Below are 83,193 nucleotides of genomic sequence, written 5' to 3'. Positions count from 1 at the left end.
CTGCGATCTTTTGACTTTGTTTTTTAAAAGATCAAAAGATCGCAGCCTTCGGCAGCTCCTACAGAAGCGCACCATTTCCATACAATCTTCATGGCATACTGCCGCGCATGACTTTCGACTCCCCCCTAAGCGCCTGGCAACACGCGATCGAGCACAAGGGTTTCATCCAGGATGAGGCTCAGGAGCACGCGGTGTGGGCGCTGCAAAAATGCCATGAAGCCTTGCACAGCGGCGCCCGCTCAGTCACCGGCGTGTATCTGTGGGGCCCGGTCGGGCGCGGCAAGACCTGGTTGATGGATCAGTTCTATCAGAGCCTGCGGGTGCCGGCGCGCCGTCAGCACTTTCATCATTTCATGGGCTGGGTGCATCAGCGCTCGTTCCAGCTGACCGGGATCGCTGATCCGTTGCGGGCGCTGGCCAAGGAGCTGGCCGCCGAAGTGCGGGTGCTGTGTTTTGATGAGCTGTTCGTCAACGACATCGGCGACGCGATCATTCTCGGCCGCCTGTTTCAGGTGATGTTCGATGAAGGCGTAGTGGTGGTCTGCACCTCCAACCTGCCGCCGGATGAGCTGTACGCCGATGGTTTCAACCGTGATCGTTTTGTCCCGGCGATTGCCGCGATCAAGGCGCACATGCAAGTGGTGGCGGTGAACGGCGCCGAGGATCACCGCCTGCATCCGGGCGCGGGGCTGCAGCGGTATTTTGTCGCCGCGCCGGGCCAGCAAAGTGCGCTGGAGCCGGTATTCCAGACGCTGAATGCCGGGCAGCCTGCCAGCGCTGAGCCAGTGCCGGTCGGCCATCGGACATTGAACGTGGTGCAGGCCAGCGACACGGTGCTCTGGTGCCGTTACGCCGATCTCTGCGAGCAACCGTTCGCCGCCATGGACTTCATCGCATTGTGCGACCGCTATCGGTCTATTCTGTTGAGCGAGGTGCCGAACCTCAGCGCGCAGAAACGCGAGGGGCGCATCGCCCGCGGTACCGAAGACGCCTCGGCGCAGGTGGTCGCAGGTGACCGCGAGCTGCCGCAATTGTCGGTCCACGACGACGGTGTGCGCCGCTTCATTGCCTTGGTTGACGAGTGTTACGACCGCAAAGTCCCGCTGTACATCGAGGCGCAGGTGCCGATGCCGGCGCTGTACACCGAGGGCTATCTGGAATTCCCGTTCCGGCGCACCCTCAGCCGTTTGCAGGAGATGCAGCTGCAGCGTTTTGCCGAATCCTGAGCGAAGAGGGCGCGAGCATGAGCCAACCGTTGTCGCATCATTTACTGACCATGGCCTACCAGAACGCGTGGGCCAATCATCGTCTCGGCAAAGCCTGGAGCCAGCTCGACGCTGAAGCTCTGGCGGCGCCACGAGTGAGTTTTTTCCCGAGCATCCGCCTCACCCTCAATCACATTCTGACCTGCGACTGGTTCTACGTTGATGCGCTGGAACGCGAGTTGCGCGGTGACGAACCGCACCCGGATTGCTATGTGTTTTTCAACCGTGATGAGCCGTTTACCGAGGCCGCGGCGCTGCGCGATGAGCAGGCTCACGTGGACCGGCGATTGATCGCTTATTGTGAACAACTGCGCGATGCCGATCTGGGGCGACTCGTCACCATCGCCCGGGACACGCCGCAGCACGACAGTCGCTTGCGCATGCTTTCGCATTTGTTCGAGCACCAGATTCATCATCGGGGACAGGTGCACGGAATGCTCAGCGCAACCTCGGTGAAACCGCCGCAGCTGGATGAGTTTTTCTGTGTCGGCGAAAGTGGATTGCGTGCGCAGGACTTTGCCGAACTGGGCTGGACTGAAGAGCTGATCTGGGGCCATTGATGCCGGAAAATCAAAAAAACCCGGTTGTGGCTGCAGCAGCCTCGCGTTAAGGTCAAGCAGCCTTTCAGGTGTGCACCTTGCGCACCGGGGCCATGATCGGGGATGGAAATGGATTCCGCAGAAATTCTTGTGTTGCAAGCCAGCTATACCAATCCAGTGCACGCCGAAGCCATCGGCATCGTGCTCAATCACTACGCAGAAGATCCCATGGGTGCCGGCGAGTCGCTGGACCCGGAACTGCTACGGCGCGTGCCTGAAGAACTGGCGCGCCGGCCGCATGCCTTCAGTGTGCTGGCGTTTGTCGGTGGTGAACCGGCAGGGCTGGTGAACTGCTTTGAAGGGTTCTCGACGTTTGCCTGCAAGCCGCTGGTCAATGTGCATGACGTGGCGGTGGTGGCGAAATTTCGCGGTCTCGGCCTGAGTCAGAAAATGCTGCGCAAGGTAGAGGACATCTCCCGTCAGCGCGGGTGCTGCAAGATCACCCTCGAAGTGCTGGAAGGCAACGAGGTCGCACAGAACTCCTACCGCAAATTCGGTTTCGCCCCCGGAATGTTCAACCCGGAGCATGGCCGCATGCTGTTCTGGATCAAGGATCTGCAGGCATAAAAAAAGGCGCCCCACACAGGGCGCCCAACTGTCGTCTCCGAGGCCAGAGCGGGGCCATCGGAGGTCCATCGGTTGCTCGGTGAATCAGTGACGTCCGGACTCGGTGACTTGCGCGGTCTGATCGTCTGGAACCTTCAATTCCGTGGACTTGGCATCGGTCTGCGGTGCACTCCGCGCGCTGTGCACCGGGAAGTTGTCGTAGTAATGCCGCATGCGTTCGGCGCCGCCCTCGGCAAAGGCGCTGGCGGATCCGAGGGCGAGTAGCCCGGCGAGAATAAGGGTGGTGCGTTTCATGGTGTCTCCAACTGAAAAACGTGGGAGCCGGCAGGTACAAGACAACACTCAGTCTTGGATAGCTCTTCATTTCAGATTTACCTCAATCCCCTGTGGGAGCGGGCTTGCTCGCGAAGACGGTATGTCATCCAACATTTTTGTCGCCTGACCGGACGCTTTCGCGAGCAAGCTCGCTCCCACAGGGGGATCGGGTTTCCAGTTTGACTAACAGAGTCCTGAAGATTGAGCCGTTCGTCCATGAAGCAGAACTCGGGGCACAGTGTCCCGGCGAGGAATTAACTCGGGGTTAACAACATTACTCACCACAGGAAGGCATGAATCGGATCGGTCAGAGCTTCCAGTCCAGGCTCAGCGTCACCGTGCGCGGATCACCCCAATACACGCCGTTATAGAAGCCGACGTTGTCGTAGTACTTCTTGTCGAACAGGTTGTCGACGTTCAGCGACGCCGAGAGATGCTGGTCGAACTCGTAGCGCGACATCAGCTTGACCACGGTGTAGGCCTCCTGATTGATCCGCGCGCGTTCGGTGATGATCCGCCCATTGGCGCCACGGCCGACCGGACGATTGGACGCGCCATACACATCGCTCTGCCAATTCACCGCGCCACCGACGGTCAGCGCGTGCCAGTTGCCAGGCAGGCGATAGGCGCTGGACAGGCGGAACAGGTTCAGCGGCTGATTGGTGTTGGTGCGCTGTTGGTCACCGTTGACCGAGTGGGTGTAGGTGTAGCCAGCGGTCATGTTCCAGCCGTCGAGCACTTCGCCGGACACTTCCGCTTCGAAGCCATTGACCTTGTTGCCTTTGCCGCCGGATTTGAAGAACTGCTCGCCAGTGACCGGGTCCGGTGCCACCGAGTCGTCGAGTTCGGCGACGTTGTCCTGCTTGCTCCAGAACAGCGCCGTGGAAACGTTCAGGCGTTCCTCCAGCAGACTGCCCTTGAGTCCTACCTCATAGTTGCTGCCGACCACCGGCTCCAGGTATCGGCGACTGGCATCGCGCTGCGTTTGCGGTTTGAAAATGTCGGTGTAGCTGACGTACACCGTGTATTGCGGCGTCAGGTCGTAGAGCAGGCCGGCGTAGGGCGTCCACATGTCGTTGTGTTGCTGGCGGGTTTTATCGACGCCGCTCAATTGCAGATTGTCATCGTAGGTGCTGGTGCTGCTCGCGGTTTTCCAGCTGCCGTAGCGGCTGCCGAGTACCGCGTGCAGGTCATCGCTCAGGCTCAAGCGTGTCGCCAGGTAGCCGGCCTTTTGCCGGGTGTAATCCTTGGAGCCGCTGAGGCCGGTCACGGTGTCGGGGAATTTGCCGATGTCGCCCATGTACTTCCAGTCGCGGATGTTTTCGTAGCCGGCGGGCAATGCGCCGGCAATCGTGTACGGATCATCCGAGCGACGTTCGGCTTCGCCGTAGCCGAACATCATTTCGTGCTCGCGCCCGAGCAGCGAGTAGGGGCCGGAGACATTCAAGTCGTAAGCCTGCATGCTTTGATCACCGGCCATATGACCGGTGTAGGCGGACATGCCGCTGCGGTCGGCTTCGGGGAAGCCACCACCGCCGTAGTAGATCTTGCCGTCAGTGTCGCTTTTGCGATGGGTGTAGGCGGCTTTCAGCTGCCAGCCGCCTGCCAGTTGCTGATCGAGGGTGGCGAACGCGGTTTTGTCGCGCAGTGGCCAGGAGCTCCAGGAGGTGGCCATGTTGGTCGAACGCCCGAGTCCGGCTTTGCCGCCGTCGGCATTCCAGTACGGCACGGTGCCCCAGGACGTGCCTTGAACCTGTTTGTCCTGATAGTCATAACCGACGGCGAGAACGGTGGAGTCCGTCAGGTCGGCTTCGAGGATGCCGTAGCCGACCTCACGTTGCAGCGCGTACTTGTCGCGCAACGACTGGCTGTCGCGATAGGCCAGCACCGTGCGCCCGCGTAAACGGCCATCGAACGCCAGCGGCCCACCGACATCGACGTAACTGTAGTAGTCGTCATAACTGCCGCCGCTGACCCCCGCCAGCGCCTGCAACTGTGCGGTCGGGCGTTTGCGCACCATGTTGATCGTCGCCGAGGGATCGCCCGCGCCGGTGGTCAGCCCGGTCGCGCCGCGCACCACTTCGATCCGGTCGTAGATGATGGTGTCGGCGTCGGACTTCATGTAGCTGAAGGTGTTCAGCATTCCGTCGATCTGGAAGTTGTTGATCGGGTAGCCGCGCGCCGAATAGCTGACCCGGTCCGAATCGTTGTGCTGCACGACGATGCCGGTGGTCTGGCTCATGGCCTCTGACAATGTGCCGAGTTTGAAATCGTCCATTTGCTGACGCGTCACCACCGACACCGATTGCGGGGTTTCCTTGATCGACAGGTTCAGCCGCGTCGCCGTGCTCATCGCGCCGGTGGTGTAGGCCGCGGTGTTTTCGGTGTTCAGTCCCAAGCCTTCGGCGCTGACGCTGGTGGCGGCCAGTTCCAGCGCCGGAGCGGCGGATGGCGGGTCTTTTTCAGGGACGTTTTCTGCCAGCAGCTCGGGGCTCAGCGCGGCACTGCACAGGCCGAATGTGAGGGTCATGGAACGGGTGATGGGCGCAAACATCGCTGCCGACTCCTTGTCTTCGATGGGAAAAATCCGTTGGTTCAAAGACGAGGGGCAGCACGGCGATTTAGGGTTAAACGAGAAATATTGTTATTTGAAGATGTGTCGCGCAGGCTGAAAAGCTGCGCACAGCGCTTGCCCAATGGCACGCGGCGGGTATGCTGATGGCCTGCCGAGGAGAGAGCAATGGCCTACGATTTTGACCTTTATGTGATTGGTGCCGGTTCCGGCGGTGTTCGTGCGGCGCGCTTTGCCGCCGGATTCGGCGCGAAAGTGGCGGTGGCCGAAAGCCGTTACCTGGGCGGTACCTGCGTCAACGTCGGCTGCGTGCCGAAGAAACTGCTGGTGTACGGCGCGCATTTCGCCGAAGACTTCGAACAGGCGTCCGGTTTTGGCTGGAATCTGGGGGAAGCGAACTTCGACTGGGCGACCCTGATCGCCAACAAGGATCGCGAGATCAATCGCCTCAACGGCATTTATCGCAACCTGCTGGTCAACAGCGGCGTGACCCTGCACGAGGCGCACGCGAAGATCGTCGGCCCGCATGAGGTCGAGGTCAACGGTGAGCGTTTCACCGCGAAAAATATCCTGATCGCCACCGGTGGCTGGCCGCAGATTCCGGAGATTCCGGGGCACGAGCATGCGATCAGTTCCAATCAGGCGTTCTTCCTCAAGGAACTGCCGAAACGGGTACTGGTGGTGGGTGGCGGTTACATTGCGGTTGAGTTCGCCGGGATCTTCCATGGTCTGGGCGCGAACACCACGCTGCTGTATCGCGGCGATCTGTTCTTGCGCGGTTTCGATGGCTCGGTGCGCAAGCATCTGCAGGAAGAGCTCAGCAAGCGCGGCATGGACCTGCAATTCAATGCCGACATCGCGCGCATCGACAAACAGCCTGACGGCAGCCTGAAAGCGACCCTCAAGGATGGTCGCGTGCTCGAATCCGACTGCGTGTTCTACGCGACTGGGCGCCGTCCGATGCTGGACAACCTGGGCCTGGAAAACACCGATGTGCAGCTCACCGACAAAGGCTTCATCAAGGTCGACGAGCAATACCAGACCAGCGAGCCGTCGATTCTGGCGCTCGGCGACGTGATCGGTCGGGTGCAACTGACGCCGGTGGCGCTGGCCGAAGGCATGGCGGTGGCGCGGCGTCTATTCAAGCCTGAGCAATACCGGCCGGTGGACTACAAGATGATCCCGACGGCGGTGTTCAGCCTGCCGAACATCGGCACGGTCGGCCTGACCGAAGAAGAAGCGCGGCAAGCGGGGCACGAGGTGGTGATTTTCGAGAGCCGCTTCCGCCCGATGAAGCTGACGCTGACCGAGTGTCAGGAGAAAACCCTGATGAAGCTGGTGGTCGACGCCAATACCGACAAAGTCCTCGGCTGCCACATGGTCGGCCCGGATGCCGGCGAGATCGTTCAGGGTCTGGCGATTGCGCTGAAGGCTGGCGCTACCAAGCGTGACTTCGACGACACGATCGGGGTTCACCCGACGGCCGCCGAAGAGTTCGTCACCCTGCGTACACCGGTCGGCGCCTAAGCGCCCTTCGACTTGGCTGCGTCTGGCGCTGCCGCAACGGTAGCGGCCAGACGCAAGCTGTCTTCGAGGCTCGCCTGAGTCTTGGTCAGTTCCTTTTCAAGGGTCTGATTGAGTTGCCGCTGTTCATCGGCATCCTGCTTCAGAGTCTGACTTTCCAGCAGCGCCACGCGCAGGCGTTCCTGGAGGAGGGTGCGCTCGCTGTCGACGCGATTGGCCTGTTCCAGCAATTGATCCTGACGCTGGTTGCTGTGCTTGAGCTGATCCTGTAGCAGGCTCAGTTCGCGCTGGGTGCCGCGGTTTTCGGTAAGCAGGCGTTCGTTGTCGCGGTGCAGCTGAGTGATTTCGTCCTGCCGCACCAGCGCACTTTGTTGCGCCTGCCGTAGCTCCATCTGCAATTGCTGCAGTTGGCCTTCGTGGCGCGCCTGTTCCTGCTCGCGCTGCTCTTTGCTGGCGTTGCGGTAGTGCTCCAGCGCATCGCGGGCGTGCAGGTGCTTTTCTTCCAGCGAGCGGATCTGCTCGTCCTTGTCCTGCAAGCGCAATTCGAAGTCGGCCAGTGCCTGGTTCAGTCCGGCGTTGCGCGTCTGTTCGGTCTGCAGCATCGAACGGGTTTCGTTCAGCGCTTCGGATTCCTTGGCCAGCGCCGCGCCTTGAATGTCGTGCTGTTGCTCCAGTTGTTCGAGTGCCTGGCGCACCTGCTTCAATTCTGCTTCCAGCGCTTCACGCTGTTCGGCGAACTGCTCGCGGGCCTGTTCGATCGGCTCTTGCGCCTGTTCTTTCAGGCGCTGGGCGAGGCGCGAGACCAGCGCCGTCAGCTCGTCGTTGATCGGTTCTGCGGACGCTTCGACCGGTTGGCTGCCGTCATCCAGCTCTTTCAGATAACGATGGATCGTGGTTTTTGAGCCGGTATTGCCCAGTTCAATGCGTACTGCATCGATGCTCGGGTGTTCGCCTCGAGCCAGAATCGCTGTGCGCGCTATCTGAACCACTGCTTTGTTTACGCCGCCACGGGCCATGTCAACTCCTACCATTACGTACTGTGGTACATGCCACCAAAGTACGCAGTGTACCATGCTGAAAATAATCTGAAATATTTGATTAAACACAGGCGGGATATACTGGTATTACCCAATGTCAGCTGCTTAAATGCTGCTTTGAAGCCCCCGAACCCGTACGCCAGCGAGAAACCTGTCCATGAGCGATATCGATCGCTATCTGCAAGCCGCCACCCGCGACAACACCCGCCGCAGCTATCGCTCGGCGATTGAACACTTTGAAGTGAAATGGGGCGGTTTCCTGCCGGCGACCGCTGACAGCGTTGCGCGTTATCTGGTCGAGCATGCCGGGGCGCTATCGATCAACACGCTGAAGCTGCGTCTCTCGGCGTTGGCGCAATGGCACAACAGTCAGGGTTTTGCCGACCCGACCAAGGCGCCGGTGGTGCGCAAGGTGTTCAAAGGCATACGCGCGCTGCACCCGGCGCAGGAGAAACAGGCCGAACCGCTGCAGCTGCATGATCTGCAACAAGTGGTCGACTGGCTGGAGCAGGAAATCAGCAGCGCCCGTCAGCAACAGGATCGCCCGCGGTTGCTCAAGGCCTGTCGCGACCGGGCGCTGATCCTGCTGGGCTTCTGGCGCGGCTTTCGCAGTGACGAGTTGTGCCGTCTGCAGATCGAGCATGTGCAGGCGCACGCCGGGCGCGGCATCACCCTGTACCTGCCGCGCAGCAAGGGCGACCGCGAAAACCTCGGGCAGACTTACCAGGCGCCGGCGCTGCTCAAGCTGTGTCCGGTGCAGGCCTACGTTGACTGGATCACCGAAGCGGCGCTGGTGCGCGGCCCGGTGTTTCGCGGCATCGACCGCTGGGGGCATCTGAGCGAGGAGGGCTTGCACGCGAACAGCATCATTCCGTTATTGCGCCAGGTGCTGGAGCGCGCCGGGATCGCTGCCGAGCGCTACACCAGCCATTCCCTGCGTCGCGGCTTTGCCACGTGGGCGCATCAGAGCGGCTGGGACCTGAAGTCGCTGATGAGTTACGTCGGCTGGAAGGATATGAAGTCAGCCATGCGCTATGTTGAAGCCAGCCCCTTTCACGGGATGGCGCGGATCGCGGACCAGCCGCTGACGTCGTAGATACGGTTTTCTTCTATTAATACAGTCGGCTAATAGCGAAAACAAATCACCAGCATCAGGTTTGCCAATGAGCCATCCGTCCAGTGAGTGGGTAGGATTCACCCATCGAATTCACAACCCTGACGGAGAGTCATCAATGCCTATCATCAACAGCCAAGTAAAACCGTTCAAAGCTACCGCATTCAAAAACGGCAACTTCGTGGAAGTCTCGGACGCTGACCTGAAAGGCAAATGGTCCGTAGTGTTCTTCTACCCAGCCGATTTCACCTTCGTATGCCCGACCGAGCTGGAAGACCTGGCAGACAACTACGCCGAATTCCAGAAGCTGGGCGTGGAAATCTACAGCGTTTCGACCGACACCCACTTTGCTCACGCTGCCTGGCACAACACTTCGCCAGCCATCGGCAAAATCCAGTACACCATGATCGGCGACGCGACCCACGCCATCTCCCGCAACTTCGACGTACTGATCGAAGAAGCGGGTCTGGCTGACCGTGGCACCTTCGTGATCAACCCAGAAGGCCAGATCAAAATCGTTGAACTGAACGATGGCGGCGTTGGCCGTGACGCTACCGAGCTGCTGCGCAAGATCAAGGCTGCCCAGTACGTTGCTGCTCACCCAGGCGAAGTTTGCCCGGCCAAGTGGAAAGAAGGCGAGGCCACTCTGGCACCGTCGCTGGACTTGGTCGGCAAGATCTGAGTCTGTGAGACACGCTACCCAGGGCGGAACTCCGCACCTGCTTCAGTAAGCTGCACCGCCCTTTGAAAAAGCCCGGGCGAGATTCGCTCGGGCTTTTTTTCGCCTCGAATAAAGACACAGGAGATCGCCCGTATGTTGGACGCCAATCTTAAAGCCCAGTTGAAATCGTACCTGGAACGGGTCACCCAGCCGATCGAGATCGTTGCTTCCCTCGACGACGGTGCGAAATCCCGGGAAATGCTTGACCTGCTGAAAGACGTTGCCAGTCTTTCCAGCCACATTACTCTGATCGACAGCGGCGATGATGCCCGCAAACCGTCGTTCTCGATCAATCGCCCCGGTGCCGACATCAGCCTGCGTTTCGCCGGCATCCCGATGGGCCACGAATTCACTTCTCTGGTGCTGGCGCTGCTGCAAGTCGGCGGCCACCCATCGAAGGCCAGTGTCGAAGTGATTGAACAGATCCGTTCGCTCAAGGGCGAGTTCAGCTTCGAAACCTACTTCTCGCTGTCGTGCCAGAACTGCCCGGACGTGGTCCAGGCGCTGAACCTGATGGCGGTGCTGAACCCGAACATCCGTCACGTCGCCATCGACGGCGCGTTGTTCCAGGACGAAGTCAACGATCGCAAGATCATGGCCGTGCCGAGCATCTACCTCAACGGTGAAAACTTCGGTCAGGGCCGCATGGGCCTGGAAGAAATCCTCGCCAAACTCGACACCGGTGCCATCGAGCGTCAGGCCGAGAAAATCAGCGCCAAAGAAGCCTTTGATGTGCTGGTAGTCGGCGGCGGTCCGGCCGGCGCTTCGGCCGCCATCTATGCAGCGCGTAAAGGCATTCGCACCGGTGTCGCAGCCGAGCGTTTCGGCGGCCAGGTGCTCGACACCATGGCCATCGAGAACTTCATTTCCGTACAGGAAACCGAAGGCCCGAAACTGGCGACTGCGCTGGAAGAACACGTCAAGCAATACGACGTCGACATCATGAACCTGCAACGTGCCGACAAGCTGATCCCGAGCATCAACGGTGGCCTGCACGAAGTGCACTTCGCCAGTGGTGCGACCCTTAAAGCCAAGAGCGTGATTCTGGCGACCGGTGCGCGCTGGCGTGAAATGAACGTGCCGGGCGAGCAGGAATACCGCAACAAAGGCGTGGCGTACTGCCCGCACTGCGATGGTCCGCTGTTCAAAGGCAAGCGCGTGGCGGTAATCGGTGGCGGTAACTCCGGCGTTGAAGCGGCCATCGACCTGGCCGGTATCGTGGCGCACGTGACCTTGCTGGAGTTCGATGTGCAACTGCGCGCCGACGCCGTGCTGCAACGCAAGCTGCACAGCCTGCCGAACGTGACCGTGATCACCAGTGCGCAAACCACTGAAGTCACCGGTAACGGCGAGAAGGTCAACGGCCTGCGCTACAAGGATCGCAACAGTGACGAGCTGCGCACGGTCGAGCTGGAAGGGATCTTCGTACAGATCGGTCTGCTGCCCAACACCGACTGGCTCAAAGGCACCATCGAGCTGTCGCCGCGCGGTGAAATCATCGTTGATAACCGTGGCGAGACGTCGATTCCGGGCATCTTCGCTGCCGGTGACGTGACCACCGTGCCGTACAAGCAGATCGTGATCGCGGTGGGCGAGGGCGCCAAGGCTTCGCTGAGCGCGTTCGATCACTTGATCCGCACTTCGGCTCCGGCGTAATCGGTAGCCGCTGAAACGAAAAACCCGTGAGCGATCACGGGTTTTTTATGTCTGGCGCCTATTCAATTGTAGGAGTGAGCCTGCTCGCGATAGCGGTTTTACATTCAACATTTCATTGGCTGGTACACCGCTATCGCGAGCAGGCTCGCTCCTACAGGGGTTTATGCAGTCAGTTACAGCGGTGCAGGCTGAATGATTTCAACCCAGTAGCCATCCGGGTCCTTGATGAACGCCAGGCTCTTCATGCGGCCGTCAGTCAGACGCTTCTGGAAGTCACAGCCCAGCTCTTCGAAACGCGCGCACGCGGCAACGATGTCCGGTACCGAGATGCAGATGTGGCCAAAGCCACGCGGATCGGTGTTGCCGTTGTGGTAGGCGAAGTCGGCATCGTTTTCGGTGCCGTGGTTATGAGTCAGTTCCAGAATGCCGGGAATCGACTTCATCCACTCGGTGCGGGCGGCGGCGTCGGCCGGGATCTGCGCCTTGTCAACCAGGGCGAGGAAGTACAGGCTGAATTCGGCTTCCGGGAAGTCGCGCTTCTCGACCAGCGAGAACCCCAGGACGCGGGTGTAGAAATCCAGCGACTTGGTAATGTCCTTCACACGCAGCATGGTGTGGTTGAAAACGAAGTTGCGGGTTGCGCTATCCGGGGTGGCAGTGACGCCGGGGAAAGTGTTCAGTTCGTGTAGGCTCATGGGCCCTCCGTAACAATGGGGCGAGTGAATGGCGCAATGATACGCATGCCGGCCGGCAGCGCCAAACCGAATGCGCGGCTTGCTCTGTAGCCGGGTGGGCCTCAGACTTCAGCGCTCAATCTGCGAGTGCTTCCGGTAATGATCCGACCGTTCAAAACGCTGTTCGTTTGTGTTTTTTTGTCGCTGCTCGCCGGTTCGGCATGGGCCGATCCGCCGAGCATCACCTGGCCTGCGGGCTGGGAGGTCGAGGCATTGCCTGACACGCCGCCGCAGGTGTCCCGTCAGCGCGCGGTTAAAACCGATGCTGACGGCAATCAGGTGATGGTGATGGAGTTGACCATGACTCAGGTCGAGGCTGGCCATCAGGTCAATGTTCCGGGGGTTCTGCTGGAGATGCGCAAGTCGATTCAGAAGGACTTCTTCCAGGGCGGTTATCAAAGCGTTTGCAATAAGGTGCACGCGGCGAAACTCGGCACTCTGGATGCACTGGAAACCACCTGCACGATCACTGAAAACGGCCGGCATGTGTTGTCGCAAACACTGGTCGCGGCGGTCGATGCACAAAAGGCCTATGTACTTTCTTACGCGGGGCAGGCTGAGGTTTATAAGGCGAGCGCCGACGAAATCGTCGCGGCGAGAAACAGCCTGAAACTTTAAGCTTCTGTTTGCTGCCCGCCGGGTATTAGATGCGCGAAGGAATTAAGCACAAAGTTTAGTACAGGTTGCCGTGGCAACATCCCGGTGCAAAATGTTTAGCTGAGTGTCGCGGGTGTTACAGCAGCATCACAACTAGTTTCAAGGAAATCGTTGCTTTTGTTAGATATTGTCGAAAAAAAAGCCCTGCATAAAGCAGGGCTTGTTTGTTGGCGCAAGATCAACCGCGCAACCAGGAATCGACGGTAGCTGCACCGTACTGTTCTTTCCAGGCTTTCAGGCCGCGGTGATTGCCGCCCTTGGTTTCGATCAGTTCGCCAGTGTGCGGGTTCTGATAAACCTTGACCACGCGAGCACGGCGGGTTTTCGGCGCAGCAGGCACTTGCAGACCAGCTTTGCCCGGGTTCGGATCGAGAATGGCGATGATGTCTTTCAGGCCCTTGCCGTAGGTTTTCATCAGCCCCTGGAGCTTTTCTTCGAATTCGATTTCTTTCTTGAGCCCGGCATCGTTCTTCAGCGATTCCAGCTGCTTGAGCTGTTCCTGAAGGGCCTTTTCAGCTGCACGAAATTCAGCGAGTCTGGACAATATCTTTACTCCAATAGTGTGTTTGGCTGATACCAACCGCAAACAAAGCTGTAAGCCAAGAGCCTTGAAGCGACTCGGTGATAATGGCTCACCTGTCAATCTTGCACAGGCTGAAAAAATTGTAGTAGTTAATGCGCCAAGAGTAAATCCTGTTGTTGTCCTCATGTAACAACAGTGGTGTTTTGTATCAAATTGGTGCGTCTGTTGGCAGTGGGCAGGTTAAATCATTTTTAGTTAATGATGACTTAATGCGGCGATGAAGTCGGCAGCGGGCATGGGTTTTGCGAAAAGATAGCCCTGCAGGAAGTTGACCTGATGCGCGGTCAAATAGTCAGCCTGCGCCTGGGTCTCTACACCTTCAGCAACAATACCCAGATCGAGTTTGGCGCACAGTTCGATAATCGTGTCGAGAATATGCCGCGACAGCGCATCAATCCCGATCATTGCCACGAAACTTTGATCGATCTTGAGAAAATCGACGTTGAAGGCTCGCAGGTAGCCCAGGCTCGAATGCCCGGTTCCGAAGTCGTCGATGGCGATCATTACGCCCAGCGCATGCAACTGCTCGAAGAGCTGATGAGTGATGTCGGTCGGCTCGACCAGTTCGCGCTCGGTCAACTCCAGCACCAGGTTGACGCTGCCGGGGACGAACGCGCCAAGAAACGCGCGGCAGTCGTCGACCAGCTCCAGGTCCAGGCAATGGCTGGCGGTGATATTAATGCCGATATGGAAAGGTTTGTCGAAGTCTGCAGACAACGGGCCGAGCAGGGCGGCAGTCTGCTGCATCAGGGCGCGGGTCATGGGCACGATCAGGCCTGAATGTTCGGCGAACGGGATGAACAGGTCCGGGCGCACCAGTCCTTCCTTGGGATGTTTCCAGCGCATCAGCACTTCAGCACCGGACCACTTTTTGCTGTCGCCATGCACCACCGGCTGAAAGTACGGGATGAACTCGCCAGCCTCCAACGCCCGCTGCATTTCATGACTGGGCGAAGTGGAGCGTCGTTGCACGATATGGCCGATGGCGCCCGAGATTACCCCGAAAAACATCAGCAGGCTGAACAACGGCGGGTATTCGTCGGCCATGTAGCGCCAGGTTTCACCTTGGGCAAAACCGGCACGGACACTGAAGGCGTAGCGCGAAGAGGCGAGCAGGCTTTGCGCGACCGGCAGTGCGGGCAATGCACCCTGTTGCACCTTGCCATCCGCGGACAGCCAGTTGTCGCCGACCTGCAGCAATAACAGCGTATCCCGGCCGATCAGGCGCAGCATGTTGCTCAGATGATAACCATCGAGCGTGGTCAACGCGCCGCCGCGCCCCTCGCTGAGCCGATACACCAGCAGTGCAGTGTTGGGCGTGACGGGATTGCCGTTCATCAACCACAACTTGCCCTCGGTGTAGTCGCCCGGATTGACGGCTTCCTTGAACTCACCGAACAGCGAGCTGCAATAGAGGTTGTTGTCCCACACCAGATTGGTCGAGCGCACGAAAGGCCGGCGGGTCACCTGTTCGCGCAGCGCCAGTTCCACGTTGGCGCAGGGCTGGCCGGCCAGTGGCAGTAAAGTGCTGGCGGCCTGCGCGGTGTTGTCGAGCATCAGTTCGAACTGGCGCAACGCCTCATCGGCGGTCTGGCGTGTGCTTTGCCGCAAGGCCCGTTCTGCCTGCATATACAGAATTCCGATGCCCAACAGCACGGGCAGCAGACCGCAGAGCAGGGTCACACAATTGCGCACGCTACGTTGGCGGCGGGGTCTGGCGGTCAAGGGCATGGGCACATCCTTGTTGCGGAGGGAGAAACGCTCGAACGCAGGCCTGGCAACGGCGCGCCGCTGAAAAACAGCTGAGCCACCAGGCATGATAGATGGCCGCTGATGCTTGTGCTGTACAAGCTTGTCAGATCCATGTCGCTGTTCGATAAAGCCAGCACAACGTGACCCGACTCGCGCCGCCGGCAACAAACCCCTTGCACCGGCGCGATAAAGGCGGATTTTATAGGCAGGGCAGACAAGCGTATTTACGCTGTGTAGAATCGGTTTACGCATACAATAATAATCGTCTTCTGGCAGCAGAAGCCTCGCCCGCAAGAGCCTTGGGTCGACAATGAAGATATTCGGGTTTCAACTGATCTATGGTGACTTCCTCGCCCGCAGTGTGCGCGGAATCTCCTGCGCCCCTCCCGCCGGCCTCAGCATTACTGACAAATAGCCCTGGTTAATTTGATAAGAATGATGAGGCGTCACCATGACCGATTTATACGAAAACCCAATGGGCCTGATGGGCTTTGAATTCATCGAGTTCGCATCGCCGACTCCCGGCACCCTGGAGCCGATCTTCGAGATCATGGGCTTCACCAAGGTCGCGACCCACCGCTCGAAGAACGTGCACCTGTACCGTCAGGGCGCGATCAACCTGATCCTCAACAACGAACCGAACAGCGTGGCCTCGTACTTTGCCGCCGAGCATGGCCCGTCGGTGTGCGGCATGGCGTTCCGCGTCAAGGATTCGCAGAAAGCCTACAAGCGTGCCCTGGAACTCGGCGCTCAGCCGATCCATATCGAAACCGGCCCGATGGAGCTCAATCTGCCGGCGATCAAGGGCATTGGCGGCGCGCCGCTGTACCTGATCGACCGTTTCGGCGAAGGCAGCTCGATCTATGACATCGACTTCGTGTTCATCGAAGGCGTTGACCGCAACCCGGTCGGTGCCGGCCTGAAGATCATCGACCACCTGACCCACAACGTGTATCGCGGACGCATGGCCTACTGGGCCAACTTCTACGAGAAGCTGTTCAACTTCCGCGAGATCCGCTACTTCGACATCAAGGGCGAATACACCGGCCTGACCTCGAAAGCGATGACCGCGCCGGACGGCATGATCCGCATCCCGCTCAACGAAGAGTCGTCCAAGGGCGCCGGGCAGATCGAAGAGTTCCTGATGCAGTTCAACGGCGAGGGCATCCAGCACGTGGCGTTCCTCACCGACGATCTGGTCAAGACCTGGGATCAGTTGAAGAAGATTGGCATGCGCTTCATGACCGCACCGCCGGACACTTACTACGAAATGCTCGAAGGTCGTCTGCCGAACCACGGCGAGCCGGTGGACCAACTGCAGTCGCGCGGGATCCTGCTCGACGGTGCGTCGGATAAAGAAGACAAGCGCCTGCTGCTGCAGATCTTCTCGGAAACCCTGATGGGCCCGGTATTCTTCGAGTTCATTCAGCGCAAAGGCGATGATGGTTTCGGCGAGGGTAACTTCAAGGCCCTGTTCGAATCCATCGAGCGGGATCAGGTGCGTCGTGGTGTGCTTGCTACCGAGTAATCCGTAAAAAAGCCTGGCGTGTGCCAGGCTTTTCCAAATCAAGAGATCGCAGCCTGCGGCAGCTCCTACAGTGGAATGCGTTTCCTGTAGGAGCTGCCGCAGGCTGCGATCTTTTGCTTTCAGGGTCTGCGTTGCCGCATCAGATGCTTGAAGCCTTCAAACACCAGCACCACCACCGCCAGCCAGATCGGAATGTAGGTCAGCCATTCACCGGCCTTGATACTTTCGCCGAGCAACAACGCCACGCCAAGCAGCAACACCGGTTCGACATAACTGAGCAGACCGAACAGGCTGAACGGCAGCAAGCGGCTGGCAATGATGTACACCACCAGCGCCGACGCACTGATCAGGCCGAGCAGCGGAATCAGCCACAGCAGCCCCGGGTACTGATCGAACACGCCAAAGCCTTGCTCGCCGCCGCGCACGAACCCGTACGCCACCGGCAGCATCAGCGTCATGTCGACCCACAAGCCGCCGAGGTGATCGCTCTTCAGGCGTTTGCGCAGCACGAAGTACAACGGGTAGCCGACCACGACCAGCAGGGTCGCCCAGGAAAATCCGCCGACCCGATACAGCTCGTTGGCCACACCCACGGTGGCAAAAAACACTGCGACTTTCTGTAGATACGACAGGCTGTCGCCGTAAGCAATGCGCCCGGTCAGGACCATCGCCAATGGCAGCAGGAAATAGCCCAGCGACACATCGAGGCTATAGCCGTTGAGCGGCGCCCACATGAACAACCACAACTGCGCGCCGAGCAACGCCGAGGAAACGATCAGGCCAGCGATCAGCTTCGGATTCGCCGCCACCCGCCGCAGCAATTCCAGCACCCGCCGCCATTCGCCGGACACCAGCATGAACACGGTCATGCACGGCACCGTCAGCAGCATGCGCCAACCAAAGATTTCCACGCCGCTCAACGGAGTGAGCAGCGAGGTGTAGTAATACATGACGGCAAACAGCACCGAGGCTGAAACCGATAAAGCGATACCTTTAGACAAACTGTCCTCGCGGGGGGGGGTGATCAAACGAGGCGCGCAGGATACGTGGTTTTTGTGCTGAATATTGGCCGCGTGATCAATATTTCCCACACAACCTCAAAAGCCCCTCACCCTAAGCCTCTCCCAGAGGGAGAGGGGACTGATTCGGGATGGCTTACGACAATCAGCGACATGAACGACCGAGGCGATTATGGATTCACCACGAATGTCTCAGGCAAATGCCTGGCCTCAATATCCCCCAATCGGTTCCTTCTCCCTCCGGGAGAGGGCTAGGGTGAGGGTAGCAATCTCACGCCGAGCGCGAATTGCGGCCCGGCACAAAATGGCTCACATCATTAAACCCCGGTGTCGACGCATGCCCCGGTGTCACCAGCGAATCGATAAACGCTTCATCCTGCGCCGTGATCTGCACCGCCTGCGCCTTGGTGTACGCGTCCCACTGCTGTTCGGTACGCGGGCCGACAATCGCCGAGGTCACCGCGCTGTTGTTCAGCACCCAGGCAATCGCGAACTCGACCATGCCGACCCCTCGGCCCTGGGTGTATTGCTGGATCTGCTGGGCGATGCGCAGCGATTCCACGCGCCATTCGGTTTCCAGAATGCGTCTGTCCTGACGCCCGGCGCGGCTGTTGGCGTCCGGGGTCACGTCCGGTGCGTATTTGCCGCTGAGCACGCCCCGGGCCAGCGGGCTGTAAGGCACCACGCCCAGACCATAAGTTTGCGCGGCGGTGATCTGCTCGGTCTCGGCCTGGCGGTTGACGATGTTGTACAGCGGCTGGCTGATCACCGGACGATCGACACCGAGCTGGTCGGCCAGACGAATCACCTCGGCAATCCGCCAGCCACGATAGTTCGACAGGCCCCAGTAACGGATCTTGCCTTGGCGGATCAGGTCGCCAATTGCCGAAACCGTCACTTCCAGCGGCGTGTTGTGATCTTCGCGGTGCAGGTAATAGATGTCGACATAATCGGTGCCGAGGCGCGTCAGGCTCGCCTCCAGTGCGTTGAAAATGTGTTTGCGGCTCAGACCGCTGCGGTTCGGCACGCCATCCACCGGGCCGAAACCGACCTTGGTCGCCAGCACCCATTCATGTCGGTGACGGGCAATCGCTTCGCCGACGATCTCCTCCGAGCGACCTTGGGTATAAACGTCGGCGGTGTCGATGAAATTGATGCCCTGATCCCAGGCCTTGTCGATGATGCGCAGCGAATCTTCAGCGCTGGTCTGCTCGCCAAACATCATCGTGCCGAGGGTGAGGGTAGATACCTGCAACCCCGAGTGCCCCAGTGTGCGATAGCTCATGCCGAAATCCTTTTATCGGTGGGAAAACACCCATCAAATACCAGAAGCGTGCGACGCGGCAAAGTGAATTATCGGCTGAGTAACGCGCAGCGGGCCTGCAAGAATGCCTGCAACACCCGCACCCGCTCGGACACCTGCAGTCGATGCGGACAGAGCAGATTGAACGGCACGCTTTCGCCGTGCCAGTCATCGAACAGTGTCACCAGCCGCCCGGCGCGCACATCTTCGGCGACGTCCAGCCAGGCCTTGCAGGCGATGCCGTGCCCGCAAAGCGCCCAACGGCGGGCGACTTCACCGTCGTCGCTCAAATAGTCGCCCTGCACCTCGATTTCCAGCGTTTCATCCCCGCGACTGAAGCACCAGGTGTTGTAAGGCCGGCCATGGCGCAGATAGAGCAGGGCGCTGTGCTCGCGCAATTGCGCGGGATGTTGCGGTGTGCCGTGTCGGGCCAGATAGCCGGGACTGGCACAGGCGACGCGTCGATGCGCTGGCAGTATCGGCAACGCCACCAGTGTCGAATCGCTCGGCACGCCAAAGCGCAACGCGACATCCACGGTTTCGCGGAAGAGATCGGCGTGACGATCGTTGAGCAGCAATTGCAGCTGAATATTCGGGTGTTCGCGCTTGAAATCGTCGAGCCACGGCAGCAACACATTGCGCCCGAAGTCCGAGGGCGCGGCCAGTTGCAGCACGCCGCTGAGGCCTGCGCCGTGCTGCTTGAGCGCCTGCTCGCCTTCGGCCAGTGCACCGAGGGCGATACGCACGCTGTCCAGATAACGCCGTCCTTCCTCGGTGAGGCGCATGCTGCGGGTGGAGCGAGCGAACAGGCGGCTGCCGAGGCGGGTTTCCAGGCGTTTCAGCGCAATGCTGGCAGCGGCGGGTGTCAACTCCAGAGTGCGGGCAGCCGCCGAGATACTGCCGGCATCGGCGACGCGGACGAAGATCTCCAGATCGAGAATCGAGCTCATTGGTAAAAATCCTTTAAAGATCATCGCGGTTTTGCGGGATTTTTCCAGGATTGGCAAGTTCGAAAAAGCAAAAGATCGCAGCGTTCCGCAGCTCCTACAGGGTTACATCATCCCGTGTAGGAGCTGCGGAACGCTGCGATCTTTTGCGCTTAAAAAAGCCTGATCAAGCGCGCAACGTGCGGGTCATGCGCAACGCCAGCAGACTCCCGCCGACAATCACCGCCGCCAGCAAATACAACGCCGCATCGGTCGAGCCGGTGCTGTCCTTGACCCAACCGACCAGGTACGGGCTGAGGAAACCGGCCATCTGCCCCATCGAGTTGATCAACGCCAGGCCACCGGCCGCCGCGCCCGCGCTCAGCATGGCGGTTGGCACCGGCCAGAACATCGGCAGGCCGGTGAGCGCGCCCATGGTGGCGATGGTCAGACCGAGAATCGCAATCGGCGGATTGGCGGCGAAGTTCACCGCAATCAGCAGACCGATGGCGCCCATCAGCATCGGTACAACAAGATGCCAGCGGCGTTCTTTGCGCAAGTCTGCCGAGCGCCCGACCAGCAACATGAACACTGCCGCCAGCAGGTACGGAATCGCGCTCAACCAGCCGATCACCAGGTTATCGCTGAAACCGAGGTTCTTGATGATCGACGGCAGCCAGAAGTTGATCGCGTACACGCCGCTCTGGATGCAGAAGTAGATCAGGCCAAACGCCCAGATCGCCGGGTTCTTGAACACCGCCAGCAGCGAATCGGAGGTTGTTTGCGGTTTGTTTGCCAGGTCTTCGGCCTGATCGGCTTCGAGCACCGCACGCTCATGGGCGCTCAGCCATTTGGCGTTGGCGAAGTTGTCGCTGAGGAGGAAGTAGGCGAGGGCGCCGAGGATCACCGTTGGAATGCCTTGTAGCAGGAACATCCACTGCCAGCCGGCCAGTCCGCCTTGCCCGGCAGCGAAGTGATTGAGGATCCAGCCGGAGAACGGGCTGCCGAGCAGGCCCGAGACCGGGATCGCCGACATGAACAGCGCCATGATCCGCCCCCGGCGGAAGGTCGGGAACCACTGCGAAAGATACAACACCACACCCGGGAAGAACCCGGCTTCGGCCGCACCGGTGAACAGGCGCAAGGTGTAGAACTGGGTCGGGGTGGTGACGAACAACAGGCAGGTCGACAACGTGCCCCAGGTGATCATCATCAGCGCAATCCAGCGCCGTGGACCAAATTTAGTCAGGGCGAGGTTGCTCGGAACGCCGCACAGCACGTAGCCGATGAAGAAAATCCCGGCACCGAGGCCGTACACGGTTTCGCTGAACTTCAGTGCATCGAGCATCTGCAGCTTGGCAAAGCCGACGTTGACCCGGTCGAGGTAGTTGAACAGGTAGCAGACGAAGATGAAGGGGATCAAACGCAGGGTAATGCGTTTGTAGACGGCGTTTTTACCGTCGTCAGTGGTCGGGGTGGCAGCGGCGCTCTGCGACATGGCGGCTCTCTCTTTATTATGATTTTTTGCGATGCACAGGTTAACGTTGATCGCCCCGAGAGTCTCGGCCACCTGTGGCCGGATTGTCTTTGTGCCTGAGCACAGGGTTTGGCGCCAGACCCTGTGCGGGTGAACAACCGTCCGCCGCCGTTGCTTAAGGATTTGCCGATCATGTTCGAACTCGATCACGACCTCGCTCAGGATATCGTCGACCGGGCCATGGCCATTTTGCCCTACAACGTCAACGTCATGGACAGCCAGGGGTTGATCCTCGGCAGTGGCGAGCCGGAGCGCATCAACACCCGTCACGAAGGCGCGCAACTGGTGCTGGCCAACGGGCGCGTGGTGGAGATCGATGCGCAAACCGCAGTGCATCTGAAAGGGGTGCAGCCGGGGATCAACCTGCCGCTGCTGCTCGACCAGCGTCTGATCGGCGTGCTCGGCATCACCGGCGAACCGGAGCAACTGCGCACCTACGCCGAACTGGTGCGCATGACCGCGGAAATGCTCGTAGGCCAGCGCAATCAGCAGGCCGAACAGCAATGGCGGCGCCAGCGTTGCGATGATCTGTTGGCGTTGCTGCTCAGTGAAGCCGGGGACTCGCCGCGTCTGGTCGATGAAGCGCAGCAACTTGGCCTCAAACCGCAATTGACCCGGGTGCCGTATTTGTTCGAGCTGGGTCTGGAACACGGTCCGGGGCAAACCGTCGAGGCCTTGAGCGCGTGGCTGACCTCGCGCTACCCGGACAGTTGGTGCGTGAGTTCGGCCAAGTCGTCGCTGCTGTGGTGCCGCCCGGCGAGTCAGACGGTTGAGCATGATCGTCTGCTGGAAAAGCTCGACAGCCTCGGCTGGAATATTTTGCGCATCGCTGTCGGTGGGCAAGCGGACGGACTGGCCGGGTTGCGTCGTTGCTATCGGCGGGTCGGCGATCTGCTCGCCTATGGCCGCGACGTGCTGCCCAGCTCGCGTTTGCTGACGCTCAATCGCTACCGCTTGCCGGTGATGCTCTGGCGCCATCGCAACGATGATGCGCTGGACGAACTGCTCAAACCGTTGCGTAAAGTCATCGCCAGGGACAGCAACGGCCAATTGCTCGCGACCCTGCGCAGTTGGTGCGAACACGACGGCCAGAGCCAGGCCTGCGCCGATGCGCTGGGCATTCATCGCAACAGCCTGCGTTACCGCATGGAACGGATTGCCGAACTGAGCGGGGTAGATCCGTTGCGGCTGGACGGGATGCTGGCGTTGTATCTGGGGGTGCAGTTGTTGCCGCAGACTGATCCAGCGATCTGAGGTGTTCTTGGTGACGCCATCGCTGGCAAGCCAGCTCCCACAAGGATCTCCAGTGACCACACATTGTGTGATCAACCCGAAACCTGTGGGAGCTGGCTTGCCAGCGATAGGGTCGTAACATTCAGCCTCAATCTCCGGGCTTTGTAGAAATGAACAATAAACCCCCACCGCGCTTGTGCAGCCGACCGGCGTCAATGTGCGGGCCGACTGGCAGCATGAGGTGCATTGGAACTGGAGAATTCGCATGAAGATCGTCATCGCCCCCGATTCGTTCAAGGACAGCCTGAGTGCCCAAGGCGTTGCCGACGCAATTGCTCTGGGACTGGCGCAAGTCTGGCCGCAGGCGACGCTGGTCAAATGCCCGATGGCCGATGGCGGCGAGGGCACGGTGGAGTCTATTCTGGCCGCCTGCGCAGGCGAATTGCGTCGCACCCGGGTGCGCGGACCGCTGGGCACGGCGGTCGAGGCGGCGTGGGGCTGGCTGCCGCATAACCACACCGCGATCATCGAGATGGCCGAGGCCAGTGGCTTGCAACTCGTCCCGACGGGGCAGCGCGACGCCTGCATCACCAGCACCTTCGGCACCGGCGAACTGATTCGCGCCGCGCTGGATGCCGGCGCGCAGCGGGTGATTCTGGCGATTGGCGGCAGCGCCACCAACGACGGCGGCGCCGGGGCCATGCAGGCACTCGGGGTCAAACTGCTGGATGCGCAAGATCAGGCGCTGGTGCCCGGCGGTCTGGCCTTGGCGCAACTGGCGCGTGTGGATCTGAGCGAGCTGGATCCGCGTCTGGCTCAGGTGCGCTTCGACATCGCCGCCGACGTCAACAATCCCCTGTGCGGCCCGCACGGCGCCTCGGCGATTTTCGGCCCGCAAAAAGGTGCATCGCCGACGCAGGTGCAACAACTGGATCAGGCGCTGGGGCACTTCGCCGACCTTTGTGCACAGGCGTTGGCCAAGGACGTGCGCGATGAGCCGGGCAGCGGTGCGGCAGGTGGTCTGGGTTTTGCCGCCAAGGCGTTTCTCGGCGCGCAATTTCAGGCCGGCGTGGAGGTGGTGGCGGAACTGGTCGGTCTGGCGTCAGCGGTCAACGGTGCGGATCTGGTGATCACGGGGGAGGGCCGCTTCGATGCGCAGACCCTGCGTGGCAAAACCCCGTTCGGCGTGGCGCGGATCGCCAGGCAACAGAATGTCCCGGTGATCGTCATCGCCGGCACGTTGGGGGAGGGTTATCAGGCACTCTACGAACACGGCATCGATGCCGCCTTCGCCGTGACCAGCGGCCCGATGAGCCTCGAACAGGCCTGCGCCGAAGCACCGCGCCTGTTGCGCGAACGGGCAACGGACATCGCCCGCGTCTGGCACATCGCCGCCAGACACTGATCCCCGTGTAGGAGCTGCCGAAGGCTGCGATCTTTTGATCTTGATCTTGATCTTGATCTTGATCTACAAAAGCAGAATCAAAAGATCGTCCGATCGCGGCTCGAGCCTTCGGCAGCTCATGAAGACTGGTTCTTGCCGAGAATGCAGGGACCGCTTCGCGCCCCATCGGGGATAAATCCCCTCGCTACAGGGGCCGATAACAAGAGCGATTCGCTGTTGCAATATATTGAAAAATATTGCCGATTCGCCCGAAACCTTCCTCAAGCCTTGCCGATACAAAGATCAGGCGCACACAGATTCCCTCGAACCGTGACGCCGCACCGGCCCACCCCCAAGGCCGGTGATGACAGCATGGATGCTCGCAGTTACTTCTATCCGAGAGTCCTATCATGTCCCTGCGTAACCTGAAAATCGCGCCCCGTGCCTTCCTCGGTTTTGCCTTTATCGCCTTGCTGGTGATCGTCCTCGGCGTGTTTGCCGTCAATCGCATGTCGACCATTCGCCAGGCCTCCCTCGACATGGAAACCAATCAGCTGCCCAGCGTCACCTACCTGGGTGTGGTGACGGAAAACGTGTTGCGCATGCGCATTCTGTCCTTTCGGATTCTGGTCAACCGCGACCCGGCCGGGCTGCAAGAAGCGCAAACCCGCATCGGCGTGCTGGTAGACAAGGTGCGCAGTGCTCAGGCCCGCTACGCCGCGTTATCGGCAGGAGCGGATGAGCGTGCCTTGTACCAGACCTTCGCAGCGACGCTCGAGAACTACCTGCAAGCGCAAAACCAGATGATGGAGCTGTCGCGTCAGGACAAGGTCGATGAGATGCGCACGCTGATCAACACGCGAATCAAGGAAGGCACCGACCAGATGGGCGAGCAGCTCAACAAGCTGATCGCGATCAACGCGGCGGGGGCGAAAGCCGCCTCTGATCAGGCCGGCGAGCATTACGACAGCGCCATCACCGGCATCGTCATTGTCGCGGTGGTCGCGGCGCTCGCCACGATCCTGCTGGCGTTGTTGCTGACCCGCAGCATTGTTACTCCGCTCAATCGCGCGGTGACGGCGGCGCAAACCATTGCCGGTGGCAACCTGACCCAGGCCATCGAAGTCGATGGCAAGGACGAAGCCACGCAACTGCTGCAGGCATTGGCGACGATGCAGACCAACCTGCGCAAAACCATCGAACAGATCGCCGGTTCTGCCACGCAATTGGGCGCCGCTGCTGAAGAACTCAGCGCAGTCACCGAAGAGGCCTCGCGAGGCTTGCAGCAGCAGAATAACGAAATCGAACAGGCCGCCACCGCCGTCAACGAAATGACCGCCGCCGTGGAAGAAGTGGCGCGCAACGCTGTATCGACATCCGAAGCCTCGAACCAGTCGACCCAGGCCGCCCGCGAAGGTCGCGACCAGGTGGTGAAAACCGTCGATGCGATCCAGACCATGACCCACGACGTGCAGAGCACCGCACAGATGATCGAAGGTCTGGCCGCACAGGGCCGCGACATCGGCAAGGTGCTCGACGTGATCCGGGCGATTGCCGAGCAGACCAACCTGCTGGCGCTCAACGCGGCCATCGAAGCGGCGCGTGCCGGTGAAGCCGGGCGCGGTTTTGCGGTGGTGGCAGACGAAGTGCGTGCCTTGGCTCACCGAACCGCGCAATCGACCCAGGAAATCGAAAAAATGGTCGCCGGCATCCAGAATGGTACTGGCGAAGCCGTTTCTTCGATGCAGCAAAGCAATCAGCGCACCCAGACCACCCTGGAAATGGCCCGCGCCGCCGGTATCGCGCTGGAGCAGATCACCCAGTCGATCCATCAGATCAACGAACGCAACCTGGTGATCGCCAGCGCCTCGGAAGAACAGGCGCAGGTCTCGCGCGAAGTCGACCGCAACCTGGTCAATATCCGCGATCTGGCCACGCAATCGGCTGCCGGGGCCAACCAGACCAGTGCCGCCACTCACGAACTGTCGCGCCTGGCGGTGGATTTGAATGCGATGGTGGCGCGTTTTGTGATTTGAGATAGGGTGAAGGCTGGAGACCGCGCAATCAGGAGACGTGCATGCGCTATTCAGCCTTGACCCAACGCATCGCCGGGGAGGGCGCTGCCGCCTGGCAGATTCATGACCGGGCGCTGGCGTTGCGTGCCGAGGGGGTCGATGTTCTGCTGCTCAGCGTGGGCGATCCGGATTTCGACACGCCGCTGCCGATTGTGCATGGCGCCATCGACAGCCTGCTGGCCGGCGATACGCATTATTCCGAAGTGCGTGGCCGGCTGGCGCTGCGCAAGCTGATCGCCGCGCGCCACCAGCGGCGCAGCGGTCAGGTGGTGGATGCCGAGCATGTGATCGTGCTGCCCGGCGCGCAATGTGCGGTGTATTCGGTGGCGCAATGCCTGCTGGATCCGGGCGATGAAGTGATCGTCGCCGAGCCGATGTACGTGACCTATGAAGGCGTGTTCGGTGCCTGCGGCGCGACGGTGGTGCCGGTGCCGGTGAGACCGGAGAACGGCTTTCGCGTGGACCCGGCCGACGTCGCCGCACGCATCACCCCGAACACCCGCGCGCTGTTGCTCAACAGCCCCAACAATCCTTCAGGTGCGAGCCTTTCGCTGTTGATCTGGCAAGAGCTGGCGGCGCTTTGCCTGCGTCACGATTTATGGCTGATCAGCGATGAGGTCTACAGCGATCTGCTGTACGAGGGCGAGCATGTCAGCCCGGCGAGCCTGCCGGGCATGGCCGAACGCACCGCGACCATCAACAGCCTGTCGAAATCCCATGCCATGACCGGCTGGCGCATCGGCTGGTCGATTGGTCCGAAAGCGCTGGCCGAGCATCTGGTGAACCTGTCGCTGAGCATGCTGTTTGGCTTGCCGGACTTTGTGCAGAAAGCGGCGCAAGTGGCGCTGGAAAGCGATCTCCCGGAAGTCACGCAGATGCGCGAGGAATACCGCTTGCGTCGTGACCTGGTGTGCGAGCGCTTGCGCGGTTGTCCGGGGTTACAGCCGATCCGTCCGGATGGCGGGATGTTCGTGATGGTCGATGTGCGCCAGACCGGCTACGGCGCGCAGGCGTTTGCCGAGCGCTTGCTCGAAGGTTATGGGGTGTCGGTGCTGGCCGGCGAGGCGTTCGGGCCAAGTGCGGCGGGGCATATTCGCATCGGGCTGGTGCTGGACCGGGTGAAGCTGGCGGATGCCTGCGGGCGGATTGCGTTGTGTGCGGTGCAGCTATTACAGGCGCGGAGTGCCTGAGGGTTTTGTGTCGTTTGAGCTGGCCCCTTCGCGAGCAAGCCCGCTCCCACAGTGGATTGGGTTGTACCAGAATTTTCTGTATACACCGGACCCTGTGGGAGCGGGCTTGCTCGCGAAGACGGACTGTCAGTCGATGATTTTTTTCAGCCCTGCCAAGCCGCCGGATTCACCAGATTCACCGGCTTCTCCCCAGCCAACGCCGCCAGCAGATTATCCACCGCACAGCGCGCCATCGCCTCACGGGTCTCATGCGTCGCAGAGCCCATGTGCGGGGTCGCCACCACATTGCTGAGCTGCAACAACGGCGAGTCATGATTCAGCGGCTCGCGCTCGAACACATCCAGCCCCGCCGCACGAATTCGCTGATGGCGCAGCGCGTCGATCAGCGCCGCTTCATCCACCACCTTGCCCCGCGAGATATTGATGAAGATGCTTTCCGGGCGCATCAGCGCGAACTGCTCGGCGCCGATCAGGCCTTCGGTCTGCGCAGTCAGTGGCAAGGTCAGGCAGATGAAATCGGCCTCTTGCAGCAGCGCGTCAAGACTGCGGTACTGCGCATCGAAACGCGCCTCGACCGCCGGTTTGCGCGACTGACTGTGATAAAGCACTGGCATGCCGAAACCGAAATGCCCGCGCTGGGCCAACGCCTCACCAATCCGTCCCATGCCGATGATGCCCAGGGTCTTGCCGTGCACGTCGGTGCCGAAATGCGCCGGGCCAATGTTGCGGTGCCACTGGCCGCTGCGCACCATGTTCGCCAGTTCCACCACACGTCGGGCGGTGGCGAGGATCAACGCGAAACCGGTGTCGGCGGTGGTTTCGGTGAGCACGTCCGGGGTGTTGCTGAGCAGGATCCGGCGCTGGGTCAGATAGTCGATGTCGTAGTTGTCGACGCCCACCGAGACGCTGGCAATCGCTTGCAACTGCGGCGCGAGGTCGAGCAACGCGGCGTCGAGTTTCAGGCTGGCGCCGAGCAGACCGTGGGCGCCGGGCAGGGCGTCGCGCAGTTTCATCAGGCCGTCGGCATCGAGGCTTTCGATCAGCGTCACGTCACAGTGTTGCTGCAGGCGCGTCATCAGCGCCGGCGAGAGTTTCTTGTACAGCACGACTTGCTTTTTCATGGGCAGCCTCTCTTCAGGAATGCGCCGGCACGGGACGCGTGGCAGCGGCTTTGGCCACGACGCGGTCACTGGCGCCGGGCTTGAGAAAAATCGTCAGCACCACCGAGAGCATCAGTGCGCCGCTCATCAGCAGGTACGAGGCTCCGGGCGAACCGGTGGAACTGTTCAGGTAACCGACCAGGTACGAGCCGCCGAACGAGCCCAGCGCGCCCATGCTGTTGATCAGCGCCATGGCGCCACCGGCAACGTTGGCCGGGAGGATCTCCGGAACGATGGCGAAGAACGGCCCGTAAGGCGCGTACATGCAGGCGCCGGCGATCACCAGCAACGTGTACGACCACCAGAAATGCTCGGCGCCCAAAGCGTAGGAGCCGTAGAACGCGATGGAGGCGATCAGCAGCGGCGGCCAGACGAAGCGTTTGCGTTTCTGCAGTTTGTCCGAGCCCCACGAGACCGCGAGCATGCCGATCACCGCCGCCAGATACGGCAGCGCCGAGAGCCAGCCGGCTTCGATCATGTCCATTTGCGCGCCGGCCTTGAGGATCGATGGCAGCCACAGCACAAAGCCGTAAACGCCGATGCTCCAGCAGAAAAACTGCAGGGCCAGAATGATCACCTTCGGCGAACGGAACGCCTCGGCGTAGTTCTTCACCGCTTTGATCCCGACCTGTTCGGCGGCGAGCGCACTTTCCAGATCGTGCTTTTCCTGTTCGCTCAGCCACTTGGCCTGGGCCGGACGATCATCGGCCAGTTTCCACCAGATAAAGGCCCAGAGCACCGCCGGCAAGCCTTCGATGATGAACATCCAGCGCCAGCTGAAGTGCTGCACCAGATAGCCCGAGACCACCGACATCCACAGCATGGTCACCGGGTTGCCGAGAATCAGAAAGGTGTTGGCCCGCGAGCGTTCGGCACGGGTGAACCAGTGGCACAGATAGACCAGCATCGCCGGCATCACGGCCGCTTCGACCACGCCGAGCATGAAGCGAATCACGATCAGCCAGTAGGCGTTGGAGACCACGCCGGTCAACGTGGCGAGCCCGCCCCAGAGGATCAGACTAAAGAAAATCAGCTTCTTCACGCTGTGTTTCTGCGCGTAGATCGCTCCGGGCACCTGGAAGAAAAAGTAGCCGAGGAAGAACAGGGCGCCGAGCAGCGATGACAGGCCCGGCGTGATCATCAGGTCGGCGGCCATGCCAGACGCGGCAGCGAAGCCGTAATTGGCGCGATCCAGATACGCCAGGCTGTAGGTGATGAACACGATGGGCATGATGTACCACCAGCGGCGGGCGGCGAGGGTTGCAGTTTTCATGGTCTTGCTCCTGAGCTTGTTGTTTTTGTCGCAGCAGGTTCAATTAATGGGTTGTCTGGGTGGGCCTCATCGCTGGCAAGCCAGCTCCCACAGGTATCTCTGACAGTTCGAAGTTTGTGTTTCCACCGCTAGACCCTGTGGGAGCTGGCTTGCCAGCGATGGCGGTTTCAAATTCAGCGATCAGTTCGGAGCGGCTCGGCAACCCCTCCATATCCCCGCGACTCTGCACCGCCCGACTGCCAATCCAGTTCGCGCGTTGCACCGCCTCGGCAAAGCTTTGCTGTTCGAGCAGGGCGCTGATCATGCCGACGGCAAAGCCGTCACCGGCGCCGACGGTATCGACCACGTTGGCCACCGGCACGCCGGCAACAAACCCCTGGTCCAGATGGGTGCGGTAATACGCGCCTTGCGGCCCGAGCTTGATTGCCACAGCTTCGGCGCCCTGATCGAGATAAAACCCGGCAATGTCCGCCGGGTCGTCAAACCCGGTGAGCAAGCGGCCTTCGCTCAACCCCGGCAACACCCAATGGGCGAGGGCGGCGAGGCGGTTGATTTCGCGGATCATCTCCTGCTCGCTGGCCCACAGGCTCGGGCGCAGGTTGGGGTCGAACGACACGCTGCGCCCGGCCTGGCGCATGCGGGTCATCAGTTCGAAGGACAACTCGCGCGCGGTGGCCGACAGCGCCGGTGGAATCCCGGTGGCGTGCAGGTGACGGGCGCTCAGCAGGTTGGCACTGATCGACTGTGGCGACAGATGACTGGCCGCCGAACCGCGGCGGAAATACTCGACCTGCGGGTCGCTGCCATCGTCGTTACGGGATTTGAACTGGAAACCGGTCGGGTGCTGGGTATCGACCGCGACATGGCTGCAATCCAGACCTTCCTTGATCAGGCTCTCGACCACAAAACGCCCAAGCGAATCGTTACCGACCCGGCTCAGCCACGCCACATTGAAACCCAGGCGCGACAGGCCGATCGCCACGTTGCTGTCGGCGCCGGCAATGCGCTTGTGAAAGTGTTCGACCGCGGCCAGATCACCGGTTTGCTCGGCAACCAGCATCGCCATGGTTTCGCCAAATGACAGAATATCGATCTCAGACATGGGCAGGCTCCAGGCGCGATTGGCCGAGGCGGGCGAGGGCGGCGACATGTTCGGTGGTCAGCGCCACCAGATCCTCGCCCTGCAATGGATATTCGGCGGCGCGCATAACGCCTTGGGCCATGTGCCGCAGCAGTTGTTCCCACACATGCAGGTCGCTCAGCGCCGGCGGCACGGCAACCAGTTTGCCGTCGGCACGCCGCGCCACGGCTTTGCAATGCACATAACCGACATGCCGCCCGAGCGCACGAGCGGCGCTGGCGGCGGACTGGTCCTGCCACTGCCAGTTGCCGATGTCAAAGGTCATTTTGATCGGCAGGTTATGCTGCTCGACGGCAGCGAAAAACCGCTGAAACGGCTCGATGCGCCCGCCGTGCAGGGTCTGATCATTCTCCACCAGCAAATGCACCGGGCTGTGCTTCAGGCGTTGTTGCAGCGATTGCAGATCGCAGTTGTCGGTGAAGTAACCAAGGGACACCTTCAGCCATTTCGAACCGAAGGCTTCGGCCTGTTGCAGGGCGGTGATCAGCTCCGGGTTGGGCTGCGCCTGCCCGGCCAGCCACAGTTCGGTGGGCGATGAGTAAATGCTTTGCAGGCCCTGCGCCTGAGTCGCGGCCTGCAGTTGTTCAGGCACCTCGCGGGTCAGCAATTCCTCACGCCATTCGATGCGATCGGCGCCGGCGGCAGCCAGCACATCGATGAAGAAGTCCTGTCCGCGCTGACGTACCAGGTCGGCACCGTAGCTGGACAGGCTGATGGAAACGGCGGGTTTATTCATTGTTATCTACCTCTGAAACCGGTTTCATTTTTGAGCAAAAAAATATCAAGTGATTCTGTGTTCTGTTTCAGGGCCTCTTCGCTGGCAAGCCAGCTCCCACAGGGGCCTGGGGGTGTTTGCCAGATTGCCTGTACAGCGCAAAACCCTGTGGGAGCGGGCTTGCCCGCGAAGGCGTCAGATCAGACACCGCCAAACCCACGGGTAGACCCCCGCTCGACCAGCACCGGCGCAAAATCCAGCCTGCGCACCGCCTCGCCCTCCCCACGCAAACGCTTGAGCAGACACTCGAACGCTCGCGCGCCGATCTCGGCCGTCGGCTGGGCGAGGGCGGTAATCCCGTTGCCTACCAGCGGATACCAGTCCAGGTCATCCAGGGCAATCAGCCCGACATCCTCGAACAAGCGGCAGCCGATTTCGCGCAAGGCGAGGGTGCACGCCAGTGCGGCCACGCCGTTGGCGCAGAACAGCGCTTTCGGCCCGTTCGCCGGTTGTTTTAAAAAGTTCTGGAGTTGAGTTGCCAGTTCAGCGCCGGTTTCCAGCACCGCCCCGGTGATACCGGAACGCCGGGCAATCTGCGTCTGAAAACTGCGCACGCGCTCGATACGCGAACTGGTGCCGTCATAGGGTTCGGTCACCAGCAACACATCGCGATAGCCACGCTGTTCAAGGTGAGCCAGCGCCATCTCGACCGCCTGCGGGTTGTTCAACCCGACCATGTCGCTGTCGAGGCCATCGACCTTGCGATCCACCAGCACCAACGGCATTTCCCGGTGCAGTTCGTGCAACTCGTCGCGGTGATGGCCCAGGGTGTTCACGATCAGCCCTTCGATGTTGTACGAGCGCAACAGCGCCAGGTGCTGGCGTTCCTGCTCATCGTCGCGGTCGGTATTGCATACCACCAGGCTGTAACCGTGCGCACGGCAAGCGGTTTCCACTCCGTGCATCACGGCAATTGAATAAGGGTTGCGGATATCGGCCACCAGCATGCCGATCAGGCGCGTGCGACCACGTTTCAGACCACGGGCCATTTGGTTGGGACGGTAGCCAAGCTCGGCGATGGCTTGCTCGATGCGCTGCGCAATGGCATCGGAAAGCAGGGCGCGGTCATCGCCGATAAAGCGCGAAACGCTGGCCTTGGACACGCCAGCATGTTCGGCGACGTCAAGCATGGTCACGCGGCTGCGCTGGGCGGCGGAGAAATCGTTCACGGTTGAATAGCCTTTTTATTGGATTTATTCGGATCAGCGCGGCAAGGCTGAAACCGGTTTCAGATAACATCATTATCCGGTATGACGTCAACCCCGCAAGCCCCTTGAATGTGACCAACTGACCTCGCTCTTCCGACCAACGGTCGCTTCCCCTGTCAGATCTGACAGTAGGCGGATCGGTAAATACTGCGTTTAATTTCTCTCGAGACAAGACGACTTACGGGCACGGGAGAGCAGGGTGTGAGTACCAACAAAAGCATCGGAATATTTGCTCTGCCGCTGACCATAGACTGGGTCGGTGCCGATGGGGTCCTCCCGGCGGATGCCTACCTCAATGGTGTGACATTGCGTATTCCGCCCTGGCCGGCCCCTTCAGTGATCCGGGGTAACAGCGACTTGCTGGAGATCTGGATACGCGAACCGGGGGCAACTTCCGAGACGCTTTTTTATATCAGATCCTTTCCTGTGCCCGTGGCGTTTCCGACCTCGATCCACCTTCCTGCGCAGTACTTGCAGCAGGTAGGCAGCCTCACATTGAGGTACCGGGTAACCATGGGAGACAACGGCAATCACGACGATTCGATACCACAGTCGTTCATCCTTCAACGGCAGGTTCCGGTGGATCTGAAGGAGGTGGTTTTCCCCAATGCGACATTTTGGGGGTACCTCATCTGCAGTACAAAACCTGCGATCTGGGAGGTCGTGGTCGTGCGGGTGCCGGCTCAGCCTGGGAGGTTCCTCGTCGGTGACGAGTGCGAGCTGAAGTGGGAAGGATTCGAGTCGCTCAACGGCGTGGGAGTTATTGAGGGGACAGCATTGCTTTTGCGCAAAAACCTGACGGAACAAGATGTTACATCTACCGTGGGGTTTGACTTCAAGCTCGAAAGCCCTCTGTACGCTCAACACATCAAACCTATCGAATATGGGTCTTCGAGTTGCATTTATACCCTTTTTCGCAAGGGGGTAGTGCAGGCCAAGTCTCACATGGAAATCGTAAAGATCGACAGGCGCAGACCGGGGACATCGCCCTGTGGGCCTTGAGTCAAATAGTTCATGCAAACCGTAAAAAGCAAGAAAGCAACAAAACGTTGGCAAAACGTCGATCCCGGGAACAGGCAGCCTGCAGTCGCGAAATTCTTCATTGGGAAACAACGTTGATGGTTCAACAACACACACATCGATGGAGTTCACGAACATGAATATGCAGGTTAAAACGGGTGGTGGTGCTCTGGCGTTGCCGCCAACGATTGTGGACCAATTGCCAGATGGTCGACTGACGTATCAACAACTGAAAGTTGATCGCAAGGTGACCTTTCAGTTGGCCGACGTTGATGACAAAACGCCTAGTGGGGCCCACAGGATCCAGTTACTGGTATATCCAGAAGGGTACACGCCGATAGAGTTTGACCCTACATATGTGGTCATGGAATTGTTGAAAGCGGATCAGCCAGGCGGCGACTGGACCTTTCCAGTGAATTTTGACCTGATCGGCGCAGCTATCGCTTTACTGGTAGACAAATTCCATGCTGCGGGTGCCTACAATAAGTACGGCGCTGCGTTCATTATCTATGACGAATTTGATAACGCCGACACCTCCCAGTCGGCTCTGGATTTCTTGGTCGATCTGACCGCTCCATGTCAGCGACAACCCGGCACCGGCAATGGCACCGGCAATCGGCCGCCGCTGATCAACCTGACAGGTTTGCCAATCGTCATCGATGACGCCTGGTTGAACGACCCTGCCAACGCTGGCGGCTATAACTTCACTCTTCCAACGGGCTGGGCAAATTTCGAACCAGGCCTTGATCGGTTCAACTTCTACGCCTCCCTGCTCACGACATTCACTGGCATGCAAGGGGAGGGCGCTGTTATTGCAGATGCCCCGGTACCGGCTGATGGCGTTTTCAATATTCCACTGACCGTACTGCGAGCGTTGAAGGATGGCCCGTATTTTTACTCCTACAACCTGAAGGATGCCCCAGGCAATATCAGCAATAACTCGGCCATCACGCTGCTGTTCAATCGCGTCAGCGCACCGGCGCCGGTGCTGGGTGTTCCAAGGATTCCGGTTACCGGTACCAACGGTCAGACGCCCATTACGTTCGCGTCATTCAGACCTGATCCAAATGCAGTCGTAATGGAGATCGATTTCCCGCTCCATTCGCTGGAGAAAGATCGGATCTTGCCGCATATCATGGATTCGAACGGCAATGTCTATGATTTGCCGGAACAGGAAATTCCAGCGCCAGGCACTCCGGGGCCGCTGAAATTTGTGATTGATTACGCCTTTTGGGCGGTGGTCTTCGGCGATCCTAACCGGGATACCGAAGAGCAGTTCGAGTACTGGTACGAATTGATTCGCCCGACAATTCCCGTGAATCCGGTTTCCACGCCGCAAAAATTTGGCACAGTCGACTTTTCATACGCCGGGCCGGAGCAGCCGAACCTTCCTGATCCGGAAAACATCAATATCGCCGCGGTGGCTGTTCAGGGTGGCGGTACACCTGTACCTGCGCCAAATACGCTTGGCCCGGCGCAGGCCGGTCTTGATGCAACCATGATCTGGAACTTGTGGACGGAGGCCGACCGGCCGATTACCGGTCGAGAGATCGTCACGTTCTTCTATCAGGGCAAACAAGTGGGTACGCCTGTGGGCGTGCCGGTTGGCGCGACCACGGTCACCACGACACTTCCCTGGGCCACGATTCTGGCAGAAGGGAACGGCACCGGCGCTACCGCCCGCGAGGCCTACATCGTTGTCTCCTACCCCGGCAGTGCAAACCCGATGACGCAGACACCTGTCACGCGGGTCAACGTGACAGCGGTTGTGATCAATCTGCCGGCACCGAAGATTGTCGTTTCGGCGTTCAGAACCGCCACCGGGACCGTGGTTCCAGAGCGTCTGGCGACGTCCATCAACTGCCCGAGTCTGGATCACCCGGCTGTCGCGAACGGACCAATGCCGCCGTATGAGGCTACACGCAGACTGCGAATCAGGGTCGAGCGGGATGTCAACATCCCGACAGCCGCAACGGTTGCGTTCAAATTTGAGGGACGGGTAACCAACGGAGCTGGCGGGGCGGTGATACCCGGCACGCCATTCACAGATTCCAGACCGATGCCTGCAACGGGCCCTCTGGAGTTTAGCGTACCGTACGCCAATGTCCGTCCGATCCAGTTACCAAGCCCCGGCCCTGGTCTGCGCCCGGCGACTCAGTATGCGTACATCGAGTATGTGGTCAACGGCATTACAGCGTCGGTCATCGTCGCTGTCGCGCTCTTGAACTCAAGCCTGGTGTATTGCGAACAGAACCGTCCTTGATCGTGCATCAACAGTACTTCGAGTGAAGTTTCCTGCGATGGGGGCGGCAGTCAATACCGCCCCCATCGTAGGAATCGAAGTCAGATACGGTGCTCTTACGAGACAAGGGGATAAATCGTACGAAGATGAAGATTAGTCCTACATAACCCTCGGAAAGTAATCCGTAGTCTGGCGGCCGCTTCAGTTCCGGCTCGCAACTTGTTTTGAGTCGGACGCTCGTTCCTCACGGAATGTAATCGAGTAGGACTCAACCATGTCGCCCAAATTGCACACCCCGTTTCAAAAAACCTCGATCAGCTTGGGAATCCTGACCCTGCTGCCTCTATTGATGAGTTCACCGCTGACCCAGGCAGCTGTTGTACCAGCGGGTACCACGCTTCCCATTGACGGCACGACGCCATTGCAAGCCTGGCAACTTCAAAACAACGCCATCCTGAATGCTACCAATGCCACGACACTGGCAATGACCAGTTCTGCCGGTGGCTTGATCAATCTGACCGGCTCCAATGTCAGCGCCGCAGCAGGCTCGGGGATTTTTCTGACTAACGCCAGTGCAACCCTGGACAACTCAACGGTTAACAGCGCCGCTGGCACCGGCATCTCGGCAGTACGCAATCCCGCCAGCGTAGGTGGTTCAAGCGTGTCGCTGCGTAATGGTTCTGTCGTTCGAGGCTTGACGGGCGGCATTGCGGGCAACCGATTCAGCGTCATCAGTCTGCAAAATTCCACTGCCGAAGGCACTGGCGCCAACAGCTTCGGGATCAGGATGCTGGAAGGTTCACTGTCGGCCACCGGCAGTACGATCACTGGCGGTCTTAACGGCGTGACGGTGGGTACTGACACTCAGGTAACTGCCGTTATCCCGACCAAAATAGTCCTGGATGGCACTCGTGTTGAAGGCCAGACCGGCTCGGCACTGGTGGTCGGCATCAACGCGCCGAATTTCCCGACAGTGGCAGACATCGAAGTGCGCAACCGTTCGACGTTGGTCGCCGGGAACAACACATTGCTTGAAGTCCGGCAAGGTGCTTCGGCCGGATTCCTCGTCGACAACAGTGATTTGACCGGCAACGTCACGGTGGTTTCGGGCAGTTCCGCGAATGTCACGTTGCAGAACAATGCGTCGCTGACCGGTGATCTGCAAAACGTCACGACCGCGGTGTTGAACAATCAGGCGCGCATGACCGGCAATGTGTTCGGTGCTTCGAGCGTGGCGCTCGACAACGGCTCGACCCTGACCGGCAATCTGGACAACGTCGCCACGGTGACGATCAACAATCAGAGCGTCATGAACGGTGACGTCAACGCTTCTGCCAATAGTGCTTCGAGTCTGACGCTGAACAACGCTGCCACGCTCACCGGCCAGGTGAACAATGTCGCCAATTTTGCGATCAACAATCAAGCGCTATGGCAGATGACTGGCAGCCAATCGGTGAACAATCTGTCACTGGGCAATGGCGGCACGGTAGGTTTTGGCACTCCTCGGCAATACTTTCGATTGAACGTCGCCAACCTTTCGGGCAACGGTACGTTCCGGATGGGCACTGATTTCAATCAGGGCCTCAGCGATCTGCTCAATGTCACGAGCAGTGCTTCCGGCAACCATCAGTTGCTGGTCACCAGTTCCGGTCTTGATCCGGTCAATGACTCGTCAATCAAAGTGGTGCAAAGCGTTGCGTCAGGTGCGCAGTACGGCCTGGTGAACAACCATGTCGATGTAGGCGCATACACTTATCGACTGGTCAAGGAGGGGGATGACTGGTTCCTGCAACCGGACAAGACGGTTGTCAGCACACCGACTCGCGCAGCATTGGCCATTGCCGGTACAACCCCGACAGTGAGCTACGGCGAAATGGTTCTGTTGAACAATCGCATGGGTGATTTGCGGGTAATTGGCGGGCAAACGGGTGGCTGGATCCGCTCTTTCGGCAGCCGGTATAGCATCAGCAACAACGCGTACGGCAACGGTTACAGCCAACGGCAGTATGGTGTGTCGATGGGCGTCGACACCCCGGTCCAGATTGCGGGCGAGCGTGTACTGGTCGGTGTGTTTGCCGGTATCAGCAACTCCGATCTGGACTTGAGTCGTGGCAGCTCCGGGAAAATCGGCAGCACCTCATTCGGTCTCTACGGCACTTGGCTGGGTGACAGGGGGTACTATCTGGACACGGTGGCCAAGCTCAATCACTTTCGCAACAAGGCCGACGTGATGCTGAGTGATAACACTAAAGCGAAAGGCAGCTACAACAACCTGGGCGCCAGTGCGTCGGTGGAATTGGGCAAACATATTGATTTCGCGGATGGCTATTACATCGAACCGTTCACTCAATGGCAGGCGGCGTCGGCTCAAGGCAAGGGCTTCCGTCTGGACAATGATCTGCGTGTTGACGCCGATACCACGCGTTCAATGCTGGGCAAGGCGGGCGTGACCGTAGGGCGCGGGTTGAAACTGGCGGATGGCAGCATCCTGCAACCCCACGTGCGGGTGGCTGCCGTTCATGAGTTCGTCAAAACCAACGAAGTGCGGGTCAACGACAACAAGTTCAACAATGATCTTTCCGGCACGCGCTTCGAAGTGGCTGCCGGCGCATCCTGGACCCTGAATGACCGCTGGCAGCTGCACGGGGAACTGGACACCAGCAAGGGCGACAACGTCACCAAGGACTTCGGCGTGAACATGGGGGCGCATTACAAGTTCTGAGGGAACGGAAACAGAAAAGGGAAGCGTTGGCTTCCCTTTTTTGTGCCTGGGGCTGCATCACTTCAAGACTTGAAAATCTCCCTTCAACTGGAAGGTAGTGCCATCGGCGTTCTCAAGCGTCACATTGAAAGCGGCCGCGACATTCTTTTGATCGCTCGCAGGTTTGATCTCGATGTCACCTGAAATGCCTTCACTGATCGCAGTGCCGTCTTTATAGCTGACGGCTACGTCAGAGCTGCTGGTCAAGGCATGTTTCCCGATCGGGAAACCTTTGGGGACGATCAGGGTAAGTTCGCGCGCCGCGTAGGTTTTGGCTTTCGTTGCCGAAGGTGGCCGATCGATGGCGGTGATCTGTACCGCGTCGATTTTGTCAGGGCCGACCTTCAGGTTGTCAATCAGGCGGGAAGAGGCAATGAAGTCCGCGACAGCGTCTCCACTGTTGGCGAAGACTTTTGCGGTCACAAAATTACCTGGGGCAAAACTTATCTGTCTGATCACAGCGTTCATGAATTGGATCTCCGTTCACTTTGGGGAAGTATCCAAAGGCCATTAGGCCCTAACTCTGGATGCATCATAAAAGCGCGATTCAGGCGAGCTGTATACTGTCAGACTTGACAGGTTACAGCCCTTGAAGTCTGTGAGCGGATAGCCACTGACGCCAGCTATCAGCCAAACAATCCGGCAGCAATGTTGATCGAGAAACCCAGAATCGCCGTATTGAACACGAACCCGATCAACGACTGCGCCAGCACGATCTTGCGGATCTCCCGCGTGGCCACGCCAACATCTGCGGTCTGTACGGCAACGCCGATGGTGAACGAGAAGTACAGAAAGTCCCAGTAGTTGGGCGTGGTCAGCCCTTCGGCAAAGCGCAGCGCTGGCTCCTTGCCGTCCCAGGTGTAAAACAGGCGCGCGTAGTGGACGCAGAAGATTACCCCGATCAACAACCATGAACCGATGACGGTCGCGGCGGTAAAACCATAGTGAATGAGCTTGCTGGTGGTTTCCAGATCCTTGCTGCCGGCCAGTTCGACAGTGATGGTGGCGAGGCTGGCCAGTGCTGCGATGCACACGACAAACAGCACCAGCCCGGCGTTTTCGTCTTCGATTTCAGCGATGCGCTTGACGTCCGGGGCCTTGGCCCGAGTGGCCAGCCAGAACATCAGGACCAGGTAGGTCCAGACGCCGGCGTTCCAGCCGATGAGGATTTTGCTGACGACGGAATGGGCCGGGACGAGCAGGGCGGTGGCCAGGCCGAGCAGGGCGGCGGCGGACAGGCGCGGGTGGGTACGGGCGAGGAAACGCATGGGGACTCACAGTGAAGGACAATCACTGCACCTTAGCGCACGCGAACATGCTTTTGTAGGAGCTGCCGCAGGCTCGGGCCGCGTTCGGACGATCTTTTATAAGATCAAAAGATCGCAGCCTGCGGCAGCTCCTACATTGGGTTCATCGACATCATTGAGATTGGGTGAAGCGCTGTACGAGCTTCATCACCACCACAAAGAACACCGGCACAAAGATCACCGCCAGCGTCGCGGTGATCATCCCGCCGATCACCCCGGTGCCAATCGCCTGCTGACTCGCCGAGCTTGCTCCTGTGGCGATGGCCAAGGGCACCACGCCGAGGATGAACGCCAGCGAAGTCATGACAATCGGCCGCAGACGCAGGCGCGCTGCCTGCAACGTCGCATCGATCAGGTCATGGCCTTCGTCATACAGGCTCTTGGCGAACTCGATGATCAGGATCGCGTTCTTCGCCGACAGGCCAATGATGGTGATCAGCCCGACCTTGAAGAACACGTCGTTGGGCATACCGCGCAGGGTCACCGCCAATACCGCGCCGAGTACCCCGAGTGGCACCACCAGCAGCACGGAAGTCGGAATCGACCAGCTTTCGTACAACGCCGCCAGACACAGGAACACGATCAGCAGCGACAGACCGAGCAAAATCGGCGCCTGACTGCCGGACAGGCGTTCCTGCAATGACAGCCCGGTCCATTCCTGACCCAGGCCTTTCGGCCCCTGCGCCACCAGCCGTTCGATTTCCGCCATGGCTTCGCCGGTGCTGTGGCCGGGTTTCGGTTCGCCGGAAATCGAGATCGCCGGGTAACCGTTGTAGCGAGTCAGCTGCGCCGGGCCCTGAGTCCAGGTGGCCCGGACGAATGCCGACAGCGGCACCATTTTTCCGGCGTCGTTCCGCACGTGCATTTTCAGCAAGTCATCGACCTGACTGCGACGATCACCTTCGGCCTGCACAACAACGCGTTGCATTCGTCCCTGATTGGGGAAGTCGTTGACGTATGAAGAACCGATGGCGGTGGACAGTACGCTGCCGATGTCAGCGAACGACACCCCCAGGGCGTTGGCCTGTTTACGGTCGACTTCCAGCTGCACTTGCGGTGCTTCGGCCAGCGCGCTTTCGCGCACGTTCATCAGCACCGGGCTTTTTTCCGCCGCCGCAAGCAACTCGGTACGCGCCTGCATCAACGTGGCGTGGCCGAGGCCGCCGCGGTCCTGCAGACGGAACTCGAAGCCACTCGATGTGCCAAGACCGTCCACCGGTGGTGGCAGCACGGCGAATGCCACGGCGTCCTTGATCTGGCTCAGGGCGATGTTGGCGCGGTCGGCAATCGAGCTGGCCGAGTCGTCGCTGCTGCGATGCGACCAGTCCTTGAGTGTGGTGAAAGCCAGTGCGGCGTTCTGCCCGCTGCCTGAGAAGCTGAAGCCGAGAATCACCGTGCTGTCGCCCACTCCCGGTTCGCTGGCGTTATGCGCTTCGATCTGCTCGACCACCTGCACCGTACGATTCTTGCTCGCGCCCGGCGGCAATTGAATGTCGGTGATGGTGTAACCCTGATCTTCCACCGGCAGGAACGAGGAGGGCAGGCGTGCAAAGCACAGGCCCAAACCCACCAGCAGCACGCCGTAGATCAGCAGATAGCGCCCGGTACGTTTCAATGCATAGCCGACCCAGCCTTCGTAGCGATCCGTCAGGTTTTCGAAGCGACGGTTGAACCAGCCAAAGAATCCGGTCTTCTCATGATGCTCACCCTTGGCGATCGGCTTGAGCAGCGTTGCGCACAGTGCCGGAGTCAGGGTCAGCGCAAGGAATGCCGAGAACAGGATCGAAGTGGCCATCGACAGCGAGAACTGTTGGTAGATCACCCCGACCGAGCCTTGCATGAACGCCATCGGGATAAACACCGCCACCAGCACCAGGGTGATGCCGATGATTGCTCCGGTGATTTGCTGCATCGCCTTGCGCGTCGCTTCCTTGGGCGACAGACCCTCGGTGGCCATGATCCGTTCGACGTTCTCCACCACGACGATGGCGTCATCCACCAGAATACCGATGGCCAGCACCATGCCGAACATGGTCAGCACGTTGATCGAGAACCCCAGCGCCAGCATGGTGGCGAAGGTGCCCATCAGCGCGACCGGAACCACCAGCGTCGGGATCAGCGTATAGCGGATGTTCTGCAGAAACAGGAACATCACCGCAAACACCAGCAGCATCGCTTCGCCGAGGGTGTACACGACCTTGGTGATCGAGACCTTCACGAATGGCGAGGTGTCGTAGGGAATCTTGTATTCGACGCCGGCCGGGAAGTAGCGCGACAGCTCGTCCATCTTCGCCCGGATCAATGTGGCGGTCGCCAGGGCATTGGCCCCTGGCGCCAGTTGCACGCCCACAGCGGTCGACGGTTTGCCGTTCAAACGGGTGCCGAACTGGTATTCCTGGCTGCCGATTTCGACCCGCGCAACATCCTTTATGCGCACCGAGGAACCGTCAGGATTGGCCTTGAGCACGATGTCGGCGAATTCTTCCGGGGTCGACAGTTGTCCCTTGACCAGAATCGTCGCAGTGATTTCCTGTCTGGACGGATTCGGCAAATCGCCGATGCTGCCGGCAGAGACCTGAGCGTTTTGCGCGACGATGGCGGCGTTGACGTCCGCCGGGGTCAGGTTGAAGCCGATCAGCTTCTGCGGATCGATCCAGATCCGCATCGCCCGTTCGGCGCCATACAGCTGCGCCTTGCCGACACCGTCGATGCGCTTGATCTCGTTCATTACGTTGCGCGCCAGATAATCACTGAGCGCCACGTCATCGAGTTTGCCGTCGCTGGAGGTCAGGGTGATCAGCAACAGGAAACCGGCGGAGACTTTCTCCACCTGCAAACCTTGCTGGTTGACCGCTTGCGGCAGGCGCGACTCGACCACCTTGAGGCGGTTCTGCACGTCGACCTGTGCCAGCTCCGGGTTGGTGCCCGGCTGAAAGGTGGCCTTGATCGTCGCGCTGCCGAGGCTGCTCTGCGATTCGAAATACAGCAAGTGATCGGCGCCGTTGAGCTCTTCCTCGATCAGGCTGACCACGCTTTCATCGATGGTCTGCGCCGAGGCGCCGGGGTAAACGGCGTAGATTTCGATCTGCGGCGGCGCGACGTCTGGGTACTGCGCCACCGGCAATTGCGGGATGGCCAGCGCTCCGGCCAACAGGATGAACAAGGCGACAACCCAGGCGAACACCGGGCGATCAATAAAGAACTGTGGCATGGAAAAGCGTCCTGCTTACTGACCAGAGGTCTGGGCAAGTGGAAGAGGGGTGTCGTCGATCTGCACGGTTTCGCCGGGACGGGCGTGCTGCAGGCCTTCGATGACAACGCGGTCGCCGGGCTTGAGGCCGCCGGTGACGATCCAGCGATCGTTCTGCACCGCGCCCAATTGCACCGGCTGCAGGGCCACACGCATTTGCTCGTCGACGGTCAGCACTTGCGCAATACCGGCGCTGTCACGCTGCACCGCGCGTTGCGGCACGGTGATGCCATGCTGGATGACCGCTTGCTCGAGGCGTACACGGATGAAGCTGCCCGGCAGCAGGTCGAGGTCCGGATTGGGAAACTCGCTGCGCAGAATGATCTGGCCGGTGCCCGGGTCGACGGTGATGTCGCTGAACAGCAATTTGCCCGGCAGTGGGTAAAGGCTGCCGTCATCCTGAATCAATGTGGCCTTGACCTGGTCCTGACCGACTTCCTGCAGTTGCCCGGAACGGAAGGCGCGACGCAGTTCGTTCAGTTCACGGGTCGATTGGGTAAGGTCGGCGTGAATAGGGTTGAGCTGCTGAATCAGCGCCAGCGGCGTGGTTTCGTTCTGCCCGACCAGCGCGCCTTCGGTGACCAATGCACGCCCGATGCGTCCGGAAATCGGCGCGGTAACGGTGGCGTAACCGAGATTCAGTTTCGCTCGTTCGACTGCGGCCTTGTTCGCCGCCACGTCGGCGGCGGTTTGCCGGGCGTTGGCGCGGGCATTGTCGTAGTCCTGGCCGCTGATGGCCTGGTCATCGATCAACTGCGCGTAACGCTGCTCCTGCAACTTCGCCTGGAACGCGTTGGCCTCGGCCTTGCGCAGCGCAGCTTCGGCGCTGTCCAGGTCAGCCTTGAACGGTGCCGGGTCGATGCGGAACAGCACGTCGCCCTTTTTCACGTCGCTGCCTTCGCGATAAGTGCGTTGCAGCACCACACCGGCCACCCGCGCACGCACTTCGGCAATGCGTGGCGCGGCGATGCGTCCGCTCAGTTCGCTGCTGATGGTCAGGGGGCGGGCTTCGAGGGTTTCGACGCGCACGGTGGCCGGCGGTGCTTCCTCTTCTGCTTTCGAGGACGAATCACAGGCACTCAACGACAGTGTGATCGCGATCAGGCCGAGCCCGGCCAGCAGATGTTTCGACATGTACTACCCCCAATATTGAAGCCCGCATCCTACGGCCAGACGCCGAGGGTAGCGGTGAAGCTTTGTAGGCGCTGTGTGAAATTGTGTAAGGGTTTTACTCAGGGACGGGTGAGGGCGTATATCCTTTACGCCTTGAATTCTTTTGTGACGGTTAGAGCGCTTTCGCGAGCAAGCCCGCTCCCACAGTAGTTTTGTGATCGACGCAACACTACTGTGGGAGCGGGCTTGCTCGCGAAGAGGGCCTGACATCCACCACAGCAATATCTGGAACACCCCCATGCCCAACATCCTCCTGGTCGAAGACGACACCGCCCTCGCCGAACTGATTTCCAGCTACCTGGAGCGCAACGGCTATTCCGTCAGCGTCATCGGGCGTGGCGACCATGTGCGTGAACGGGCGCGGATCAATCCGCCGGACCTGGTGATCCTCGACCTGATGCTGCCCGGCCTCGACGGTCTGCAGGTCTGCCGTCTGCTGCGCGCGGATTCGGCGACGCTGCCGATCCTGATGCTCACCGCCCGTGACGACAGCCACGATCAGGTGCTGGGCCTGGAAATGGGTGCCGACGATTACGTCACCAAACCCTGCGAGCCACGGGTGCTGCTGGCGCGGGTGCGGACCTTGCTCCGGCGCAGCAGCCTCGGCGAACCGCTGACCGTCAGTGACCGCATCGTCATGGGCAATCTGTGCATCGACCTGTCGGAGCGCACCGTGACCTGGCGCGAGCAACCGGTGGAGCTGTCCAGCGGTGAATACAATTTGCTGGTGGTGCTGGCGCGGCACGCCGGTGAAGTGCTGAGCCGCGATCAGATCCTGCAGCGCCTGCGCGGCATCGAGTTCAACGGCACCGACCGTTCGGTGGACGTGGCGATCTCCAAGTTGCGGCGCAAGTTCGACGATCACGCCGGCGAGGCGCGCAAGATCAAAACGGTGTGGGGCAAGGGATACCTGTTCAGCCGCTCCGAGTGGGAATGCTGAGCTGATGTTCAGAATCCTGTTTCGCCTGTATCTGGTGACGATCGTCTCCTACAGCGCGGCGATCTATCTGGTGCCGGACCTGGTAATCATGGCGTTCCGCGAGCGCTTCATCACCTATAACCTCGATTATTCCCGTGGCCTGCAATCGCTGATCACCCGGCAGTTTCACGCGGTGCCGCATGATCAATGGCCGACACTGGCGCAGTCGATGGACAAGGACTTCCAGCCGCTGCACATCGTCCTGGCGCGCATCGACAGTGCCGAATTCACCGCCGCCGAACAGGCGCGTTTGCGCCGTGGCGAGAACGTGGTGCGCATTGGCGACTGGGGCTGGCGCACTTTGGCGGTGACACCGCTGAACGATGACGTCGCGGTACAGATGGTGGTGCCGCCGGACCCGATGGACGTCAATCTGTTGTACTGGAGCATCAACGTGCTGATCGGTGCGAGCATGCTCGCCTGCCTGCTGCTGTGGATCCGCCCGCACTGGCGCGATCTGGAACGCCTCAAAGGCACCGCGGAGCGTTTCGGCAAGGGCCATTTGAACGAGCGCACGCAAATCCCGGCCAGCTCCAGCATCGGCAGTCTGGCCAATGTTTTCGATGCGATGGCTGGCGACATCGAGAACCTGCTCAACCAGCAGCGCGACCTGCTCAACGCGGTGTCCCACGAATTGCGTACGCCGCTGACGCGTCTGGATTTCGGCCTGGCCCTGGCGCTGTCCGATGATCTGCCACCGGCCAGTCGCGAGCGCTTGCAAGGCTTGGTCGCGCACATTCGCGAACTGGACGAGTTGGTGCTGGAGTTGTTGTCCTACAGCCGCCTGCAGAACCCGGCGCAGTTGCCGGAGCAGGTCGAGGTGTCGCTGGACGAATTCATCGACAGCATTCTGGGCAGCGTCGATGAAGAACTCGATTCGCCGGACATCGTCATCGATGTGTTGCTGCACGGTCAGCTCGAACGTTTTGCACTGGACCCGCGCCTGACCGCCCGAGCGATCCAGAACCTGTTGCGCAATGCCATGCGCTATTGCGAAAAGCGCATTCAGATTGGCGTACAGGTCAGCCCCGATGGTTGCGCGATCTGGGTCGACGACGATGGCATCGGCATCCCGGATGACGAGCGCGAGCGGATTTTCGAGCCGTTCTATCGCCTCGACCGCAGCCGCGACCGTGCTACCGGTGGCTTTGGCCTGGGCCTGGCGATCAGCCGCCGGGCGCTGGAGGCGCAGGGCGGGACGCTGACTGTGGAGTCTTCGCCATTGGGTGGGGCGCGGTTCAGGTTGTGGTTGCCAACCCCTGCCTGACCCAAAACCTGTAGGAGCTGCGGCACGCTGCGATCTTTTGATCTTGTTTTTTAAAATCAAAGTCAAAAGATCGCAGCGTGCCGCAGCTCCTACAGGGGTTCAGAGCAACTGGTTTGACTGGATCAGGCCGACCCCGGCCGTTTGCATCCGCGCCGTCGCCGTCGCCAGAGATCCATCCCGGTCAATGGCGCGACAGGCATCCAGCACCACAAACGTATTGAACCCCGCCGCGCGCGCATCCAGTGCGGAAAACATTACGCAGAAATCCAGCGCCAGGCCGACCATGTGCACCGTGTCGATCCCGCGCTCTTTCAGGTAACCGCTCAACCCGGTGGTGGTGCGGCGGTCGGCTTCGAGAAACGCCGAGTAACTGTCGATCTGCGGATTGCAGCCCTTGCGGATGATCAGTTGCGCGTGCGGCAGCGTCAGATCCGGGTGGAATTCGGCGCCAACCGTGCCTTGCACACAGTGCTGCGGCCAGAGCACCTGCTCGCCGTAGGGCAACTGAATCACCTCATACGGCTGGCGTCCCGGATGGCTAGCGGCAAACGACGCATGGCCGGCGGGGTGCCAGTCCTGAGCAATCACCACTTGATTGAACAGGCCGCCGAGGCGATTGATCAACGGCACGATCAGATCGCCTTCGGGCACCGCCAACTGGCCGCCGGGGATAAAGTCGTTCTGCACGTCAATGACCAGCAGGGCAGTGCGCGGGGAAATCTGCATCGGTGTGTCCTCCTTGGATAATCACCCGCTCAGCATAGGGCCTGCGGGGTTCAGGCGCGCAATTTGTCGATCAAGTGTCTGGCCAGGTCTTCCAGGGCCGGCGCCGGGTTGTGCCCGATCAGCATCCAGGCATGTTCACCTTCGGTCCAGTACACCACGTTCATCTCGTGTCGGCGTTCGTGAGCCAATGGCCGGCTGCCGCGGTTGGAGCGGGTGACGCACAGGGCCAGCGGCCCGTGTTTCGCATCGAGATAGGTCAGCTGCGCAATCGGCACGCCGTCGTACTCGAGCATTTGCGCGCGTTTGAATTCGGCGCCCGGCAATTTCACCAGCGCAGGCGACAGGTTAAGCCCCAGGCGCACATCCACCGTACGCAGTTGCGCACGTTGACTGGCTTCGTCATTTGGCAGGTGATCGAGGGTCTGCGGCACATAGAGCGCCATGTAGTCGCCCACCAGCGCTCGCCAGTCATGCGCTTGCTGCGTTTGCCAGGCGAGGAACAGGCGGTCGGCCAACACGCCGCCGGCCAGCAGACCTGCGGCGGCTGCGCCGATAAACCAGCGTCGGCTCAGGCCGGGGCGCTCGGGTGCGGCGATGGCATCGAGGCGGGCCTGCAAACGCTCCAGCGGCGCCTGTTGCGCCAGTTCGTCATAAGCTTGCTTGTACGGCAGGCTGCTGCGGTCGAGCCATTGCACGCGCAGACTGAGCAGCGGGTCGTCGCCGATCGCGTTGTCGAGCTGGTCGCGATAGGCCGGATCCAGCTCGCCATCGAGGTAGGCCGTCAGTTGTTCGTCGGAGGGTTTGTTCATGGTTGGTCACCTCCGGTGGATTTCGGCACGGCTTGCAGGGGCGGATATTCCGCAAGTTTCAGGCGCGCGGTGGCCAGGCGGCTCATCACCGTGCCGATTGGCACTTGCAGGATTTCGGCGACTTCGCGGTAGGACAAGCCTTCGACATACGCCAGGTACACGGTTTCGCGCTGGGCTTCGGGCAAGGCATCGACCCGGCGAATCACCTGCGCGGCCATGACATGCGTTTGCGCGGCGTATTCGCCATCGAACGCCAATTGGCTGTCGGCATCGACCTGACCGGCGCCCTGACGAACCCGGCGCGCGCGCACTTCGTTGAGCCAGATCGAATGCAGAATGCTCAGCAGCCAGCGGTCCATGCGCGTGCCGGCCACGTATTGACCGGCACGCTCCAGCGCCCGCACACAGGTGGCCTGCACCAGATCCTCGGCCACGTGCCGATTGCGCGACAGCAGCAGGCCGTAACGCCACAAGCGCGCCAGATGCTGTCCGAGTTCTGCTCTGAATGCCTGATCGCTGACGATGATGGCGTTCCCTTATCCGTTTCAGGTTTTCGATGAATCGTTGATGGCTTCTGCCAGGTCCTGATATTCCTCGCAGGACGTGCCACAAATCGACTGGATCTGTTGCAACTGTTGCTGCGCCAGGTCGACGCGGCCTTTGATCACATAGGCCTCGCCGAGGTATTCACGCACTTGTGCGTACTGCGGATCGAGTTTCACCGATTGCAGGTAATAGCCGATGCCTTCGTCGGTGCGCCCCAGTTTGCGCGTGGCGTAACCGCGATAGTTGAGCGCCTTGGCGGTGTTCGGTTGTTGCAAGGTGTCGAGCAGGGCCAGGGCTTCTTCGTATCGACCGTCCTTGGCCAGTCGGTAGGCGTAGTCGGTGCGATCGGCATCCGGCACGGCGCTGCTGGTCTGCAGCACGCATTTGCGCGATTTGGTATCCCAGACCTGGCCTTTCGGGCAGTTGGGTTTCTGTACCGGTGCGCTTTCGTCACCGCTGGCAAACGCCAGCGACGCAGACAGTGCGCTCACCAGCAGCAACGGGGCGGCGAACATAACGGAACGGATAGTCATGGGCAAGGCTCCACAGTGGGTCATGTTTGCTATCGAACACTCGGGCAGCGGATTTTATTCATTGCTTTGTCAGGCTCTGTTCAAGGTAGGCGCAAATCGCGGGGTTATCCTCGGCAACGCCTGCCGTCCATCCAGCGCCCGGCCATGCCGCCGCGCTGATACACGAGGAACTGCCATGAACGATCAGCTCCATCATTCCACTGCCGGCTACAAGACCGCCGCCGATACCTACGTCAAAGGCCGCCCCGACTATCCGCCGCAGGTCAGCCAGTGGCTGACGCAAACCCTGGGCCTGGACAGTCACAAAACGGTGATCGATCTGGGTGCCGGCACTGGCAAGTTCACCGGGCGCCTGGTGTCGACTGACGCGCAGGTGATCGCGGTCGAGCCGGTGGCGCAGATGCTGGAAAAGTTGTCTGCCGCCTGGCCGCAAGTGCTGGCCGTCAGCGGCACCGCGAGCGATCTGCCGTTGCCCGACTCGTCGGTGGATGTGGTGGTCTGCGCCCAGGCGTTTCACTGGTTCGCTACCACTCATACGCTGGACGAAATCGCCCGGGTACTCAAGCCCGGTGGCAAGCTCGGCTTGATCTGGAACCTGCGCGACACGCAGGTCAGCTGGGTGCCGAAACTCGACGCCATCGTCAATGCGCTGGAGGGCGATACACCGCGTTATTACACCGGCCAATGGCGCGAGGCATTTCCGCATCCGGCGTTCGGGGCGCTGCAGTTGCAGCAGTTTCACCATGGCCACACCGGCTCGCCGGAAGACGTGATTTTCAACCGCGTGCGCTCCACCAGTTTCATCGCCGCCTTGCCCCAGGCGCAGCGCGACAAGGTCGATGAGCAGATCCGCGCGCTGATCGCCTCGGAACCGGCGTTGCGTGGGAGGCATGTGGTTACGGTGCCTTATGAGACGGCGGCGTATGTGGCGGTGAAGGGCGGTTAGATCGGCGTCGATCTTTTTCGCGAGCAAGCCCGCTCCCACAGGGAAACAGAGTGCTCACATAGTTTGTGATCGACACAAGACCTGTGGGAGCGGGCTTGCTCGCGAAGAGGCCCGTACTGACCTCCAATTTCTTGCGCCAGTCTCGCATTTGGCCGAACCGCCGTCGTGATGCCTTGTTATAGTTCGGGCCTCATTTTCTGCCCGGTAAAGGATCACTGCCATGTCTCAATACACCGCCTTCAGCGTCGAACTGGCCGATAACATCGCCCATGTGCAGATCAATCGTCCGGAAAAGATCAACTCGATGAACGCCGCGTTCTGGAGCGAGATCGTCGAGATTTTCCAGTGGATCGATGACACCGACGAAGTGCGGGCGGTAGTGCTCAGCGGCAACGGCAAACACTTTTCCTCCGGCATCGACCTGATGATGCTGGCCGGCGTCGCCAATGAACTGGGCAAGGACGTTGGCCGTAATGCGCGCCTGTTGCGGCGCAAGATTCTCACCCTGCAAGCCTCGTTCAATGCCGTCGACAACTGCCGCAAACCGGTGCTGGCGGCGATTCAGGGCTACTGCCTGGGCGGCGCGATCGATCTGATCGCTGCCTGCGACATGCGCTATGCCGCCGAAGACGCGCAATTCTCGATCAAGGAAATCGACATCGGCATGGCTGCCGACGTGGGCACCTTGCAACGGTTGCCACGAATCATCGGCGACGGCATGCTGCGTGAACTGGCGTACACCGGTCGCACCTTTGGCGCCGAGGAGGCGCGCAGCATCGGTCTGGTCAATCGGGTTTACGCCGACAAGGACCTGCTGCTCGAAGGCGTGATGGAGATTGCCCGCGATATCGCCAGCAAGTCGCCGATTGCGGTCACCGGCACCAAGGAAATGATCAGCTACATGCGCGACCATCGCATCGACGACGGTCTCGAATACGTTGCCACCTGGAACGCCGCCATGTTGCAATCCACTGACTTGCGCGTGGCCATGGCCGCCCATATGAGTAAACAGAAACCCGAATTTCTGGATTGAGAAACCATGACAGCTCGCTGGACCACTGCAGTACTGGACACCGATCAACCCGGCGGCTGGGCCGTGGCGCGCAGCCCCGAAGGCTTTCTGTTCGATGACAACGGCGCGCTGTTCCCGCGCGAATGGCTCAAGCGTCAGGACCTGTCGGTCCTCGCCGAACATGGCATCGGCCATCTCGATGGCGAGCCGGTGTTTCTCCTGGAACTGCACCATTCCAGCGAAGTGCCGGGCTGCAACTGGAAGGGCCTGCGAGCGTTCATGCTCGAAGGTGATCACACCGTCTATAAAGTGCTGGGTTATGCCGCGCAGATCGGCACCTGGGCGCGCGAGCATCGTTTCTGCGGCAACTGCGGGCAAGCAATGACGCAGATACCGCGTGAGCGGGCGATGTATTGCCAGCCGTGCGACCTGCGCAGTTATCCGCGCATTTCCCCGAGCATGATCGTACTGATCACCCGCGGCGACGAGATTCTGCTGGCGCGCTCGCCGCGCTTTGTCACCGGGGTCTACAGCACGCTGGCGGGGTTCGCCGAGCCGGGCGAGTCGGCGGAGGACTGCCTGATTCGCGAAGTGCGCGAGGAAGTCAGCCTCGAAGTGAAGAACATCCAGTACATGGGCAGCCAGTGCTGGCCGTTCCCGCATTCGATGATGCTCGGCTTCCATGCCGAATACGCCGGTGGCGAGATCATCTGTCAGGAAGACGAGATCGAAGACGCCCAATGGTTCAACGTGCACGATTTGCCGCCGTTGCCGGCGTCCAAATCGATTGCCCGTTACCTGATCGACGTCTACGTGGCGCGCCGTTTAGGCCACGCTGAACCAGTGTTGCCAGGCTAGCCGCACGGTCAGCCCCAGCACCACAGTGATGAATACCGGACGAATGAACTTGGCGCCGCCGCTGATCGCGGTGCGCGCCCCGAAGAACGCGCCGACCATCACCGACAGGCCCATGCTCAGGCCGATGATCCAGTCCACTTGCCCGGAAAACACGAACACCGACAGCGCCGCAATGTTGCTGACGAAGTTCATGCTGCGCGCCACGCCACTGGCCTTGACCAGGTCGATCGGGTAGAGCAGCAGGCTGCTGACGGTCCAGAACGCCCCCGTGCCCGGACCGGCCACGCCGTCGTAGAAACCGAGGCTGAAGCCTTGGGTCGATTGCCACTTTTTCTTGATCGGTGCATCGCTGTCCAGCGGTGCCTTCGGTGTGCCGCCGAACAACAGGTACAGGCCGCAGGCGAAGACGATCACCGGCAGCATCTTGTTCAGCCATTCTGCCGGCAGATAGTGGGCGACGATGGCGCCGGTCAGCGCGCCGACCAGCGTGCCGACGATGGCGTGCATCCACTGTTTGGGATGAAACAGCTTGCGCCGGTAAAAGGTGAAACTGGCGGTGGCCGAGCCGAAGGTCGAACTCAGCTTGTTGGTGCCCAGCACCAGATGTGGCGGCAGGCCGGCGGTGAGCAGCGCCGGCGTGGTCAACAGACCGCCACCGCCCGCGATGGCGTCGATGAAACCGGCAATGAAAGCGACAAAGGCCAGAATGGCCAGGGTGGTGAGGTCAACGCTGAGTTCGAAAGGCATGGAATCGGCTTATTCGGCGTGGCGCAGAAGCTGCGGGGGAGGGCCGCCATGTTACTCATTTCCGGGTGTTGCGGCGACCCGTCGGACGCCTTCGCGAGCAAGCCCGCTCCCACAGTTGAAATGCATTAACCCTGTAGGAGCTGCCGCAGGCTGCGATCTTTTGATTTTGTTTTTAAAAGACAAGATCAAAAGATCGCAGCCTGCGGCAGCTCCTACAGGGACATTTGGATCACATATTCCGCATTTTCAAAGGGGTTTAAAGTTACAGACCGAGTTCCGACAGTCCCGGATGATCATCCGGGCGCCGGCCCAGCGGCCAGTGGAACTTGCGTTCGCTTTCCTTGATCGGCATGTCGTTGATGCAGGCATAGCGCTGGAACATCAGGCCGTGCTCATCGAACTCCCAGTTTTCATTGCCGTAGGAACGGAACCAGTTACCCGAATCGTCGCGCCACTCATAGGCGTAGCGCACGGCAATGCGGGTATCGGAGTAGGCCCAGAGTTCCTTGATCAAGCGGTAGTCCAGTTCTTTGGCCCATTTACGGGTCAGGAAGGCTTTGGCCTCTTCGCGGTTATGGGCGAACTCGGCGCGGTTGCGCCATTGGGTGTCGAGGGTATAGGCCAGCGACACCTTTTCCGGATCGCGGGAGTTCCAGCCGTCTTCAGCGAGACGGACTTTTTCAATGGCCGATTCATGGTTGAACGGCGGTAGCGGTGGACGCACTTGGGCAGCAGTCGACATTTTCAGTCTCCCGATCTAATTAACGATTAAACAACGGTCAGGCTTATTTAAGGCGTTACAGGTCCAATAACTTACGCGCCATGCATTGCGCATTATCAGCGGCACTGTGATCACCCATCACAAGCGCTACGGTAATGGCGCCGTCTATCAGGATCAGCAATTGTCTGGCTAGACGTTGCGGATCTTCGGCGCCATGTTCGGTACACAGCTCGCACAGGTAGTCGAGCAGTTTCTGTTTGTGGTCTTTGGCGACCAGACGCACCGGATCTTCAGGATCGCCGGTTTCGCCACTGGTATTGATAAACGCGCAGCCGCGGAAGCCTTCCGAGGCGAACCAGCTCTTGAGCACGGTAAACAGGTTGAGCAGGCGATCAGCCGGGGTTTCGGCCTGATCCACCGCGCTGCGGTACCACTGCATCCAGCGCACATCGCGGCGCTGCAGGGCAGCAACGGTCAATGCCTCCTTGCTGGCGAAGTAGCGGTAAATACTTTTTCTCGAGACGCCGGCGGTCTTCACCAGAAGATCCATGCCGGTGGCAGCGATGCCACTTTTGTAGATCAGTTTTTCGGTGACATCGAGAATGATGTCGCGGGTTTCATTGCTAGTGATTTCGTTCATGTGGCGTACAGTAGAACGGTCGTTCTTCTTGGTCAAGCGTTGATTTTTAAATCGCCTTCGCGAGCAAGCCCGCTCCCACAGTTGAAATGCGCTCCACTGTGGAAGCGAGCAGGCTCGCGATAGCGTCATTACAGACAGTAACAAGACCCGAAGGATGCGATGGTGTAAGCTCTCGGGTCCTTGGATTCGACCCATTGCGAGCCCTATGCCGTTGCTTTTCAAACGCTCTCTGCTGCCCAAACTGCGCAGCTTTCCGCTGACTGCCGAGGCCCTGACCGTGCTGTCCGGCGCCGCCGAGTTCCGTCGTTGCCTGCTGGAGAAAATCGCCGAGGCGAGCCGACGCATCTACATCGTTGCGCTGTATTTGCAGCATGACGAGGCCGGTCAGGAAATCCTTGATGCCTTGCACGCTGCCAAGCTCAAGCGTCCCGAGCTGGAAATCGTCGTGGTGGTCGACTGGCTGCGCGCCCAGCGCGGGCTGATCGGCGCCGGCAAGCAGCCGGGCAACGCCGCGTGGTACCAGGAAATGACCCGCACGCATCAGAGCGAGGTGCCGGTCTATGGCGTGCCGGTGCAGACCCGCGAGCTGTTCGGCGTGCTGCACTTGAAAGGCTTTGTGATCGACGATTGCGTGGTTTATAGCGGTGCGAGCCTGAACAACGTGTACCTGCACAAGTTCGACAAGTACCGTTTCGACCGCTATCACCTGCTGCACAGCCCTGAACTGGCGGATTCGATGCACCATCTGGTCAAGCATGGCCTGATCGAATCCAAGGCCGTGCACCGTCTCGACCTGCCGAACCTGCCAAGCACCCGCAGCCTGCGCAACGACATCGGCGACCTGCGCAGCCGGCTCAAATATGCGGCGTACGACACCAGTGCCGGCAGCACCGCGCACACCGGGCTGTCGGTGAGTCCGCTGCTCGGCGTGGGCAAGAACAACCCGCTGAACCGAGTGATTGTCGAGCTGATCGCCAGCGCGCAACAGCAACTCACCATCTGCACGCCGTACTTCAACCTGCCATTGCCGATCATCCGCGAGGTCAACCGTGCGCTGGCCCGTGGGGTGAAGATCGACATCGTGGTCGGCGACAAGACCGCCAATGATTTCTACATTCCGCCGAGCGAGCCGTTCAAGGTGATTGCGGCACTGCCGTACCTGTACGAAATCAGCCTGCGGCGCTTCGCCAAGCGGCATCAGCGCAACATCGACAGCGGCCAGTTGAACCTGCGCCTGTGGCGTGACGGCGACAACAGCTATCACCTCAAGGGCATGTGGATCGACCAGCGCTATACCCTGCTGACCGGCAACAACCTCAATCCCCGGGCGTTCCGCCTGGATCTGGAAAACGCGCTGCTGATCGACGACCCGCAAGGCGAGTGGCTGCAGCCGCGCGCGCAGGAGCAGGAGGCGATTTTCCGCAACACCACGCGGATTGCCAGTTTCCAGAACCTGCAAACCCTGCCGGAGTACCCGGCGGCGGTGGCGAAGTTTTTGAAGCGGGTGAGCCGGGTGCGGATCGAGCGGTTGCTGTACCGGATTTTGTAACCCTTCAAATCATGCCGTGCGGCTGAAAATGCCTTCGCGAGCAAGCCCGCTCCCACAGTGATTCCGGTCGTTCGCACATATTGTGAACGGCACAGAACCTGTGGGAGCGGGCTTGCTCGCGAAGGGGGCAGCTCTGACACTGCAAGTTTCAGTTCAGCCCCAATCGGCGGCGGTGGCGAAGTTTTTGAAGCGGGTGAGTCGGGTACGGATCGAGCGGTTGCTGTACCGGATTTTGTAACCCTTCAAATCATGCAGTGCGGCTGAAAATGCCTTCGCGAGCAAGCCCGCTCCCACAGTGATTCCGGTCGTTCACACATATTGTGTACGGCACAGAACCTGTGGGAGCGGGCTTGCTCGCGAAGGGGGCAGCTCTGACACTGCAAGTTTCAGTTCAGCCCCAATCGGCGGCGGTGGCGAAGTTTTTGAAGCGGGTGAGCCGGGTGCGGATCGAGCGGTTGCTGTACCGGATTTTGTGAGCCTTCAAATCATGCGGTGCGGCTGAAAATGCTTTCGCGAGCAAGCCCGCTCCCACAGTGATTCCGGTCGTTCACACATATTGTGAATGGCACAGAACCTGTGGGAGCGGGCTTGCTCGCGAAGGGGACAGCTCTGACACTGCAAGTCTCAGTTCAGCCCCAATTTCCCACGCAACGTGGACAAATCCTCCGCCAGGGTATTGACCGGCCCGACCAGCGCCTTGCGGTCGTTATCCTTCACCTTGTCATACGTCTCGAAACCACCGTCCTTGGTCTTGTACTTGGCGAGGATCTTGTCGACGGTGGCGAAGTTCTTGTCGACTTTGGCAACGAACGCCTTGTCCTGTTTCTCGATCTGCGGACGGAACAGGTCGACGATTTTCTTCGCGCCGTCGATATTGCCCTGGAAGTCGTACAGGTCGGTGTGGCTATAGCGGTCTTCTTCGCCGGAGATCTTGGTGGCGGCGACTTCTTCCAGCAACGCGGCGGCGCCGCCGACGACTTTTTCCGGCGGGAAGGTCAGGCCGGCGACGCGGGTCTGCAGGTCTTTCACATCGCTGTTCAGTTTGTCCGCCAGGGCATTCAGGCCTTCGGTGCTTTTCTCCGAGAACAGCGAGTATTCGATGCGGTGAAAACCGGTGAAGTCTTCGGCTTTCACGCCTTTTTCGTGGTCGTCGACGCGCGAGTCGATAGACGCATCGAGGTCACTGAACAGCTCGGCAATCGGCTCGATCGACTCGTAGTAGACCCGGGTCGGGGCGTAGAGCTTTTGCGCGGTGGCCAGGTCACCTTTTTTCACTGCATCGGTGAATTGTCGGGTGTGGCTGCCCAGCTCATCCAGTTGCTCGGTGACGTAGATCTTGTAGTCCGAGACCGGCCCGACCAGATCCAGCGGCGCGGTCGCGGCGAACGCCGACAGCGGGGTGTTGAGCAATCCGAGGGTCAGCAATAACGCGAGTGGCGACTTTTTCATGAAGCGGCTCCGAGGTTTTTTATGGTCAGGCAGTTGTTTTGGGTTGAGTGGCGTTGAGCAGCGAGCGACCGATGAAATCCTTGTCGCCGCTGACACCCGGCAGGGTGAAGAAGTACCCGCCGCCGACCGGCTTGAGGTATTCCTCGAGCGGCTCGCCGTTGAGCCGGGTCTGCACGGTGATAAAGCCTTTTTCCAGGTCCGCCTGGTAGCAGATGAACAGCAGACCCATGTCGAGCTGGCCGTTCTTGTTGACCCCGTTGGAGTAGTTGAACGGCCGGCGCAGGATCAGGTTGGCCTGACTCGCCGCGGTGCGCGGGTTGGCGAGGCGGATGTGCGCGTCGAGCTTGGTCAGCTTGCCTTCCGGGTCCTTGCTGTAATCCGGCACCTCGGTTTCGTGCTGCGCGCCCATCGGTGCGCCGCTGGTCTTGACCCGGCCGATGATGCTTTCCTGTTCCTGCAACGGCGTTCGGTCCCAGCGCTCGACGAAGTTGCGGATGATCCGCACCGCCTGATAACTGCCGTGCGCCGCCCAGGCCGGCTCATCGCTGCCCGGTTGCACCCAGACAATCTTGTCCATGGCCTTGGCGTCGTTGGAATCGGGGTTGGCCGAGCCGTCACGGAAACCGAGGAAGTTGCGCGCGGATTGCGCCGGTACACCCGGTTTGGCCGGAGCTTGTGGCGGCACGCTGCCTTCCTGTTTCCAGCGCACCAGCAGCAGGTCCGGCAGGTTCTTGACGATGTCGCGCAGGGCGTGAATGTTGGTGTCGGCGGTGTTCGAGCAGAACTGCAGGCTCAGGTCGCCGTGGCAGCAATCGGCCTCCAGCGCATCGTTGGGGAAACCGATCATGCGTTGCAGGCGCTTGGGTTTGGCGGCGGCCAGACCAAAGCGCTCATCGAACAGCGACTCGCCGACCGAGACGGTAATAGTCAGATTGTCCGGGGTCACCACCGGGCCGAGGATGCCTGAGTCCGGCGGCGGCAGTTTCGGATCGACCTGCGCCACCGGGCCGCCCTTCATCAGAAAGGCGATGCGCTCGTTGAGCGTGCGGAACAGCCGCTCAAGGTCTTCGCGATCACTGGCCAGCACGTCGAACGCCACCAACATGCCCGAGGCCGGACGCGGCGTGACGATGCCGGTCTGGTGCAGGCCGTGGAAGTCGTGGCGGTCTTCGGTCTTGTCGCTGCTCGGTGCTTCGGTGACCTGCGCCGGGGCCGCGGCCATCGCCGGGCAGCTCAGGGCCGAGCCGGCCAAAGCAACGCCAGCGACACCCATACCCATCAGCAGGCGGCGACGTTGCAGATCGAGGTTTTGCAGTTCTTTCATCGGTATTCGTCTTCTGCTTACAGGCCCGAAAGGCCGAGGGCGGGATCGATGCCATCCAGGGCGGCGGCGAGCGCCTTGGCCTGGTCGGCGATCTGTTTACGTTGTTCAGCACTGAGCGAGTCATACGTGGCGTAGCCGTCCTTGACCTTGAAGCTGTTCAGTACGTTGTCGAAATCGTTCAGCGCGGTATCGATGTGCGGCAGCAGATCCGGTGCCGATTTCGTCAGCATCGGTCGCAGCAACTCGACGACCTTGTGCGCGGTTTGCAGGTTGCCGGCGAAACCGTTGAGGTCGGTGTGGCTGTAGCGTTCTTCTTCACCGCTGGCGGCGCGCACGTCCGCGAGGGTGTTGAGGTTGCGCACCACGATGCTGACCAGTTGCTCCGGCGGCAGGGTCTGCGCCAGCAGTTGCTGTTTGAGCGTGGTGACGTCGGCCAACAGGTGTTCGGCAACCGGGTTCAAGCCATCGAGGCTGCGTTGCTGGAACAGTGCATATTCAATGCGGTGGAAACCGACGAAGGCCGGATCCTGCTCACGCTTTTCGAAATAATCGGCGCGGGCATTGATGCTGTTGTCCAGCTCAGCCAGACGTTGCGCCGCCGGGGCCAGACGTTGGTAAGCGGCACGCGCCGGCAGGTACAGCGCTTGCGCCTGGGTCAGGTCGCCGCTGGCAATCGCTTGATTCAGTGCGGTCACAGTCTTGATCAACGCGCTGCTCTGGCTGGCCAGATACACGCGAAATTCCGAGAGCGGCCCGACGAAGGCGACCATCGACGGCTTGGCTTTGGCGGCAGCATCCGAGGCCGCAGTCGGGGTGACGTGCAGCACGCCGCGCGGGTTGCTCAGCAGGCCGCAAGTGATCGCGTAATCGCCGGGTTGCAGGTTGGCGTTGATCACCTGGCTCAGGCCCGGGGCGATGTTCTCGCGTTCTTCGATTACTAGTACGCCGTCGAGAATTTCCCATTCCACCGCGCGGTCGGAGCGGTTGACGATGCGGAAACTGGCGCGCCCGGCCGGCACCGTCAGCTCGTTCGGATCGCAGCTGTGGGCATTGATGTTGACCACTACTTCGTCATGGTTGTGCTGACGCTTGGCCGCAGCCATTTTCGAGGCGTAGTAGAACAGGCCGCCGGCGGCGATCATCACGACCACCGAGCCGGCCACCGCCCAGCGCAAGGCGCGGGGAGGGGCGGCCTGAGGGGTATTAGGCTTTGACATGGATGCCCTTATTGGCTGGAAACGGAAGACGATTGGCCATCTGGCCGGGCGCTGGCGGCCGGCGCGGGCAGGAAGAACATCAGCAGCGCCACCAGCAGATAAATCAGATAGGCGCCGAGGGTGCTGATGGTCGGCGCATCCTGATAACCGAACATGCCGGCTAGCACCGAGCCCAATGGGCCGTCCATCGGCAGCGTCGCGCTGAAATCGAACAGCACGGTTTGCAGGTGATTCCACACGCCCGCTTCATGCAGGGCCTGCACCGAGTTGGCGAGGATCCCGGCGGCGACCACGAGGATGAACAGCCCGGTCCACTTGAAGAACGCCGACAGGTTCAGGCGCATGCTGCCGCTGTAGATCAGGAAGCCGACGACGATCGCCAGCACCAGACCGAGCAGGGCACCGATCGGTGCGCCCGGACCTTCGCTCTGCTGGAACACCGCGAGCAGGAAAAACACGGTTTCCAGACCTTCGCGGGCCACGGCGAAAAACACCATGGCGATCAGCGCGATCACCTGGTGCCTTGAAGAAGTCAGGGCGTGATCCAGCGAGGCCTGCAGCGAATGCTTGATCGAACGCGCGACCTTGCGCATCCAGAACACCATCGAACTGAGGATGCCCACGGCCACCAGCCCGACCACGCCTTCGAACAGCTCTTGCTGCTTCTGCGGGAATTCGGCGCTGACCAGCTCCAGACCACCACCGACCAGCAACGCCAGCGCGGCGGCGAGAAACACACCAATCCACACCGCCGGCATCCATTGGCCACGGCCGGTCTGTTGCAGGTAACTGGCGATGATGCCAACGATCAGCGCGGCTTCAATGCCTTCACGCAGCATGATCAGAAAGGGAACGAGCATTGCGGCAACCACTGGGTCATGAAAGAGTTACAAGTTGTAACATAATGACAACCATTCTCACATGACAATCATTGACATAAACCTGAACGCAAGCTGAACAACCCAAATGTTTGCTTCACACAGATCCCAGTGGGAGCGGGCTTGCTCGCGAAGGCGGCGTGTCAGTCGATAAGGATGTTGCTGACACATCGCCTTCGCGAGCAAGCCCGCTCCCACGGGGAATTCGTGCTGAGTTCGAGTCCTGCGTTAAGATGCCCGTCATCGAAAAACAACAAGGTCTGCCTCGCTCCATGTCGGAAAAAGACACCATCGCCATTCAGCTGGTGCGTGAAGCGCTGCTGCAAAGTTGTGCCCCGGGCGTGGCCACGGCAGAGGTCTTGAACAAGGTCGGCATCGATCCGGCGTTGCTGCACAGCGCGGTCGGCCGGGTGCCCGCCGCGCAATACGCGAAACTCTGGCGTTTGCTGGCCCGGCGCGGTGACGACGAGTTCTTCGGCATGGACCCGCGTCAGCTCAAATCCGGCAGTCTCGAATTCCTGTGTCGTAGCGCCATGGCCCAGCCGACCCTGGCTGCCGGCTTGAACATCGGCCTGAATTTCCTTTCGCTGATGCTGGAAAAAATGCCCGCGCAACTGCTGCATCAGCAGAGTCTTGCGGAAATCGTCCTGCTCGAAGACGACCCCGAGCCGCGCCGCGCCTTCACCTATTTCACCTACTGGATGATTGTCCACGGCGTGGCCTGCTGGCTGGCCGGGCGGCGGATTCCGATTCTGGCGATCGAACTGCGTTGCGCCGAGCCGGATTTCTGCGACGACTACCGGGTGATGTTCTCGGAAAACCTGCGTTTCGGGCGCCCACGCACGCGGATGATCTTCGCCGCCGACTGCCTCGACCTGCCGATCAAGCGCAGCGCCGAAGAACTGAAGCGCTTTCTCGCCCATGCGCCGGCAAACATTCTGGTGAAATATCGCGACCCGCAAAGCCTGGCCAGCCGCATCAAGCACGACCTGCGGCAGTTACATGCCGAACAGTGGCCGGAAACCGAGGCCTTGGCGCAGCAGTTGTGCATGTCCGCCTCGACCCTGCGCCGGCGCTTGTCGGAAGAAGGCCAGACCTATCAAGGCCTCAAGGACAGCGTGCGCAAGGAACTGGCGATCACCTGGCTGGCCGAGCCGTCGATCAGCTTCGTCGAGATCGCCACGCGGTTGGGATTTGCTGACGCGAGTTCGTTCTACAAGGCGTTTCGCAAGTGGTCGGGATCGAATCCGGGCCACTATCGCACCCTGATCCTCAACGAGGTTGTCTGAATGGGCCTCTTCGCGAGCAAGCCCGCTCCCACATTGAAATGCATCCCCCTGTGGGAGCGGGCTTGCTCGCGAAGAGGTCAGCCCACGCAGCAAAAAACTTGAACCTTGGCCAAACCAATCAGCCAGATTGACAGCTTTGACCATTGCCCCAACCCCACCGCAGCGCGACTATCCCCCTGTTGTTTACGGTTCCCAGCCTAATAAAAACACCGAGGGATTCTGGCAATGCGCGATTACTTGTCCGCCACCGAACAGTTCAACTATCAGCACACCGTCGACGCTGCGCTGAGCGGCACGCTGCAGGCGCTCAACGCCTGTGTCGAATGCTGCGACCGTCACGCCTTGCCGGGGCGTATCGCGCTGTTCTGGGAGGGTCGCGACGGCGCCAGTGCGACGTACACCTTCAGTGAGCTGCAGGACAAAGCCGCGCGTTTCGCCAATTTCCTGCTCGCCCAAGGCGTACAGAAGGGCGACAGAGTCGCCGGGCTGCTGCCGCGCAACATCGAATTGCTGATCACCGTGTTCGCCACCTGGCGCATCGGCGCGGTGTATCAACCGCTGTTCACCGCGTTCGGCCCCAAGGCCATCGAACATCGCCTGAACAGTTCCGGCGCGAAAGTGGTGGTCAGCGATGCCACCAACCGGCCGAAACTCGCCGAAGTCGCCGACTGCCCGACCGTGGTCACCGTCGGCGGCGCCAAAGGCCAGGGCATTGTCCGTGGCGATTTCAGTTTCTGGGCCGAACTGGCCAACCATTCCAGCGTATGTGAACCGGTTCTGCTGAGCGGCGAAGACCCGTTCCTGCTGATGTTCACTTCGGGCACCACCGGCCCGTCGAAAGCGCTGGCGGTGCCGCTCAAGGCCATCGTCGCCTTTCAGAGCTACACCCGCGACGCGGTGGATCTGCGCCCCGAAGACGCGTTCTGGAACGTCGCCGATCCGGGCTGGGCCTACGGCATCTATTTCGGCGTCACCGGGCCGATGGCCATGGGGCATCCGATCACCTTCTACGATGGCCCGTTCACCCTCGAAAGCACCTGCCGGGTGATCAACAAGTACGGCATCACCAACCTGACAGGCTCGCCGACCACGTATCGCCTGTTGATTGCCGGCGGCAACGAATTCGCCAGGTCGATCAAGGGCAAGCTGCGCATCGTCAGCAGCGCCGGCGAGCCGCTGAACCCGGAAGTGATTCGCTGGTTCGCCGACAACCTCGGCGTGGTCATTCACGACCATTACGGCCAGACCGAACTGGGCATGGTCCTCTGCAACCACCACGGCCTTGAGCACCCGATTCATCTGGGTGCCGCCGGTTTCGCCTCGCCCGGCCATCGCATCGTAGTGCTCGACGAGCAGTACAACGAACTCGGCGTCGGCCAGCCGGGGATTCTCGCCATCGACCGCACGCAGTCGCCGATGTGCTGGTTCGGCGGTTACCAGGGCGGGCCGACCAAAGCCTTCGTCGGCAACTATTACCTGAGCGGCGACACCGTGGAGTGGAACCCGGACGGCAGCATCAGCTTCGTCGGCCGCAGCGATGACGTGATCACCACCTCGGGCTATCGCGTCGGCCCGTTCGACGTCGAAAGCGCGCTGATCGAGCACCCGGCGGTGGTCGAGGCGGCGGTGGTCGGCAAGCCCGATCCGGAGCGCACCGAGCTGGTCAAGGCCTTCGTCGTGCTCAACCCGCAATACCGCGCCGAGCCGGCGCTGGCCGAAGAATTGCGCCAGCACGTGCGCAAGCGTCTGGCCGCGCATTCGTACCCGCGGGAAATCGAATTTGTCAGCGAATTGCCGAAAACCCCAAGCGGCAAATTGCAGCGCTTTATCTTGCGCAACCAGGAAATCGCCAAGGCTCAAGAGGCCGCGGCGCACAACGTTTCAGCTTGAATCAGGAAGTCAGTCATGCAGATCGAGAACAAGGTTTTTATCGTCACCGGCGGCGCCTCCGGCCTGGGTGCGGCCACCGCTGAATTGTTGGTCAGCGCCGGCGCCAAAGTGATGCTGGTGGACATGAACGCCGAAGCCGTCGCCGCCCAGGCGCAGCGCCTCGGCGCGCAGAGCGTGGTCGCCGACATCAGCAACGAAACCGCCGCCGAGGCCGCCGTACAAGCCACGGTCAACGCTTTTGGCAGCCTCAACGGTCTGGTCAACTGCGCCGGCATCGTGCGCGGCGAGAAGATCCTCGGCAAGAACGGTCCGCATGCGCTGTCCAGTTTTGCCCAGGTGATCAACGTCAACCTGATCGGCAGCTTCAACATGCTGCGTCTGGCTGCTGCAGCGATTGCCGAAGCCGAGGCGAACGGTGATGGCGAACGTGGGGTGATCATCAACACCGCCTCGGTGGCAGCGTTCGACGGCCAGATTGGCCAGGCCGCGTATTCCGCCTCGAAAGGCGCGATCGCCAGCCTGACCCTGCCGGCCGCCCGTGAACTGGCGCGCTTCGGCATCCGGGTGATGACCATTGCTCCGGGCATCTTCGAAACGCCAATGATGGCCGGTATGACCCCGGAGGTCCGCGAGTCGCTGGCCGCCGGCGTGCCGTTCCCGCCGCGTCTGGGCAAACCCGCCGAATATGCCGCGCTGGTTCGGCATATCATCGAAAACAGCATGCTCAACGGTGAGGTGATCCGTCTCGACGGCGCCTTGCGCATGGCCGCCAAGTAAGGAGGATTTGTCATGAGTATTGCCAACGATCCGATTGTTATCGTCAGCGCCGTACGCACGCCAATGGGCGGCTTTCAGGGCGAACTGAAAAGCCTCACCGCGCCGCAACTCGGCGCCGCCGCGATCAAGGCAGCAGTGGAACGCGCAGGCGTTGCCAGCGACGCGGTCGACGAAGTGTTGTTCGGTTGCGTACTGCCCGCCGGCCTTGGCCAGGCGCCAGCGCGGCAAGCGGCATTGGGTGCCGGTCTGGATAAATCCACCCGTTGCACCACGGTCAACAAGATGTGCGGCTCGGGCATGGAAACCACCATTCTCGCCCACGACATGCTGCTGGCCGGCAGCGCCGAGGTGGTGATCGCCGGCGGCATGGAAAGCATGTCCAATTCGCCGTACCTGCTGGACCGCGCCCGCGCCGGTTACCGCATGGGCCATGGCCGGGTGCTCGACTCGATGTTCCTCGACGGCCTCGAAGACGCCTACGACAAGGGCCGCCTGATGGGCACCTTTGCCGAAGATTGCGCCGAAACCAACGGCTTCAGCCGCGAAGCGCAAGACGCGTTCGCCATCGCCTCGACCACCCGCGCGCAGCAGGCAATCAAGGACGGCAGCTTCAAGGCCGAAATTGTCCCGCTGAGCGTGACTGTTGGCAAAGAGCAGGTGCTGATCAGCAACGACGAACAGCCGCCGAAAGCCAAACTGGACAAGGTCGCCTCGTTGAAACCGGCGTTCCGCGACGGCGGCACGGTGACGGCGGCCAACTCCAGCTCGATCTCCGATGGCGCGGCAGCATTGGTGCTGATGCGCAAGTCGCAGGCACAGAAACTTGGTCTGAAACCACTGGCGGTGATTCACGGGCATGCGGCGTTTGCCGACACACCGGGTCTGTTCCCGGTGGCGCCGATTGGTGCGATCAACAAGCTGCTGAAGAAAACTGGCTGGTCGCTCGGTGATGTGGATCTGTTCGAGATCAACGAAGCATTCGCCGTGGTGGCGATGGCGGCCATGAAGCATCTGGACATCCCCCACGACAAGCTCAACGTGCATGGCGGCGCCTGCGCGCTGGGCCATCCGATCGGCGCCTCGGGCGCGCGGATTCTGGTGACCTTGCTTTCGGCCCTGCGCCAGAAAGGCTTGAAACGCGGGATCGCGGCGATCTGCATTGGCGGCGGTGAAGCCACGGCGATGGCTGTGGAATGCCTCTATTAGTGCTGACACTTAGCCCTGTGGGAGCGGGCTTGCTCGCGAATGCGATGGGTCATCCAACCTGGATGTCGGCAGACACGACGCATTCGCGAGCAAGCCCGCTCCCACAGGTATTGTGGCGTTATCAAGATTTTAAGGATTGACCATGATTCCCAACGATGACCAAACCCAGATCCGCGACATGGCCCGGCAGTTTGCCGAGGAACGCCTGAAACCGTTCGCCGCCGAGTGGGATCGCGAGCACCGCTTCCCCAAGCAAGCCATTGGCGAGATGGCCGAGCTGGGTTTTTTCGGCATGCTGGTGCCGGAGCAGTGGGGCGGCTGTGACACCGGTTACCTGGCTTACGCCATGGCCCTGGAAGAAATCGCCGCCGGCGATGGCGCCTGCTCGACCATCATGAGCGTGCACAACTCGGTGGGTTGCGTGCCGATCCTCAAGTTCGGCAACGACGATCAGCGCGAACGTTTTCTCAAGCCGCTGGCCAGCGGCGCGATGCTCGGCGCCTTTGCCCTGACCGAGCCGCAGGCCGGCTCCGACGCGAGCAGCCTGAAAACCCGCGCACGGCTGGAAGGCGATCACTACGTGCTCAACGGCTGCAAACAGTTCATTACCTCCGGGCAGAACGCCGGGGTCGTCATCGTGTTTGCGGTGACCGATCCGAGTGCCGGCAAGCGCGGGATCAGCGCGTTTATCGTGCCCACCGATTCGCCGGGCTACACAGTCGCGCGGGTCGAAGACAAGCTCGGCCAGCACGCCTCGGACACCTGCCAGATCCTCTTTGAAGACGTGAAAGTGCCGGTCGCCAACCGCTTGGGCGAAGAGGGCGAGGGCTACAGGATCGCCCTGGCCAACCTCGAAGGCGGGCGCGTCGGCATCGCCTCGCAAGCAGTGGGCATGGCCCGCGCCGCGTTTGAGGCGGCGCGCGATTACGCCCGTGAGCGCGACACCTTTGGCAAACCGATCATCGAGCACCAGGCCGTGGCCTTCCGCCTCGCCGACATGGCCACGCAGATCGCCGTCGCCCGGCAAATGGTGCATTACGCCGCGGCCTTGCGGGACAGCGGTCAGCCGGCGCTGGTCGAGGCGTCGATGGCCAAACTGTTCGCCTCGGAAATGGCCGAGAAGGTCTGCTCGATGGCGTTGCAGACGCTGGGCGGTTACGGTTACCTCAACGACTTCCCGCTGGAACGCATCTACCGCGACGTGCGCGTGTGCCAGATCTACGAAGGCACCAGCGACATTCAGCGCATGGTCATCTCAAGAAACCTTTAAACCCCTGTAGGAGCTGCCGCAGGCTGCGATCTTTTGATTGATCGTTCCCACGCTCTGCGTGGGAACGCCTCAAGGGACGCTCCGCGTTCCATTTGGAAGACAAGATCAAAAGATCGCAGCCTGCGGCAGCTCCTACAGAGGCAAGTATGTATTCAGGAGTTTTATATGAGCTACGAAACGATTCTGCTGGAACACCACGACCGCGTCGGCCTGATCACCCTGAACCGCCCGCAGGCGCTGAACGCGCTGAATGCGCAACTGGTCAGCGAAGTGAACCATGCGCTTGATGCTCTGGAAGCCGATGCGAACATCGGTTGCATCGTCATCACCGGTTCGAAAAAAGCCTTCGCTGCCGGTGCCGACATCAAGGAAATGGCCGAGCTGACCTATCCGCAGATCTACATGGATGATCTGTTCAGCGACAGCGACCGTGTGGCCAACCGGCGCAAACCGATCATCGCCGCGGTCAACGGCTTCGCCCTCGGTGGCGGCTGCGAACTGGCGCTGATGTGCGACTTCATTCTGGCCGGCGATAACGCCAGGTTCGGCCAACCGGAAATCAACCTCGGCGTACTCCCGGGCATGGGCGGCACCCAGCGCCTGACCCGCGCGGTGGGCAAGGCCAAGGCCATGGAAATGTGCCTGAGCGGGCGGATGATCGATGCGGTGGAGGCCGAGCGTTGCGGCATCGTCGCGCGGATCGTGCCGAGCGATGAATTGCTCGATGAGGCGCTCAAAGTCGCCGCGGTGATTGCCAGCAAGTCGCTGCCGATTGCGATGATGGTCAAGGAAAGCGTCAATCGTGCGTTCGAGGTCAACCTGACCGAAGGTGTGCGTTTTGAACGCCGGGTGTTCCATGCGGCGTTTGCCACCCAGGATCAGAAGGAAGGGATGGCGGCGTTTGTGGCCAAGCGGGCGCCGGAGTTCAAAGGCAAATAGCGGTTCGGGGGAGTCTGCCGGTTTTGCAGTGTGGCTGAAACCAACCCCCTCACCCCAACCCTCTCCCCCAAGGGGGAGAGGGGGAAAGGGAGCCGATCTTCATGCGCTTCAAATCCTGCGTTCGACTCGATTTTTCAGGTCGATGTATTGCGCATATTCACCACGGTCGGTTCCCTCTCCCTCCGGAGTGATGGGGAAAGGGAGCCGATCTTCATGCGCTTCAAATCCTGCGTTCGACTCGATTTTTCAGGTCGATGTATTGCGCCCATTCACCACGGTCGGTTCCCTCTCCCTCCGGGAGAGGGCTAGGGTGAGGGGAAGGGGCCGACACCGTCACAACTGGTAGTTCTTCAACTCCCGCGCAATCACCATCCGCTGAATCTCGCTCGAACCTTCATAAATCTGGGTAATCCGCGCATCACGGTAGTGTTTCTCGACCGGGTAATCCTCCAGATACCCATAACCGCCATGGATCTGAATCGCCGAGGAGCAGACCTTCTCGGCCATCTCCGAAGCGAACAGTTTGGCCTGCGAAGCCTCCGACAAACACGGTTTACCCGCTGTGCGCAGGCGCGCCGCATGCAGGATCATCAGGCGCGCCGCGTTGATTTGCAGGTGCATGTCGGCCAGCAGGTTGGCGATGCTCTGGTGTTCATTGATCGGCTTGCCGAACTGGATGCGATCGCGGGAATACGCCAGCGCCGCTTCAAACGCCGCGCGGGCGATACCCAAAGCCTGGGCGGCGATGCCGATGCGCCCGCCTTCGAGATTGGACAGGGCAATCGCCAGGCCCTTGCCGCGTTCGCCGAGCAGATTGGCTTCGGGAATGCTGCAGTTGTTCAGCGTCACCGCGCAGGTATCGGAGGCGCGAATGCCCATCTTGTGTTCGGTTCGGTCGACGATAAATCCCGGGGTATCAGTCGGCACCAGGAACGCGGAAATGCCTTTCTTGCCCAGATCCGGATCGGTCACCGCAAATACGATCGCCAGTTTCGCTCGTTTGCCGTTGCTGACAAATTGCTTGGCGCCGTTGATCACCCACTGACCATCGCGCAGTTCGGCGCGGGTGCGCAGGTTGTGCGCTTCGGAGCCGGCCTGTGGTTCGGTCAGGCAGAAGCAGCCAATCACCTGACCGCTGGCAAGGTCGGCCAGCCAGGTCTGTTTCTGCGCTTCGCTGCCGTAATTCATCACCGGCCCGCAGCCCACCGAGTTGTGGATGCTCATGAACGCGCCAGTCGCGCCGTCGCCGGCAGAAATCTCTTCGACCGCCAGTGCGTACGCGACGTAGTCGACGTAAGTGCCACCCCATTCTTCCGGCACGACCATGCCGAGCAGGCCCAGCTCGCCCATCTTCGCCACCAGCGCGTCGTCGATCCAGCCGGCCTTTTCCCAGGCTTGCGCATGGGGTGCGATTTCGCCACGGGCAAAGTCGCGGGCCATGTCGCGGATCATCACTTGTTCTTCAGTCAATTCGAGATCGTGCATGACTCAGCTCCCGCTCTCATCAAAGCCGTGAAAGAAACTCGCGACGTGCCCGGCGTCCAGCGCAGCGAGGGTCGGCGGGTTCCAGCGTGGTGTCTTGTCTTTGTCGATCAGCAGGGCGCGTACGCCTTCGATCAGGTCGCCGCGTTCGAACCATTGGCGATCCAGATGCAGTTCCAGGGCGAAGCACTGTTCCAGACTCAAGTGACGACCACGACGGAGCATTTCCAGAGTCACGGCCATGGCCAGCGGTGAGCGGCTTTCCAGCAGGTCGGCAGTGGCAAGCGCCCATTCGTGGCTGTCGGCGACGGTCACCGCGCGCAGTTGTTCGACCATGCTCGGCACATCCGGCAGGGCGAAGAAGTGGTCGATGGCCGGGCGCAGTTTCTGCAGCGGCGCGTCGGCCAGGGTTTGCACACCGTTTTTCGCCAGCAGGCTTTGCAGGTCCTTGAGTGGGGTGTCGTGCCACTGCAGACGATCGAGTTGCTCATCGAGGCTCGGCAGTTTGCTGCTGTCGACAAACCAGTCGGCCAGCCCGCAATACAGTGCATCGGCCGCGCGAATCTGCACGCCGCTGACGCCCAGATAGATACCCAGCTCACCGGGGATCCGCGACAGGAAATAGCTGCCGCCGACATCCGGGAAATAACCAATGGCCACTTCCGGCATCGCCAGACGGCTCTTCTCGGTGACCACGCGCAGATCCGCGCCTTGCACCAGACCCATGCCGCCACCGAGGACGAAACCGTCCATCAAGGCCAGCACCGGTTTGCGGTAGTGATGAATTGTCAGGTCGAGGGCGTATTCCTCGACGAAGAAATCTTCGTGCAGCGTCTCGCCGCTTTTGAAGCTGTCGTACAGCGAACGAATGTCGCCGCCGGCACAGAAGGCTTTTTCGCCGGCACCGCGCAACACCACGGCACGCACGCTGGGGTCAGTGGCCCAGGCGTCGAGTTGCTGCTGCAACTGGCGCACCATGTCGAGGGTGATTGCATTGAGCCCGGCGGGGCGGTTGAGGGTCAGGTGACCGATGTGATTGCGAACCTCGGCCAGCACTTCGTGTTGCGTGGCATCCATGGACGGCGTCCGCGGGGATGAAGCCTGAGCAGTCATCACTAACTCCCTGCTTTTATTGTCTTTATTCGAGTGGCTCGCGCACGAGCGTTGATGGATCGTAACAGTGCAAATTTGCCGTGTACAACGGGGATATGTGCAGGGGGAGTTTGCGTTTTTGCCTTAAGAAAAAATCGCTGTGGGCTTGTGTAGGAGCTGCCGCAGGCTGCGATCTTTTGATCTTTAAAATCAACATCAAAAGATCGCAGCCTGCGGCAGCTCCTACAGGGGCCGGTGTCAGGAGAAGACCTGGCTGATGCTGCGCCGTTTGGCGTGCAGTTCACTGGCATGGATCAGTTGCTCAAGGTCTTCAGGGGTGACGTCGATAAACGCCTCCATGTCGGCCAATCCCAGCTTCAGATCCTCGGCGGTGATTGACTGACTGTCGACCGGAACTATCGAAGGCGCCGGCTCGGCCGGGCGTTTTGGATAGCGGATACGGGTCAGGTTGTTGTAGGCCAAGGCACTGAGCAACATGCACGCGGCGGCGAGCATTACCGGCTCCAGAGCTTTCCAGTCCAGAGCGATGGTCGCCGGGTCGGCCAACACCAGCGTCAGCGCGAGCGCGCCGGCCGGTGGGTGCAGGCAACGCAGCCAGCACATCAGAATCAACGCCATGCCTGCCGCCAGACACGCACTGCCCAGTGTTCGTCCCAGCACGTGGGCCACCAACAGCGCGACGACACTGGCGCACAGGTAGCCGCCGATGATCGACCACGGTTGCGCGAGTGCGCCGGAGGACACGGCAAAGAGCAGCACTGCCGAGGCGCCCAATGGGCCGATCAGGTGATAGGCGACATCATGGCCGAACACCTGACTGCACGCCCAGACGCTGAACAGCGTGCCCAGCGCCATGCCGATGGCAGCACGGCTCCATTCGGTGGGGCGGGTATTGATGGCGGCGGGCAACCAGCGAGCGAGCATGCGAATCGGCTCCTTACGGCAAATTTCGGGCAAAAAAAAGGACTCGTCCGTTTCGGAAAGTCCTCGAAGCGTTCCAACTATTGGGGGAGGAACGCGCACAGTGTGCCGTGCAAACCCGATGCTGACAAATTCATATTAATGCTGCTTCAGTGCATTATTTTTGAACCGAAGCAGCTCGCCTACCGCTCATGAAGCACAAAAAGCCCCCCATCGCGGTTAATGCACTCAGCGCATAGAACATCGTCGGTGCCGGGCTGTGCATCAGCAGGAAGCCGCAGATGACCGGACTCAACGCGCCGCCCAGCGCCGCCAGATTCTGCGCTCCGTAATAGCTGCCGCGCAGCTCTTCTGGCGCCAGGGTATCGACGAACAAAAACTCCGAGGGATAAATGATCATTTCGCCCAAGGTGAAAATGAACATCGCGACACACCAGCCGAGCAGGCTGTTGGCCAGACTGAAACCGATCAGACCGAGGATGAACAGGCTGGTGCCGGCAGCGATCCAGTAGCGCAATTTCTCGCGACTGAGGAAGCGGCCGATCTGGTATTGCAGGAGGATCACCGTGATCGCGTTGCAGGCGAGCAGGGCGGCCATGGTCTGCAGGGCGCTTCGCGAATCTTCGATCACCAGCAGGTATTGCGACAGATACAGGGTGAAGCGCCCGTGCACCACGGTACTGAGCAGGCAGCCGCAGGTGAACATGATCAGCGTGCGGTCGTTCTTCAGGGTGATCAGGGTTTTCAGGAAGCTTTGCGGTTGGCCGATGGTGGTCACCGGATCGGCAGCCTTGGGAATCCCGCTCATCAGGAACACGCTGCCAAAGGCTATCGCGGCGGCGATCAGGAACGGCGCAATCGGATAGAACCCGGCAATCACCACACCGAGCATCGGCCCGGTGGCATAACCGATATTGGTCAGTGTGTAGCGCAGGGAAAACGCCTTGGCCCGCTGACTCATCGGCAGGTTTTCACTGAGGATCGCCTTGGAGCCTATCAGAAACAACGCCGACGCGGTTTCGGTGATGATCAGGGTGACGGTGGTCAGGTAAAGATTCTGGGCGAAGGTCAGCAGGACAAATCCCACCGCGCTGGACAGCATGGCGAGAATCAGCAACCGACGCTTTTCCAGGCGATCAATGATATAGCCGCCATAAAGCGCGAGCAGGGTGGCGATGAACACCGCGATGCCCAGCAGCAGGCCGACGTCCTGCTGGTTCAGGCCGAGTTTATTGCTCAGGAACAGCGTGAGCAGCGGACTGGTGATCGCGCGGCTGACCACAATGGTCAGCGAGACAATCATCAGCCGGCGGATGACGAGCGAGTATTGAGTCACGGTGATTCGAATATCCTTATTTCCACAGTTTTACCGTCCGTGTCCGCTTAAGCGCGGGGCCACGGCACTTGCGTCATGGCCGATAGCTGCGGTAATGCCGCTCGTACACCGCCGCCGGGTGGTCCGCCGATACGCAGTGCCCGCGTTGCTTCCACCAGTCTGCCACTTCTGCGCCCGTTGCGATCCATACGTCTTCCTGTTGCTTGATGCCCTGCAGCAATTCGCGCAACACACCGATCCGCCCCGGGGTGGCGATGATTTCCGGGTGCAGGCGCAGCACATAGCACAAGCCGAAACGGTGGAACCCGGCAAAGTCCATTTGCAGATTGTCCAGCGTGTGGCTGTAGGAGGCGATCCGCGATTGCGCCGGCGGTACCGCCGGGCTGAGGTTGAAGGCGAAGTACGGCTCGTCTTCCAGCTCGTAGTGCAGCGGCAGCTCAATGACTTGCGCAGCCGTCGGATGAGCGAACGGCAAGTCGTCGCCGCGCCATGACGATGACCAGTGGATACCGTGTTCGTGTAAGGCTTCGATGAACCCTGGGGCGCCATTACCGGCCGGAACGCGAAAACCGCTCGGACGTTCGCCAGTCAGCGCCTGGAGCGCGGCGATGCCTTTGGCGACTTCGGCAGTTTGCGCTGCCAGGTCAAGGCTGTCGTAGTTCTGATGCCGATAGCCGGCGCACGCTATTTCATGGCCGGCAGCCTGGATCGCGGCAATGTGCCGCGGGTTTTCTTCGGCGACGATACCGGGGACGAACCAACTGCTGATCACTCCCAGTTCGCTGAATAATCCCAGCAAGCGCTCGACACCGCGCTGCGTGCCGTAGCGCCACACAGAGAGTGTCTTGTCACGTCCGGCAACCTCCGGGGCCTGGGTCAGGATGCCGTGGATGTCGTTGTAATCGACGGTCACGACAACCGCACAGCGTTTACCATCGGGCCACACCTGATGGGGAAAAGCAGCTGAATCAGCCATGGTGATGCTCCTTCAGCCACCAACGGGCGACGTCGCGGCAAGTGGCGAACCACACGTCATCGCGTTGACGCATGTGTTCGAAGAGTTGTTCCAGCAACAGAATGCGCCCTGGTTTGCCGATGATTTTCGGATGGAACAGGGTGGTCAGGCACAGACCTTCATCCATGGCGCCGTCGTATTCACGCTGCCAGTTGTCGAGGGTCAGTGCGTAGCTGGCCGTACGATCCAGTCCGCAAGGGAAGTTCGGTGCCCGGGTGTAGGCGAGGGAGGCATAGTCATCCATTTCCCAGCGGCCGGGGATTTCCACCAGCGGTGTGCTGTGACCGGGGACGTTGACCAGATACGGGCGATCATCGCCGCGCATGCTGCTCGAATAGATGACCCCGGCGTCAGCGAGCATCGCCGGGGTTTCTGCACGCCAGTCGCCGGACGGGGTGCGAAAACCTTCGGCGCGGATGTGCAGGTGCTGCCAGAACACCTCCCGGGATTTCGCCATCACTGCCTGCTGTTGGTCCAGCGTCAGGGCGTAGAAGGATTCGTGTTTGTAGCCGTGATAGGCCACCTCATGCCCGCGCTCGACAATCGCCTGGCATTGTTGCGGCCAGTTTTCCACGACCCAGGCCGGGACGAAGAACGTGGCTGGAATAGAGAACGCGTCGAGCAGGTCAAGCAGTCGCGGCAGCGCCCGGTAAGGGCCGTAGCCACCAAAGCCGAAATATTCCGGTTTGTGCCAGATCGAACCATCGAGCATCGCATCGCCGGTCGGGCCGTCGAGGTCGAAAGCCAGGGCTAGGCAGGCTTTGTGTGGTCCGGGCCAGGTGGGTTGTTGAAGGGCGGACATTGTTGTGACGCTCCGGGGTTTGGTCAGTTGGATCGTGGGCGTTGATCAGATCGAGCCCTCACCCCAGCCCTCTCCCGGAGGGAGAGGGAGCCGATCGGGGTGTTCTTCAGGGTTACATCGACCTGAAAAATCGAGTCGAACTCAGGTTCTGAAAAGCCAAGTCGGACTCCGGCTTTGAACAGCACGCAAATCGGCTCCCTTCCCCCTCGCCCCCTTGGGGGAGAGGGTTGGGGTGAGGGGGAAAAGCGATCTCGAGCCTTACTTGCCCGCGTTAATGGTCACATCCTTGATCGCACCCAGCTCCAGATCCCACTTCTTCAGAATCGCGTTATAGCTGCCGTCATCCACCATGCTCTGCAACGCTACCTTCACCGCCTCACTCAGCTCAGGTTTTTTCTTGCTCACGCCCAGACCGGTGAACTGCACGGAGATCGGCTGGCCGACGGTCTTGTACATGTCCTTTTCCTGGGTCTTGAGGTACGACAGCGTTTCGCTGCCCTGCATGGCGGCGTCGATGCGGCTCTGGCGCAGCTGTGCACGGGCGTCGGCCGAGCCTTCGGTGCCGATCACGTTAATCGCCGGTTTGCCCGCCGCTTCACAGTTGGCCTTGCTCCACGCGGCGATTTCCGCCGGGAACGTGGTCCGGCGGCTGGTGCCGACTTTTTTGCCGCACAGGTCGATGATCTCGTTGGTCGCGGTGTTTTTCTGCAGGGTGTAGAACTGCGGGCCGCTGGTGAAGTAGTCGACGAAGGTCACGCTGGCTTGCCGCTCGGCGGTGTCGGTCATGCCCGACAAAACCATATCGACGCGGTCGGTGGTCAGCGCATTGATCATCTGTTCGAAACCGGTTTCCTGCCACTTGATCTTCACCCCCAGACGCTCGGCCAGGGCGTTGCCCAGGTCATAGTCCAGACCGGTGAGGGTGTTGGTGGCCGGGTCCTTGAAATCCATCGGCGGATAGTTCGGCATGATCGCCACGACGATCTCGCCTTTTTCCTTGATGCCGGCCGGGAGTTGCGCAGCCACGGCAAAACCGCAGGACAGGACGCTTGCGAGTACAGCGGGGATAACAACATTCTTCATGGTCGTTCTCTTATGAGTGTTGTGGCACCAATCGGTGCTTAGGTTCGAACGGCAGAAATGAAGCTTTGGGTGCGCGGATTTTGCGGACTTATTAGTATTTCTTCGGGGCTTCCAGCCTCCACGATCTGCCCGCCATCCATGAAAACCATGCGATTGGAAACCTCGCGGGCAAAGCCCAGTTCATGGGTAACGACGATCATGGTCATACCGGTCTGCGCCAGATCGCGCATCACCGACAGCACCTCACCGACCAGTTCCGGGTCGAGTGCCGAAGTGGGTTCATCGAACAGCATCAGCGTCGGGCGCATGGCCAGCGCCCGGGCGATGGCGACACGTTGCTGCTGACCGCCCGAGAGTTCGATCGGGTAGCTGTCGCGCTTGTCGGCCAGGCCAACACGGGCCAGCAATTCCAGGGCTTCTTCGTGCGCCTCCTTGGGGGAGCGTTTGAGCACCTGGCACGGACCTTCAATGATGTTTTGCAATACCGTCATGTGCGGGAACAGGTTGAAACGCTGGAACACCATGCCAGTGGCCAGGCGCTGACGGGCGATCTGCGACTCGTTGAGTTCGTGCAGTTTGTTGCCGACCACCCGGTAGCCGACCAGTTCGCCATCGACCCACAGGCCGCCCTTGTCGATCTTTTCCAACTGATTGACGCAGCGCAGCAGGGTACTTTTGCCAGAGCCGGACGGGCCGATGATGCACAGCACTTCACCTTGCTCGACCTCGATATTGATGTCCTTGAGCGCGTGGTACTGGTCGTAATACTTGTTCAGGCTGACGGCCTTGACGATGCTTCTCATGTTCGACTCCTCAAGAACGCTTGCCGGCGCCGCGAGCGAAACGACGCTCCAGACGGCTTTGACCGAAGGACAGCACAGTGACGGTGGCCAGGTACCAGATCCCGGCGACAATCAGCAGCTCCATCACGCGGGCGTTGGCGTAGTAAATGTTCTGGGCGTTGTAGAGCAGTTCCGAGTACTGGATCACGCTCGCCAGCGAGGTCATCTTGACCATGCCGATGAATTCGTTGCCGACCGGCGGAATGATGATGCGCATGGCCTGCGGCAGGATGATCCGGCGCAGGGCTTGCAGACGCGGCATGCCGATCGACTTGGCCGCTTCGTATTGCCCGGTATCCACCGACAGCAGGCCGGCGCGCACCACTTCGGCGGTGTAGGCGCCCTGGTTGATACTCAAACCGAGCAGCGCCGCGACGAATGGGGTCATCAGGCTCACGGTGTCGAGTTCAAACAGGCCGGGAATGCCGATGGTGGGAAAAATCAGCGCCAGGTTGAACCACAACAGCAGCTGCAGAATCAGCGGCGTACCGCGAAACAGCCAGGTGTAGGTCAGCGCCACGTAACGCAGGATCGGGTTGGCTGACATGCGCATGATGGCAGTGATCACCCCGAACACGATGCCCAGCGCCATGGCCAGGACGGCCATGATGATGGTGTTGAACAGGCCCCACATGATCGCCTGGGAGGTCAGGAACTGGCCGATGTAAGACCATTCGATCTTGCCTTCGGCGAAGGCGCGGACCAGGCCGATGAGCGCAATGACGATCACGCTGGCGAAGAAGATCCGCCCGTAATAACGGCGTGGCACATGCTGGTACTGGGTGATATCGAACTGGTTTTCCGCCAGTTTGCGCTCCGCCTGGAGTCGTTCTGCCTGAGTCTGGCTCATGGTGTTTCTCCGAACTGTACTTTCAATCCAACACAAGACCCTGTGGGAGCTGGCTTGCCAGCGATTGCGGTGGGTCAGCTCCCACAGATATCAGCGTCGTGTCTTAGAGGCGCAAGCCCTGATAGTTTTCCGTCCACTGCTGTTGCGTGGCGAGGGCGGTTTTCAAGCGGCCGATCTGCTCGCGCACCTGTTGCGGCGCGGTACCGCCCCAGCCGCTGCGCGCGGCAATGGCCGCTTCCAGCGTCAGGCTGTGACGGACATCGGCGGTCAGGCGCGGATCGATCTCGGCCAGCAGCGCCGGCGAGGCTTCCCACAATTCGATGGCGTGTTTCTCGCAGGCCTGCACCAGCGCCCCGGTGATTTCGTGGGCCTCCTTGAACGGTACGCCGCGCACTGCCAGCCAGTCGGCGACCTCGGTGGCCAGGGTGAAACCGAGAGGCGCCTGACGACGCAGCTCTTCAACATTGACAGTCATGGTCGCGACCATTCCGGCCATTGCCGGCAGCACCAGCAGCAGGGTGTCGACGCTGTCGAGGACGCCGTGTTTGTCTTCGCTCAGGTCGCGGTTGTACGACAGCGGCAGCGACTTGAGCGTCGAAAGCAGGCCGGTCAGGTTGCCGATCAACCGCCCGGCCTTGCCCCTCGTCAGTTCGGCGATGTCGGGGTTTTTCTTCTGCGGCATGATCGAGCTGCCGGTGGCGTAGGCATCGTCCAGATCGACCCAGCGGAACTGGCGCGACGACCACAGGCAAAATTCTTCGGCCAGCCGTGAGAGGTTGATCCCGAGCATGCTGGCGATAAACAGGAATTCGGCGACGTGATCGCGGCTGGCGACGGCGTCGATGGAGTTTTCGCAAACCCCGGCATAACCCATTTCCCGGGCCGATAGCTGCGGCTGACGGGCGATGGCGGAACCGGCCATGGCGGCAGCGCCCAGTGGCGACAGCGAAGTACGGGCATCCCAGTCCATAAGCCGGTGCACGTCACGCAACATCGATTGCGCATGGGCCAGCAGGTGATGGGCAAAGACGATCGGCTGCGCTTGCTGCAAGTGGGTGAAACCGGGGCAGATGCTGTCGATGTGTTGTTCGGCCTGATCCACCAACGCTTGTTGCAGCGCCAGAACCTCCACGGCCAGGGTGCGTACATGGTCACGCAGGAACAGACGCAGGTCGTTGGCCGTCTGGTCGTTGCGCGAACGCCCGGCGCGCAGCTTGCCGCCCAAGGCGCCGAGGCGCTCGGTCAGCAGCCTTTCGATGAAGGTGTGAACGTCTTCGTCGTCCAGCGTCGGGCTGATGCTGCCAGCACGGAAGTCGGCACCGATGGCGTCCAGCGCAGCGAGCATGGTCCGGGTTTCCTGCTCGCTGAGCAGACCGGCACGCTGCAGCTCTCCAGCATGCGCCCTGGAACCGGCCAAGTCATACGGCGTGAGGCGGAAATAGCGCTCGGGGCAACGGGACAGCGCCGCCAGGGCTGCGGACGGGCCGCTTTTGAAACGAGCGCCCCAGAGACGGTCGGTGGCTTGAGACATTTGTTGTTTTCCTCGTCGGTAACGCGAACTGAAATCGGTGTGCATGACCTGCGACATCGGCTGAAAAATCAGCTGACGGATTCAGGCCAAAGCAGTTTTCAAGAGGGCAGTTGCAATGTCGCGAGAGCTGATCGAAGTGTCAGCTTTTAATGTTTGGCGATCAGTGGTTTGGCACTGATGTCGGAATTTTTGGGGTTGTTGCCAAGCCGTGTTTTCTGTGGTCATTATTATTAGTCGGCGATGTTTTTGTTGTTGGACACAGATTGTTGAACATTGCGCCAGAGGTAAATCAGCATTATGGAAACCCCACTTTCCAATTCCGGAAACCCACCGCTCAAAACCGTTCAGCGCGCACCGCTGGCCCTCAGCGGACTGGACTTCAAGCTGCTCAAGGTTTTCAAGGCGGTGGTTGAGGCGGGAGGCTTCAGCGCGGCGCAGAACGAGCTGAACGTGGGCCTTGCAGCCATCAGCAAGCAGATATCCGACCTCGAGATCCGCATCGGAATGCGCTTGTGCACCCGTGGCCGCGAGGGCTTTCACCTGACTGAAGAAGGGCGCCTGGTGTATCAGGCGTCGATTGATTTATTTGCCTCTGTCGACAACTTTCGTGACCGGCTTAGTTCTGCGCAAAACGAACTTATTGGCGACCTGGGTGTTGGCGTTATTGATAATACGATCAGCGATCCCAATTCGCCGTTAGTTGCCGCACTGAAGAAACTTAATGAAGAATCGCCAAAGGTCAGATTTCAACTTCAGGCCGCACAGCTGGATGAGGTTGAAAGGGGAGTGGTAGAGGGAAGATTAGTTGCCGGCATTGTTCCGGTTTATCAACGGCGCGAAGAATTCGATTATTACCCGCTGTATGAGGAACGCTCGCACGTCTATTGCGCTGTCGGGCATCCGCTTTTTGCCCTGCCCGACGCGCAAATGGGCGCTGATGTGCTGCAGGATTACGAGTGCATCAATCACCGCTACGCAATCCATCGCGACAAACTCGACTACGCGCGCTATGACAGTTTTTCCGCATCTGCCACTCAGGTCGAGGCCGTGGCTTTGCTGATCAAGACCGGTCGTTTCGTGGGCTTTCTCCCCGAGCATTACGCCGCTGCGCTGGTCGCGGCCGGGCAGTTTCGAGCGGTGCTGCCACAGCGAATACAGATCGTTACGCCGTTCCATCTGATCCTGCGCCACAACACCGTGCGCAGTCCCTTGGTCAAAGCCTTCGCGCAGGCGTTGGGGGTCGATCTCAAGGCCGCGGTGTGAGTTCCAGGCTCATGGCGCAGCGTCGCGCAGCGGGGAATCCGAGGGCGACTTCATTGTTCATCGCCTCGCGCAAGTGTCTCGGTATTTTTTGCGGGCTTAACAGACAAAACCCCATGCGTTGATAAAACGGTGCGTTCCACGGCAGATCAGAAAATGTTGTCAGCGTGACGGCGCGAAGTTGCTGCCGGGCAGCGTAGTCAATTGCCGTCAAGAGTAACTTGCGACCGGTCCCCAGGCCCTGAAAGTGTTGACTGACTGACAGTTCCTCGATGTGCAGTTGGTTGTCGATTTGTACTGCCCGCAGAAAACCGTGCAGTGGCTGATCAACGTGTTCGGCTACCCACACCAGAGCGCTGCTGATCGCCTGCAAATGCTGTTCGGCGCCGAGTACGGGCGCATCGGCCAGCCAGGCGAGGGCAGGGTCTGCACGAAACAGCTCGGCGGCCGAACGTTCGATGGCGGGGAGGGCGCGGGCATCACTCTGGCGCGCCCGGCGGACAACAAAACTCATGGTCACCCAATCCTTGCAGGCTGCGATCTTGTTCCTGAAAGCTCAGAAGATCGCAGCCTCAAGCCGTTCCTACAAGGGCTTCACATACAGCAGCACGTAATCGTTCTTGTCGAAACTGCCGCTCACTACCGGTTGCAGGCCGGCCAGCGAGGTGCCTTGCAGCGATTGCAGGTCCTTGCTGTCCATCATCAACCAGGCCGGGCCTTTGATGGCTTCGAGTTGCTGCACGGTCTCGGTGAACTGCGGCTGCAGGTCGTGATCGATGTTGACCATGAACTTGATTGCCTTGGCGTCTTTGCCCATGCCATGCAGGACCAGCGGCGCCGGGTTCTGTTGCACCTGGGTGAACGCGGCGCGGCTGAAGGTCTGCGTGTCGTACAGGCGGCACTCGACCGGTTCGAACACCGCCGCATACACCGTCCATAAGGCCAGCACCGAGCACAGCGCCAACACTTCGGCACGCCAGCGCGGCACCAGCACACGCCACAGGGCGAGCAAATGCAGGACGCCGAGCACGATCCACACCAGGGTCAGTCCGTTGAGTTGCTCGGGAAACCGGCGCTTGGCAACCAGCAGCACCACCAGCAGCAGTCCCGGTGTCAGCAGCCATATCCCTTGAATGACGCCACGCAACACGCGGAACACCCGCCCGTGCAGCACCTGAAACGGGTACGCGGCAATGATCCCCGCCATTGGCAGCATCGGCAGCAGGTAACGCGCTTTTTTCGCCTGCGGAATCGATAGGCCGACCATCACGATCAACCCGGCGGCCGCGCAGTACTGCACCAGCCGCAATGCCGATCCACGCTGCTGCGGTTTGCTCAGCCAGGTCGCGGCCAACGCGACGATGGCCAGCGGATACGCCAAGGCATAGTTGCCCAGCGAGCTGGTGAAGTAGTACAGCGAACCGCTGACGCCTTCACTGCCGTCCATGCGCCCCATGAACTGCATGCGGATCACGTCTTGCAGGAACGCTTCGCCACCGCTTTGTTTGGCCAGCCACAACAGCAGGCCGACGCACACAACGAGCAGGATCGAGGCCAGCACACCGAACACCAGCAGGCGTTTCCACTCACGGTTGAGCAGGTAATAACTGCAGAGCATGCCGGTCGGAACCACCAGACCGATCGGCCCGCGAATCCCGAAACCCAGCAGCAACAGGACAAAGATCAGCGCCCAGCGCCGGCCAGAGCCGAAGTGATCATGCGCATAACCCAGATAAAACACCGACAGCGCCACCGCCGCCAGCATCAGGTCTTGCGACACCGCGCGCACTTCGGTGACGAAGGTGCTGGTGAGCATCAGCAGCGCAATGCTGAGCAATGCCCAACGTTGCGAATGCACCGCCAGCAGGCGGTACATCAAGGTCACGATCACCGCGCCGGCCATGGCGCTGGGCAGCCACGCGGTCAAGGTGTTGACCGCGCCAAAGGGCAACGACAACAACCAGATGAACAGCGTCGACAATGCCGAATAGTCGGCATACGGCTGGCCGTAGGTGGTCGGGAACACCGTTGGCCCGTGGCGCAACATCTCCTGGGCAAACAGCACGAAGCGCGAATCGAAGCCAATGGGCGCCTGTCCGTAGACCCCGGCGATAAACAACAGCAGTGCCAGCAGCCCTGCGATCAGGGACTGCCGGCGGATGACAGGCGACAACCCGATCAAGCGACGTTCGCCGTGTTCGGCCACTGTTGCAGCGGCATCGGCAGTTTGCGCGAATCGCCACGGCCGATCGGGAAGTACTTGAAGCCGTTGCGCGCCAGACGTTCGGCGTCGTACAGGTTGCGGCCGTCGAAGATCACCGGCGCTTTCAAACGTTGCTGGATCAGATCGAAATCCGGCGCCTTGAACTGCTGCCATTCGGTGCAGATGATCAACGCGTCCGAGCCGGCCAATACCGATTCCGGGGTGCCCATCAGCATCAGTTTTTCTTCGTTCGGGTACAGATGCTGGGTTTCCTGCATCGCTTCCGGGTCGAACGCGCGCACACTGGCGCCAGCGGCGAACAGCGAGTCGAGCAGCACGCGGCTTGGCGCATCGCGCATGTCGTCGGTGTTCGGTTTGAACGCCAGACCCCACAGGGCGAAGGTCTTGCCGCGCAACTCGCCCTTGTAGAACGCGTTGATACGGTCGAACAGTTTGTGTTTCTGCCGCTCGTTGATCGCCTCGACCGCTTGCAGCAGGTCGCTGGAGCAATGCGCCTGTTCAGCGCTGTGGATCAGCGCGCGCATGTCTTTGGGGAAGCACGAACCGCCGTAGCCGCAGCCG

73 protein-coding genes (1 of these 73 cut by a window edge) are annotated in these 83,193 nt (G+C 60.6%); 29 read left to right on the top strand and 44 right to left on the bottom strand.

Going from position 1 to position 83,193, the window contains the following annotated elements; all coding sequences use genetic code 11:
• Positions 1-107: 107 nt before the first annotated feature.
• From zapE to ACXR0M_RS17055, 3 genes are all read left to right on the top strand, one after another.
• On the top strand, positions 108-1,226 hold the full coding sequence (zapE, locus tag ACXR0M_RS17065; protein ID WP_458832971.1) for a cell division protein ZapE: 1,119 nt from the start codon (positions 108-110) through the stop codon (positions 1,224-1,226).
• Between the two features lie 17 nt (positions 1,227-1,243).
• Positions 1,244-1,825: a DinB family protein gene (locus ACXR0M_RS17060; RefSeq protein ID WP_458832970.1), complete on the top strand. Its 582-nt coding sequence runs from the start codon at positions 1,244-1,246 to the stop codon at positions 1,823-1,825.
• A gap of 108 nt (positions 1,826-1,933) precedes the next feature.
• Positions 1,934-2,431 carry a GNAT family N-acetyltransferase gene (locus ACXR0M_RS17055; protein ID WP_458832969.1) on the top strand — a complete coding sequence of 166 codons (498 nt, stop codon included), beginning with the start codon at positions 1,934-1,936 and terminating at the stop codon, positions 2,429-2,431.
• Between the two features lie 84 nt (positions 2,432-2,515).
• Here ACXR0M_RS17055 and ACXR0M_RS17050 read toward each other — a convergent pair whose 3' ends face one another.
• Positions 2,516-2,725: a hypothetical protein gene (locus tag ACXR0M_RS17050; protein WP_458832968.1), complete on the bottom strand. Its 210-nt coding sequence runs from the start codon at positions 2,723-2,725 to the stop codon at positions 2,516-2,518.
• 328 nt (positions 2,726-3,053) lie between these two features.
• Positions 3,054-5,300, bottom strand: a complete 2,247-nt coding sequence (locus tag ACXR0M_RS17045) for a TonB-dependent siderophore receptor (RefSeq protein ID WP_458832967.1) — start codon at positions 5,298-5,300, stop codon at positions 3,054-3,056.
• A 186-nt stretch (positions 5,301-5,486) separates the two neighbouring features.
• Between ACXR0M_RS17045 and gorA the strand changes: the two genes are divergently transcribed.
• Positions 5,487-6,845, top strand: a complete 1,359-nt coding sequence (gene gorA, locus ACXR0M_RS17040; RefSeq protein ID WP_458832966.1) for a glutathione-disulfide reductase — start codon at positions 5,487-5,489, stop codon at positions 6,843-6,845.
• On the opposite strand, the gene ACXR0M_RS17035 is transcribed toward gorA, so the two are convergent.
• Positions 6,842-7,858 carry a DNA-binding protein gene (locus ACXR0M_RS17035; protein WP_458832965.1) on the bottom strand — a complete coding sequence of 339 codons (1,017 nt, stop codon included), beginning with the start codon at positions 7,856-7,858 and terminating at the stop codon, positions 6,842-6,844. The two genes, gorA and ACXR0M_RS17035, sit on opposite strands and share 4 nt — an antisense overlap.
• A 178-nt stretch (positions 7,859-8,036) precedes the next feature.
• On the opposite strand from ACXR0M_RS17035, the gene ACXR0M_RS17030 reads away from it, so the two are divergent.
• The 3 genes from ACXR0M_RS17030 to ahpF all read left to right on the top strand — a co-directional run bounded on the left by ACXR0M_RS17030 (position 8,037) and on the right by ahpF (position 11,370).
• A complete protein-coding gene (locus ACXR0M_RS17030; RefSeq protein WP_458832964.1) occupies positions 8,037-8,975 on the top strand; it encodes a site-specific integrase in 939 nt (312 codons plus the stop codon).
• 136 nt (positions 8,976-9,111) lie between these two features.
• Positions 9,112-9,675 (top strand): alkyl hydroperoxide reductase subunit C, encoded by a 564-nt coding sequence (ahpC, locus tag ACXR0M_RS17025; RefSeq protein ID WP_458832963.1) that lies wholly within the window; start codon positions 9,112-9,114, stop codon positions 9,673-9,675.
• A 132-nt stretch (positions 9,676-9,807) separates the two neighbouring features.
• The gene (gene ahpF / locus ACXR0M_RS17020) at positions 9,808-11,370 is read left to right on the top strand and encodes an alkyl hydroperoxide reductase subunit F (protein WP_458832962.1); all 1,563 of its coding nucleotides are present in this window, start codon (positions 9,808-9,810) and stop codon (positions 11,368-11,370) included.
• A gap of 173 nt (positions 11,371-11,543) precedes the next feature.
• Here the strand turns inward: ahpF and gloA are convergent, their stop codons facing one another.
• On the bottom strand, positions 11,544-12,065 hold the full coding sequence (gene gloA / locus ACXR0M_RS17015) for a lactoylglutathione lyase (RefSeq protein WP_007963339.1): 522 nt from the start codon (positions 12,063-12,065) through the stop codon (positions 11,544-11,546).
• Positions 12,066-12,203: 138 nt separating this feature from the next.
• Between gloA and ACXR0M_RS17010 the strand changes: the two genes are divergently transcribed.
• Positions 12,204-12,722: a DUF4946 domain-containing protein gene (locus ACXR0M_RS17010; protein ID WP_458832961.1), complete on the top strand. Its 519-nt coding sequence runs from the start codon at positions 12,204-12,206 to the stop codon at positions 12,720-12,722.
• Between the two features lie 217 nt (positions 12,723-12,939).
• On the opposite strand, the gene ACXR0M_RS17005 is transcribed toward ACXR0M_RS17010, so the two are convergent.
• Together ACXR0M_RS17005 and ACXR0M_RS17000 are read right to left on the bottom strand one after the other, a co-directional pair.
• Complete coding sequence (locus ACXR0M_RS17005) at positions 12,940-13,305, bottom strand: histone-like nucleoid-structuring protein, MvaT/MvaU family (RefSeq protein ID WP_458832960.1); 366 nt, start codon at positions 13,303-13,305, stop codon at positions 12,940-12,942.
• 234 nt (positions 13,306-13,539) lie between these two features.
• Positions 13,540-15,075, bottom strand: coding sequence for an EAL domain-containing protein (locus ACXR0M_RS17000; RefSeq protein WP_458832959.1), 1,536 nt, complete (start codon positions 15,073-15,075; stop codon positions 13,540-13,542).
• Positions 15,076-15,547: 472 nt separating this feature from the next.
• Here ACXR0M_RS17000 and hppD point away from each other — a divergent pair, with 472 nt between their 5' ends.
• Entirely contained in the window at positions 15,548-16,624 is a 1,077-nt protein-coding gene (hppD, locus tag ACXR0M_RS16995; protein WP_458832958.1) for a 4-hydroxyphenylpyruvate dioxygenase, read from the top strand.
• A 119-nt stretch (positions 16,625-16,743) separates the two neighbouring features.
• On the opposite strand, the gene rarD is transcribed toward hppD, so the two are convergent.
• The 4 genes from rarD to ACXR0M_RS16975 form a co-directional block, all read right to left on the bottom strand.
• Positions 16,744-17,625 carry an EamA family transporter RarD gene (gene rarD / locus ACXR0M_RS16990; RefSeq protein ID WP_458832957.1) on the bottom strand — a complete coding sequence of 294 codons (882 nt, stop codon included), beginning with the start codon at positions 17,623-17,625 and terminating at the stop codon, positions 16,744-16,746.
• A gap of 289 nt (positions 17,626-17,914) precedes the next feature.
• On the bottom strand, positions 17,915-18,928 hold the full coding sequence (locus tag ACXR0M_RS16985; protein WP_458832956.1) for an aldo/keto reductase: 1,014 nt from the start codon (positions 18,926-18,928) through the stop codon (positions 17,915-17,917).
• Positions 18,929-18,996: 68 nt separating this feature from the next.
• A complete protein-coding gene (locus ACXR0M_RS16980; RefSeq protein ID WP_458832955.1) occupies positions 18,997-19,896 on the bottom strand; it encodes a LysR family transcriptional regulator in 900 nt (299 codons plus the stop codon).
• Between the two features lie 163 nt (positions 19,897-20,059).
• The gene (locus tag ACXR0M_RS16975; RefSeq protein WP_458832954.1) at positions 20,060-21,370 is read right to left on the bottom strand and encodes an MFS transporter; all 1,311 of its coding nucleotides are present in this window, start codon (positions 21,368-21,370) and stop codon (positions 20,060-20,062) included.
• A 171-nt stretch (positions 21,371-21,541) separates the two neighbouring features.
• Here ACXR0M_RS16975 and ACXR0M_RS16970 point away from each other — a divergent pair, with 171 nt between their 5' ends.
• The 4 genes from ACXR0M_RS16970 (at position 21,542) to ACXR0M_RS16955 (ending at position 27,291) form a co-directional block, all read left to right on the top strand.
• Complete coding sequence (locus ACXR0M_RS16970) at positions 21,542-22,663, top strand: sugar diacid recognition domain-containing protein (RefSeq protein WP_458832953.1); 1,122 nt, start codon at positions 21,542-21,544, stop codon at positions 22,661-22,663.
• Between the two features lie 244 nt (positions 22,664-22,907).
• On the top strand, positions 22,908-24,047 hold the full coding sequence (locus tag ACXR0M_RS16965; protein ID WP_458832952.1) for a glycerate kinase: 1,140 nt from the start codon (positions 22,908-22,910) through the stop codon (positions 24,045-24,047).
• A gap of 389 nt (positions 24,048-24,436) precedes the next feature.
• Positions 24,437-26,062, top strand: coding sequence for a methyl-accepting chemotaxis protein (locus tag ACXR0M_RS16960; RefSeq protein WP_458832951.1), 1,626 nt, complete (start codon positions 24,437-24,439; stop codon positions 26,060-26,062).
• 41 nt (positions 26,063-26,103) lie between these two features.
• Positions 26,104-27,291, top strand: coding sequence for a pyridoxal phosphate-dependent aminotransferase (locus ACXR0M_RS16955; protein ID WP_458832950.1), 1,188 nt, complete (start codon positions 26,104-26,106; stop codon positions 27,289-27,291).
• Positions 27,292-27,434: 143 nt separating this feature from the next.
• Here the strand turns inward: ACXR0M_RS16955 and ACXR0M_RS16950 are convergent, their stop codons facing one another.
• From ACXR0M_RS16950 to ACXR0M_RS16930, 5 genes are all read right to left on the bottom strand, one after another.
• The gene (locus tag ACXR0M_RS16950; RefSeq protein ID WP_458832949.1) at positions 27,435-28,412 is read right to left on the bottom strand and encodes a 2-hydroxyacid dehydrogenase; all 978 of its coding nucleotides are present in this window, start codon (positions 28,410-28,412) and stop codon (positions 27,435-27,437) included.
• 13 nt (positions 28,413-28,425) lie between these two features.
• Entirely contained in the window at positions 28,426-29,724 is a 1,299-nt protein-coding gene (locus ACXR0M_RS16945; RefSeq protein WP_207849447.1) for an MFS transporter, read from the bottom strand.
• Between the two features lie 43 nt (positions 29,725-29,767).
• A complete protein-coding gene (locus ACXR0M_RS16940) occupies positions 29,768-30,826 on the bottom strand; it encodes a sugar kinase (RefSeq protein WP_458832948.1) in 1,059 nt (352 codons plus the stop codon).
• Entirely contained in the window at positions 30,819-31,601 is a 783-nt protein-coding gene (locus tag ACXR0M_RS16935) for a sugar phosphate isomerase/epimerase family protein (protein WP_458832947.1), read from the bottom strand. The genes ACXR0M_RS16940 and ACXR0M_RS16935 overlap by 8 nt, the downstream gene beginning before the upstream one ends.
• Positions 31,602-31,780: 179 nt before the next feature.
• Positions 31,781-32,809, bottom strand: coding sequence for a LacI family DNA-binding transcriptional regulator (locus tag ACXR0M_RS16930; RefSeq protein ID WP_458832946.1), 1,029 nt, complete (start codon positions 32,807-32,809; stop codon positions 31,781-31,783).
• Positions 32,810-33,049: 240 nt separating this feature from the next.
• Here ACXR0M_RS16930 and ACXR0M_RS16925 point away from each other — a divergent pair, with 240 nt between their 5' ends.
• From ACXR0M_RS16925 to ACXR0M_RS16915, 3 genes are all read left to right on the top strand, one after another.
• Positions 33,050-33,850 (top strand): hypothetical protein, encoded by an 801-nt coding sequence (locus ACXR0M_RS16925; RefSeq protein WP_458832945.1) that lies wholly within the window; start codon positions 33,050-33,052, stop codon positions 33,848-33,850.
• A 154-nt stretch (positions 33,851-34,004) separates the two neighbouring features.
• Positions 34,005-36,131: a hypothetical protein gene (locus ACXR0M_RS16920; RefSeq protein ID WP_458832944.1), complete on the top strand. Its 2,127-nt coding sequence runs from the start codon at positions 34,005-34,007 to the stop codon at positions 36,129-36,131.
• A 253-nt stretch (positions 36,132-36,384) separates the two neighbouring features.
• The gene (locus tag ACXR0M_RS16915; protein ID WP_458832943.1) at positions 36,385-38,832 is read left to right on the top strand and encodes an autotransporter outer membrane beta-barrel domain-containing protein; all 2,448 of its coding nucleotides are present in this window, start codon (positions 36,385-36,387) and stop codon (positions 38,830-38,832) included.
• A 57-nt stretch (positions 38,833-38,889) separates the two neighbouring features.
• Here the strand turns inward: ACXR0M_RS16915 and ACXR0M_RS16910 are convergent, their stop codons facing one another.
• The 4 genes from ACXR0M_RS16910 to ACXR0M_RS16895 all read right to left on the bottom strand — a co-directional run bounded on the left by ACXR0M_RS16910 (position 38,890) and on the right by ACXR0M_RS16895 (position 44,562).
• Positions 38,890-39,339, bottom strand: coding sequence for a hypothetical protein (locus ACXR0M_RS16910; RefSeq protein ID WP_458832942.1), 450 nt, complete (start codon positions 39,337-39,339; stop codon positions 38,890-38,892).
• A 158-nt stretch (positions 39,340-39,497) separates the two neighbouring features.
• Complete coding sequence (locus tag ACXR0M_RS16905; protein WP_458832941.1) at positions 39,498-40,139, bottom strand: DUF1345 domain-containing protein; 642 nt, start codon at positions 40,137-40,139, stop codon at positions 39,498-39,500.
• A 151-nt stretch (positions 40,140-40,290) separates the two neighbouring features.
• Positions 40,291-43,389 (bottom strand): multidrug efflux RND transporter permease subunit, encoded by a 3,099-nt coding sequence (locus ACXR0M_RS16900; protein ID WP_458832940.1) that lies wholly within the window; start codon positions 43,387-43,389, stop codon positions 40,291-40,293.
• Positions 43,390-43,404: 15 nt separating this feature from the next.
• A complete protein-coding gene (locus tag ACXR0M_RS16895; RefSeq protein WP_458832939.1) occupies positions 43,405-44,562 on the bottom strand; it encodes an efflux RND transporter periplasmic adaptor subunit in 1,158 nt (385 codons plus the stop codon).
• 277 nt (positions 44,563-44,839) lie between these two features.
• Here ACXR0M_RS16895 and ACXR0M_RS16890 point away from each other — a divergent pair, with 277 nt between their 5' ends.
• Together ACXR0M_RS16890 and ACXR0M_RS16885 are read left to right on the top strand one after the other, a co-directional pair.
• Positions 44,840-45,541 carry a response regulator gene (locus tag ACXR0M_RS16890; protein ID WP_458832938.1) on the top strand — a complete coding sequence of 234 codons (702 nt, stop codon included), beginning with the start codon at positions 44,840-44,842 and terminating at the stop codon, positions 45,539-45,541.
• A gap of 4 nt (positions 45,542-45,545) precedes the next feature.
• A complete protein-coding gene (locus ACXR0M_RS16885; RefSeq protein WP_458832937.1) occupies positions 45,546-46,847 on the top strand; it encodes an ATP-binding protein in 1,302 nt (433 codons plus the stop codon).
• A gap of 99 nt (positions 46,848-46,946) precedes the next feature.
• Here ACXR0M_RS16885 and pncA read toward each other — a convergent pair whose 3' ends face one another.
• The 4 genes from pncA to ACXR0M_RS16865 all read right to left on the bottom strand — a co-directional run bounded on the left by pncA (position 46,947) and on the right by ACXR0M_RS16865 (position 49,461).
• The gene (gene pncA / locus ACXR0M_RS16880; protein ID WP_458832936.1) at positions 46,947-47,573 is read right to left on the bottom strand and encodes a bifunctional nicotinamidase/pyrazinamidase; all 627 of its coding nucleotides are present in this window, start codon (positions 47,571-47,573) and stop codon (positions 46,947-46,949) included.
• Positions 47,574-47,623: 50 nt separating this feature from the next.
• Positions 47,624-48,382, bottom strand: a complete 759-nt coding sequence (locus tag ACXR0M_RS16875; protein ID WP_458832935.1) for an anti-sigma factor — start codon at positions 48,380-48,382, stop codon at positions 47,624-47,626.
• The gene (locus ACXR0M_RS16870) at positions 48,379-48,855 is read right to left on the bottom strand and encodes an RNA polymerase sigma factor (protein ID WP_458832934.1); all 477 of its coding nucleotides are present in this window, start codon (positions 48,853-48,855) and stop codon (positions 48,379-48,381) included. Before ACXR0M_RS16870 ends, ACXR0M_RS16875 begins: the two co-directional genes overlap by 4 nt.
• A gap of 72 nt (positions 48,856-48,927) precedes the next feature.
• Positions 48,928-49,461 carry a tetratricopeptide repeat protein gene (locus ACXR0M_RS16865; protein ID WP_458832933.1) on the bottom strand — a complete coding sequence of 178 codons (534 nt, stop codon included), beginning with the start codon at positions 49,459-49,461 and terminating at the stop codon, positions 48,928-48,930.
• A gap of 175 nt (positions 49,462-49,636) precedes the next feature.
• On the opposite strand from ACXR0M_RS16865, the gene ACXR0M_RS16860 reads away from it, so the two are divergent.
• The 3 genes from ACXR0M_RS16860 (at position 49,637) to nudC (ending at position 52,277) form a co-directional block, all read left to right on the top strand.
• Positions 49,637-50,407, top strand: coding sequence for a class I SAM-dependent methyltransferase (locus ACXR0M_RS16860; RefSeq protein ID WP_458832932.1), 771 nt, complete (start codon positions 49,637-49,639; stop codon positions 50,405-50,407).
• Between the two features lie 220 nt (positions 50,408-50,627).
• The gene (locus ACXR0M_RS16855; protein WP_458832931.1) at positions 50,628-51,440 is read left to right on the top strand and encodes a crotonase/enoyl-CoA hydratase family protein; all 813 of its coding nucleotides are present in this window, start codon (positions 50,628-50,630) and stop codon (positions 51,438-51,440) included.
• A gap of 6 nt (positions 51,441-51,446) precedes the next feature.
• The gene (nudC, locus tag ACXR0M_RS16850; protein ID WP_458832930.1) at positions 51,447-52,277 is read left to right on the top strand and encodes an NAD(+) diphosphatase; all 831 of its coding nucleotides are present in this window, start codon (positions 51,447-51,449) and stop codon (positions 52,275-52,277) included.
• On the opposite strand, the gene ACXR0M_RS16845 is transcribed toward nudC, so the two are convergent.
• From ACXR0M_RS16845 to ACXR0M_RS16835, 3 genes are all read right to left on the bottom strand, one after another.
• Positions 52,245-53,024 (bottom strand): TSUP family transporter, encoded by a 780-nt coding sequence (locus tag ACXR0M_RS16845; protein ID WP_458832929.1) that lies wholly within the window; start codon positions 53,022-53,024, stop codon positions 52,245-52,247. The two genes, nudC and ACXR0M_RS16845, sit on opposite strands and share 33 nt — an antisense overlap.
• A 262-nt stretch (positions 53,025-53,286) precedes the next feature.
• Positions 53,287-53,766 carry a nuclear transport factor 2 family protein gene (locus ACXR0M_RS16840; protein WP_458832928.1) on the bottom strand — a complete coding sequence of 160 codons (480 nt, stop codon included), beginning with the start codon at positions 53,764-53,766 and terminating at the stop codon, positions 53,287-53,289.
• A 55-nt stretch (positions 53,767-53,821) separates the two neighbouring features.
• Positions 53,822-54,385, bottom strand: coding sequence for a TetR/AcrR family transcriptional regulator (locus tag ACXR0M_RS16835; RefSeq protein WP_458832927.1), 564 nt, complete (start codon positions 54,383-54,385; stop codon positions 53,822-53,824).
• A 205-nt stretch (positions 54,386-54,590) separates the two neighbouring features.
• On the opposite strand from ACXR0M_RS16835, the gene pssA reads away from it, so the two are divergent.
• Complete coding sequence (gene pssA, locus ACXR0M_RS16830) at positions 54,591-55,934, top strand: CDP-diacylglycerol--serine O-phosphatidyltransferase (RefSeq protein ID WP_458832926.1); 1,344 nt, start codon at positions 54,591-54,593, stop codon at positions 55,932-55,934.
• 391 nt (positions 55,935-56,325) lie between these two features.
• Here pssA and ACXR0M_RS16825 read toward each other — a convergent pair whose 3' ends face one another.
• The 5 genes from ACXR0M_RS16825 to efeU all read right to left on the bottom strand — a co-directional run bounded on the left by ACXR0M_RS16825 (position 56,326) and on the right by efeU (position 60,784).
• Positions 56,326-56,454 carry a hypothetical protein gene (locus ACXR0M_RS16825; protein WP_458832981.1) on the bottom strand — a complete coding sequence of 43 codons (129 nt, stop codon included), beginning with the start codon at positions 56,452-56,454 and terminating at the stop codon, positions 56,326-56,328.
• A gap of 104 nt (positions 56,455-56,558) precedes the next feature.
• Positions 56,559-57,383, bottom strand: coding sequence for an iron uptake system protein EfeO (gene efeO, locus ACXR0M_RS16820; RefSeq protein WP_458832925.1), 825 nt, complete (start codon positions 57,381-57,383; stop codon positions 56,559-56,561).
• 25 nt (positions 57,384-57,408) lie between these two features.
• The gene (efeB, locus tag ACXR0M_RS16815) at positions 57,409-58,707 is read right to left on the bottom strand and encodes an iron uptake transporter deferrochelatase/peroxidase subunit (RefSeq protein ID WP_458832924.1); all 1,299 of its coding nucleotides are present in this window, start codon (positions 58,705-58,707) and stop codon (positions 57,409-57,411) included.
• A 17-nt stretch (positions 58,708-58,724) separates the two neighbouring features.
• Positions 58,725-59,924: an iron uptake system protein EfeO gene (efeO, locus tag ACXR0M_RS16810; protein ID WP_458832923.1), complete on the bottom strand. Its 1,200-nt coding sequence runs from the start codon at positions 59,922-59,924 to the stop codon at positions 58,725-58,727.
• Between the two features lie 8 nt (positions 59,925-59,932).
• Positions 59,933-60,784, bottom strand: coding sequence for an iron uptake transporter permease EfeU (gene efeU / locus ACXR0M_RS16805; protein ID WP_458832922.1), 852 nt, complete (start codon positions 60,782-60,784; stop codon positions 59,933-59,935).
• 290 nt (positions 60,785-61,074) lie between these two features.
• On the opposite strand from efeU, the gene ACXR0M_RS16800 reads away from it, so the two are divergent.
• The 6 genes from ACXR0M_RS16800 (at position 61,075) to ACXR0M_RS16775 (ending at position 68,173) form a co-directional block, all read left to right on the top strand.
• On the top strand, positions 61,075-62,091 hold the full coding sequence (locus tag ACXR0M_RS16800; protein WP_458832921.1) for an AraC family transcriptional regulator: 1,017 nt from the start codon (positions 61,075-61,077) through the stop codon (positions 62,089-62,091).
• Positions 62,092-62,316: 225 nt separating this feature from the next.
• Positions 62,317-63,981 carry an AMP-binding protein gene (locus tag ACXR0M_RS16795; RefSeq protein WP_458832920.1) on the top strand — a complete coding sequence of 555 codons (1,665 nt, stop codon included), beginning with the start codon at positions 62,317-62,319 and terminating at the stop codon, positions 63,979-63,981.
• 15 nt (positions 63,982-63,996) lie between these two features.
• On the top strand, positions 63,997-64,758 hold the full coding sequence (locus ACXR0M_RS16790; RefSeq protein ID WP_458832919.1) for an SDR family NAD(P)-dependent oxidoreductase: 762 nt from the start codon (positions 63,997-63,999) through the stop codon (positions 64,756-64,758).
• Between the two features lie 12 nt (positions 64,759-64,770).
• Positions 64,771-65,964, top strand: a complete 1,194-nt coding sequence (locus ACXR0M_RS16785) for an acetyl-CoA C-acyltransferase (protein WP_458832918.1) — start codon at positions 64,771-64,773, stop codon at positions 65,962-65,964.
• Positions 65,965-66,106: 142 nt separating this feature from the next.
• Positions 66,107-67,234 (top strand): acyl-CoA dehydrogenase, encoded by a 1,128-nt coding sequence (locus tag ACXR0M_RS16780; protein WP_458832917.1) that lies wholly within the window; start codon positions 66,107-66,109, stop codon positions 67,232-67,234.
• A 165-nt stretch (positions 67,235-67,399) separates the two neighbouring features.
• Positions 67,400-68,173 carry an enoyl-CoA hydratase gene (locus ACXR0M_RS16775; RefSeq protein WP_458832916.1) on the top strand — a complete coding sequence of 258 codons (774 nt, stop codon included), beginning with the start codon at positions 67,400-67,402 and terminating at the stop codon, positions 68,171-68,173.
• 333 nt (positions 68,174-68,506) lie between these two features.
• On the opposite strand, the gene ACXR0M_RS16770 is transcribed toward ACXR0M_RS16775, so the two are convergent.
• The 10 genes from ACXR0M_RS16770 to argH form a co-directional block, all read right to left on the bottom strand.
• Positions 68,507-69,658 (bottom strand): acyl-CoA dehydrogenase family protein, encoded by a 1,152-nt coding sequence (locus ACXR0M_RS16770; RefSeq protein ID WP_458832915.1) that lies wholly within the window; start codon positions 69,656-69,658, stop codon positions 68,507-68,509.
• Between the two features lie 3 nt (positions 69,659-69,661).
• A complete protein-coding gene (locus ACXR0M_RS16765; RefSeq protein WP_458832914.1) occupies positions 69,662-70,768 on the bottom strand; it encodes an enoyl-CoA hydratase/isomerase family protein in 1,107 nt (368 codons plus the stop codon).
• Between the two features lie 237 nt (positions 70,769-71,005).
• Positions 71,006-71,692, bottom strand: a complete 687-nt coding sequence (locus ACXR0M_RS16760) for an HPP family protein (protein ID WP_458832913.1) — start codon at positions 71,690-71,692, stop codon at positions 71,006-71,008.
• Positions 71,693-71,846: 154 nt separating this feature from the next.
• The gene (locus ACXR0M_RS16755; RefSeq protein WP_458832912.1) at positions 71,847-73,025 is read right to left on the bottom strand and encodes an MFS transporter; all 1,179 of its coding nucleotides are present in this window, start codon (positions 73,023-73,025) and stop codon (positions 71,847-71,849) included.
• A 73-nt stretch (positions 73,026-73,098) separates the two neighbouring features.
• On the bottom strand, positions 73,099-74,001 hold the full coding sequence (locus ACXR0M_RS16750) for a polysaccharide deacetylase family protein (protein WP_458832911.1): 903 nt from the start codon (positions 73,999-74,001) through the stop codon (positions 73,099-73,101).
• Positions 73,994-74,842: a polysaccharide deacetylase family protein gene (locus ACXR0M_RS16745; protein ID WP_458832910.1), complete on the bottom strand. Its 849-nt coding sequence runs from the start codon at positions 74,840-74,842 to the stop codon at positions 73,994-73,996. The genes ACXR0M_RS16750 and ACXR0M_RS16745 overlap by 8 nt, the downstream gene beginning before the upstream one ends.
• A gap of 258 nt (positions 74,843-75,100) precedes the next feature.
• Entirely contained in the window at positions 75,101-75,925 is an 825-nt protein-coding gene (locus tag ACXR0M_RS16740; RefSeq protein WP_458832909.1) for an ABC transporter substrate-binding protein, read from the bottom strand.
• A gap of 38 nt (positions 75,926-75,963) precedes the next feature.
• Positions 75,964-76,728, bottom strand: coding sequence for an amino acid ABC transporter ATP-binding protein (locus tag ACXR0M_RS16735; protein WP_458832908.1), 765 nt, complete (start codon positions 76,726-76,728; stop codon positions 75,964-75,966).
• A gap of 10 nt (positions 76,729-76,738) precedes the next feature.
• The gene (locus tag ACXR0M_RS16730) at positions 76,739-77,617 is read right to left on the bottom strand and encodes an amino acid ABC transporter permease (RefSeq protein ID WP_458832907.1); all 879 of its coding nucleotides are present in this window, start codon (positions 77,615-77,617) and stop codon (positions 76,739-76,741) included.
• Between the two features lie 103 nt (positions 77,618-77,720).
• Positions 77,721-79,148, bottom strand: a complete 1,428-nt coding sequence (argH, locus tag ACXR0M_RS16725) for an argininosuccinate lyase (RefSeq protein WP_458832906.1) — start codon at positions 79,146-79,148, stop codon at positions 77,721-77,723.
• A 297-nt stretch (positions 79,149-79,445) separates the two neighbouring features.
• On the opposite strand from argH, the gene ACXR0M_RS16720 reads away from it, so the two are divergent.
• On the top strand, positions 79,446-80,411 hold the full coding sequence (locus tag ACXR0M_RS16720) for a LysR family transcriptional regulator (RefSeq protein ID WP_458832905.1): 966 nt from the start codon (positions 79,446-79,448) through the stop codon (positions 80,409-80,411).
• Here the strand turns inward: ACXR0M_RS16720 and ACXR0M_RS16715 are convergent.
• From ACXR0M_RS16715 to ACXR0M_RS16705, 3 genes are all read right to left on the bottom strand, one after another.
• Positions 80,395-80,922, bottom strand: coding sequence for a GNAT family N-acetyltransferase (locus tag ACXR0M_RS16715; protein ID WP_458832980.1), 528 nt, complete (start codon positions 80,920-80,922; stop codon positions 80,395-80,397). The two genes, ACXR0M_RS16720 and ACXR0M_RS16715, sit on opposite strands and share 17 nt — an antisense overlap.
• A 69-nt stretch (positions 80,923-80,991) precedes the next feature.
• Positions 80,992-82,590: an ArnT family glycosyltransferase gene (locus tag ACXR0M_RS16710; protein ID WP_458832979.1), complete on the bottom strand. Its 1,599-nt coding sequence runs from the start codon at positions 82,588-82,590 to the stop codon at positions 80,992-80,994.
• Positions 82,587-83,193 carry the final stretch of a UDP-glucose dehydrogenase family protein gene (locus tag ACXR0M_RS16705; RefSeq protein ID WP_458832904.1) on the bottom strand. It continues 773 nt past the right edge of the window, so only the last 607 of its 1,380 coding nucleotides appear in the window; its start codon lies off the right edge, out of view; its stop codon occupies positions 82,587-82,589. The genes ACXR0M_RS16710 and ACXR0M_RS16705 overlap by 4 nt, the downstream gene beginning before the upstream one ends.

This window comes from Pseudomonas sp. Eth.TT006, from assembly GCF_054456575.1.
This window is presented reverse-complemented; position numbering and strand designations above follow the sequence as displayed.

Coding starts and splice junctions, on each gene's coding strand:
- zapE (WP_458832971.1), top strand. CDS start 108: ATGACTTTCGACTCCCCCCTAAGCGCCTGGCAACACGCGATCGAGCAC.
- ACXR0M_RS17060 (WP_458832970.1), top strand. CDS start 1,244: ATGAGCCAACCGTTGTCGCATCATTTACTGACCATGGCCTACCAGAAC.
- ACXR0M_RS17055 (WP_458832969.1), top strand. CDS start 1,934: ATGGATTCCGCAGAAATTCTTGTGTTGCAAGCCAGCTATACCAATCCA.
- ACXR0M_RS17050 (WP_458832968.1), bottom strand. CDS start 2,725: ATGAAACGCACCACCCTTATTCTCGCCGGGCTACTCGCCCTCGGATCC.
- ACXR0M_RS17045 (WP_458832967.1), bottom strand. CDS start 5,300: ATGTTTGCGCCCATCACCCGTTCCATGACCCTCACATTCGGCCTGTGC.
- gorA (WP_458832966.1), top strand. CDS start 5,487: ATGGCCTACGATTTTGACCTTTATGTGATTGGTGCCGGTTCCGGCGGT.
- ACXR0M_RS17035 (WP_458832965.1), bottom strand. CDS start 7,858: ATGGCCCGTGGCGGCGTAAACAAAGCAGTGGTTCAGATAGCGCGCACA.
- ACXR0M_RS17030 (WP_458832964.1), top strand. CDS start 8,037: ATGAGCGATATCGATCGCTATCTGCAAGCCGCCACCCGCGACAACACC.
- ahpC (WP_458832963.1), top strand. CDS start 9,112: ATGCCTATCATCAACAGCCAAGTAAAACCGTTCAAAGCTACCGCATTC.
- ahpF (WP_458832962.1), top strand. CDS start 9,808: ATGTTGGACGCCAATCTTAAAGCCCAGTTGAAATCGTACCTGGAACGG.
- gloA (WP_007963339.1), bottom strand. CDS start 12,065: ATGAGCCTACACGAACTGAACACTTTCCCCGGCGTCACTGCCACCCCG.
- ACXR0M_RS17010 (WP_458832961.1), top strand. CDS start 12,204: ATGATCCGACCGTTCAAAACGCTGTTCGTTTGTGTTTTTTTGTCGCTG.
- ACXR0M_RS17000 (WP_458832959.1), bottom strand. CDS start 15,075: ATGCCCTTGACCGCCAGACCCCGCCGCCAACGTAGCGTGCGCAATTGT.
- hppD (WP_458832958.1), top strand. CDS start 15,548: ATGACCGATTTATACGAAAACCCAATGGGCCTGATGGGCTTTGAATTC.
- ACXR0M_RS16985 (WP_458832956.1), bottom strand. CDS start 18,928: ATGAGCTATCGCACACTGGGGCACTCGGGGTTGCAGGTATCTACCCTC.
- ACXR0M_RS16980 (WP_458832955.1), bottom strand. CDS start 19,896: ATGAGCTCGATTCTCGATCTGGAGATCTTCGTCCGCGTCGCCGATGCC.
- ACXR0M_RS16975 (WP_458832954.1), bottom strand. CDS start 21,370: ATGTCGCAGAGCGCCGCTGCCACCCCGACCACTGACGACGGTAAAAAC.
- ACXR0M_RS16970 (WP_458832953.1), top strand. CDS start 21,542: ATGTTCGAACTCGATCACGACCTCGCTCAGGATATCGTCGACCGGGCC.
- ACXR0M_RS16965 (WP_458832952.1), top strand. CDS start 22,908: ATGAAGATCGTCATCGCCCCCGATTCGTTCAAGGACAGCCTGAGTGCC.
- ACXR0M_RS16960 (WP_458832951.1), top strand. CDS start 24,437: ATGTCCCTGCGTAACCTGAAAATCGCGCCCCGTGCCTTCCTCGGTTTT.
- ACXR0M_RS16955 (WP_458832950.1), top strand. CDS start 26,104: ATGCGCTATTCAGCCTTGACCCAACGCATCGCCGGGGAGGGCGCTGCC.
- ACXR0M_RS16950 (WP_458832949.1), bottom strand. CDS start 28,412: ATGAAAAAGCAAGTCGTGCTGTACAAGAAACTCTCGCCGGCGCTGATG.
- ACXR0M_RS16945 (WP_207849447.1), bottom strand. CDS start 29,724: ATGAAAACTGCAACCCTCGCCGCCCGCCGCTGGTGGTACATCATGCCC.
- ACXR0M_RS16940 (WP_458832948.1), bottom strand. CDS start 30,826: ATGTCTGAGATCGATATTCTGTCATTTGGCGAAACCATGGCGATGCTG.
- ACXR0M_RS16935 (WP_458832947.1), bottom strand. CDS start 31,601: ATGAATAAACCCGCCGTTTCCATCAGCCTGTCCAGCTACGGTGCCGAC.
- ACXR0M_RS16920 (WP_458832944.1), top strand. CDS start 34,005: ATGAATATGCAGGTTAAAACGGGTGGTGGTGCTCTGGCGTTGCCGCCA.
- ACXR0M_RS16915 (WP_458832943.1), top strand. CDS start 36,385: ATGTCGCCCAAATTGCACACCCCGTTTCAAAAAACCTCGATCAGCTTG.
- ACXR0M_RS16910 (WP_458832942.1), bottom strand. CDS start 39,339: ATGAACGCTGTGATCAGACAGATAAGTTTTGCCCCAGGTAATTTTGTG.
- ACXR0M_RS16905 (WP_458832941.1), bottom strand. CDS start 40,139: ATGCGTTTCCTCGCCCGTACCCACCCGCGCCTGTCCGCCGCCGCCCTG.
- ACXR0M_RS16900 (WP_458832940.1), bottom strand. CDS start 43,389: ATGCCACAGTTCTTTATTGATCGCCCGGTGTTCGCCTGGGTTGTCGCC.
- ACXR0M_RS16895 (WP_458832939.1), bottom strand. CDS start 44,562: ATGTCGAAACATCTGCTGGCCGGGCTCGGCCTGATCGCGATCACACTG.
- ACXR0M_RS16890 (WP_458832938.1), top strand. CDS start 44,840: ATGCCCAACATCCTCCTGGTCGAAGACGACACCGCCCTCGCCGAACTG.
- ACXR0M_RS16885 (WP_458832937.1), top strand. CDS start 45,546: ATGTTCAGAATCCTGTTTCGCCTGTATCTGGTGACGATCGTCTCCTAC.
- pncA (WP_458832936.1), bottom strand. CDS start 47,573: ATGCAGATTTCCCCGCGCACTGCCCTGCTGGTCATTGACGTGCAGAAC.
- ACXR0M_RS16875 (WP_458832935.1), bottom strand. CDS start 48,382: ATGAACAAACCCTCCGACGAACAACTGACGGCCTACCTCGATGGCGAG.
- ACXR0M_RS16865 (WP_458832933.1), bottom strand. CDS start 49,461: ATGACTATCCGTTCCGTTATGTTCGCCGCCCCGTTGCTGCTGGTGAGC.
- ACXR0M_RS16860 (WP_458832932.1), top strand. CDS start 49,637: ATGAACGATCAGCTCCATCATTCCACTGCCGGCTACAAGACCGCCGCC.
- ACXR0M_RS16855 (WP_458832931.1), top strand. CDS start 50,628: ATGTCTCAATACACCGCCTTCAGCGTCGAACTGGCCGATAACATCGCC.
- nudC (WP_458832930.1), top strand. CDS start 51,447: ATGACAGCTCGCTGGACCACTGCAGTACTGGACACCGATCAACCCGGC.
- ACXR0M_RS16845 (WP_458832929.1), bottom strand. CDS start 53,024: ATGCCTTTCGAACTCAGCGTTGACCTCACCACCCTGGCCATTCTGGCC.
- ACXR0M_RS16840 (WP_458832928.1), bottom strand. CDS start 53,766: ATGTCGACTGCTGCCCAAGTGCGTCCACCGCTACCGCCGTTCAACCAT.
- ACXR0M_RS16835 (WP_458832927.1), bottom strand. CDS start 54,385: ATGAACGAAATCACTAGCAATGAAACCCGCGACATCATTCTCGATGTC.
- pssA (WP_458832926.1), top strand. CDS start 54,591: ATGCCGTTGCTTTTCAAACGCTCTCTGCTGCCCAAACTGCGCAGCTTT.
- efeO (WP_458832925.1), bottom strand. CDS start 57,383: ATGAAAAAGTCGCCACTCGCGTTATTGCTGACCCTCGGATTGCTCAAC.
- efeB (WP_458832924.1), bottom strand. CDS start 58,707: ATGAAAGAACTGCAAAACCTCGATCTGCAACGTCGCCGCCTGCTGATG.
- efeO (WP_458832923.1), bottom strand. CDS start 59,924: ATGTCAAAGCCTAATACCCCTCAGGCCGCCCCTCCCCGCGCCTTGCGC.
- efeU (WP_458832922.1), bottom strand. CDS start 60,784: ATGCTCGTTCCCTTTCTGATCATGCTGCGTGAAGGCATTGAAGCCGCG.
- ACXR0M_RS16800 (WP_458832921.1), top strand. CDS start 61,075: ATGTCGGAAAAAGACACCATCGCCATTCAGCTGGTGCGTGAAGCGCTG.
- ACXR0M_RS16795 (WP_458832920.1), top strand. CDS start 62,317: ATGCGCGATTACTTGTCCGCCACCGAACAGTTCAACTATCAGCACACC.
- ACXR0M_RS16790 (WP_458832919.1), top strand. CDS start 63,997: ATGCAGATCGAGAACAAGGTTTTTATCGTCACCGGCGGCGCCTCCGGC.
- ACXR0M_RS16785 (WP_458832918.1), top strand. CDS start 64,771: ATGAGTATTGCCAACGATCCGATTGTTATCGTCAGCGCCGTACGCACG.
- ACXR0M_RS16780 (WP_458832917.1), top strand. CDS start 66,107: ATGATTCCCAACGATGACCAAACCCAGATCCGCGACATGGCCCGGCAG.
- ACXR0M_RS16775 (WP_458832916.1), top strand. CDS start 67,400: ATGAGCTACGAAACGATTCTGCTGGAACACCACGACCGCGTCGGCCTG.
- ACXR0M_RS16770 (WP_458832915.1), bottom strand. CDS start 69,658: ATGCACGATCTCGAATTGACTGAAGAACAAGTGATGATCCGCGACATG.
- ACXR0M_RS16765 (WP_458832914.1), bottom strand. CDS start 70,768: ATGACTGCTCAGGCTTCATCCCCGCGGACGCCGTCCATGGATGCCACG.
- ACXR0M_RS16760 (WP_458832913.1), bottom strand. CDS start 71,692: ATGCTCGCTCGCTGGTTGCCCGCCGCCATCAATACCCGCCCCACCGAA.
- ACXR0M_RS16750 (WP_458832911.1), bottom strand. CDS start 74,001: ATGGCTGATTCAGCTGCTTTTCCCCATCAGGTGTGGCCCGATGGTAAA.
- ACXR0M_RS16745 (WP_458832910.1), bottom strand. CDS start 74,842: ATGTCCGCCCTTCAACAACCCACCTGGCCCGGACCACACAAAGCCTGC.
- ACXR0M_RS16740 (WP_458832909.1), bottom strand. CDS start 75,925: ATGAAGAATGTTGTTATCCCCGCTGTACTCGCAAGCGTCCTGTCCTGC.
- ACXR0M_RS16735 (WP_458832908.1), bottom strand. CDS start 76,728: ATGAGAAGCATCGTCAAGGCCGTCAGCCTGAACAAGTATTACGACCAG.
- ACXR0M_RS16730 (WP_458832907.1), bottom strand. CDS start 77,617: ATGAGCCAGACTCAGGCAGAACGACTCCAGGCGGAGCGCAAACTGGCG.
- argH (WP_458832906.1), bottom strand. CDS start 79,148: ATGTCTCAAGCCACCGACCGTCTCTGGGGCGCTCGTTTCAAAAGCGGC.
- ACXR0M_RS16720 (WP_458832905.1), top strand. CDS start 79,446: ATGGAAACCCCACTTTCCAATTCCGGAAACCCACCGCTCAAAACCGTT.
- ACXR0M_RS16715 (WP_458832980.1), bottom strand. CDS start 80,922: ATGAGTTTTGTTGTCCGCCGGGCGCGCCAGAGTGATGCCCGCGCCCTC.